Annotated in this window: 90 protein-coding genes and 1 pseudogene (1 of these 91 cut by a window edge); 42 read left to right on the top strand and 49 right to left on the bottom strand. The window is 63.6% G+C overall.

The window, feature by feature from the left end; all coding sequences use genetic code 11:
- From YUU_RS49925 to YUU_RS0102435, 3 genes and pseudogenes are all read left to right on the top strand, one after another.
- A pseudogene (locus YUU_RS49925) lies at positions 1–563 on the top strand (ABC transporter substrate-binding protein); the annotation flags it as partial.
- A 72-nt stretch (positions 564–635) separates the two neighbouring features.
- Positions 636–1,409, top strand: coding sequence for an ABC transporter ATP-binding protein (locus tag YUU_RS0102440; RefSeq protein WP_027520920.1), 774 nt, complete (start codon positions 636–638; stop codon positions 1,407–1,409).
- Positions 1,402–2,229 carry an ABC transporter permease gene (locus tag YUU_RS0102435; protein ID WP_027520919.1) on the top strand — a complete coding sequence of 276 codons (828 nt, stop codon included), beginning with the start codon at positions 1,402–1,404 and terminating at the stop codon, positions 2,227–2,229. Before YUU_RS0102440 ends, YUU_RS0102435 begins: the two co-directional genes overlap by 8 nt.
- Positions 2,230–2,509: 280 nt before the next feature.
- On the opposite strand, the gene gtdA is transcribed toward YUU_RS0102435, so the two are convergent.
- A complete protein-coding gene (gene gtdA, locus YUU_RS0102425) occupies positions 2,510–3,550 on the bottom strand; it encodes a gentisate 1,2-dioxygenase (protein ID WP_027520918.1) in 1,041 nt (346 codons plus the stop codon).
- Positions 3,551–3,746: 196 nt separating this feature from the next.
- On the opposite strand from gtdA, the gene maiA reads away from it, so the two are divergent.
- Together maiA and YUU_RS0102415 are read left to right on the top strand one after the other, a co-directional pair.
- Positions 3,747–4,379, top strand: a complete 633-nt coding sequence (gene maiA, locus YUU_RS0102420) for a maleylacetoacetate isomerase (RefSeq protein WP_027520917.1) — start codon at positions 3,747–3,749, stop codon at positions 4,377–4,379.
- Entirely contained in the window at positions 4,369–4,881 is a 513-nt protein-coding gene (locus tag YUU_RS0102415) for a MarR family winged helix-turn-helix transcriptional regulator (RefSeq protein ID WP_027520916.1), read from the top strand. The genes maiA and YUU_RS0102415 overlap by 11 nt, the downstream gene beginning before the upstream one ends.
- 33 nt (positions 4,882–4,914) lie before the next feature.
- Here the strand turns inward: YUU_RS0102415 and YUU_RS0102410 are convergent, their stop codons facing one another.
- The 4 genes from YUU_RS0102410 to YUU_RS0102390 form a co-directional block, all read right to left on the bottom strand.
- On the bottom strand, positions 4,915–6,072 hold the full coding sequence (locus tag YUU_RS0102410) for an FAD-dependent monooxygenase (RefSeq protein WP_027520915.1): 1,158 nt from the start codon (positions 6,070–6,072) through the stop codon (positions 4,915–4,917).
- A gap of 91 nt (positions 6,073–6,163) precedes the next feature.
- Positions 6,164–6,379, bottom strand: a complete 216-nt coding sequence (locus YUU_RS0102405; RefSeq protein WP_027520914.1) for a hypothetical protein — start codon at positions 6,377–6,379, stop codon at positions 6,164–6,166.
- Positions 6,380–6,513: 134 nt separating this feature from the next.
- Entirely contained in the window at positions 6,514–7,335 is an 822-nt protein-coding gene (locus YUU_RS0102400) for a cysteine rich repeat-containing protein (RefSeq protein ID WP_027520913.1), read from the bottom strand.
- A 165-nt stretch (positions 7,336–7,500) separates the two neighbouring features.
- On the bottom strand, positions 7,501–8,502 hold the full coding sequence (locus tag YUU_RS0102390; protein WP_027520912.1) for an NADP-dependent oxidoreductase: 1,002 nt from the start codon (positions 8,500–8,502) through the stop codon (positions 7,501–7,503).
- 213 nt (positions 8,503–8,715) lie between these two features.
- Between YUU_RS0102390 and YUU_RS0102385 the strand changes: the two genes are divergently transcribed.
- Positions 8,716–10,011: a dicarboxylate/amino acid:cation symporter gene (locus YUU_RS0102385; RefSeq protein WP_027520911.1), complete on the top strand. Its 1,296-nt coding sequence runs from the start codon at positions 8,716–8,718 to the stop codon at positions 10,009–10,011.
- A 12-nt stretch (positions 10,012–10,023) separates the two neighbouring features.
- Positions 10,024–10,941 carry an amino acid ABC transporter substrate-binding protein gene (locus tag YUU_RS0102380; protein ID WP_027520910.1) on the top strand — a complete coding sequence of 306 codons (918 nt, stop codon included), beginning with the start codon at positions 10,024–10,026 and terminating at the stop codon, positions 10,939–10,941.
- A 270-nt stretch (positions 10,942–11,211) separates the two neighbouring features.
- On the opposite strand, the gene YUU_RS60995 is transcribed toward YUU_RS0102380, so the two are convergent.
- Complete coding sequence (locus YUU_RS60995) at positions 11,212–11,481, bottom strand: hypothetical protein (RefSeq protein ID WP_084801316.1); 270 nt, start codon at positions 11,479–11,481, stop codon at positions 11,212–11,214.
- A gap of 161 nt (positions 11,482–11,642) precedes the next feature.
- On the bottom strand, positions 11,643–12,560 hold the full coding sequence (locus YUU_RS0102375; RefSeq protein WP_027520909.1) for a RimK family alpha-L-glutamate ligase: 918 nt from the start codon (positions 12,558–12,560) through the stop codon (positions 11,643–11,645).
- 50 nt (positions 12,561–12,610) lie between these two features.
- Here YUU_RS0102375 and YUU_RS58305 point away from each other — a divergent pair, with 50 nt between their 5' ends.
- The 5 genes from YUU_RS58305 (at position 12,611) to YUU_RS0102355 (ending at position 16,358) form a co-directional block, all read left to right on the top strand.
- On the top strand, positions 12,611–12,769 hold the full coding sequence (locus YUU_RS58305; RefSeq protein WP_156944048.1) for a hypothetical protein: 159 nt from the start codon (positions 12,611–12,613) through the stop codon (positions 12,767–12,769).
- Positions 12,770–12,929: 160 nt separating this feature from the next.
- A complete protein-coding gene (locus tag YUU_RS0102370) occupies positions 12,930–13,703 on the top strand; it encodes a ferredoxin--NADP reductase (protein ID WP_027520908.1) in 774 nt (257 codons plus the stop codon).
- 406 nt (positions 13,704–14,109) lie between these two features.
- Positions 14,110–15,735: an FMN-binding glutamate synthase family protein gene (locus YUU_RS0102365; RefSeq protein WP_035660748.1), complete on the top strand. Its 1,626-nt coding sequence runs from the start codon at positions 14,110–14,112 to the stop codon at positions 15,733–15,735.
- A 16-nt stretch (positions 15,736–15,751) separates the two neighbouring features.
- On the top strand, positions 15,752–15,991 hold the full coding sequence (locus YUU_RS0102360) for a PilZ domain-containing protein (RefSeq protein ID WP_027520906.1): 240 nt from the start codon (positions 15,752–15,754) through the stop codon (positions 15,989–15,991).
- Positions 15,992–16,085: 94 nt separating this feature from the next.
- Positions 16,086–16,358, top strand: a complete 273-nt coding sequence (locus YUU_RS0102355) for a hypothetical protein (protein ID WP_156944047.1) — start codon at positions 16,086–16,088, stop codon at positions 16,356–16,358.
- A 90-nt stretch (positions 16,359–16,448) separates the two neighbouring features.
- On the opposite strand, the gene YUU_RS0102350 is transcribed toward YUU_RS0102355, so the two are convergent.
- Positions 16,449–17,747: a hemolysin family protein gene (locus YUU_RS0102350; protein WP_027520904.1), complete on the bottom strand. Its 1,299-nt coding sequence runs from the start codon at positions 17,745–17,747 to the stop codon at positions 16,449–16,451.
- 51 nt (positions 17,748–17,798) lie between these two features.
- On the bottom strand, positions 17,799–18,164 hold the full coding sequence (locus YUU_RS60835) for a hypothetical protein (protein WP_156944046.1): 366 nt from the start codon (positions 18,162–18,164) through the stop codon (positions 17,799–17,801).
- A 14-nt stretch (positions 18,165–18,178) separates the two neighbouring features.
- On the opposite strand from YUU_RS60835, the gene YUU_RS0102340 reads away from it, so the two are divergent.
- The 3 genes from YUU_RS0102340 to YUU_RS0102330 are packed head-to-tail and all read left to right on the top strand — an operon-like array spanning position 18,179 to position 20,849.
- A complete protein-coding gene (locus YUU_RS0102340; RefSeq protein WP_027520902.1) occupies positions 18,179–19,612 on the top strand; it encodes a TadE/TadG family type IV pilus assembly protein in 1,434 nt (477 codons plus the stop codon).
- 10 nt (positions 19,613–19,622) lie between these two features.
- Positions 19,623–20,177, top strand: a complete 555-nt coding sequence (locus YUU_RS0102335) for a TadE/TadG family type IV pilus assembly protein (RefSeq protein ID WP_027520901.1) — start codon at positions 19,623–19,625, stop codon at positions 20,175–20,177.
- A gap of 9 nt (positions 20,178–20,186) precedes the next feature.
- Complete coding sequence (locus YUU_RS0102330; RefSeq protein ID WP_027520900.1) at positions 20,187–20,849, top strand: TadE/TadG family type IV pilus assembly protein; 663 nt, start codon at positions 20,187–20,189, stop codon at positions 20,847–20,849.
- Positions 20,850–20,913: 64 nt separating this feature from the next.
- Here the strand turns inward: YUU_RS0102330 and YUU_RS0102325 are convergent, their stop codons facing one another.
- From YUU_RS0102325 to YUU_RS0102315, 3 genes are all read right to left on the bottom strand, one after another.
- Positions 20,914–22,848, bottom strand: a complete 1,935-nt coding sequence (locus YUU_RS0102325; protein WP_051389596.1) for a carbohydrate porin — start codon at positions 22,846–22,848, stop codon at positions 20,914–20,916.
- 428 nt (positions 22,849–23,276) lie between these two features.
- Positions 23,277–23,540: a hypothetical protein gene (locus tag YUU_RS0102320; protein WP_027520898.1), complete on the bottom strand. Its 264-nt coding sequence runs from the start codon at positions 23,538–23,540 to the stop codon at positions 23,277–23,279.
- 139 nt (positions 23,541–23,679) lie between these two features.
- Entirely contained in the window at positions 23,680–24,486 is an 807-nt protein-coding gene (locus YUU_RS0102315) for a creatininase family protein (RefSeq protein WP_027520897.1), read from the bottom strand.
- Between the two features lie 123 nt (positions 24,487–24,609).
- On the opposite strand from YUU_RS0102315, the gene YUU_RS0102310 reads away from it, so the two are divergent.
- From YUU_RS0102310 to YUU_RS0102265, 9 genes are all read left to right on the top strand, one after another.
- The gene (locus YUU_RS0102310) at positions 24,610–25,632 is read left to right on the top strand and encodes an ABC transporter substrate-binding protein (protein ID WP_027520896.1); all 1,023 of its coding nucleotides are present in this window, start codon (positions 24,610–24,612) and stop codon (positions 25,630–25,632) included.
- A gap of 209 nt (positions 25,633–25,841) precedes the next feature.
- Positions 25,842–26,657: an ABC transporter ATP-binding protein gene (locus YUU_RS0102305; RefSeq protein ID WP_027520895.1), complete on the top strand. Its 816-nt coding sequence runs from the start codon at positions 25,842–25,844 to the stop codon at positions 26,655–26,657.
- The gene (locus YUU_RS0102300) at positions 26,654–27,469 is read left to right on the top strand and encodes an ABC transporter permease (RefSeq protein ID WP_027520894.1); all 816 of its coding nucleotides are present in this window, start codon (positions 26,654–26,656) and stop codon (positions 27,467–27,469) included. Before YUU_RS0102305 ends, YUU_RS0102300 begins: the two co-directional genes overlap by 4 nt.
- Positions 27,469–28,461, top strand: a complete 993-nt coding sequence (locus YUU_RS0102295; RefSeq protein ID WP_027520893.1) for a 2-hydroxyacid dehydrogenase — start codon at positions 27,469–27,471, stop codon at positions 28,459–28,461. The genes YUU_RS0102300 and YUU_RS0102295 overlap by 1 nt, the downstream gene beginning before the upstream one ends.
- Positions 28,458–29,153 carry an AprI/Inh family metalloprotease inhibitor gene (locus YUU_RS0102290; protein ID WP_027520892.1) on the top strand — a complete coding sequence of 232 codons (696 nt, stop codon included), beginning with the start codon at positions 28,458–28,460 and terminating at the stop codon, positions 29,151–29,153. The genes YUU_RS0102295 and YUU_RS0102290 overlap by 4 nt, the downstream gene beginning before the upstream one ends.
- 104 nt (positions 29,154–29,257) lie before the next feature.
- On the top strand, positions 29,258–29,665 hold the full coding sequence (locus tag YUU_RS0102285) for a YciI family protein (protein WP_027520891.1): 408 nt from the start codon (positions 29,258–29,260) through the stop codon (positions 29,663–29,665).
- Between the two features lie 31 nt (positions 29,666–29,696).
- Positions 29,697–30,983, top strand: coding sequence for an RNA polymerase sigma factor (locus YUU_RS0102280; RefSeq protein ID WP_027520890.1), 1,287 nt, complete (start codon positions 29,697–29,699; stop codon positions 30,981–30,983).
- Positions 30,984–31,104: 121 nt separating this feature from the next.
- Positions 31,105–31,479: a hypothetical protein gene (locus YUU_RS0102275; RefSeq protein WP_027520889.1), complete on the top strand. Its 375-nt coding sequence runs from the start codon at positions 31,105–31,107 to the stop codon at positions 31,477–31,479.
- A gap of 268 nt (positions 31,480–31,747) precedes the next feature.
- Positions 31,748–32,710 (top strand): hypothetical protein, encoded by a 963-nt coding sequence (locus YUU_RS0102265; protein WP_027520888.1) that lies wholly within the window; start codon positions 31,748–31,750, stop codon positions 32,708–32,710.
- 45 nt (positions 32,711–32,755) lie between these two features.
- Here YUU_RS0102265 and YUU_RS0102260 read toward each other — a convergent pair whose 3' ends face one another.
- Entirely contained in the window at positions 32,756–33,181 is a 426-nt protein-coding gene (locus YUU_RS0102260; protein WP_027520887.1) for an SgcJ/EcaC family oxidoreductase, read from the bottom strand.
- A 216-nt stretch (positions 33,182–33,397) separates the two neighbouring features.
- On the opposite strand from YUU_RS0102260, the gene YUU_RS0102255 reads away from it, so the two are divergent.
- Positions 33,398–33,703, top strand: coding sequence for a glycine zipper domain-containing protein (locus YUU_RS0102255; protein ID WP_027520886.1), 306 nt, complete (start codon positions 33,398–33,400; stop codon positions 33,701–33,703).
- Between the two features lie 213 nt (positions 33,704–33,916).
- Here YUU_RS0102255 and YUU_RS58300 read toward each other — a convergent pair whose 3' ends face one another.
- From YUU_RS58300 to YUU_RS0102230, 5 genes are all read right to left on the bottom strand, one after another.
- Positions 33,917–34,087: a hypothetical protein gene (locus YUU_RS58300; RefSeq protein ID WP_156944043.1), complete on the bottom strand. Its 171-nt coding sequence runs from the start codon at positions 34,085–34,087 to the stop codon at positions 33,917–33,919.
- Between the two features lie 191 nt (positions 34,088–34,278).
- Entirely contained in the window at positions 34,279–35,094 is an 816-nt protein-coding gene (locus YUU_RS0102245) for an ABC transporter permease (RefSeq protein WP_027520885.1), read from the bottom strand.
- Complete coding sequence (locus YUU_RS0102240; RefSeq protein ID WP_027520884.1) at positions 35,091–35,921, bottom strand: ABC transporter permease subunit; 831 nt, start codon at positions 35,919–35,921, stop codon at positions 35,091–35,093. Before YUU_RS0102240 ends, YUU_RS0102245 begins: the two co-directional genes overlap by 4 nt.
- 49 nt (positions 35,922–35,970) lie before the next feature.
- Complete coding sequence (locus tag YUU_RS0102235) at positions 35,971–37,101, bottom strand: extracellular solute-binding protein (protein ID WP_027520883.1); 1,131 nt, start codon at positions 37,099–37,101, stop codon at positions 35,971–35,973.
- 15 nt (positions 37,102–37,116) lie between these two features.
- Positions 37,117–38,229 (bottom strand): ABC transporter ATP-binding protein, encoded by a 1,113-nt coding sequence (locus tag YUU_RS0102230; protein WP_245287928.1) that lies wholly within the window; start codon positions 38,227–38,229, stop codon positions 37,117–37,119.
- A gap of 296 nt (positions 38,230–38,525) precedes the next feature.
- Here YUU_RS0102230 and YUU_RS0102220 point away from each other — a divergent pair, with 296 nt between their 5' ends.
- Complete coding sequence (locus YUU_RS0102220) at positions 38,526–39,287, top strand: inositol monophosphatase (RefSeq protein ID WP_035660950.1); 762 nt, start codon at positions 38,526–38,528, stop codon at positions 39,285–39,287.
- Between the two features lie 207 nt (positions 39,288–39,494).
- On the opposite strand, the gene YUU_RS60990 is transcribed toward YUU_RS0102220, so the two are convergent.
- The 5 genes from YUU_RS60990 to YUU_RS0102200 all read right to left on the bottom strand — a co-directional run bounded on the left by YUU_RS60990 (position 39,495) and on the right by YUU_RS0102200 (position 43,025).
- Positions 39,495–39,917: a hypothetical protein gene (locus tag YUU_RS60990; RefSeq protein ID WP_371260462.1), complete on the bottom strand. Its 423-nt coding sequence runs from the start codon at positions 39,915–39,917 to the stop codon at positions 39,495–39,497.
- Entirely contained in the window at positions 39,914–40,285 is a 372-nt protein-coding gene (locus tag YUU_RS60985; RefSeq protein ID WP_245287927.1) for a hypothetical protein, read from the bottom strand. The genes YUU_RS60990 and YUU_RS60985 overlap by 4 nt, the downstream gene beginning before the upstream one ends.
- Positions 40,286–40,313: 28 nt before the next feature.
- A complete protein-coding gene (gene radC, locus YUU_RS0102210; RefSeq protein ID WP_027520880.1) occupies positions 40,314–41,033 on the bottom strand; it encodes a DNA repair protein RadC in 720 nt (239 codons plus the stop codon).
- A 55-nt stretch (positions 41,034–41,088) separates the two neighbouring features.
- Positions 41,089–41,931 carry an intradiol ring-cleavage dioxygenase gene (locus YUU_RS0102205; protein WP_027520879.1) on the bottom strand — a complete coding sequence of 281 codons (843 nt, stop codon included), beginning with the start codon at positions 41,929–41,931 and terminating at the stop codon, positions 41,089–41,091.
- A gap of 77 nt (positions 41,932–42,008) precedes the next feature.
- Positions 42,009–43,025, bottom strand: coding sequence for a DMT family transporter (locus tag YUU_RS0102200; protein ID WP_245287926.1), 1,017 nt, complete (start codon positions 43,023–43,025; stop codon positions 42,009–42,011).
- Between the two features lie 59 nt (positions 43,026–43,084).
- On the opposite strand from YUU_RS0102200, the gene YUU_RS0102195 reads away from it, so the two are divergent.
- Entirely contained in the window at positions 43,085–43,678 is a 594-nt protein-coding gene (locus tag YUU_RS0102195) for a bifunctional transcriptional activator/DNA repair enzyme AdaA (protein ID WP_035660743.1), read from the top strand.
- 62 nt (positions 43,679–43,740) lie between these two features.
- Here YUU_RS0102195 and YUU_RS0102190 read toward each other — a convergent pair whose 3' ends face one another.
- The 3 genes from YUU_RS0102190 to YUU_RS0102175 form a co-directional block, all read right to left on the bottom strand.
- Positions 43,741–45,111, bottom strand: coding sequence for an ATP-binding protein (locus YUU_RS0102190; protein ID WP_198031683.1), 1,371 nt, complete (start codon positions 45,109–45,111; stop codon positions 43,741–43,743).
- Positions 45,112–45,510: 399 nt separating this feature from the next.
- Entirely contained in the window at positions 45,511–46,329 is an 819-nt protein-coding gene (gene map, locus YUU_RS0102180) for a type I methionyl aminopeptidase (protein ID WP_027520875.1), read from the bottom strand.
- 104 nt (positions 46,330–46,433) lie between these two features.
- A complete protein-coding gene (locus YUU_RS0102175) occupies positions 46,434–47,744 on the bottom strand; it encodes a mechanosensitive ion channel family protein (RefSeq protein WP_027520874.1) in 1,311 nt (436 codons plus the stop codon).
- Positions 47,745–47,965: 221 nt separating this feature from the next.
- On the opposite strand from YUU_RS0102175, the gene YUU_RS0102170 reads away from it, so the two are divergent.
- Positions 47,966–49,759 carry a potassium/proton antiporter gene (locus tag YUU_RS0102170; protein ID WP_027520873.1) on the top strand — a complete coding sequence of 598 codons (1,794 nt, stop codon included), beginning with the start codon at positions 47,966–47,968 and terminating at the stop codon, positions 49,757–49,759.
- Between the two features lie 307 nt (positions 49,760–50,066).
- Positions 50,067–50,327, top strand: a complete 261-nt coding sequence (locus YUU_RS0102165) for a PepSY domain-containing protein (RefSeq protein ID WP_027520872.1) — start codon at positions 50,067–50,069, stop codon at positions 50,325–50,327.
- Between the two features lie 164 nt (positions 50,328–50,491).
- Here YUU_RS0102165 and modC read toward each other — a convergent pair whose 3' ends face one another.
- The 6 genes from modC to mepA all read right to left on the bottom strand — a co-directional run bounded on the left by modC (position 50,492) and on the right by mepA (position 54,724).
- Positions 50,492–51,154, bottom strand: coding sequence for a molybdenum ABC transporter ATP-binding protein (modC, locus tag YUU_RS0102160; RefSeq protein ID WP_027520871.1), 663 nt, complete (start codon positions 51,152–51,154; stop codon positions 50,492–50,494).
- A 2-nt stretch (positions 51,155–51,156) separates the two neighbouring features.
- Complete coding sequence (modB, locus tag YUU_RS0102155) at positions 51,157–51,852, bottom strand: molybdate ABC transporter permease subunit (RefSeq protein WP_027520870.1); 696 nt, start codon at positions 51,850–51,852, stop codon at positions 51,157–51,159.
- Positions 51,853–51,865: 13 nt separating this feature from the next.
- Positions 51,866–52,651, bottom strand: a complete 786-nt coding sequence (modA, locus tag YUU_RS0102150) for a molybdate ABC transporter substrate-binding protein (protein ID WP_027520869.1) — start codon at positions 52,649–52,651, stop codon at positions 51,866–51,868.
- Positions 52,652–52,899: 248 nt separating this feature from the next.
- The gene (locus tag YUU_RS0102145) at positions 52,900–53,406 is read right to left on the bottom strand and encodes a hypothetical protein (protein ID WP_027520868.1); all 507 of its coding nucleotides are present in this window, start codon (positions 53,404–53,406) and stop codon (positions 52,900–52,902) included.
- Position 53,407: 1 nt separating this feature from the next.
- Positions 53,408–53,617 (bottom strand): molybdopterin-binding protein, encoded by a 210-nt coding sequence (locus YUU_RS0102140; RefSeq protein WP_027520867.1) that lies wholly within the window; start codon positions 53,615–53,617, stop codon positions 53,408–53,410.
- Positions 53,618–53,779: 162 nt separating this feature from the next.
- Positions 53,780–54,724, bottom strand: a complete 945-nt coding sequence (gene mepA / locus YUU_RS0102135; protein WP_027520866.1) for a penicillin-insensitive murein endopeptidase — start codon at positions 54,722–54,724, stop codon at positions 53,780–53,782.
- Positions 54,725–54,842: 118 nt separating this feature from the next.
- Between mepA and YUU_RS49915 the strand changes: the two genes are divergently transcribed.
- Complete coding sequence (locus YUU_RS49915; RefSeq protein WP_051389582.1) at positions 54,843–56,687, top strand: tetratricopeptide repeat protein; 1,845 nt, start codon at positions 54,843–54,845, stop codon at positions 56,685–56,687.
- A gap of 58 nt (positions 56,688–56,745) precedes the next feature.
- Here YUU_RS49915 and YUU_RS0102125 read toward each other — a convergent pair whose 3' ends face one another.
- Positions 56,746–57,561 (bottom strand): hypothetical protein, encoded by an 816-nt coding sequence (locus tag YUU_RS0102125; RefSeq protein ID WP_156944042.1) that lies wholly within the window; start codon positions 57,559–57,561, stop codon positions 56,746–56,748.
- Between the two features lie 136 nt (positions 57,562–57,697).
- Here YUU_RS0102125 and YUU_RS0102120 point away from each other — a divergent pair, with 136 nt between their 5' ends.
- The 3 genes from YUU_RS0102120 (at position 57,698) to YUU_RS0102110 (ending at position 61,782) form a co-directional block, all read left to right on the top strand.
- On the top strand, positions 57,698–58,384 hold the full coding sequence (locus YUU_RS0102120) for a hypothetical protein (RefSeq protein WP_035660740.1): 687 nt from the start codon (positions 57,698–57,700) through the stop codon (positions 58,382–58,384).
- A 527-nt stretch (positions 58,385–58,911) separates the two neighbouring features.
- Positions 58,912–61,002: a bifunctional diguanylate cyclase/phosphodiesterase gene (locus YUU_RS0102115; RefSeq protein ID WP_156944041.1), complete on the top strand. Its 2,091-nt coding sequence runs from the start codon at positions 58,912–58,914 to the stop codon at positions 61,000–61,002.
- Between the two features lie 57 nt (positions 61,003–61,059).
- Positions 61,060–61,782, top strand: coding sequence for an RDD family protein (locus YUU_RS0102110; RefSeq protein ID WP_027520862.1), 723 nt, complete (start codon positions 61,060–61,062; stop codon positions 61,780–61,782).
- Positions 61,783–61,789: 7 nt separating this feature from the next.
- Here YUU_RS0102110 and YUU_RS0102105 read toward each other — a convergent pair whose 3' ends face one another.
- Positions 61,790–62,956, bottom strand: a complete 1,167-nt coding sequence (locus YUU_RS0102105; RefSeq protein ID WP_027520861.1) for an acyl-CoA dehydrogenase family protein — start codon at positions 62,954–62,956, stop codon at positions 61,790–61,792.
- Between the two features lie 453 nt (positions 62,957–63,409).
- Between YUU_RS0102105 and YUU_RS0102100 the strand changes: the two genes are divergently transcribed.
- Positions 63,410–63,868 (top strand): cupin domain-containing protein, encoded by a 459-nt coding sequence (locus YUU_RS0102100; RefSeq protein ID WP_027520860.1) that lies wholly within the window; start codon positions 63,410–63,412, stop codon positions 63,866–63,868.
- Positions 63,869–64,068: 200 nt separating this feature from the next.
- Here YUU_RS0102100 and YUU_RS0102095 read toward each other — a convergent pair whose 3' ends face one another.
- On the bottom strand, positions 64,069–64,797 hold the full coding sequence (locus YUU_RS0102095) for a LuxR family transcriptional regulator (protein ID WP_027520859.1): 729 nt from the start codon (positions 64,795–64,797) through the stop codon (positions 64,069–64,071).
- 352 nt (positions 64,798–65,149) lie between these two features.
- On the opposite strand from YUU_RS0102095, the gene YUU_RS0102090 reads away from it, so the two are divergent.
- Positions 65,150–66,121: a D-cysteine desulfhydrase family protein gene (locus tag YUU_RS0102090; protein ID WP_198031681.1), complete on the top strand. Its 972-nt coding sequence runs from the start codon at positions 65,150–65,152 to the stop codon at positions 66,119–66,121.
- Between the two features lie 107 nt (positions 66,122–66,228).
- Here the strand turns inward: YUU_RS0102090 and YUU_RS0102085 are convergent, their stop codons facing one another.
- The 3 genes from YUU_RS0102085 to YUU_RS0102075 all read right to left on the bottom strand — a co-directional run bounded on the left by YUU_RS0102085 (position 66,229) and on the right by YUU_RS0102075 (position 67,530).
- Entirely contained in the window at positions 66,229–66,459 is a 231-nt protein-coding gene (locus tag YUU_RS0102085) for a hypothetical protein (protein WP_027520857.1), read from the bottom strand.
- A 56-nt stretch (positions 66,460–66,515) separates the two neighbouring features.
- On the bottom strand, positions 66,516–66,803 hold the full coding sequence (locus tag YUU_RS56020; protein ID WP_084801308.1) for a hypothetical protein: 288 nt from the start codon (positions 66,801–66,803) through the stop codon (positions 66,516–66,518).
- Positions 66,804–67,332: 529 nt separating this feature from the next.
- On the bottom strand, positions 67,333–67,530 hold the full coding sequence (locus YUU_RS0102075; protein WP_027520855.1) for a hypothetical protein: 198 nt from the start codon (positions 67,528–67,530) through the stop codon (positions 67,333–67,335).
- Positions 67,531–68,213: 683 nt separating this feature from the next.
- Here YUU_RS0102075 and YUU_RS0102070 point away from each other — a divergent pair.
- Positions 68,214–69,221, top strand: a complete 1,008-nt coding sequence (locus YUU_RS0102070; RefSeq protein WP_051389579.1) for an ABC transporter substrate-binding protein — start codon at positions 68,214–68,216, stop codon at positions 69,219–69,221.
- 143 nt (positions 69,222–69,364) lie between these two features.
- Here YUU_RS0102070 and YUU_RS58295 read toward each other — a convergent pair whose 3' ends face one another.
- The 3 genes from YUU_RS58295 to lepA form a co-directional block, all read right to left on the bottom strand.
- Entirely contained in the window at positions 69,365–69,574 is a 210-nt protein-coding gene (locus YUU_RS58295) for a hypothetical protein (protein ID WP_156944039.1), read from the bottom strand.
- 149 nt (positions 69,575–69,723) lie between these two features.
- Positions 69,724–70,245 (bottom strand): hypothetical protein, encoded by a 522-nt coding sequence (locus YUU_RS0102060; RefSeq protein WP_027520853.1) that lies wholly within the window; start codon positions 70,243–70,245, stop codon positions 69,724–69,726.
- Positions 70,246–70,447: 202 nt separating this feature from the next.
- Entirely contained in the window at positions 70,448–72,259 is a 1,812-nt protein-coding gene (lepA, locus tag YUU_RS0102055; protein ID WP_027520852.1) for a translation elongation factor 4, read from the bottom strand.
- 147 nt (positions 72,260–72,406) lie between these two features.
- On the opposite strand from lepA, the gene YUU_RS0102050 reads away from it, so the two are divergent.
- The 3 genes from YUU_RS0102050 to YUU_RS0102040 all read left to right on the top strand — a co-directional run bounded on the left by YUU_RS0102050 (position 72,407) and on the right by YUU_RS0102040 (position 76,250).
- Entirely contained in the window at positions 72,407–73,765 is a 1,359-nt protein-coding gene (locus YUU_RS0102050; RefSeq protein ID WP_027520851.1) for a YARHG domain-containing protein, read from the top strand.
- A complete protein-coding gene (locus YUU_RS60980) occupies positions 73,762–74,538 on the top strand; it encodes a M15 family metallopeptidase (RefSeq protein ID WP_035660736.1) in 777 nt (258 codons plus the stop codon). Before YUU_RS0102050 ends, YUU_RS60980 begins: the two co-directional genes overlap by 4 nt.
- Positions 74,539–74,624: 86 nt before the next feature.
- Positions 74,625–76,250 (top strand): glycosyltransferase family 39 protein, encoded by a 1,626-nt coding sequence (locus YUU_RS0102040; protein WP_027520850.1) that lies wholly within the window; start codon positions 74,625–74,627, stop codon positions 76,248–76,250.
- 137 nt (positions 76,251–76,387) lie between these two features.
- Here YUU_RS0102040 and YUU_RS0102035 read toward each other — a convergent pair whose 3' ends face one another.
- The 5 genes from YUU_RS0102035 to YUU_RS0102015 all read right to left on the bottom strand — a co-directional run bounded on the left by YUU_RS0102035 (position 76,388) and on the right by YUU_RS0102015 (position 80,384).
- Complete coding sequence (locus YUU_RS0102035) at positions 76,388–76,726, bottom strand: HPr family phosphocarrier protein (protein WP_027520849.1); 339 nt, start codon at positions 76,724–76,726, stop codon at positions 76,388–76,390.
- The gene (locus YUU_RS0102030; protein WP_011090868.1) at positions 76,723–77,124 is read right to left on the bottom strand and encodes a PTS sugar transporter subunit IIA; all 402 of its coding nucleotides are present in this window, start codon (positions 77,122–77,124) and stop codon (positions 76,723–76,725) included. The genes YUU_RS0102035 and YUU_RS0102030 overlap by 4 nt, the downstream gene beginning before the upstream one ends.
- Positions 77,125–77,332: 208 nt before the next feature.
- Positions 77,333–77,782 carry an HPr kinase/phosphorylase gene (locus YUU_RS0102025; RefSeq protein WP_027520848.1) on the bottom strand — a complete coding sequence of 150 codons (450 nt, stop codon included), beginning with the start codon at positions 77,780–77,782 and terminating at the stop codon, positions 77,333–77,335.
- Positions 77,779–79,581 (bottom strand): sensor histidine kinase, encoded by a 1,803-nt coding sequence (locus YUU_RS0102020; protein ID WP_027520847.1) that lies wholly within the window; start codon positions 79,579–79,581, stop codon positions 77,779–77,781. Before YUU_RS0102020 ends, YUU_RS0102025 begins: the two co-directional genes overlap by 4 nt.
- Positions 79,582–79,682: 101 nt before the next feature.
- Positions 79,683–80,384 carry a response regulator transcription factor gene (locus YUU_RS0102015; RefSeq protein ID WP_027520846.1) on the bottom strand — a complete coding sequence of 234 codons (702 nt, stop codon included), beginning with the start codon at positions 80,382–80,384 and terminating at the stop codon, positions 79,683–79,685.
- A 245-nt stretch (positions 80,385–80,629) separates the two neighbouring features.
- Here YUU_RS0102015 and YUU_RS0102010 point away from each other — a divergent pair, with 245 nt between their 5' ends.
- From YUU_RS0102010 to YUU_RS0102000, 3 genes are all read left to right on the top strand, one after another.
- Positions 80,630–81,367 carry a HugZ family protein gene (locus tag YUU_RS0102010; RefSeq protein ID WP_027520845.1) on the top strand — a complete coding sequence of 246 codons (738 nt, stop codon included), beginning with the start codon at positions 80,630–80,632 and terminating at the stop codon, positions 81,365–81,367.
- Between the two features lie 81 nt (positions 81,368–81,448).
- Positions 81,449–84,034: a tetratricopeptide repeat protein gene (locus YUU_RS0102005; protein WP_027520844.1), complete on the top strand. Its 2,586-nt coding sequence runs from the start codon at positions 81,449–81,451 to the stop codon at positions 84,032–84,034.
- Positions 84,035–84,332: 298 nt separating this feature from the next.
- Positions 84,333–85,949, top strand: a complete 1,617-nt coding sequence (locus YUU_RS0102000; protein ID WP_027520843.1) for a phosphoenolpyruvate carboxykinase — start codon at positions 84,333–84,335, stop codon at positions 85,947–85,949.
- A gap of 166 nt (positions 85,950–86,115) precedes the next feature.
- Here YUU_RS0102000 and YUU_RS0101995 read toward each other — a convergent pair whose 3' ends face one another.
- From YUU_RS0101995 to YUU_RS49905, 3 genes are all read right to left on the bottom strand, one after another.
- Positions 86,116–86,931, bottom strand: coding sequence for an acyl-CoA thioesterase II (locus tag YUU_RS0101995; RefSeq protein ID WP_027520842.1), 816 nt, complete (start codon positions 86,929–86,931; stop codon positions 86,116–86,118).
- A gap of 3 nt (positions 86,932–86,934) precedes the next feature.
- Positions 86,935–87,276, bottom strand: coding sequence for a hypothetical protein (locus YUU_RS0101990; protein ID WP_027520841.1), 342 nt, complete (start codon positions 87,274–87,276; stop codon positions 86,935–86,937).
- Between the two features lie 95 nt (positions 87,277–87,371).
- Positions 87,372–88,939, bottom strand: partial view of a glycogen/starch/alpha-glucan phosphorylase gene (locus tag YUU_RS49905; RefSeq protein ID WP_035660731.1) — the 3' portion only. The gene runs 958 nt beyond the window's last position; the window shows 1,568 of its 2,526 coding nt (coding positions 959–2,526); the start codon falls outside the window, past its right edge — the gene reads right to left on this strand; its stop codon occupies positions 87,372–87,374.

Here is an 88,939-nt window from a genome sequence, read left to right as displayed (position 1 = left end):
ACTATTCGCTCGGCCTGCTCGCGGACAAATATGGCTTCAAGCTATCAGACGTGAAGATCGTGCCGCTGCAGTCGCTGTCGAATGCGGCGGCTGCGCTGAAGGGCGAGACCGTCGACGCCGCGCTGCTTCCCATCTCCACCGCGCGAAAGCTGATGGACGAAGGCGGCGCGAAATTCCTGGGCTGGGTCGGCGACGAGACGCCCTGGCAGCTCGGCGCCGTCTTCGCCTCGCCCAAGACGCTCGCCAACAAGGTGCTGGTGACGAAGCTGCTCGGTGCGTTGGCAAAAGCCGATCGCGAATATCACGACGTCATTTTGACCGCGATGAAGGACAGCACCGTGCCGATTAACGAGCAGACAAAACCGCTGCTCGAGATCATCGCAAAGTACACCAACCTGCCGGTCGAGCAGGTGGTCGGCAATTGCGCTTATATCGATCCGGACGGCAAGCTGGACGTGAAGAACGTCGACAACCAGATCAAATGGCTGCAAGCGCAGGGTTTTGCCGACAAGGGCTTTGACGCGGACGCGATCATCGCGAAGGAATATGTGAAGGCGGATTGATTGCTTTGTTCGTCATTCCGGGGCGCCCGGAGGGCGAGCCCGGAACGACGGACGGGAGATGGACGAGACCGCATGGACCTGATCGCCAACCACATCACTCACCGCTTCGGCGAGCTCGCTGTGCTCGATGACGTCTCCTTTACCGTCAGCGCGGGCGAGGTGGTGGCGATTGTCGGGCCGTCGGGCTGCGGCAAGAGCACGCTCTTGTCGATCCTCGGCGGGCTGCTGCTGCCGTCATCGGGCGCTGCGGAACTGCGCGGCGCGCCGCCTGCGGACAGCCTCAATCCGCTGACCTTCGTGTTCCAGGATTTTGCGCTGCTGCCCTGGGCCACGGTGGAGGAGAACGTCGAATTCGCACTGCTGCACACCCAGCTCTCGCCCGCGCAGCGCCGCGCGCAGGTTGGCGATGCCCTGCGCCGTACCGGCCTCACTGATTTTCGCACGGCCTATCCAAAGCAGCTCTCCGGCGGCATGCGCCAGCGCGTCGGCATTTCGCGCGCGCTTGCGGTGAGACCCGCAATTCTCTTGATGGACGAGCCACTCTCTGCGCTGGATTCGCAGACCCGCGAGCTCCTGATGGAAGACTTCGTCGGCCTGCTCGCCGATGGCGGCATGGGCGCGGTCTATGTCACCCACAATCTCGAAGAGGCCGCTCGCCTTGCCGACCGCATCGTGGTGCTGTCGCGGCGGCCGGGCCGCATTCGCGAGGTCGTCACGATACCGATGACGCGCGCCGAACGCGGCGAGCCTGCTGCGCGTGAAAAACTGCTCATGCTCCAGAACCAGATCTGGTCGCTGATCCGCAACGAGGCGATCGATGCCGAGCGCGAGGTCCAGCATGCTTGATCGCGCAACCCAGGCCGAGACGCTAGCAAAGGACGTGGTGACGCGGCCGGTCCGCTTCCGCGGCGCGGGCTTCGTGCCGGCGAGCAGCCGCTTTGGCGGGTGGGTCGCGCTCGCGCTCGTCATCGCGATGTGGCAGATCGCCGGCAGCGCGCGCCTCGTCAATCCGCTGTTCCTGCCGGCGCCATCGGCGATCGCGCGTGCGATCTACGAACTCGCGATCTCCGGCGCGCTCTGGCAGCATCTCTCGGCCTCGCTGCTGCGCATCGGCATCGGTTGGCTGGTCGGCACCGCGGCGGGCGTCGCCGTCGGCTTTGCCATTGGTCTGTCGCGGCTGGCGCGCAGCGTCGGCATCACCTTCATCTCGGCGCTGTTCCCGATCCCGAAGATCGCGCTGTTGCCGCTGCTCATCCTCTGGCTCGGCATCGGCGAAGAACCAAAGATCGCGACCATTGCGCTCGGGGTGTTCTTCTCGACCGCGATCTCGGTCTACAGCGGTGTCGATGCGGTGCCGCGCAACCTCATCCGCATGGCGCAGAGCTTCAACGTCCCGTTCGCGACCATCGTGCGCAAGGTGATCTGGCCGGGCGCGCTACCCTCGATCCTCGCCGGCTTCCGCATCACCGCGTCGGTGGCGCTCCTGCTTGTTGTCAGCGCCGAGATGATCGGCGCCCAGTTCGGCATCGGCGCCTTCGTGCTCCAGGCCGGCAATCTCATGCAGACGGATCAGCTGCTTGCGGGCGTAGTGATCCTGTCGGTATTCGGGCTTGCGGTCGGGAAGGTGATCAACTGGCTGGAAACGCGGCTGTTGCACTGGCGCTAGCCAGGTTCGTCATTGCGAGGAGCGAAGCGACGAAGCAATCCAGACTGTCTCCGCGGAAAGATTCTGGATTGCTTCGCTGCGCTCGCAATGACGATGTGGATGGAGATGCGCGCCACAACTTCCACCGTCGTCCCGGCGAAGGCCGGGACCCATTACCCCAGGGAGAAGTTTGGCGAAGATTCGTCGTTCGGGATGAGCACCGCGCGCCAAGGATAGATCACGCGGTATGGGTCCCGGCCTTCGCCGGGACGACACGGAACGTTTGGCGAGCAGCTCGTGGTCACACGTTCCCGCGATCCTCGCGGAAGAGGTCGAGCTTCTGCTGCACCGGGCGATCGGAGAAGCTGAACAACACGGCGTCGGTCTCGGCCTCGTGCGTTACCCAGTGCCAGCTCGGCGCCACGAACAGGTCGCGCGGGCCCCATTCGAAGGTCGCATCGCCGATGCGGGTGCGACCCTTGCCTTCGATGGCGCAGAACACGGTGGCATCGGTGGAGCGATAGCGCGCGGTCTTGAAACCCCTTGGCAGGAGCTGGATGAACGTGCCGATGGTCGGCATCGCGTAGTCGCCGGTCTCGGGGTTGCTGAACTTCAGCTTCAAGCCGTGGCAGGCGTCCCATTCCTCGCGCGCTTTGGCTTTTTCCAGGGCCTCGCGGGTGTAGGCATAGGGGTAGCTGAAGATCGGCGAGGTCTTCGACGATCGCTTCACGTCGACCGGCAGCAGATTGTGGCCGTAGCGCGCAAAGCTGTCGCCAGCGGGTTTGGTGATCCTCTGCTGATCCTCCTTGGCGCCTTCCGCGAATGAGCAGTCGAAGAATTGTACGAGGGGGATGTCGAGACCGTCGAGCCAGAACATCGGCTCATCCGTCTCGTTGGAATGATCGTGCCAGGTCATCGATGGCGTGATGATGAAGTCGCCGGGCTCCATCGCGGTGCGCTCGCCGTCAACGGCGGTGTGCGCGCCCTTGCCCTCGAGCACAAAGCGCAAGGCCGACTGGCTGTGACGATGCGCAGGCGCGACGTCGCCGGGCACCACCATCTGCACGCCGGCATAGAGCGAGGTCGTGATCTTCGACTGCCCGCGGAGGCCGGGATTTTCCAGGATCAGCACCCGCCGCTCGGCTTCCTTGGCGGTGATCAGCCTGCCCGCTTCGGTCATGTAGTCGCGGATGATGTCGAACTTCCACAAATGCGGCCGGCAGGCGCTTTTCGGCTCCGGCGTGATCAAATCGCTCATCACGGTCCAGAGCGCGGTGAGGTTTTCGCCGTCGATTTTCCTGTAGAACGCTTCGCGTTCCGGCGTCTTCGCTACGGCTTCCATGGCGAGCCTCCCGTTCGTTTTGTAGATTGACAGTATACTGCCAATCTAGGTAGCGTCAACTTGACACGCCGTCATTCCGGGGCTCGCGAAGCGAGAACCGTGGTGCGCAATTGCGCACCTGAGAATCTCGAGATTCCGGGTTCGATGCTGGCGCATCGCCCCGGAATGACGGGAAAGATAATGAGGGAGGATTCCGATGAAGCTGCACGGCTATTTCCGCTCAAGCGCGGCCTACCGGGTGCGGATCGCTCTGAACCTGAAGGGCCTGACCGCCGCTCACCTGCCGCATCATTTGCGCAAGGGCGAGCAATGTGCGCCGGCCTATCTCGCCATCAACCCGCAAGGGCTGGTGCCGGCGCTGGAGGACGATGCGGGCACAATCCTCACCCAGTCGCTCGCCATCATCGAATGGCTGGATGAGAACCACCCCAACCCGCCGCTGCTGCCCAAGGATAGCTTGCGCCGCGCCAAGGTGCGCGCGTTTGCGCTGGCGATCGCCTGCGACACCCATCCGGTGCAGAACCTGAAAGTGCTGGCGCGCCTGCGCGAGCTTGGGCTGGCGGAAGAGAAGGTTCAGGAATGGGCCGCCTGGGTCAATCGCGAGGGGCTTTCGGCCTGCGAGACGCTGGTGAAAGACGAAGTGGGGCCGTTCTGCTTCGGCGACGCGCCGACGCTCGCCGATCTCTGCCTGGTGCCGCAGCTCGGCAATGCCCGCCGCTTCGGCGTCGACGTCTCGGCCTATCCGCGCCTGCTCCAGGCGGAGGCCGCGGCTAAGGCGCTGCCGGCCTTCGCGAATGCTGCCCCAGAGAAGCAGCCCGATGCCGAGTAAGCCTGCTCCTCCGATCACGATGGACGCGGTCTATGCCGCGCCGGGCTATCTGTTCCGGCGCATGCAGCAGATCGCGGTCTCGATCTTCATGGAGGAGTGCAAGGCGTTCGACCTGACGCCGGTGCAATATGCGGCGCTGGTTGCGATCCACACCCATCCCGGCATCGATGCGACGCGGCTGTCGGCGGTGATCGCCTTCGACCGTTCGACCCTCGGCAGCGTCATCGAGCGGCTCCAGGCCAAGGACTATATCGAGCGCAAGCCGGCGACCGAGGACAAGCGGATCAAGCTGCTCTATCTGACCAGGCAAGGTGCTGGGATCCTCAAGGACATCATCCCCGCAGTCGAGCGCGCGCAGGCGCGCATGCTGGAGCCGCTCAAGCCCGCCGACCGCAAGACGCTGATGACGCTGCTCGTGCAGCTCGTCGATCTCAACAACGAAGCCTCCCGCGTCCCCCTGCGCGCCGAAGACGCGCTGGAGCATCTGGGGAAGGCGGGGTGAGGGTGGCGATGTGAGTGAGGCTGCACGCGCGCCTCACCCACCGCCGTCTTCCTGGCGTGCGCTCCCACCGTTCTTTTCCGCCTCGTAGCGCGCCATGAAGGCCGGCGACATATGGCGCAGGCGCGCATCGTCGATCCGCCCGGAGCGGGTGATGTAGCTGTAGGCAAAATCCATCAGGTCGAGCTTCATGTGCTCGGCAAAGTGCTCGTACCAGCCGGCCGAGGTGCGCGCGGCGCTGACGAGCTTTTGCACGATCGGCTTGCGCTCGGCCTGGTAGCGGTGGAGCGCGGTGGCAAGATGCGCGTCGGATTCCAGCGCCTTCACCAGCGAAATCGCGTCCTCGATCGCGAGTCGCGTGCCCGAGCCGATCGAGAAATGTGCCGAGTGCAGGGCATCCCCGATCAGCACCATGTTCTTGAACGACCAGTGCTCGTTCCAGACCCAGGGGAAATTGCGCCAGACCGATTTGTTCGAGACCAGGCAGTGGCCGCCGAGCGTGTCCACAAAGACCTCCTCGCACACGCCCTTGGACTGCTCGACGTCCTTGTAGGCAAAGCCATAGGCCTGCCAGGTGGCATGGTCGCACTCGACCAGGAAGGTGCTCATGGTCGGCGAGTAGCGGTAGTGATGGGCGTTGAAGGCGCCGCGGTCGGTCTTCACGAAGGTCTGGGACAGCGTGTCGAAGCGTTTCGAGGTGCCGTACCAGACGAATTTGTTGGAGCAGTAGGACAGCGAGGTTCCGAAATCGCCCTCGAACGCGCGGCGCACCAGCGAGTTGAGCCCGTCGGCGGCGACGATCAGATCATGGCCGTTGAGCTGATCGATCGAATGGATCTGCGTGTCGAAGCGCGGCGTGACGCCGGCATCGATCGCGCGCTGCTGGAGGAATTTCAGGAGATCGAGCCGCCCGATCGAGGAGAAGCCGACGCCGTCGATGGCAACGCTGTCCCCGTTCAGGTTCAGCGTGATGTTTTCCCAGCTCTCCATGTGCGGCGTGATCGCGTCGACGGTCTCGGGATCGTCGGCGCGGAGGAACTCCAGCGCCTCATCCGAGAACACCACGCCAAAGCCCCAGGTCGCGTCGGCCGGGTTCTGCTCGAACAGGTCGACCTGGTCGTCGGGGTGACGCTTTTTCCAGAGATAGGCGAAGTAAAGCCCGCCAGGCCCTCCGCCAATCACGGCGATCCGCAACGTCGTCCTCCCTGATTGACAGTGTGCTTGTTATCTCGAGCTGAACTGGTCTGGCCCGGCCCGCGGCGCCAGAGCCATGATCGTCGGGTCCTCAGACGCAGCGCTTCACCCAGGCGCCGTTCACCAGCACCGTGGAGCACCTCACCGCCGGAACCGGCTCCCTGACCACCACCGCGGCATTCGGCCCGGCGCATCCGGCGCGATAGACGCCGCGCGCGCACACCACGGCATTGGCGTCGGGCGCTTCGACGACCATCGTCGCCGCGAAGGCGAGGATCGCGGACGCAATAAGCAGGCATGAACGCATGGTCTCCTCCCGGTCTTATCGTGATCAAAATCGAAGAGTCAGCAACCTCTCTGTGGCGGTATCGTCTGCGCACGCCGCTAGACATCGCCGCGCGGAACTGGCCATGCGCGGCGTTGTACGATCCTAGCGCGATCTTAGCGCGTGGCGAAGGGGGCCAGGACCTCCTTGCAGGCGGGCGACAGCGAGGCCGCGTTGGTTGCGAGGCACTGCGCGATGCGGCCGCCGCCCGGTGCCACGCCGGCGCACAATGTCCGGACATCGCCGTCGCATGCCGAACGCACGATGAGCAGTTCTTCGCGTGGCCGCAAGGGCCGCAGCACGATCACCGTCGGCGCTGCTGCAGGTGCAGCCGCCGTTGGGGCCGCGCCCGCAGTCGCTGCGGCGGCGGGAGCGCCGCCACCGCCGGTCGCGGCGCTCACCGCCTTCGCGCAGGCGGGCGAGACTTTCGCCTTGTTCTTTTCCAGGCATTCCAGCGCGGGCGCGCCGCCGGGCGGCACGCCGGCGCAGACTTTTGGATAGTCGGAGCGGCAGGCGCTCTTGATTACGGACACCTGTGCGCTGCCCGGCTGCTTCGCCGCGGCGGCTTTGGGTGTCTCGGCCTTGGGTGCTTCGGTCGTGGCGGCCGGCTTGCCGGGTTCGGCGGCAGGCGCCGATTCTGCTTTCGGTGCGGCCGGGGCGGCTTCTGTCTTTGGCGCAGCCGCCGGTTCGATCGCGCGCACCGCGCTCTGGCAGGCCGACGACAGGCTCGACATGTTCTTGTTCAGGCATTGCAGCGCCTCGGCGCCGCCCGGCGTCACGCTCGCGCAATGCGCCTGATAGTCGGCGCGGCACGCGGACCGGATCGCACTCTTCTGAGCGTCGGTCGGAGCCTGCGCGAAGATCGGTGCTGCAGTTGCGAAGAGAGCCGCCGCCAGCAACGCGTTGCGCGTTGCGACAATTCTCGAGCTGTCGAACATTTGCGTCAATTCCTGCCCTTGGAAGCTCATGCCTTGAAAATCGGAGCTTCGAAAAAGTCATATGATCGCAATCGGCGCGAGGGTCATCTCGCGCGCGGCATCATTGGCCGCTTTGGCCTCTACCGCAAGTAGATTATGCCCGCCGAATGTGGCGGGACAACATCGTCAGAGCTTGACCATGCGCTTGCCGCGGTTCTCGCCCGCAAGCAACCCGATCAGCGCCCGCGGCGTGTTCTCGAGGCCGCCAATGATGTCCTCCTGCACCTTCAACCGTCCCGACTTGACCCAGGCTTGCAGGTCGGTGAGCGCACGCTGGCTCTGGTTCATGTAGTCCATCACGATGAAGCCCTGCATCACGAGCCGCTTCACCACGATCAAGCCGGGCACGCCGCGCGGGCCATGCGCGGACGGCGCGCCGTCATATTGCGAGATCGCACCGCAGCAGGCGATACGGCCGTAATTGTTCATCTGTGGCAGGCAGGCTTCCAGAATGTCGCCGCCGACATTGTCGAAATAGACGTCGATGCCATCAGGTGCAGCCGCGCGCAGCGCCTTGAATACCGCGCCGTCCTTGTAATCGACCGCGGCATCGAAGCCGAGTTCCGAGGTGAGCCAGTTGCATTTGTCCTCGCCGCCGGCGATGCCGATCACGCGACATCCCTTGATCTTGGCGATCTGTCCGACGATCGATCCGACCGAGCCGGCAGCCGCCGAGACAACGACCGTCTCGCCCTCCTTGGGCTTGCCGATCTCCAGCAGGCCGAAATAGGCGGTGAGGCCGGCGATGCCGAATACGCTGAGCAGATGCGTCAGTGGCTCGAGCTTCGGCATCTTTGTAAGATGCTTTGCGGGCACCGCGGCGTAATCCTGCCAGCCGGTATCGCCGAACACGATATCGCCGGCAGCGATCCCCGCTGCCTTGGAGCTGACGACCTCGGCGATGGCGCCGCCGGCCATCACGCTGTTGGCCTCGACCGCCGAGCGATAGGTTGCGCCATGCATCCAGGCTCGGTTGGCAGCATCGAGCGAGATGTAGCGCACGCGCAACAGCGCCTCGCCGTCGTTCGGCTCCGGCACGGTGCCTTCGACCATCTTGAAATGCTCCGGTCCAAGCTTGCCGCTCGGCTTCTCCACCAGGAGAATCTGGCGATTGACGGTCCCGCTCATGGGTCATCCCCTCTCTAATTGTTTGACTTTTATTGATGCAGATGTCGCGCAGAAAACATGCAAGCCGCATCCGTTGTGCGCTGCGTGAAAGCTAGATCGCTCCACCCATTTTCACAACGGGAACATCCGGCCAACGCGGGCGCCCGCCAAGCGTGTTGCGTCGCTGTCAAAATCTGCGACACTATGAAACGCCGGTGTACGTGGGGGTAAGAAATGTCGAACAGGTTCACGCAATACATTCTGGCCGCGATGGTGCTGGGCATCATTGTGGGGTCGGCGATCTACAATTTCATGCCCGACACCCGTGCCGAATGGGCGGCCTCGATCAACCTGATCGCCATGATGTTCCTGCGCCTGATCAAGATGATCATCGCGCCGCTGGTGTTCGCAACCCTGGTCGGCGGAATCGCGCATATGGGCTCGGGCGCAAGGCTCGGGCGGATCTTCGCCAAGACCATGGGCTGGTTCGTCAGCGCCTCCTTCGTGTCGCTGATGCTCGGCCTCGTGATGGTCAATCTGCTCCAGCCCGGCGCGAATTTCCCCGGCACGCTGCCGGAGAAGGGGCAGTCGACGGGATTGCCCGTTTCGGCCTTCTCGATCGAGAAGTTCCTGACCCATCTGATCCCGACCTCGATCGCGGATGCGATGGCGCAGAACGAGATCTTGCAGATCGTGATCTTCGCCGTGTTCTTCTCGGTCGCGATGGGCGCCATGCCTGAGCGCTCGAAGCCAATCCTGCAACTGATCGACGACGTCGCCCACATCATGCTGAAGGTGACGAGCTATGTGATGCTGTTCGCGCCGCTCGCGGTCTGGGCCGCCATCACCGCAACCGTCGCCAAGAACGGCCTCCTGGTGCTGTGGAAGCTCGTCGTGTTCATGGGCGGCTTCTACCTGTCGCTCATGATCCTCTGGGCCATCCTGGTCATCGTCGGCTTCATCGCGATCGGGCCGCGCTACAGCCATCTGTTGCGGCTGATCCGCGAGCCGCTGATGATCGCGTTCTCGACCGCGAGTTCGGAGGCCGCCTATCCGAAGACGCTGGAGGGGTTGACCAAGTTCGGCGCCTCCTCGCGGATCTCCAGCTTCGTGCTGCCGCTCGGCTATTCCTTCAATCTCGACGGCACGATGATGTACTGCACCTTCGCGAGCATCTTCATCGCGCAGACCTATCACATCGAGATGCCGCTCGCGACGCAGCTTGCGATGCTCGCCACGCTGATGATCACCTCCAAGGGCGTTGCCGGCGTGCCGCGTGCCTCGCTCGTGGTGATCGCCTCGACGCTCTCCCAGTTCGGCATCCCCGAGGCGGGCCTGCTGATGATCATGGGCATCGACACTTTCCTCGACATGGGGCGGAGCGCCACCAACGTGATCGGCAACTCGCTCGCCACCGCCGTGGTCGCGAAGTGGGAAGGCGAACTCGGGCCCGAGCATGCGCTCGGACCGGGTGAGGCTCCCACGCCGGACATGGTGCCGGGCGAAGTGCCCGCGATGGCCGGCCACTGACGGGAGCGCGTCATGCGCCTGATATCGGCGATATCGGCAGGCCTGTTGCTGGCATGCGTGCTGGCAACGGGAGCCTCGGGGCAGACCGGCGGCAGCGAAGGGTTGAGCCCGACGCTGTCAGCGATCAAGAGCGCCCATGTGGTGCGGCTCGGCTATCGCGAAAGCTCGCTGCCGTTCTCCTTCCTCGATCAGGCGGGCCGGCCGATCGGCTACAGCCTCGAGCTCTGCGAGGCCATCGTGGAGGAGATTGGCATCGAGGTTGACGATCCAAACCTGCGGATCGATTACGTCAAGGTCACCTCGGACGACCGCATCGACGCGGTCCTCCAGAACAAGATCGACCTAGAATGCGGCTCGACCACGGCCAATGCCGAGCGCGCCAAGCGCGTCGCGTTCTCACCTCTGATGTTCGTGGCCGGCACCAAGCTGATGGTGCCGAAGGCGTCCACCGTGTCCGGGGTCACCGACCTCAAGGGCAAGACGGTGGTGGTGACCAAGGGCACCACCAACGAGCAGGCGATGCATGCGGTCGACAAGAAGTTTTCGCTCGGCCTCAACATCATCACCTCGCCCGATCACGAGCAGTCGTTCCAGATGCTGGCCGACGGCAAGGCTGACGCGTTCGCGACCGACGACATCCTGCTCTACGGCCTGATCGTGCGCCACAAGGCGCAGGACAAGTTCCGCGTCACCGGCGATTACCTGTCCTACGACCCCTACGGCATCATGTTCCGCAAGAACGAGCCGCAACTATCGGCCGTCGTCGAGCGCACCTTCCGCAAGCTCGGCTCCAACCACGATCTCGTCCCGCTCTACAACAAGTGGTTCGTGGCGCGGCTGCCGACCGGCGAACGGCTCAACGTGCCGATCTCGCTGCAGCTCGAGGAAGCCTTCAAGGCAATGGACGATTCGCCGGGCGCGAATAATTAGCGCCTACGATTGAGCAGCACTCGAGCCTCACGCTCGCTGCTGTCCCTTCTCCCCATGTGGGAGAAGGTGGCGCGAAGCGCCGGATGAGGGGTTGCATCCACATACTCAACTTCGCGAGGTCACTCGCGGAGAGAGACCCCTCACCCGTCTCGCCGCTTGCGCGGCGAGCCACCCTCTCCCACAAGGGGAGAGGGTGCAGCGGTCGCGTGGCGGACCAAGAACCTGGCGCACCGGCTGCCGCCAAGGGCTCGTGACCCGCAAAAGAAGCCCTTACCGCCGAACCCCGACGCGATTGACGCCCCCATTCCAATTGCCTGGACCGGCCGTGCCAGCGCGGACCGCGGCACGTGCCACCGGCCGGGGCCTGAGCACGACGCCTGCTCTTGCGACGCAACTGGGCGGATAATCAATGTACTGGCAGTACACGACCGCTTTGGCTGGTGCTGGATTGAGAGTGACGCCTGCAAATCCTAACAGGACGCTGGCAGCGATCCCCGTAACTGTGACGGACTTGATCGAAAGATGCTTCCTCCGATGCATGGTGATCCTCCTCCTCGCGCGTGCGAAACTACGGCAGCCCATGTGCGGCCGAACCTAACGTGAGGACCAGGGATCAGCCGACCTTGACGTAGATCAACGGTGCGCCGGCCTGCAGCCGCCGCTTCGGTTCAACGGCAGGCCAGCGTTCGCCTAATGGCCCGCTATCCGAACACCCGGTCCAGCGCCGCGTCATACGTTGCCTGAACGAGTTCCGGATACAGCTTCCCCAGCGCCTCCATCATCACGCCGGAGTTGATCTCGAGCACTTTCCACACGCCATCGACACGGACGAGGTCGATGGATGCGAAGGTGATGCCGATGGCGCGGGCGGCATCGATCGCGAGTTTTGCGCAGGCCGCGCGCGTCTCGCCGCCCTCAATGAGAACGGGCTTCGCGCCGGCATCGAGATTGTGGCGCCAGGTGAGGACGCGCCGCTCGCCCTTTGGAACGACGGCGTCGAGCGCGTGCGCGTCGAGATCATCCAGCTTCACCTTGGGCACCGCGCGCGCCAGTTCGCGCAGCGTCTGCACGCCGTCGCCGGTGACCGACGGCCGCTCCTTGCCATAGACCGCCATCGGCGTCTCATCGAGGAGAATGACCCGGACCTCGTCCTCGATATCGACATAGGGCGCGATCACGAGGCCCAGGCTCATCGCAAAGACCTCGCTCACGGCGCGTTCGAGCTCGGCGCTGCCTGTCACCTTGACGACTGACCGGCCGGCCGTACCCTCGTTTGGCTTCACCACGAGCCCTTGCGGATTCTGGATCAAGAGCCGGAGCATTGCCTCCCACCACCGCGGTCCGGCGACGTGCTCGCCCAACTTCGGATTGAGGAAGAGGTGATGGGCGATAGAGGGCACGCCCGCCAGCGCGAGCACCTCTGATGTGGCCGATTTGTCGTTCGCGAGGCGATGCGCAATCGCGCTGTTGAGACCGATGTCGTAGCCGAAGGCGAAGCGGCGGGTCTCGCCCCGGTCCATCGCGATCAGCCAGCCGTCTGCGCGCACGTCGATGGCGACGCCATGCCGCGCGCAATAGCTCCGTATCGCCTGGACGAATATCCGTTCATTGTTTGGCATCATGCTTGTCCCGCCAAAAGATCGCTTCATGCCGGAATCGGCGGTCTGCCATGGCCAAAAGCACAGCTATTCTTAATGAATTTCTCGCGAGCGAAATGGAAATTAAGTGCTGCCAGCTGCGCCGTTTAGGCAAAGAAATTGCTGCAATGCGGCCCGAAAAGAGAAAATCGTTAATTATCCTTACAAATCAACGGGAAGGGCCGGTTTGATCGGCATCAATTGCTGCACGAACGAGGTTGATTATTGACCTCAATGGCGTACATCAACGACGCGAAATCATCCGCCATGACAGTGGTGTTCGCCCCCAACGTCGAAGGGGCCGGGCAACCCTTTTGTTCAAAACCGCATAGATTCGGAATATCGAAACACATGAGCGCGTTTTATCGAGAGAAGGTCCTTTCCGTCCAGCACTGGACCGATACCCTGTTCAGCTTCCGCGCGACCCGCGACACCGGCTTCCGGTTCCAGAATGGCCAGTTCGCGATGATCGGCCTCGAAGTGGACGGCCGTCCGTTGCTGCGCGCCTACAGCATGGCGAGCGCCAATCACGAGGAAGAGCTCGAGTTCTTCTCGATCAAGGTCCAGGACGGCCCGCTCACCTCGCGCCTCCAGAAGATCAAGGAAGGCGACACCATCCTGGTCGGCCGCAAGGCGACCGGCACGCTCGTGGCCGACAACCTCATTCCCGGCAAGCGGCTTCTCCTGCTGTCGACCGGCACCGGCCTCGCGCCGTTCGCGAGCCTGATCAAGGACCCCGACGTCTATGACCGGTTCGAGACCATCGTGCTGGTTCACGGCTGTCGCCAGGTCTCCGAGCTCGCCTATGGCGAGCAGCTCGTCGCGACCTTGCGCGATGACGAACTGTTCGGGCCGATGCTGTCCGAGAAGCTGGTCTATTATCCGACCGTGACCCGCGAGCCGTTCAAGAACCGCGGCCGCATCACCGACCTCATCAACTCCGCGCAGCTCTTCAACGACATCGGCCAGGCTCCGCTCGACATCGCAACCGACCGCATCATGATGTGCGGCAGCCCGGCGATGCTCGAAGAACTCCGCGGCATGTTCGAAGGCCGCGGCTTCACTGAGGGCTCCGGCAGCGAGCCCGGCCATTTCGTGATCGAAAAGGCCTTCGTGGAGCGCTGATCTCCGCGCGGAGAGTGGCGCCCCCACTCTCGCCAAACTTTCCCATCGTCATCCCGGGGGCGCGAAAGGCGCGAGCCCGGGACTCCGCGCGAGCGCTTGCGCTCGTCGCGAGAGCCCCGGCTGGAGTTGTGGCGCGAGACGGTGGCTACAAGTCTTCGCGTATCGTTGAGCCGATCCGGGCACCGTCCGTGCCTCATTCCAATCCAGTCTATTGCACTGCAGCAGCCCGCCCGCCCGGCGGATTGATTTGCGCTGGCCGAATTCGGTAGCCTGAAACCGGAAGCCGCGTCATATCCGTATGAAGGCGCAGCCGTATAGTAGCCCGTCAGCCCGACGAGAGGATGTGATCGTGTCCAACGTCAATAAAGCGCACAACCAGCCCAGGGGACCTCTCGAACAGGGCGTCATGGAGACCCTGCTGCTCCCGTTCTCGCCGCGTTTCATCGTGCTGACGATCTGCGCGGTCGTTACCGCCCTCCTGATCGGCTTCGGCATCGCCGACCGCAAGATTTTCGACATCCTGATCATTCCCATCGTGATCTTCGGCGGGCTCACGCTGCTCGGCGTCCGCGATCTCCTGCAAAAGGGCCACGCGGTCCTGCGCAACTACCCGATCTCGGCGCATATGCGCTTCCTGCTCGAGGAAATCCGCCCGGAGATGCGGCAGTATTTCTTCGAGAGCGAGAAGGACGGGATGCCGTTCTCGCGCGACACCCGCGCGGTGGTCTACCAGCGCGCCAAGATGCAGCTCGACAAGCGGCCCTTCGGCACACAGGAGGACGTCTATCGCGAGGGCTATGAATGGATGCATCACTCGGTCTCGCCGAAGACGCGGTCCGATGAGAAATTCCGTATCACCATCGGCGGGCCGGACTGCACGAAGCCCTATTCCGCATCGGTGTTCAACGTCTCGGCCATGAGCTTTGGCGCGCTCAGCCCCAACGCCGTGCGCGCGCTGAATGCCGGCGCGAAGAGAGGCGGCTTCGCCCACGACACCGGCGAGGGTGGCGTCAGCCCCTATCACCGCGAGATGGGCGGCGACATCATCTGGGAGATCGGCTCGGGCTATTTCGGCTGCCGGCATCTCGATGGCACCTTCGATCCGGACGCCTTCGCCAAAGTTGCAACCGAAGACCAGATCAAGATGGTCGAGCTCAAGATCAGCCAGGGGGCCAAGCCCGGCCATGGCGGCGTGCTGCCGGCGGCCAAGGTCTCTGAAGAGATTTCAAAGATCCGCGGCGTCAAGATGGGTGAGGACTGCATCTCGCCGGCCTCGCATCGCGCCTTCTCCACCCCGATCGGGATGATGCAGTTCATCGCCGAGATGCGAAAACTCTCCGGCGGCAAGCCGGCCGGCTTCAAGCTGTGCATCGGCCATACCTGGGAGTTCCTGGCGATCTGCAAGGCCATGCTGGAGACCGGCATCTACCCGGACTTCATCGTCGTCGACGGCAATGAAGGCGGTACCGGTGCTGCGCCGCTCGAGTTCATGGATCATCTGGGCATGCCGATGCGTGAGGGCGTCAACTTCGTGCACAATGCGCTGGTCGGCATCAACGCGCGCGACCGCATCAAGATCGGCGCGTCGGGCAAGGTCGCGACCGCCTTCGACATGGCGCGCGCCATGGCGATCGGCGCCGACTGGTGCAATTCGGCGCGCGGCTTCATGTTCTCGCTCGGCTGCATCCAATCCTTGAGCTGTCATACAGACCGCTGCCCGACCGGTGTCGCCACGCAGGACCCGACGCGCGCCCGCGCGCTTTACGTGCCACTCAAGATCGACCGCGTGCACAACTATCACCATGCGACGTTGCACTCGCTCTCCGAGCTGATCGCCGCGGCCGGCCTCGAGCATCCGCAGGAGCTGCGCCCGATCCACTTCGCCCAGCGCACCTCGACCACCGAGGTGAAGTCGTTCGCGCAGCTCTATCCGGCCCTGCGGTCTGGGGAGCTGCTCGAAGGCACCGAAGACCCGCGCTTCCGCGATGCCTGGCGGATGGCGCGGGCGGATACGTTCCAGCCGGTTCTGTGAGGGCCCGGCCCGATCCATGGACGAACGGCGAATCCAGTCACGGCACCGCGTGCTCAAGGCCGGAACCATCGAGTTCGGCGGCGGCGCGATCGACTGCGCCGTCCGCAACTTCTCGGACACAGGCGCCGCGCTCGACGTCACCAGCCCGGTCGGCATCCCCGAGCATTTCACGCTTTTCGTCCAGGCTGATGGAAGGCATCTGTCCTGCACCGCGGTGTGGCGCAAGGAAAAGCGCATCGGCGTGAAATTCGGCTGAGCCGCGGCCTCGCGCGTTGAAACCCTCAACACTCGATCTGCATTGTCCTGCAACGCGCGCGTTGAGCCGAGAGGCGATCATGAGGACAGCGAGCATGGCCGCTTTACTCTGGCTTGCACTATCGCCCACGGCCATGGCGCAAGGCGGAGGATATCCCGCAAGTCCGTCGCACGCCGTCGTCGGCACGACGGCGGACGGCACTCCACGCTACGGCCGCGAGCCGCGGAAGGAACAGGGGGCGTCGGATACCGTGGGCCGTGGCGGCGCGTTCGATAGCAGCGGCAAGCAGGATCGAACGCCCGATGCGAGCAACCGCGCCGACGACAGGCAGAGAACTACCGACGATTCTCAAAAGCGCGAGAAGTGAATCTCGAGTGACGCGCGGTAGCGCCCCAAACTCAACCGTCGTCCCGGGCTCGCGCTGCGTACGCCCTCGGACGACGAGTGAAGAGGTAGCTCACGCCGCCGCCTGCTCACTTTTCCGGCTCGCAAGGATCTTGTCGATCCTCCGGCCGTCGAGATCGACGACTTCGAGATGCCAGCTGCCGAGGTCGAACGCGTCGCCGACGTTCGGTAGCACGTTGAAGTGTTGCAGCACGAGGCCGGCCACGGTGTTGTAGCGGGGATGCGGCGGCAGCTCGAAGCCGAGCAGCTCGCCGAATTCATCGACCGGCATCCAGCCCGAGACCAGCAGCGAGCCGTCGGCGCGCGTGACGTAGGCCGGCTCCGGCGGGCCTTCCTCGGAATGGAACGCGCCGACGATGGATTCCAGAATATCGGCCGCGGTGACCACGCCTTCGAAGGCGCCGTATTCGTCGTAGATGAGGCCAATATGCACCGGCGCCGCCTTCAGGATCGCCAGCACGTCGCGCGCATCGGCGGAGGCCGGAATCACCGGCGCGTCGCGCACGAGCGCGCGCAGATCGGGCGTGCGCGCGTTCATGTATGCGACGAGCAGATCCTTGGCCTGGAGCACGCCGATCGGCTTGTCGCGGTCGCCGTCGGACACGGGAAAGCGCGAATGGGGGCTTTTCGACATGATCTCGCGGATCGTCTCCGGCGCGTCGTTGAGGTCGATCTCGTCGACATCGGTCCGCGGCGTCATGACGGCGCCGACCGGACGGTCGCCGAGCCGCATCACGCCGGCGATCATCTCCCTCTCACCCGGCTCCAGCACGCCGGCGCTCTCGGCCTCGCTGACGAGGTGATGGATCTCGTCCTCCGAGACCGTCTCCTCCGCCTTGCCGCCGCGGCCGAGCAGCGTCAGGATCAGCTTGCCGGAGAGATCCAGCAGCACCACCAGCGGAAGCGAGATCCTCGCGAGCCAGTCCATCACCGGCGCGACCTTGACCGCGATGCTTTCAGGATCGCGCAGCGCCACCTGCTTGGGCACCAGCTCGCCGACGATCAGCGTCGTATAGGTGATGAGGGTTACGACGATGCCGACGCCGACGATGTCGGCGATGCCCGCCGACAAGCCGAGCTCGACCAGCCATTGCGACAGCCGCTGCCCGAGCGTTGCGCCCGAGAACGCGCCGGAGAGCACGCCGACCAGCGTGATGCCGATCTGCACCGTCGAGAGAAACTTTCCGGGATCGGACGCCAGCGCCAGCGCGCGCTCGGCGCCGCGCACCCCCTTGGCCGCCAGCATCGAGAGCCGGGCCGGCCGCGAGGAGACGACCGCCAGCTCCGACATGGACAACAGGCCGTTAATGACAATCAGCAGGACGACGATGAGGAGTTCGAGCGAGAGCATTGTGCAAGATGGTTGGAAAGGCTTCGGCCGGAGACCTGCCGGCAACTCACCCTATATATGAATGCCTCGACCGATTTCGTCGGCCTTTGGCAAAATTGTCGCATCTTTCCGCGCCGTCCCGGCAGGCTGTGCCGGTTGGATGCGCGCCTCCAGGCGGCTCAGGCGAGAGCGCTTTCCTGCGCCGGCGCGGATTTTCGAGGCCAGGTTTCTGGGAACCTGTTTAGCCGACATTAATGATGCCTTCTCAATGTGGCACATCCGGTTCGGTTTCAGGCCATGTCTATGTATTGCCTGTAAACGTTGATTAACGAGGCCGTTCCCATATTTCCGCGTGTCGAGCGTGCGATCGATGGAGAAGTCTAACGGCTCCTGCGACCGCAACATTTCAGGAAAGCGTTTTCGCCGCAGCGACGGCAATCAGGGTAAAGATCATGCTCCGCCGCTCAGTGCTTCGTTTCGCGAGAGATCGTAAGGCCAACGTTGCCGTCATCTTCGCGCTCGTGATGATCCCGACGATCTATCTGTTGGGCATGGCGCTCGACTACACGCAAGCCTTGCGCAAGCGCGAGCAGCTTGATGCAGCCGCGGACGCAGCTGCAATCGCGGCCGTGAGGCCGGCGATGCTGACGCAGACCGACTCCACCGTGGTCGAGGCGACCGCGAAGGCCGTGTTTGCGGCGAAGGCTAGTCTTGCCGGTCTGTCGTCAACGCCGGTCCCGACGGTCACAGTCACCGATTCCGGGCTGCAGCGGACCATCAAGGTTACATACAGCGCGCAGTCCATCAATAATTTTCCGCTCTTTCTCGGCAGCCAGACGTGGCCAGTCAACGGCTCGTCGACAGCGCGGGCCTCGAGCGCGCCCAACATGAATTTCTATCTGCTGCTGGACGACTCGCCGTCCATGGCGATTGCAGCGACCAGCAGCGCCATTACCGCCATGATCGCCGCCACAAGTAGCCAGCCTTCAGCCTCAAAGAGCTGCGCATTCGCCTGCCATGAAACAAATCCCAGCAAAGACAGCGGTGCGACCGCATCAACTGTAGACAACCTGAGCATCGCGCGTACGAACAACATTACGTTGCGTATCGATTTCGTGAAGGCTGCGGTCACGCAATTGCTGGCTGGGCCATGGACGTGCCCGCAGGCGGGTGTTTCAGGCGGCGTCATGCAGTGCATGGCGGCGCTCAACAACACGACCTACCAGGCGGCCCTCTACACCTTCGACACCGGCCTCAATGAGATCCAAAAGCTCACCACCCCGACCACCGCCGCCGGTCAGATTTCCAATATTCAGCTCATGACGGTTGATCACCAGAACTGCGTCACCACCACGAGCTGCAACACCGACTACGGAACGGACATCTCGGGCGCGCTCACGACGCTCGGAAAGGACGCCAGTTCCATCATGCCCAACCCCGGCGGTGGCACTAATCAATCGAATGACACCCCGCAGGAGGTGGTCTTCCTCATCACGGACGGGGTCGACGACAAGCTCGTCACGACCAGCACGAGCTGCGACGCGAACGCCACCTATCCGCTTCCGAAGGTCACCGTGAACAAAACTTCGTACTGGCGATGCCAGCAGCCACTCGATGCAACGATATGCACGACCATTAAGAACCGCGGCATTCGCATCGCGGTCCTCTACACCGAGTATTTGCAGCTGACGACGGATGGCTGGTACAACACCAGGATTTCACAGTTCAACAACCCATCCTCGTCGACGGGCACGATCGCACAACGGCTGAAATCCTGCGCATCGCCCGGTCTGTTCGCGGATGTTGACAGCAGCGACAAGATTCCGGATGCGCTGACGAAGCTGTTCCTCAATGTCGTGTCCGCCACGGCCAGCCTCGTGCAGTAGGGAAAGCACCATGAGCGAGCCGGAAGTCGCATCAACGAAGAGACGCAAGGGCTGCGTCGCCTTCCTCGCGGACAACAAGGGGGCCACGGCCGTCGAGTTCGCGCTCGTCGCTGCGCCGTTCCTCGCGCTCATCATCGCGCTCATTCAGACGTTTCTGGTGTTTTTCGCCCAGCAGTCTCTCGAAGCGGTCGTGCGCCAGTCGGCCCGTCTCATCGCGACCGGGCAGGTACAGAGTGCACAGATGACCCAGGCTGCATTCGCGCAGCAAGTGTGCAACCAGGTCGTCATATTCTTCGATTGCCAGGGCTTGATGGTCGACGTGCAGGTTGCCAATTCGTGGACGGCAGCAAACACGAGCACTCCCGCGCTGACGTTCGACAGCCAGGGCAAGGTCACGAATGTCTGGCAATTCAATCCCGGAACCGCCGGCGATATCGTCGTTCTCCGGGTCATATACGTATGGCCGGTCGTCCTGGGGCCGCTTGGTTTCAATCTGTCGAATCTTGCCAGCGGCGGTCGGGAGATCATGGGGTCTGCCGCTTTCCAGAACGAGCCGTCCTCTTAGGAGTTACTCATGATCGCCAGCCTGTCATCTCGCGCGCGGGACCTGTGCACCGACGTCAAAGCCGTGGCGGCGACGGAGTTCGCCATCGTGCTGCCGTTCATGCTGGTGCTCTACGTCGGCGGCGTCGAGCTCGGGAACGGGTTGGCGATGAACGTCAAGGTCAGCGAGACCGCGCACAGCCTCGCCGACATGGTGTCGCAGAATACGCAGGTCACGGACGCCCGGATGCAAGCCATCCTTGGGGCTGCGACGGCCATCATGGCGCCCTATCCGATCAAGAATGCCAGTGGCGCTTCGCTCATTACGATCACGGTATCCGAAGTTTCTACCGACAAAGACGGCAATGCGACGGTTCAATGGAGCGTGTCAAACAGCTCGTCGGCAGCAAGGACCGTCGGTCAGCAGATGACCTTGTCCTCATTCACCGCAGCCGACCCAAAAAATCCGACCAATGCCAACCTCTCGCTCATTCTGAGTGAGGTCTCCTATGACTACACGCCGAATCTGGGCTATTCGATCGCCGGGACCGTAAAGCTTTCCGACAGCTACTACCTGTTTCCACGCTGCTCGACGAATAGCCCCACCACGTCGACCTTTCCCTATTACGACGTCAAATATCCGGCCACGACCATTTGCACCTGCATCCAGCATGTGCAGGAAAAGAGCTGTTAGGTTCGCGCAGTGTCGTCGCCCGATATAGCGGTAACGTCGCTCCGGCCCCGGCGTTCGCGGCCGCTCAGAACTCGCCGTGCAGCCGTCCTGAAAACACCGACACCGGCCCGCGGTCGGCGTTGTAGGCGGGGTTGACGATGAGCTGGTAGTCGGCGGTGAAGGTCAGCGACTTGTTCAGTGCGAGCGCGTAGTAGGTCTCCAGCACGCGCTCGGTGCGGTAGTTGAGCTGGCCGTCGCCGATCAGGGGTCCCAATCCGCCGGCGGCGATGAAGTCGCGGTGATCCTGCGACAGGCCGTTGATGGCGCCGCCGATCGCGACGACGTCGTCGGGCCGGCCCCATTTGGTGCCCTTGACCGACACGCCACCGGACAGGCTGCGATCGATGTCGGTGAACGCCATGATCTCGTTGTGGCCGTCGTTCCAGCTCCAGCGGCCGAACACGCCGATATCGTCGGTGATCGCCTGCTCGAGATTGAAGGCGTAGCCGTATTTGATGCGGCCGCGGCGGGTCTGGGCGATGTCGAGATTGAGCGCGGGATTGTCCAGCGTCTCGCGATAGCTGCCGGAGAAGACACTGTTGACGAAGCCGAGCGTACGCAGCTTGCCGGGCTGGCCGAACAGCGAGTAACGCGTCTCCAGCTCGGCGACGTATTCGCCGCGCTTGGGGATGTTCATGTCGAAATTGTTCGAGTTCGACTCGGCATCCATCAGGAAGTAGCCGGCACGAAGCGCCCATTGTTTCTGGTTCAGTTCGGCGGTCGCGCCATAGCCGAGGCCAAGCTTGTCGGCCGCATAGTCGAAGGCGCCCGAGGCCCAGATCGACCAGTTCATGAAATCCTTGCGCGGGTCGTGCGCGTAGGCATTGCCGTCGAACACGTCGACGACCGAGAATTTGCCGACCTGCACCGTCAGGCGCGAGATGTCGACCTTGTCGGCCAGCTGAAGCTGGCCGCTGGCGAGTTCTTCCTGTTCGCCGCCGAAGCCAAAGGTCTGGCGTAAAAACAACCGCGAGGCGTTGAAATGCGGGTAGGGGAAGCCGGATTTCTGCGCCTCGCCATTCGTGAAGCCCGCGATGCCCGTCGTGTTGTTGAAGCCAAAACCTTGCAGCAGTTCGGGATTGAAATAGACTTCGCCGCCGTCCCAGAGACGCGCGTTGAGATAGAGCGAGTTGCTCCAGGTCTCCTGGTATTGCGGCGCCGGCGTCAGGCTGTTCGGCCCGCTATAGGGCGCTTGAAACGCCGGGTAGCCTTGCGCCACGAAGGTCGACTGGCCGTGGATTTCCCAGCGATCGGATTCGGTGTCCGTGATGCCTGATTTCGGATTGTAGGTCGGCATGCCCGGCCAATCGATCTTGCGATTGAGGCCGAGCCGGATGGTGTGCAGATCCATGGTCGAGGCGTAGTTCACCCCCGACGGGAAGCTGACACTGGCGTCGTCGAACTTGCGATAGAAATATTCGAGTCGCGCGGTCCAGTGCGGCGCGAAGGCATATTCGACGCCGGCGCCTGCAGCCCAGCCGAGCCGCGTATGCAGCCGACGGTCCTCGACATCGTTGATTGGCGTCGAGAGGAAGCGCTCACCCGCAAAGGCAAAACCGCCGGTCGCATAGAACAACCAGGCGCCGGTGGCGTAGCCGAGCCGCGCGCGCAGGCTCGCGAAATAGTCCCAGCGCTCCTCCGCGATCGACAGCGCGGTCGCCGCCGATGACACGACGTGGTTGGACGGCAGATAGTTCGGAAATGAAATGTCGCCTTCGACGCCGAGGAGCAGGCCCGAATTGAGCCGCCAGTTGTAGCCGGCCTGCACGCCGCCGGTCATGCCGTTGAAGACATTGTGGTCGGTGGCGACGGTGGGGTCGGTCAGCGTCGCGCTCGAAGTGCCATACGTGTAGCCGACATGCGCGCCGATATAGAGCCCCGTCCAGTCATAGACGGCCTTGAGCGCAGGCGCCTTGAGCGGCAGATCGGCCGCCTGGCTTACCGTGGGAAGTATCAGCATGCCCGAGGCGATCGCAGCGGCCGTGCGCAATAACCGATATCGGTGATCTCTCAACGTCAAAACGCACGCCCCCAAACGCCAATTGCCCCACCCGCCGCGATATCCCTGCCGATTCGTGGCGATTCTGTCATCAGGTGCTTCTCGTCCACTCGATCGAACGAGATGATCGCGGTGCGACGCGATTTCTTCCCAAGTCCCTGTGCCTGTTGTGAAGCTTATTGCGAATAATTCTCAATAGCAACAAGTGCAGAATGTCGCAGCGGATGGTTCGCATCCTTGTGTGACGGGACTGCAACAAACTCACGCGCCAAAAAAGGTGACCCCGCCCGGGGGGACAACCGGACGGGGTCGGGGCACGACACGGGGTGGATGAGGCGCCCGTGTCGGACGCAGGATCCACTCAGGGATTGGGCCTCAAGGACGTACGATCAGTAGCAAGTGCGGACGCGGCCGAGGTAATGGCCGAAGGCGTCATACTGGGCGACCCAGCCGCAGCGGTGATAGCCGTAGTAATAGGGGTCGTTGCTGGCGGCGATCGCAGTGCCGACGACGGCGGCGGTGGCGATGCCGGCGCCGACGCCCCAGCCCCAGCCGAGCGGCTTGGCCTGGGCGGTCGAGGTGGTGGACGCAACGCTGGCGGTAATAGTCAGGGCCGCAAGAGTAATGGCGGCAATCTTGGTCTTGATCGACATTTCAAACTCCATCCGGGGCGAGGCGGTCCGTTGTGGCCCGCGTGCTCAGTTGGACGGAGGCTTGTGCGTTCGGGTTCGAAGGCCGCCAAGCTGGCCCCGAAATCGGAAAGATAATCCAGTAATCTCAAAGGGATATGGGCTAGGCGAGGGGGCCTGATGCGAGCCTCTTCACGTCGAAGTTATCGACCTCAGTCAGCAGCTCGCAGAAGGCCCGTGCGCCCTGGTCGACGAGCTGCTCGCCTTTCTCAGCAGAGGCCAGCGTTGCGTTGCCGACGGCGCCGCTCGCGTGCAGGTCCTGCGCCTGCCAGGCGAACGGCGCAGGCCGCTGCGTCGACAGCCAGCGATATTGCTGCTCCATCGCGATGCTGCTCGAAGCAAAATCCGCGATCGCATCCTTGCGCACCTCCGACGGATAGCGCGCCAGCATGATCGAGGTCTCGACCGCGCCGCCATGGATGCCGTGCCGCACTTCGTCGGCGGGAAACAATTGCTCCGCGCCGGAGAGGCGCGACCACGACGTCGTCACCACGAACAATTTCTGATGTGCGCGCAGATCCTGCGCCACCAGCATCATCGCCGCGCTGTTGCCGCCATGGCTGGTGACGATGACGAGCTTTTTCAGGCCCGCGCGCGCGACGTCCTCGCCGATTCCCGTCCACCGCTTCAGTGCGGCCTCGGTCGGCAGCGTCTGCGTGCCCGGATAGTCGATATGCTCGGTGGAGATTCCGATCCGCTCGACCCCTAGAAACGTGACAGGAAGATTTTCGGGCGCGAGTTCGCGCACCCGCGCAAGATACGCTTCCGCGATCAGCACATCCGTCTCGAGCGGCAGATGCGGCCCGTGCTGCTCAGTCGCCGCGAGCGGCAAGACCGCAATCCAGCGCGCCGGTTCCGTTGGCGCCACTTCGCTCCAGCGGATGTCGGTCCAGTCACGGGAAGGTCTCATCGTGGTTTCTTTGCGCGAATTTGTAACGTAGTTTGGCGGTCTCGAGGGGACGTGGCCCGGCCGGCCGCGTCCCCGAAATTCTTGTGTTTTATCATGGTCCAGAACGATCGACGGAGTCCAATCATGCGCCCCATCCATCTGCGGCGAGCGTTAACGGCAGGCTTGATGGCCGCATGCATGTCGATCCTGCCGGCGCGGGCGGAGACCCTGGACAAGGTCTCCTTCGGCACCAACTGGGTCGCCGAGGCCGAGCATGGCGGCTTCTTCCAGGCAGTCGCCGACGGCACCTACAAGCGCTATGGGCTCGACGTCACCATCGTGCCCGGCGGGCCCAACGAGAACAACCGGATGCTGCTGATCGCGGGCAAGATCGATTTCTTCATGGCCGCCAACACGCTGATGTCGTTCGACGCCGTCACCAACAACGTGCCCGTCGTGACGATCGCCGCGATCTTCCAGAAGGATCCGCAGGTGATGCTGACGCAGCCGGATGCCAAGGTCGGCAAGATCGAGGATCTGAAGCCGCTGACGCTGTTCGTCTCCAAGGAGGGCATGACCAGCTATTTTCAGTGGCTGAAGTCCGAATACGGCTTCAGCGAGAAGAACGTCCGGCCCTACAACTTCAATCCGCAGCCCTTCATCGCCAATCCCAAGAGCGCGATGCAGGGCTATGTGACGTCGGAACCCTTTGCGGTGGAGAAGGCTGCGGGCTTCAAGCCCAACGTGCTGCTGCTCGCCGATTCCGGCTTCAACACCTACTCCACCCTGATCGAGACCCGCCGCGAAATCGTCGAGAAGAAGCCGGACCTCGTGCAGCGCTTCGTCGATGCCTCGATCGTCGGCTGGTACAACTACATCTATGGCGACAATTCCGCCGGCAACGCGATGATCAAGAAGCTCAACCCGGAAATGACCGACGAGCTGCTCGCCTATTCCGTGGCCAAGATGAAGGAGTACGGCATCGTCGATTCCGGAGAATCGCTGAAGAACGGCATCGGCGCCATGAGCGATGAGCGCTACACCTCTTTCTTCGACAAGATGGTCAAGGCCGGCGTAGTGCGCTCCGACATCGACTATCGCAAGTCCTACACGCTGCGCTTCGTCAACAAGGGCGTCGGCGTCGAGTTGCGTCCGGGCAAGCCGTAGCCGATGCGGCGATATGGTCAAGGTGTGCCCGCATCGTCCACCTCTCCCATAGGGAGAGGTCGGATCGCATCGCAAGATGCGATCCGGGTGAGGGGTTACGCTCTCTCGTGGGACCTGAACCCCCTCACCCGCGCCTTCGGCGCGACCTCTCCCCGTTGGGGAGAGGTGGAAATCGCGGCGCCGCCAGACCAAACAACAGCCACCTGCCAATGATAGAGCGCACAGCCTCGTCCGGGAGCGATGTCGGGCTGACGGCGCTGGCCGTCAGTCTGCGCGGCGTGACGAAGGCCTATGACAACGATCTGATGGCGCTGGGGCCGTTCGACCTCGCCGTGCGCAAGGGCGAGTTCATCTCCTTGCTCGGGCCGTCCGGCTGCGGCAAGTCGACGGCGCTGCGGCTGATCGCGGGCCTGAGTCCGCCGAGCACGGGAACGGTGCGGGTCTCGCGCCATGAGGGTGTGGCGCGGCCCGGGCATGCGATCGGCTTCGTGTTCCAGGAGCCGACGCTGATGCCGTGGACCAGCGTGCGCGAGAACGTGCGGCTGCCGCTGAAGCTTGCAGGCGTCGCCAGGGCCGAGGCGAACGCGCGCGTGGATGAGGCTCTTGCCAGCGTAGGCCTTGCCGATTTCGCCGATGCATTCCCGCGCGAGCTTTCCGGCGGCATGAAGATGCGGGTCTCGCTGGCGCGCGCGCTCGTCACTGATCCCGACATCCTCTTGATGGACGAACCGTTCGCGGCGCTCGACGAGATCACGCGCTTTCGCCTCAACAACGATCTGCTCGCGCTGTGGCGGCGCTTGCGCAAGACCGTCATCTTCGTCACCCATTCGGTATTCGAATCCGTCTATCTCTCCCAGCGCGTCGTGGTGATGACGGCGCGGCCAGGCCGGATCGGCGCCGACATCCGGATCGAGACCGTCGAGCCGCGCGGAGAAGAGTTTCGCACCTCCACCGGCTATGCCGATTATTGCCGCAAGGTGTCGAGCGCGCTCGCGCCGTCCTATTCCGGGCAGTCGGTGCTATGAGCGCAGAGCCCGTCGTCCCGGCAAAGAATGGCGCCTTGCGCGCCGCGCGTTTCGCGCTTCCCCTCGTTGTCTTCGCGGCAGGTCTCATCGCCTGGGAGCTCGTGGTCCGTATCAAGCAGATCCCGCCTTATGTGCTGCCGGCGCCTTCGGCCGTGCTCCTGACGCTCATCAAGGACTGGGCCGTGCTGTCAGGGTCGCTTGTCACCACCTTGCTCACCACGCTCGAGGGATTTATCGCAGCCAGCCTCGGCGGCATCGCGCTGGCGCTGCTGTTCAACCAGTCGAAATGGGTGGAATATTCGCTGTTTCCCTATGCCGTCATCCTCCAGGTGACGCCGGTGATCGCGATCGCGCCGCTGTTGCTGATCTATCTCGACCAGGAAACCGCCGTCGTGGTCTGCGCCTTCATCGTCGCGTTCTTCCCGGTCCTCGCCAACACCACGCTCGGGCTGAATTCGGTCGACCGCAACCTCGCGGGCCTGTTCCAGCTCTATGGCGCCTCGAAGCCGCAAACCCTGCGTTTTCTTAAATTGCCCTCGGCCTTGCCCTATATTCTCGGCGGCCTGCGCATTGCCGGCGGTCTGTCGCTGATCGGCGCCGTTGTTGCCGAGATCGCGGCGGGAACGGCCGGGGCCGGATCGGGCCTCGCCTACCGGATCGCCGAATCCGGCTATCGTCTCAACATACCTCGCATGTTCGCGGCGCTGCTTCTGCTGTCGCTTGCCGGGATTGTCATCTATGGGGTGCTGGCGCTAATTTCCCACCTCGTTTTACGGCGCTGGCATGAAAGCGCTCTTGGAAAGGAAAACTGATGACGGCCGCTCCGATTTCGTCAGAGAAGATCGATCTTCTGATCTATGGGCCGGTGCGGCCGATCCTCGAAAACGGCTTCTCCGACCATTTCGTCGTGCACAAGGCCGAGACCCGCGCCGACCTCGAGCGCCTGACGCCTGCCGTCCGCGAAAAAATCCGCGGCATGGCCGTGACTTATCACACCGTGCGGGCCGACAAGGATTCGCTGTCGCATTTCCCGAAGCTGGAGATCGTGGCGAATTTTGGCGTCGGCTACGATCACGTCGACACGGCCTATGCGCGCGAGCACAATATTGTCGTCACCAACACGCCTGACGTTCTGACGGAAGAGGTCGCCGACGTTGCGATGGGCCTTCTGCTTGCCACCTTGCGCGAATTCATCCAGGCCGACCGCTATGTACGCTCCGGCCTCTGGACGACCCAGAACTATCCGTTGAGCGTCGGCTCGTTGCGCGATCGCAAGGTCGGCATCGTCGGCATGGGCCGGATCGGACAAGCGATCGCGCGTCGGATCGAAGCCTCGCTGGTGCCGGTCGTTTACCACTCGCGCAATCCGTCCAAGGATGTTTCCTATAAGCACTATCCCGATCTGATCGAGATGGCGAAGGCCGTGGACACGCTCATGGTAATCGTGCCAGGCGGCGCCAACACCAACAAGATGATCAACGCCGAGGTCTTGAAGGCGCTCGGCCCGCGCGGCGTGCTGGTCAACGTCGCGCGCGGCTCCGTGGTGGACGAGGCGGCGCTGGTCCAGGCGTTGAAATCGGGGACGATTCTTGCCGCCGGTCTCGACGTGTTCGCTGCCGAGCCGAACGTGCCGGATGAGCTCAAGACAATGCAGAATGTCATTCTGCTGCCACATATCGGGTCGGCATCCGTGGTAACGCGGAACGCAATGGACCAGCTCGTGGTCGACAATCTCAAGACCTGGTTTGCCGGCAAGCCGCCGATCACGCCGGTCGCGGAAACCCCGGTGAAGAGTCGCGGATGACATATCTTCGGGTCGTTGCGTGGGCAATCGTTGCGGCGCTCGTCGCCGTGACCGGTGCTGCGCAGGCGCAGGATACGACGACCCTGAAGAAGGACATGGTCGGGCAGTGGGAGCTGTCCACCACCGAGCGCAGCAAGACCTGCGTGGTGACGCTGAAGGGCGACGCGGCTGGGCAGGCCTCTAAGCTCGAGCTGGAGCCGGCCTGCAAGACCGCGCTGCCCTTCACCAAGGACATCACGGCCTGGAGCGTCAAGGGGCTCGACATCGTGCGGCTCCAGGATGCGACCGGCGAATCCGTGATCGACTTTACCGAGGTCGAGGCCGGCATCTTCGAAGGCTTGCGGCAAGGCGAGGGCGTCTACATCCTGCAAAATCTCGCCGCCGCCCGCTCGATGGCCAAGTCGATGGACCAGATGATTGGCGACTGGGCCATGGTGCGCGGCAACGGCCAGCCGGTCTGCACGCTCGTGCTGACCAACACCGAAGCGGGTGCGGACAATTTCCAGGTCTTCCTCAAGTCGAAATGCGACGCCGAGATCGCACAGTTCAACCCGACGCAATGGCGGCTCGAGCGCGGCCAGATCATCCTTATGTCGAAGGCCGGCGAAGCCTGGCAGTTCGAGGCCGACGACAACGCGCAATGGCGCCGCGTGCCCGACACGGCCGATCCCCTGATCCTGTTGCGGCAATAATTTTTTGTTCACGCATGTCGATCCGGCGTGAGCTGGATCGTCACTCCTATAGCGAGCCGGTTTGCGGCCAAAACGGCTGCTCCTCGCTCCAACGGGAGTTTTGTATGCGTTTCATGTACATCGTCACCTCCAGCCGGCCGATGTCCGCCCCGACCCCGGCGCTGATGGAGGCAATGCAGAAGATATCCGAGCGGGAGATCAAGGCCGGGCGGATGATCGACAATGGCGGTCTGATGCCGCTCGCGACAGGCGCGCGGGTGCGGATCGCCGACGGCGAACTCAGCGTCATCGACGGCCCCTTCGTCGAGGCCAAGGAGGTGATCGGCGGTTACGCCATCTTCGAGCTGCGTGACAAGGAGGAAGCGCTGGCCATGGCCGGGGAATTCATGCAGCTGCACCTCGATCACATGCCGGGCTGGGAAGGCACCTGCGAATTGCGGGCCTTCGCCACGCCCGACATGGAGGGGGCGTGCCAGGTCGACGCGCATTCCAAGGTGGCCGCTCACGCCTGATGGACACCACCGCTCATCCCGGTCGGCGGCGATGACGGCCGCCGACATCGATCGTGCGATCCACGCCACGATTCGCGCTACCTGGCGCATCGTGCAGCCGCGGCTGATCGCCACGTTGTCACGGATGCTGCGCGACGTGCCGCTGGCGGAGGAATTGACCCAGGACGCACTGGTCGCCGCGCTGGAAGCCTGGCCGCTGAGCGGCGTGCCGGACAACCCCGGCGCCTGGCTGGTTGCGACCGCCAAACGCCGTGCGCTCGACCATCTGCGTCGGGCCAGAATGCTCGCCCACAAGCACGAGATGCTGGCGCGCGATCTGATGCAGGAGCAGGAGGCCGTGCCCGATTTCGACACCGACCTGGACGACGACATCGGTGACGAATGGCTGCGGCTGATCTTCACGGCGTGTCATCCGCTGCTGCCCCGGCAGGCTCGCGCGGCGCTGGCGTTGCGCATGATTTGCGGCCTGACCACGGATGAGATCGCACGCGCCTTCCTGGTCACGGAGGCAACCATTTCCCAGCGCATCGTGCGTGCGAAGCGGATGCTCTCGCGGTCGGGCCTTGCTTACGAGACGCCGAGCGGCGAGGACCTGTCCGCGCGTCTCGCTTCGGTGCTCGAGGTTGTCTATCTCATCTTCAACGAGGGCTATGCGGCCTCACGCGGCGAGGAATGGCTGCGGCCTCAGCTTTGTGACGAGGCGTTGCGCATGGGGCGCGTGCTGGTCGGGCTGGCGCCGCTGGAACCCGAGGCGCACGGGCTCATGGCGCTGATGGAGCTGAACGCCGCGCGAATGCGCGCCCGCGTCGGCGCCGATGGCGAGCCTATCCTGCTCATGGACCAGGACCGCGCGCTCTGGGATCGGCTCCAGATCCACCGCGGTCTTTCGGCGCTCGGTCGTGCGCGCGAACTCGGCGGTGGCGGGAAATTCTACACGCTGCAGGCCGCGATCGTCGCCTGTCACGCCACGGCGGAGACGGCCTCGGCGACCGACTGGCGACGCATCGCGGGGCTCTATGGACAGCTCGCGGCGCTGGTGCGCTCGCCCGTGATCGAGCTCAACCGGGCGGTCGCGCTCGGCATGGCCGAAGGGCCGCAGGCCGGTCTCGATCTCGTGGACCTGATCGCGGACGAGCCGGTGCTCAAGTCGTATCACCATCTGCAGGCCGTCCGCGGCGACCTCCTGCAAAAGCTCGGCCGCATCACCGAGGCGCGGCTGTCGTTCGAGGCGGCCGCGCGTCTCGCCACCAACGCGCGCGAGCGGGCGATGATGGGGCGACGCGCAGCAGCCATGGCCGATCTCGACGGCGCGGCCTGAGGCGTACCGGAGCCGGCACGGCGCCGTTGTCGTTGGCGCGCGACATGACCGCGTGCGTAGGAACCAGCCGGGTGGATTGGCCGTTGGCATCACGGCGAAAGACCGTGGTGGGAATTTTGCGATGGCCAAGCGCGTGCTCGCGATCGGCATCGAGCCCGGCAGTGCGGATTACAGCGCATTCCCGCAGCTCACGCCCGAGCTCGTGCGCAAGTATATCGACGCGCAGTTCCTGCGCCTCACCGATCTCGGCTACGACGTCACGAGTTGCCTGATCGATCTCGACGAGACTGCGGAGGCGGCGGTCACGTCAGCCCTGCGCGAGGCGAGCTTTGACTGCGTGGTGATCGGCGCAGGACTGCGCGAGCCGAAGGAGCGCCTGCTCTTGTTCGAGAGGGTGCTCAACCTCGTGCACCAGCTCGCGCCGAACGCTGCGATCTGCTTCAACACCAACCCGGGCGACACGGCCGAAGCCGTGCAGCGCTGGATCGCGTTATGAAGGCGGGCTGCTTCACTTCGGCACGGGCGAACCGTGGACCGCGATCGCCTGCTGATCGCCATCTTGGCCAACCGCGTCGCGGGCATGTGCAGAGCGCGTCGCTTCGGAGATGAAACCGAAGCAGGCCGAAATCCCCTGCACTCATCTCCTGCTAGAATCGCTCAAAAGTTCAACCGCTTTACCATTCGTTAGGACATGCTCGCATAGATGGCAGCAAAAATTATCTGCAACCAGAAAGTTCCAGCGCGATACGCTGGGAGCATGCCCTGTGAATGTACCCGCACTTCTGATCGCCACCAGCATTGGTGCAGCATTTCTCGCCGCCGAATATGTCTGGTACTACCAGCCTCAACTGATTAATCCGGACCTCGTCCTCAATCTCTTCTCCATCGATCACATGAAAGCCCGCGCCGCGGTTCGGCGCGTGCTGATCGATCCGGCTTCGGCGCAATTCGGCACATTGCGCTCGGTCGAGGCAGGCGCGTCGCGATATGTCTGCGGCGCCGTCAAGGCAAGGGACAAGTCCGGCCAGCCTGCCGAAGCGGCCTTCGTCTATGCCGTGGCCGTCGATTTTGCGCGCATCGACGACAATGATGGCCGGATCACGCAGCAGCGCACTAAGTTCCAGTCCTGCCCGCTGGCGAACGAGGAAACGATCGCGCAGCAAGACACGGCGATACCCGCCGGCGCCTTGTCGATGGCAAAGACCGTGCAGAAGATCGTTCCCAATGTGGGGTCGCCGTCGGTGTCGACGCCGACAAAGCTTGCGCCTTCGGCAGCACAGGGATCGGCCGGCGGCACAATGGAGCAGCAGCTCCGCCAGTTCGTGGGACAGACGACAAATGGCGTGTCCGTCCAGGAGGACGAACAACGTGGCGGACAGCAGGGCGCGCTGCACGCAAGTCCGGCGGGCGAGGGAGCCCGGCACGATGAGTCCGCGTGGCGGGTCGATCAGCCGCCGGACGCATGGCCGATATTTCCCCCGGATCATCCGCTCGCCAGGCCGACGCGGAAACGAGCGCCGGTCGAGGTCCTTGCCTTGGCGAGAGATGTCGAGGAGCGTTGGGAGAAATCGCGGTCGTCGGGAAATGCGAGGATGCGTCCATCATCGGAGGACATCCAGGAGGCATGCCGTGCGCTGCTCACGATCGATCCCAAGGATAAGAAATATCCGAAGGCTTGGGCGGCCTTCGTGCGGCTGCGAAAGGTCGACCGGGACATGGTCGGTTGACGGGCGTGCGACCGCGCCGGACCAGCGCCGTGACAACGGGCTGCCTCACTTCGGCAGGGGCGAACCGTGGTGCTGGGCCACCCGCCATTTGCCGTCGACCTTGACGAAAGCGAGCGTCAGGCGGAACGGCAGCACGGTGCCGTTGGGAAGCGTGAAGTCGGCAAAGCCCGAGCTGAGCACGACGTCGGGGCCGGCCGCGATCGCCTGCTGATCCCCCATCTTGACCTTGATGCCTGCGGGCAGCTTGCTGAAATAGGTGCGCGCGCCGTCGGTGCCAGTGAAGAGCTGCGCGGTCGAGCCGAACAGCATCGCGTCTTTGGTATAGAGCGCGGCAAACTTGTCGGCATCTCCGGCATTGTAGACCTGCTCCCAGCTCGCCCGCGCCGCCACCGCGTCGTCGTTCGGTCCGGCCTTTGCGGCGGAGATCGTCAGCAGCACCAGGCCGATCAGCACCAGAAATTGACGCATCATGTCGTTATCCCTCACGAATGAAACATTTGGAAATTCTCGGTCGCCCGTTCGGCCAGCACAACCTACGTTCTGTAGCACGCGCGTTCCCTAGCCGATATGAAATCTGAGACCAGGGCGACATCGAAATGGCGCCTCAAGCCTGACGGTGGGCGATTTGGTCTGGCCCGAATCCGCCGCCGGCGATATGAAGGGCAGCGTCACACTGGAGGGATCGAGATGCTTCGAGGACTTGGAATGGCGGCCTGCCTGGCGGTTGCGATGATGGTGCCGGTGCATGAGGCTGCGGCGCAGGACGCCATCGGCGGCGCGATCGTCGGCGGCGTCGGCGGTGCCATTCTCGGTGGCGCCATTGGCGGCAGCCGCGGTGCCGCGGTCGGTGCGATCGTCGGCGCCGGCACGGGCGCTGCCATCGCCTCTGAAGGCGAGCGCCGCCGTTCCGGCTACTACGCCTATCAGCGCGGCTGCTACATGCAGCGCCCCGACGGCGCCTATGTGCGCGTCGATCCGCGCTATTGCTACTAGCTTTGCTCTGACTTGAAACCGGCGTCACGCGGATGGCGCCGGTGCGAGAGGTCCTCGCGCCAAACTAGAGCATGATCCGGACCCGAAGGGCCGCGTTAGCCCAAAGTGTGGAGCGGTTTTCCCTCGCGACAAACGCGGAGCGCGTTTGCGCGGAGATCATGCTCAAACAACAACCCAAAGCGCGATGACGATTCATCCTGATCTCATCGCGCTTTAGTCGAGGCGCGCTTCGACTTGCCTCTCCTGGCACGACATCATGTCGATCCGAGCCGGCATCATCATTGGGCTCATTTTCTCGATCTGGTCGAGAAGCCAGTCGACCAGATGACCCGGGCTCAGCAATGATAGGCCCGTGCTCCAGATGCGCTCTACTGTCTGATTCATCATCGATCCCCTTTGCTTCGATGATGAATAATTGTGACACACATTCCCGCAGCACAAAGCGAAGAGTTAATAGATGGTAAATGGCCGGCGGATCATCTGCATCGGCCCATATCCCCGCAGGCTCGCATGCCCAGCTCGGTCGACAATGATGTGGTCGTGCACGGCGACCCTGACGACTTTGCGACGAGGTTCTATGCCCCCACCTTCGCCAGAACGTCCGCGCGCAGAAAGCGCTCGATGAAGAGCATGAACAGCACGGATGGCACCAGGAGGATCAGTGCCGTGATCGAGGCGACCTGGTAGTTTCCGCCCATCGCCGCATTGTAGAGCAAAAGCGGCAGCGTCGTGACTTGCGGAACGCCGACGAAGAACGTGCCGGTGAACTCGTCCAGTGATTCCAGGAAGACGAAGATGCCGCTGGCGATGACACCCGGCGCGGCCAGGGGGAGCGTCACCGTGAAGAAGGTGCGCAGCGGCGAGGCGCCGATGTTCCGGGCCGCGAGTTCGAGATCCCTGTCGACTGCCGCGAAAGCCGCGGCCGCGATCCACACGGAATAGACCAGGCCGTGAGCGGCGTGGACCAGCACGACGCCGAGCACCGTGCCGTTGATGCCGAGGCCATAGAAGATCCGCGCCACGTTGATGTAGATCGCCACCGAGGGAAAGGCCTGGGGCAGCAGAAACACGATCATGAACAGCGAACGCACCGGCAGCCTCAGGCGCGCCAGCGCGTAGCCGGCCGGCACGGAGAGCGCGAGCGCGACGACGACCGTCAACACCGCAATCGAGACCGAGGTCGCGAGCGAGGCCATAGCATCGCCGGTCGGGCGGAAGACCTGCTCCCAGTAGCGGGTGCCGTAGGTGACCGGCAGCTTGTAGGGCGTGTACCAGCGCTCGGCCACCGACCACAGCGCCAGATTGGCGAGCGGACCGATCAGCGCGAAGGCGAAGGCCGCAAGCAGAACGCCCGCCAGCGAAGCGCGCAGCAAGGATGCGACGCGGCTCATGGCGCGCCCTCCTTCGCCATGCCGTGCCGGAGATAGAGGATCGCAGCACCGGCGCTGATCAGGTAGGTGATGACGCCGAGTGCATTCGCCGTGGCATAGTCGCCATAGGCATTGATGCGGAAGGCCATGTCGACGGTCAGCATGGTCGGTTGCGAGCCGGCCACCATCATCGGCACCGAGAGCACCGAGAGCATCGTCACGAACGACAGGACGAGCGCGACGAGCAGCGTCGGCATCGCCTGCGGCAGCGCCAGCTCGATCAGAACCCTGAGCCGCGAGGCGCCGAGATTGCGCCCGGCCTCGAGAGTCGCGCGGTCGAGCGAGGCCAGCGCGCCGGCCAGCAGCAGGGCGACGAACGGGGTCTGCTTCCACACGAAGGTGATGATGATCCCGCGCCAGTCGAGATAGCTCACTGCCTGCAACGGCTCCAGTAGGCCGAGCGAGACGAAGGTGTTGTTCATCAACCCGTTTTTGGCGAGGAAGGTGCGCATGCACTGCGCGGCCACGATGAAGGGAATGAACAGGGGCCAGCGGTAGAGCGCGCGCAGCGTTCCGACGACCCATGGGTTCTCGCCGAGCGTCAGCGTGCCGGCGATGGCGATCGCCGCCAGCGCCGTCAACGCGCAGGAGCTCACCACGATGACGATCGTGAAGAGGATGTCGCCGGAATAGAGCTCGAAGGCCTTGCCGAAGGCCTGCAGGGAGAACCCTCCCTCAGGAGCGGTAAAGGCCGAGACGAGAGAGAAGCAGAGCGGATAGAGGAACAGCGCCGCGACGAGCGCGAGTCCCGGCGCGATCAGTAGCAAGGCGAGCTGGCGCTGGGACAGGCTCATGATATGGCGCGGCGTTCCGGACGCCATTCCGCAACGCGTCTCCTCAGTTCGCGACCTTCTTCTCGTAGCCCTCGAGAATGTCGTTGAAATAGGGCGCGATCGGGAAGGGTTTCGCGTTCTTGGACAGGTCGGCCGGGGTGATGTCGGTGAAGAGCTTGTCCCACGCCGCCTTGTCCAGCTTGCCTTCGAGGTTCTTGGCGTCGATGCCCGGATACCAGTTGAACTTCTTGACGATGCCGTCCGCCTGGACCTGCGGGCTGGTGGCGAGCGCGATGAACTCCTCTGCGAGCTTCGGCTGCGCCGCCTTCTCCGGCACGGCGTAGTACATCGGCTGCCCGGGCATGCCGGGCGAGGCGAGCTTGAGCTTCATGTTGGGCGGCAGCTTGCCGTCAGCCTGCCAGGAATAGAACATGTCGACCCAGACCGGGCCCATCGCGATCTCGCCGCGGTTGAGCATGTCGAGCGTGCCGGCATTGCCGGGCGTGATGACGATGTTCTTGTTGAAGTCCTTCAGCTCGCTGAAGGCTGTGTCCCACTTGGCCTTCTCGGCCGGGTCATACGGCCCCTCGATCAGTTTGCCGGCGTCGCCGCCGAAGGCATAGATCCAACCTGCGACGAAAGCCACGCCGGACATGCCGCCCTTGATGCCATTGTAGCCGAACTGCTTGGGGTTCTTTTTCACCCACTCCTTGAGCTCGGCGAAGTTGTCGGGCGGGATCTTGAGCATATCGGCATTGTAGGCGAGCGCGGTCTGCGACTGGAACATCGGGATGACGTAGCCCGAGACGTCGGCGCCGAGCGAGTTCTTGGCGGTCTCGCTGGAAACCAGTTTCGCGGTGTCGACCTTGTCCGTGTATTTCGCGAGCAGCCCTTGCTTCACCATCGTCCCGGCGGCCTTCTGGTGGATCACGACCACGTCGAAATCGGTGGTCGCGGCGCCTTTCTGCGCGTCGAGCTTCTCAAAGATCTTCTGGGAGCCGGCATCGCCGGGACCGGTGCCGACGGAGACGACCTTCACGCCGGGATGGCTCTTCTCGAACATCGGGCCGAGATAGTCCTTGACGTAGTCGACCATATTCTGGTCGCCGGCCGAGGCGACATTGAGGGTCTGTGCGGCGAGAGGCGACGCTGAGAGCAGCGCCGCAAGGGAGCAGGCTAGGTTGAGAATGCGCATGGGTCTGGCTCCTGGTCAGGCGGCGGTGGCGGCTTCGGCCGCGGGAAAGATGTGAAGACGTCGCAACGGGATGCGCAGGCCGACGGCGGCGCCCGGTTCATGGCGTGCTGCGTCGTCGACCGTGATCTGTCGCCCGACCGCCTCGACGCGATAGCGATAGAGGCCGCCGGGATAGCTGCGCGCGGCGATGCGCCCGGGCACGAGGAGATCGCCCTGTGGCATCGCATCGGGCGCCGCGAGGCTTGCGACATCGTCGCGGAAATAGGCCACGGCCTCGCCTAAGGGCAGCGCCGTGGCATCGTCGTGCGCGAGCCGGGCGACCGCGTGTCCGGCACTGACGGCCGTCCCGTCCTCGTTGCGCACGACATGCACGGGCAGGACGTTCTCCGCACCCATGAAATTGGCGATAAAGGCGCTCGCCGGCCGATCGTAGACCTCCTCGGGTGTGCCGACCTGGGCGATCCGGCCCGCCTGCATGATGACGAGCCGGTCCGCCATGGTCATGGCTTCCTCGCGATCATGCGTAACGTGGATGGCCGTGACGCCGAGCCGCTGCTGAATCGCGCGGATCTCGTGGCGCATCGCCATCCGGATCTTGGCGTCGAGATTGGACAGCGGCTCGTCGAGCAGCAGGATGCGGGGGTCGACCGCAAGCGCCCGGCCGAGCGCGACGCGCTGCCGCTGCCCGCCCGACAGCGCCGTGACCTTGCGCTGCTCGTAGCCGCCCAGGCCCAGCATCGTGAGCAGCGAGGCCACCTTGGCAGCGATCTCGGCCTTGGCGGTGCCCCGTAGCTTCAGCCCGTAGCCGATGTTCTGCAGCACGGTCATATGCGGCCACAGCGCGTAGGATTGAAACACCATCGCCATGTCGCGCTTCTCCGGTGGCAGCAGAGCGACGTCACGGTCACCGACCACGATCGAGCCGGAGCGCACCGGCACGAAGCCGCACAATGCGCGAAGAAGGGTGGTCTTGCCGCAGCCGGAGGAGCCCAGGAGAGCGGTGAAGCTGCCGGGGGCAAAGTCGAGGCTGACGCCGTGCAGCACTGGCGTGCCGCCATAGGCAACGTGCAGGTCCCGCACCTGGATAGCCGCGCCGGCGCTCGACACGCCATGCGTTTCCGCCTGCACAATTCGTTCCCTCCACGCCGATGTCATTCTGCCAGAATGGAATTGTCCTTCCATTCCGCGACCGGCTTGGAATAAACGTATCGATCCGTAGCGTGCTGATGCAACAGATTTGTGAAACCCAAGATTTGTGAAGCCAGGATTTGTGAAACCATGCCTGCCGACGCGCAATCGACCTGGCTCATGCCAAACAGCGACGACGAAGTCTTGCTCCCGTGGTTGATCCCTGATCTTGCGGAGCGCTTTGGCACCCCGGTCCCCACCGAGGTTGTTGGACGATGACGCCGGCGGATCTTGCAATGCGGCGTTATGCCGTCCAGGGCCTTGTCGCCGAGGCCGGGCGACTGGCGCTGGACTATTTCGGCAAGCAGGACAGCCTCGGCGTCACCCTGAAGGGCGCTCAGGACTGGCTGACGGTTGCCGACGGAGCCGTCGAGGATTTCCTGCGGCAGCGGCTGGCCGTGCTCTTCCCGACCGATACGGTGATCGGCGAGGAGGGCGGCGGCGCAGCAAGCGATGCGGTCTGGATCATCGATCCGATCGATGGCACCGCGAACTTCGCCCGCGGCGACCGCAACTGGTGCATCTCGATCGGATTCCTGCACAATCACGTTCCCACCATCGGAATCGTGGCCGCACCGGCGCTGGACGAGCTCTACGTTGCCCAGCGCGGACAGGGCGCAACGCTGAACGGGCGGCCGATCACCGTCTCGGGCACCGAGGACCTCAAGAGCGCCTATGTCGAGCTCGGCTGGTCGACCCGCATTCCCTTCGAGCGCTACCTCGCCGTCCTCCAGCGCGGCAACGCCGCCGGCTGCGCGGTGAAGCGCTCCGGCTCGGGTGCGCTCGGGCTCTGCCATGTCGCGAATGGGCGCACCGACGCCTATCTCGAGCTGCACATCAATGCATGGGACGTCGCGGCGGGCATCGTCATCGCCGGCGAGGCGGGCGCATCGATCAATGATTTCTTCGCTGGCGACGGCATCAGCAAAGGAAATCCTATTCTCTGCTCCACTCCCGCGCTTGCTCCGCAGCTACGCGAAATCGTGGGGATTTCGTAAAGCAGGATCCAGAAAGCGCGATAAAATAAGGTGCGGCCGGCTGCCCGCTTCACCTCTCCCCAGCGGGGAGAGTCGGATTGCGAAGCAATCCGGGTGAGGGTCCGCAGCGCTCAGTAGGACCGTAACCCCTCACCCAGATCGCATCTTGCGATGCGATCTGACCTCTCCCTTCGGGAGAGGTGAACTGTGTCCTCGGCTCGCACCCTCTCAAGGCTGCTTGTCCGGCTTCTCCGGCATGATCTGGAGCAGCGACTCGGGTCCGATCGAGATCTGGCCTGCGAATGGCCGGTCGTGCGCGGCGATCAGGAGCACGGATGCCGAAACGCCGGTCGCAAACAGGCCCATCGCGATTGTCGCCGCGAGGCGGTTGTCGCAATGGACGAGGCCTATCACCACAAGCGCACACGCCGCCTGCAAATAAAGACACCACCATTTGACGGCATTCACCGCGGTAAGGCTGATGATGATGCGCTGCCGGCGCGCATCCAGCGCCTGCTCCAGCGCGTTGATGAGCTCGCGCTGCACGGTCGCCTGACCCGTGCCCTGCGGCGTCATCGCGACGACGAGCTGCAAGGCTTCGGCAAGCGCCGACGGCGTCGCTTTCAGGGAGACCTCCCGCTGCGCCATCATCGGCCACTCCACGGTGGCGGCCTGCCCGACATAGTCTCGCACCAGTCCGCGCAGGTGCGCGTCCTGCTCCGCTGGCAGGCCGGCGGCGAGCAGCTGACGCTCCTCAAGGCACTGGCCTCGCGGCTCACCGCGGCGCTGGCGCGATCGCTGTCGCCCCACACCTGCGCCGCCGTGAAGGCAACGAACAGGCCGAAGATGATGCCGAGCACCGGCAACATGCCCGGCGAGATCGTCTTCAGCGATTTCGTCGGCGCCTCCGTCGCGAACACCATGACCGCCGCGAACACCGTCGCGGCCAGAAAATAGGTGAAGCCGAAAATCACCAGCGCCATCCACGGCACCGGCAGGTTATGCAGCCAGTCGCTCATTTCATCTCATCACTTGTTTGGAAGGTCTTCAGATCAAGCGCAAGCCGCGCAGGCTCGCATGCCCGCCTTTGCCTACGATGATGTGGTCGTGCACGGCAATCCCCAGCGGCTTTGCGATCTCGATGATCGCCTTGGTCATCTGGATATCGGCCTGCGAGGGTGACGGATCGCCGCTCGGGTGATTGTGGACCAGGATCAGCGCAGTCGCCGATAATTCCAGCGCGCGCTTGATCACCTCGCGCGGATAGACCGGAGTGTGGTCGACGGTGCCGGTCTGCTGCACCTCGTCGGCGATGAGCTGGTTGCGCTTGTCGAGGAATAGGAGCCGAAACTGCTCCTTGTCGGCGAAGGCCATGCTGGAGCGGCAATAGTCGATCACCTCGTTCCAGGACGACAGCGCATTGCGGCTCTTTACCTCGCCCTTGGTCACGCGGCTTGCCGCTGCTGCGATCAGCTTGAGCTGGTTGATCGCGGCCTCGCCGACGCCCTCGACCTTGCGCAGCCGCGCCACCGGTGCGTGGATGACCTCGGCGAACGAGCCAAACGTCTTGATCAGCGTCTTCGCAAGCGGTTTTGTGTCGCGTCGCGGCAGCGCCGGAAACAGCGCCATCTCCAGCAGCTCGTAGTCGCTCAGCGCATCCGCGCCGGCGCTGTAAAAGCGCTCGCGCAGCCGCTCGCGATGGCCGTGATAGTGCGGCGGCTCTGGCGGTTCGGGCTTCTCGGAGGGGTCGCTGGACTTCGCGGGCATCGCACGCAGCTTCGCCGCGGAACCGCGATTTTGCAACCGTCAATTGCGATCGCGTTCAGCGGCCCGGCTTCAGCCCCGGCACCAGCGCGGCAAGCCGGTCCTTGATCTGACGGCCGAACATCGGCCCGCCCGCGGGCGGAGGTCCGCCGCGCGAACCGGGTGGCGGCGGTGGCGGGCCGGCGCGCCCGACCGTCGCGTCGGAGCGGCGGTCGACGCCGAGCGTCAAGCTCGCCACGTAACGGTCGCGCTCCTCCTTCACCGCGCAGAAGGCGCGATGCTCGGGATCGGAGCGCTCGATCACCATGTCGTTGGCGTTGATGATCGTGCGTTGCCGCGCGCGGTCCTTGTAGGCGGGCACGTTGGTGTAGATGAACTCGTTCAGCGCGTCGGGCAGGAAGGTCTGCCCGGTCAGCACGTTTTTCTCGTCGAGGAAAACCTTGAAATGGATATGCGTGGTGCGGCCGTCATACCAGCCGGGATAGATCGTGTTGAACGTGACCCAGCCGGCGTAGTCAGTCGCTTGAGTGCCGCGCAAAAACGTCTTGCCGGTCGCGTCCACGTTGTGGCTATCACTCTGGCCTGGAAACGCCGAATAGAGGCCCTTTGCGTCGCAATGCCAGATGTCGACGCGGGCGCCCCTGATCGCCGTGCAGGGCCCGGCCTCGATCACACGCAGCCGCAGCGTGAGGGGAATGCCTTGCTTGCCCTCGGTGATGTCTGTCCGCAGCAGCTTTGGATCGGCATAGAACGGCCCTTCCTCTGCCTGCGGCGTCAGGATGCAGGCCGGCTCATCCGAGGCCGCGGCGGGCTCGGACGCCGCCTGCGCGCGGGTTGGCAGCAGGCCTGCGGCACTGGCCGATACAAATCCGAGAAAGCCACGGCGCGTCGACGTGCTCACGAAATCTCTCCTTGCTCTGACGACAGATTGTCATCGGCGAACGGAATGGCAAGATCAGGCTTCGAAGATGGCGATAATCAGCCCGGAGGTTTCCCGCTGTTTCGCGCCGGCAGGGGCACCGTGACGGCAACGACGCCGGCGAGTATGAGCGCCATTCCGGCAGCAATTGACCATGTAAAGCGCTCGCCGAGCCATGCGGTGCCGAGCGCCACCGCAAAGCCTGCGCGCAGGTAGCTCCCGCTGGTCGTGCCGAGCGGGCCGATCGTGTGGATCAGGTGGAAATAGATCACCATCGCGAAGGCCGTGCAGACCACCGCGAGCGCGATCACCGCCGCGATCGCCTGCGCCGGCGGCGACGCCAGCGTCCAGGGCCGTTCGAGGATGGCTGCGACGGGGAGCATCAGGAGCGCGGCGCAGCTCATGGCGCCGGCCGCGGTGACGATTGCGGGGAGGTTCGAGAATCGCTGGCCCCATATTGGCGCGAGTGCGTAGCAGAAGCTCGCGCCGAGCACGGCCATCTGCGCCAGTGGCGCCGCCGTGCCGATCCCGGACAGCGCATCGATGCCCATCGTCATGGCGACACCGGCGAGGCCGAGGCCGACGCCGATGATCTTCTGGCCGCTGATCGCCAGTCGTCCGCGCCCGGTCATTAGCGCGATCGCGAGCACGAACATCGGCGGGGTCGCATTGAGCACGCCGGCGAGACCGCTCGCGATGTGCAGCTCGCCCCAACTGATCAGGGTGAACGGCAGCGCGCTTTGCAGCAGCCCCTGCACGAAAAAAGCCGCCCACACCGATAGCTGGCGAGGAAGGGCGTGTCTCTGCGCGCGAGCGATCAGGACCAGGAGAATGGCCGCGATCGCCACGCGCGCGGCAACCATCGTGAATGGCGGAATCGTGGGGATCGCGACCTTGATCAGCGTGAACGAACTCCCCCAGATCATTGAGAGAAGCAGCAGGAGCCCGATCTCGAACGCGAGAGAGGTTTGCCCTGACGTTGCCTGTTGCGCCTGTGTGCTCAGCCATTTGCTCCGGGATGTTTCGGCACCATGATCCCCAAGCGGCGGCGCAGGCTGGCTGGATTCGGACCTCATCGACCGATCGAGTCCGATTTCAGCTACTCGGCGGGCTGTGCTGAAACTATTATCCCGCCATGGCGAAGGCTTTGGTGCACCGGCAGACACTGCCACCGCATCTCGACTGGGAGACCTGCGATCGGGCGCGGCTGGCGCGTGCCCGCGCCTTCGACGGGTTGTTCTTTTCCGGCGTTCGCTCGACGCGCATCTACTGCCGGCCGGTCTGCCCGGTTCGTCCGGCGCGCTCCGAGAACGTCACCTTCTATGCGACCGCAGCCGCCGCCGAGCGAGCCGGCTTTCGCCCGTGCCTGCGCTGCCGGCCGGAAACGGCGCCGGGCTCGCCGGCCTGGATGGGAACAGCCACCACCGTGGCGCGCGGGATGCGCCTGATCAATGACGGCTTTCTGGATCGGGCGTCGATGACGGAGCTTGCCGAAGCCCTTGGCGTCGGGCCGCGCCATCTCCTGCGCCTGTTCATGCGCCATGCCGGCGCGAGCCCGAGCGAGATCGCAGCAACGCGCCGCGTGCAGGAAGCCAAGCGCCTGATCGACCAGACCGACATGAATTTGGCGGAGATTGCCTTCGCTGCCGGCTTCGGCAGCGTTCGGCGGTTCAACGATGCCTTTGCCGCGACCTACAAGCGGCCGCCATCGTCATTTCGTCGGCGATAGGCGATGCGGCGGAGGCGGTGGCGGGAGATCAGCCAATTTGCTTCTCGCCGTGTCGTTACCGCTCAAGACGTTGCCGGCTTTTGGGTCGCGATTGACTTGGTGGCCTCGATGCCTGGCTCGAAGTCCAGATATTCCGGCGGGCGCCGGGCGAGGCGCGCCCGCTTGATGCCGGCCTTTACGAATTCCTCGATATGCGCGGGAACGAGGTGCAGCCGCCCCAGGTCGCGGGTCAGGGTCTGTTGCAGTCGGCGTCTCGTCAATTCGTCGTTGACGTCGAATCGGTCCAGATAAAGGTCGAGGATGCGTTGCTTGTCGGCGTCGCTGGGATAGCCCATCCGGATATGCGCATCGAAGCGCCCGGCTCGCTTTGCCAGCGCTTCGTCGATTGCTTCCGGATGATTCGTCGTGGCGATTGTAACGATGTCGTCATACGCAGAGCCGCCGGACAGAACCTGAAGCAGCTCACCGGTGACGTCGTCCTTGTTGGTACCCGCAAGAGCATAGGGATTTTGCCGGCTCTTGGTCATGAGATCGAGGTCTTCGAGGATGACGACGGCCGGGGCCAGCGCTTGGGCCAGATGGTAAATCGCGCGGATGTGTTCGACCGCTTCGACGACCAGAATCGTGGCCTCGCCGGCGACGTCGTTGACGAAGCACTCGATCGCCGTCGACTTTCCATCGCCGGGCGGGCCCGAGAGAAGAAGTCCGCGCCTGATGCTGAGACCTTCCGTTTTCAACATGTCGCGGTTGCGGATCGACGCGGCGATGAAGTCGAGTTCACGACGGGCGTGCTCATGGGGGATCACATCGTTCCAGGAGCGGTCTGACATGCGCGAGCGGACAGTCCGAAGGTCGCGGTTGATGAGCACCACCCGGCCTTTGAATGGGTTCGACTCGCGCAGCAGCTGACGTACCAGCGACACGACGGCCGCCTCGTCCTGTTCGCGATAGATCAATCCGACGCTATCAAGGGGGGACTGGCCGTATACATGGCGGTCTGCCATCTGAACCACGAGCATGAACTGCGCGCCCGTTTCCGGGACCGTGCCCCGAAAAACGCTGCGCGGCCGTATCACCTGCAACTCGCCGTCGATGGTGAGGGTGATCTTGTTCGCGCGCCGGCCCGGGATGACGGCGTTGCGATCGGCAGAGCCGAAACCGGGAAGGTCGCTCAGCCACATCCAGCCAGGAAGATCTCCCAGTTTCCGGGTCAGGATTGCGATCGTGGCGTCGTCGGCGGGCAGCGACAGCGTGCTCGGGTCTTTGCCGCCGCAGAAGATGCGGAACAGGGCCGAATAGCCGATCTGCGGCGTCGCCGAGCGTTTGATCTGCTTATGCTGAGCCACGATGTAACCAAGGGCGGCGGACATTGTCGCAAAGCCCTTGATGGTGTCTTCCGGTATCTCGGTGAGTAGCTGGTCCTTCAGCGTCAACGATGCTGCGGCGGATTCGGCGTAGAGCCGCTTGATGAGCGGGTCGCTGGCTACAGCGGCGCCTTCGCTGACCTCGCAGACGCCATGAACGAACTCGCCGTCGGCATCGGTGCCATACACTGTTGCCGTCACGTTGAGCGACGATGCGAGAATTTCAGCGGCCTTGCGGGCCTCGGCCATCCCTTTGACCGATCGCTCCTCGATCACCGGCTTGCCGGCAACTTCGGAGTTGCAACGAACCACATATTTCTGGCCGACCGACGAGCGGTTCTACTCGACCTTGAACCACATGCACCATGAACCCCAGCCGCGCCGCTAGCTCGCGGCGCCAGCGCTGGCGATCTCTATCAGACGACTTCCGCGCGTTCCAGGGTGCCTCGCGACACGATCAGCGGGCGATCACGCCACCTGCTTCTCGCCGTGCCGCTCTGACAGCGTGAAGATCTCGACGCCGGTGGCGGTCACGCCGACGGAGTGCTCGAACTGCGCCGACAGCGAGCGGTCGCGGGTGACCGCGGTCCAGCCGTCGGACAGAATCTTCACGTGGGGCTTGCCGAGATTGATCATCGGCTCGATGGTGAAGAACATGCCGGGCTTGAGCTGCACGCCTTCGCCGGGCCGGCCGATATGGATGATGTTCGGCTCGTCATGGAACATGCGGCCGAGACCATGGCCGCAGAAATCACGCACCACGCTCATGCCCTGCGGCTCGACGAAGCTCTGGATGGCGTGGCCGATGTCGCCGGTGGTGGCGCCGGGCTTCACGGCGGCGATGCCGCGCATCATCGCCTCATAGGTCACTTCGATCAGCCGCTCGGCCTTCCGCGCGATCGGGCCGATCGCATACATGCGGCTCGAGTCGCCGTACCAGCCATCGACGATGAAGGTGACGTCGATGTTGACGATGTCGCCTTCCTTCAGCGGCCGGTCGCCGGGCATGCCGTGGCAGACCACATGGTTGAGCGAGGTGCAGGTCGAGTAGCGATAGCCGCGATACATCAGCGTCGCCGGATAGGCACCATGGCTGAAGGCGAACTCGCGGACGAACTCGTCGATGCGCGATGTCGGCACGCCCGGGCCGACGATGTCGGTGAGCTCATCAAGACACTTGGCCACCAGCGCGCCTGCCTTGCGCATGCCGACGAACGCGTTCGGGCCATGCAGCTTGATCTGTCCGGTCTTGCGCAAGGAAGTATCGGTGGCTTCGACGTAGCTCATGAAAGGTAATCTTTTCGGCGGAAGCGTTTGATTTCTGGCCCTAATTTAATGATCGCGGGCCTTCATGCAAGCCAAGCTTGGCCGCCTTGCGGCGAAAAGCTGCCTCAACTCGGGACTTCTACGGTGGTTTCGACCGGCAGTGCGCCGCCGCGGACCCGGATTTCCCGCACCGGGTAGGGAACCCGGATGCCCTCGCGCTTGAAGGCGTCCCATAGCGCCAGCATCACGTCGCTCTTGACGTTGTCCATGCCGTCGGGGTCGGCGATCCAGAAGGTCAGCGAGAACTTCATCCCGGCCTCCGCGAATTCGGTCAGGATGCAATTCGGCGGCTTGCCCTTCTGCGCACGCGGATGTGCTGTGGCGGTTTCGGCGGCGAGCTTGCAGACGAGCCGCGGATCGGCGTCGTAATTGGTGCCGAAGGCGATCTTCACCAGCGTGTTCTTGTCGGTGTAGGTCCAGTTGACGACCTTCTGCGTCACCAGATCTTCGTTCGGCACCAGGAATTCGCGGCCGTCGCCAGCAGCGACGGAAATATAGCGCGTCTTCATCGCGCTGATGCGCCCGGTATTGTCGCCGATCGTGACGAGGTCGCCGGGCTTCACCGACTTGTCCGCGAGCAGGATGATGCCGGAGATGAAGTTCGCGACGATCTTTTGGAGGCCGATACCGATACCGACGCCGACAGCGCCGGAGAACACCGCGAGCGCCGACAGGTTGATGCCGACGGCGTCGAGCGCGATTACGACGGCCACCGTCAAAAGCCCGATGCGGATGATCTTGATCAGCAGCACCTGGACCGACGGGGTCAGGTCGGCCGTAGAGTTGATCCGGCTCTCGGCGAAATTGCTGGCGATGTTGGTGAGCCAGAGCGCGATGATCAGGAGCGCGCCTGCCTTGATCAGCAGCAGCGGCGTCAGCCGCAAGCCGCCGAGCACGATCGCGAAGGAGTCGAGCAGATCGACCGTCGCATCCAGCTGGCCGATGATGGAAAGGGCCGCGACGAACCACGCCGTGACCGACACCAGCTTGACGATGAAGGCGTTGCGCAGCACCGAGGTCACAAGCCGGATCACGAGCCAGGCGAGGCCGAGCTTTGCGGCGACCATCAACAGATAGCTGCGGCTCGGCCAGGTCGCGTGGGACATCACCACGCGCTCGACGATGACCAGGAAGGTGAAGACCGCCGTGGATGCGCTGCCGACCAGCACGCGGATGAAGTGGCGCAGCGGCAGCGGCCAACGCATCGCCAGCGACGTCATGTCGATGCGGTTGCGGATGGCCGCCTCGGAGGCCCAGGCGATCCCGGCCGCTCCTAGCATCAGGCCGAATTGCAGGTAGAACCAGGGCGAGGCGATCTCGGCGCCGACGCTGCGCGCCGTCGTCTGCAAGAACTCCATGAGGTCTTTGAGGTCCATGTCAGTGGCGAGGTTTCGTTGGCAGATCGGGCGGGTTTGATTCGCGGCAGCGGCAGATTCCCACAAAGGGTGCGGCCGGGCCATCGATACACCGGCACGCGATGCGAGTTAAGGCCGTAAAATGCGGGCAGATTGCCGCGAGCGGCAGAAATGGGTTGGCGGGCAAGTGTGGCGACGATAAGGATGGTTTTACAATGATTTCCTCTCCCACGTGACGACGGATGGCGTCCCTCGACTCGGTCAGCATCGCGATCCTGCTCGGCGCCGTCCTGGTGATGGCGGGCATCCTGTCGAGCTTGCTCGCGTTGCGCTTCGGCGCGCCCCTGCTGCTGGTCTTCCTCGTCATCGGCATGCTGGCCGGCGATTCCGGCCCCGGGCAGCTCCAGTTCGACGACGTGCGGACGACCTACCTGGTCGGCTCGGTGGCCCTCGCGCTGATCCTGTTCGACGGCGGCCTGCGTACGCGCTTCCAGAGCATCCGCACGGTGCTGGCGCCGTCCGTGGTGCTCGCGACGGTCGGGGTGCTGCTGACCGCGCTGATCACGGCGCCGTTCGCAAAATATGCGCTCGATCTCAACTGGGCCGAGTCGCTGCTGGTCGGCGCCGTCGTCGCCTCGACCGATGCCGCCGCGGTGTTCCTGCTGGTGCACACGCAAGGCCTGCGCCTGCGTCCGCGCGTCGGCGCGACGCTGGAGGCGGAATCCGGCACCAACGATCCCTTTGCGATCTTCCTCACCCTGATGCTGGTCGAATATATCTCGCTGGGATCGAGCTCGCCTGGGCACGTCTTGATGGAGTTCGTCCAGGAGGCCGTGCTGGGCGCGATCGTCGGCGTGATCGGCGGCCGGCTGGTGGTGATCGCGCTCAATCAGGTGGCGCTGCCGCAGGGCCTGCATGCGCCGTTCGTGACCACAGCCGCGCTCGTCATCTTCGGCGGCTCGCAGATCATGCACGCCTCGGGGTTCCTCGCGGTCTATCTCGCCGGCATCATCATCGGCAACCGGCCGACCCGCGCACATAATTCGGTGGTGACGTTCCTGGACGCCGCGACCTGGCTCGCACAGATCGTGATGTTCGTTTTGTTGGGCCTGCTGGTCTCGCCGCAGCGGCTCGGTTCCAGCGCCGTGCCCGCGATCGCCGTCGCGCTGGTCCTGATGCTGGTCGCAAGGCCGCTCGCGGTGTTCCTGTGCCTTGCGCCGTTCCGCTTCAACTGGCGGGAAAAGGTCTTCATCGCCTGGACCGGCCTGCGCGGCGCGGTCGCGATCTTCCTGGCCTCGATCCCGATGCTGGTCGGGCTGTCGAAGGCCTATCTCTATTTCGACGTCGCCTTCGTGGTCGTCATCATCTCGCTGCTCTTGCAAGGCTGGACGCTGGCGCCCGCTGCGCGGCAGCTGCATGTCGCGCTGCCGCGCAGCGAACGCGGCCCACGCCGCGTGGAATTGGACCTGCCCGGGCAGCTCGAGCAGCAACTCGTCGGCTATGCCGTGCGGCCCAAGAGCCTGTATTTCCGCCGCGGCCTGATCCCGTCCTGGTCGAAGCCGACGCTTGTCATCCGCAACGAGAACATTTTGACTCCGACGGAGGCCGACCCGATCGCGCCGGGCGACTACATCTACCTGCTGGCGCCGCCGGAAAAGGCCGAGTCGCTGGACCGCTTCTTCGTCGACATGCAGCCGAGCACCGCGCCCGACCCGCATCTGCTCGGCGACTTCATGGTTTCCGCCGAGCATACGCTGGCCGAGCTCGCCGCGATCTACGGCGTCAAGGTGAGCGAGGACGAGGGCAAGCTGACGCTCGCCGACTATTTCGACGTCCATCTCGACCGCGCGCCGAAGGAAGGCGCCGAGCTCGCGCTCGACGAGATCGTGCTGGTCGCCCGCTCGATCTCCGGCGGCCGCGTCAACGTGGTCGGCCTGCGCCTGCCCGAGGACGAGGAGACGCCCGAGCCGGTGACGCGGATGAAGGCGCTGCGCCGCAAGCTCGCGGATTTGTGGATTTCGGTGGCGGGGATTTAGTGCCTACCTGCGCGCGACGGCGCGTGATGCCGACGTGCTTCTCCGGTGTCGTCCTGGCGAAAGCCAGGACCCATAACCACTGTCGGCAGTTTTACGAGGACTCGGAGTTACCATCTCCCGCTGCGACTTCTCCCTTGGGTAATGGGTCCTGGCTTTCGCCAGGACGACGACGGAGCGTGACAGCGTGCGGAACCGCCACCAATCCGCCGCGACTTGCCGAACATTCGCGCACCGCATCGTGATCGGAACACGGAACGCTCGCCTGTGCCCCTTGTTAGCCGCGTGGCAACTCAACAGGAGTGGTTCCATGCGAAAGTTCATCATCCCGATCGTCACGGTCCTTGCGCTCGGCGCGTCGGCGCCTGCCTTGGCCTTCGATTCCGGTGACCAGGTCTCGATGGAGGCCGCGCTCGGCATCGCTACCAACATCGGCATCAGGACCGTCTCGAACACCCAGTTCCTCGGCGACGAATGGCAAATCCAGGGCCGTGACCGCGCGGGCCGCTGGATGGAGGTCTATGTCGATGCCAACACCGGCGACGTGCGCAATGTTGAACGGGGGTGGTAAGCGTTACGCAATCTCGCTGTCATTGCCCGCGAAAGCGGGCAATCCAGTATTCCAGAGGCGCCAGTTATTTTATTGAGAGGCCGCGGCGTACTGGATTCCCCGCTTTCGCGGGGAATGACAGCGGAAGTTGAGGCAGGTGAGGTGCCTCAAGCAAGATCGCCTTCTCACGTCAGCACCTTCACCCCGCCGGACGATGTCACGCGGCCCTGGCGCAGCATCACGATCTGGGTGGCGAGTTGGCGAAGTTCGGCGGCGTCGTGGCTGACATAGACCATGGGCACGTTGGCCTCGTCGCGCAGCCGCACCAGATAGGGCAGGATCTCGAGCTTGCGGCCCTCGTCGAGCGCTCCGAGCGGCTCATCCAGCAGCAGCAGCCGCGGCCTGGACAACAGCGCGCGTCCGAGCGCGACGCGCTGGCGCTCGCCGCCGGAGAGCTTTCCGGGCCGGCGGTCGAGCAGGGCGCCGATGTCGAGCAGATCGACGATGCGTTTCTCCTGCGCCGGATCATGCGCGAGGCGGTTCATGCGCCGGCCATAGTCGAGGTTCTGCGCGACGTTCAGATGCGGAAACAACCGCGCATCCTGAAACACGTAACCGATGCGCCGGCGGTAGGCCGGCACGTGGATGCCGGCCGCAGTGTCGTCGACGACGTCACCGTCGATGACGATGCTGCCGCGGTCAGGCCGCAGCAGGCCTGCGATCATGTTGACCAGCGAGGTCTTGCCGGCGCCGGACGCGCCGAACAGGCCGGTGACGCGGCCTTCGCTGGCGAAGGATGCCTGAAGCGAGAATTCACCGAGCTGTTTTTCGACGTCGACGCGCAGCATGGTCAATTCCCGTGCAGCCGCGCGGTCGCGCGTCGCGCGAACCATTCGGCCGCAATCAGCGCGCCGAGCGCGAGCACGATCGAGATGATCACGAGCCGTCCCGCCGCGGCGTCGCCGTCCGGTGTCTGGATCAGCGAATAGATGGCGCTGGAGATCGTCTGGGTCTCGCCGGGGATGTTGGAGACGAAGGTGATGGTCGCGCCGAATTCGCCGATGGCCTTGGCAAAGCCGAGCACCATGCCGGCGAGCACACCAGGCAAAGCAAGAGGCAGCGTGACCGTCAAAAACACCTTCCATGGTGCCGCACCCAGCGTCTCCGCGGCCTGCTCGAGCCTGCGGTCGATCGCCTCGATCGAGAGCCGGATCGGTCGCACCAGGAGCGGAAACGACATGATACCGCAAGCGAGCGCGGCGCCGGTCCAGCGAAACGCGAAGACGATGCCGAGATAATCCGCAAGCAAGCCGCCGACGAGGCCGCGCCGGCCGAACGTCAGCAGGAGCAGATAGCCCGTGACGACCGGCGGCAGCACCAGGGGCAGATGCACCAACGCGTCGAGCAGCGACTTGCCCCAGAAGTCACGCCGCGCCAGCAGCCACGCCAGCGCGATGCCGAACGGCGTCGCCACCAGCGTCGCGATGACCGCGACCCGCAGGGAAAGCAGGATCGCGGTCCATTCGGCCGATGTAATCGCGGACATCAAGTCGCAAGCATCACGTCGTGGGACTGATCAGGAACTTGAACCCGTACTTCTCGAGGATGGTCTTGGCCGTCGTCGAGCGCAGGAAGGCGAGATAGTCAGAGGTCTCGCCCTTCGCGGTCGTGGTCGCGGCGACCGGATAGATGATCGCGGGATGCGAATCGGCCGGGAAGGTGCCGACGATCTTGACGCCGGGCTCGACCTTGGCGTCGGTCGAATAGACGATGCCGAGCGCGGCCTCACCACGCGCAACAAGCGTCAACGCGGCGCGCACGCTCTCTGCCATGGCGAATTTAGGCTCGGCGGCTTGCCATGCCCCTAACTTCTCCAGCGCGGCCTTGGCGTATTTTCCGACCGGCACCGACTTCACATCGCCGGTCGCGATCTTGCCGTCGCCGGCGAGCTTGGCGAGGTCAAAACCCTGGGCGATCGTGACGTTGTCAATCTTGGAATCCTTCGGAGCGATCAGCACGATGCTGTTGCCGAGCAAATTGACGCGGGTCGGCTCGTTGATGGTTTTTTTGCCGATCGCATAGTCCATCCAGTCGGTGTCGGCGGAGACGAACACGTCAGCCGGCGCGCCCTGCTCGATCTGCTTGGCCAATACCGAGCTCGCGGCATAGCTGACCGTGAACTTGACGCCGGTCTTGGCGGTGTAGGCCGCGTCGATCTCGTCGAGCGCGTTCTTCATCGAGGCGGCGGCGAAGACGGTGATGGTCTTGTCCTCGGCGGCCGCAGGCGAGAGGGCCGCACCAAGGAAGACCACGAAAGCGGTGAAAAGTCCGGCAAAACGAAACATGGATAGCGCTCCGTGCGAGGTCGCGCGCAAAAAAGCACGCGCAGATCTGGCGTGAGGTGGATTGGGGTGCGACGGCGGAAGCGCTGCTCCGCTAAGCCCCGCAACGGCTTACGGCCGGCAGGGATATCGCACTGCAAACATAGCAGGCTGGGGCTTACGGTAAAGGCGGCCGTTTGTCTAACGCATGATCCGGACCCGAAGGGCCGCGTCAGCGCAAAGTGCGCAGCGGCAGACACAATGTATCAGGCCTACTCCGCGGGCAGGATCGCGATCGACACCGAATTCTCCTTGGCGCCGCTGACCTGGAGCAGGAAAGGCTTGGCCGAAAGCTCATATTTCATGGTCTTGCGGATGCCGTTGCAATCGGTCGCGCCGCTGAAGCCCACGGGCTTGAGGAAATGGCCGTCCTGGACCACGTCGACCCAGGCGCCGGCCGACAGGCTGATCGTGTAGAGCCCCGCCTTGGGCGCCGTCTTGAAGCTCGCAAAGCCGGCAAAGGTGCCGTCCTTCGGCGCACGCTCAGGCGGGGAGGGCAACCTGGCTTCGCCAGGCGTCACCAGCGCCAGCGTGACGGCGGATGCCGGCACGGCCGCCTGCTCGCTCCCCGATGCGAGCTTGGTGTGATCAGGCGCGTTGAGCGCAGCGCGCTCCCGCTCGATCGGCCATTTGAACTTATCGCAGCCGCTCGGCTCTTCCGCCGCGAAAACGGGGGTGGCACCAAGCAGCAGCAAGGCAACAACCAGAGGTCTGTGCATCTCAATCCACCGCGATCATGACGTCGGACGCCTTGATCACGACCGTGACCTGCCCCTTTGCCTTGATGCCGAGATCGTCGACTGCTTCGTTGGTGATCGAGGACGTCACCATCGTGCCGTTGCCGATATCGACGCGGACATGGGACGTCGTCGCGCCTTTGGTGACCTCGACGACGGTACCTTTGATCTGATTGCGTGCACTGATGCGCATGGGGTTCTCACAATTGCTCTCGGCGCGGCGCCGTCGCCGCGCGCACGAATGGGGTGGTAGGTGAGGCGGGATGCGTATCCCGGCATAGCCGCCCGCTTACGGCAGGCAGCGACGTATTCTAACGCATTCGGGAGGCGATCGACCAGCCGGCTGACGAACTTGTTACGGCTTCGCGTCCGGTGCGCGCAGCACGGCTTTGCAGGCGGCGGGCATTTGTGCCAGCGTCATCGGCGGCTTCGGCTTGGGCGGGGTCGGCGGCGGCTTCGGATGCAGCACGCTATCGCTGAACCAGTAGGCGAGATCGGACGGCTTGCAGCCTTCGTCCTCGGATTGTGACGGCTGGCTCTGGCATTCGCCGGCGCCGGGCGGGCAGCGCATGCGGATGTGGAAGTGATAGTCGTGGCCCCACCACGGCCGGATTTTTGACAGCCAGGAGCGGTCGCCCTTGGCCTCGCGGCAGAGCGCCTTCTTGATCGCGGGATTGACGAAGATGCGCTGCACCGCCGGCTCCTGCGCCGCATCGCGCAGCACCAGCACGTGGCCAGGGGTGAACACGTTTGGATCGATGTCGAGCCGGTCCTCACGCACCATCATCACGGCGGACGTCTCTTCGCGCTCCTCTCGCGAGAGGCGATGGTCCGGCATCGGCGTCAGCCAGATGTCGGCATCGAGGCCGATCTGATGGCTGGCATGGCCCGACAGCGCGGGCCCGCCGCGCGGCTGGCCGATGTCGCCGACCAGGATGCCCGGCCAGCCGGCATCCTTGTGTGCCTTGGCCGCGAGGCGCTTGATCAGTGCGATCATGTCCGGGTGGCCCCAGTTGCGATTGCGCGACAGCCGCATCACCTGCCAGTTCTCGCCGTTGAGCGGCATCTGCGCCGCGCCGCCGATGCAGCCCTTGACGTAGGAGCCGATGACATGCGCCGGCCCCGTCGAGGGCAGCAGCTTTCGCGCGAACAACTCCTTGGCGCCGAGCTTGGGGTCGTTGGGATTGGCGAGCGGCGGCAGCGGTTTTGGGTTAACGCTGCCCTTGTCCTGAGCCAGCGCGCTGCCGGCGTTCAGGAGGACAAGCAAAAGCAGGAGGGGGGTGAGGCGGCAGGGACTCATGCTGCGCCCCTTATACCCCAATGCGACCTCGGGGTTAACTCGCGCCAGCTGAATGTGAACCGGAACAACAAAAACTGATACAAACTCGGGGATATCTGAGGTCAGCCAAGGACATTGCATGAGCCCCGCGGATTGGAGATATTGGAGCGCGCTTTTTGCCGCCACGATATTCTTGAGCCACTCAGCCGCCGCCACTGGCGAGTGTGACAGTCAAGACCCCGAGGCTGCGATCATAGACTGCACGCAGAGCATCGATTCTGGGAAATGGAAAGGCTCCCATCTGGCGGCTTTCTACACCAATCGAGCTGCCGCCTATCAAGCCAAGGGCGACCTCGACCGCGCCATGGACGACTTGAATGAGGCGATCCGTCTCGATCCCAAATTGGCCATGGCCCTCAACAATCGCGGCGCCGCCTATAACGAGCAGGGCGACAACGACCGCGCCATCGCCGACTACGATGCGGCGATCCGCATCGATCCCAAATTCGCCATGGCCTTCCAAAATCGAGGTAACGCTTACCACGACAAGGGCGACAACGACCGCGCCATCGCCGACTACAATGTGGCGATCCGGCTCGATCCCAAATCCGCCATGGCCTTCGTCAATCGAGGTAATGCCTTCAACGACAAGGGTGACACCGACCGCGCCATCGCCGACTTCAACGAGGCGATCCGTCTCGATCCCAAACGCGCCATTGCCTTCCTCAATCGAGGTAAGGCCTTCAGCGACAAGGGCGATAACGACCGTGCCATCGCCGACTACAGTGAGGCGATCCGACTCGATCCCACATTCGCCATTGCCTTCCAAAATCGAGGGAGTGCCTACTACGACAAGGGCGACAACGACCGTGCCGTCGCCGACTACGGCGAGGCGATCCGTCTCGATCCCAAACGCGTCAAAGCCTTCGTCGGTCGCGGTATGGCGTTTCGCGCCAAGGGCGACAACGACCGCGCCATCACCGACTACAGCGAGGCGCTCCGGCTCGATCCCAAACGCGTCGGCACCTTCCTCAATCGAGGTAACGCCTTCAGCGACAAGGGCGATAACGATCGTGCCATCGCCGACTACAGTGAGGCGATCCGTATCGATCCCACATTCGCCATGGCCTTCCAAAATCGAGGCAGCGCCTATCACGACAAGGGCGACAACGACCGTGCCGTCGCCGACTACGGCGAGGCGATCCGTCTCGATCCCAAACGCGTCAAGGCCTTCGTCGGTCGCGGTATGGCGTTTCGCGCCAAGGGCGACAACGACCGCGCCATCACCGATTACAGCGAAGCGCTCCGGCTCGATCCCGAACGCGTCGGCGCCTTCCTCGGCCGAGGTATAGCGTATCGCGCCAAAGGCGACAGCGACCGCGCCATCGCGGATTTCAATGAGGCGATCCGGCTCGACTCCAAAGAGGCCAACGCCTTCATGATTCGAGGCATGGCTTATCGCGCCAAGGGCGATGCCGACCGCGCGATGGCCGACTACAATGAGGCGATCCGGCTCGATCCGAAATCCTACATGGCCTACGTTCTCCGAGGGCGCTCATATTTCTTTGCCGGCTCGGCCGAAAAGGCGCTGGCCGATTTTAGCCGGGCAAGTGCGAATGCTCCGGAGGATGCCTATTCGGCGTTGTGGCTCGATATCGCCAGTCGGCGGAACAATCTCCCGAGCCGTCTGGTGCAAGCCAGCTCCAAGGTCGATATGACCGTCTGGCCGGCGCCGGTCATCAGATTGTTCATGGACCAGATGACGCCTGCTGCTGTCCTCGCTGCCATCGACGATCTGGACGCCGCCAAGAAGAAGGACAAAATCTGCGAGGTCCATTTCTACAGTGGGGAGCTTGCGCTGACGAAGGGGTTGAAGGATGAAGCAACTCGCTTTTTCCGTCAGGTCGTGAGCGATTGCCCGCAAGATTTCGACGAGCGGGATGGTGCCATTGCCGAACTGAAGGCGCTTGGCGCAGCGCCGTGAGCGCAAGTTTCTTGTTCGCGCCCGACGCCGTTGCCGGCGCAGTCTGCAAGACGTCGGATCACTTCACCGCTTGAAGCGCGGTCGTGAAGACGGCGAGATCGGTTCGCGCCATCTCGTCCGGCACCAGCTTGGGAAGGTCGGCGAGCTGTTCGATGACGCGCGCCCGATCCTGCGGCAGGAAAAAGTCTGCCCAGACCTCGCGCGTGTCGCGGATAGCGGCCGCCACCAGACGGGTGTTGGCGGGCTTGCCGCCGCTCTCGATCACCGAGCAGATGGCCTCGAGGATGTACTCGGCCATGTTTTTGCGGATGCCCGCGTACGCCTGCTCGCGCACGCGCGTGAGCTGTTCCGGCGCGAGCCCCGCCCGTGACATCTTCATCGAAACCGCCATGCGCGCCTGACCGCGGATCATGAAGTTCATCGCCGCCGCGTACTGGTCGCCATACTCGGTCATGTTGCGCTGGAGCGCCGCGAAATCGGGCTGCGGCCCCGGCTTCGAGCCGTAGAGGGTGAACAATTTGCTGGTCGCGTTTACGGCGTCCATCCAGTGGGGCAGCCAGTCAAGATCGCTCGCCTGCGCGGGGGGCAGCGCGTTGAAGGCGTCGAGATCGAAGATGCGGCCGAGAAGGGCTGCGACCTCCGGCCGGGTCAGGTCAGGCCGCTCATCCTTTTTCGTCACCCCATCGACATAGACCCGGAAGGCCTGCGCGGCCTCCTTCGCGGCGGCGACATCGCGCGCGCCGTCCTGCGCGAGCGCCGGCGAGGCGAGTGCGAGAAGGATGAGGAGGATTCTGACGATCGGCATGGGGAATCTCAATGGGCACGCGCCGCTGACCGCGACGATGGCCGTCGTTTGTCGCGGACCGCGCCGCAAAGGTTCACTGCCGATGGCCCGCTTGCGGCGGCGAAAACCGCCGCCAGTGCGCCCATAACGAACTAGATCGGGACTTGCGCGACCAATCGCATGACCGGATCAAAGGAGCCAGGAAATGAAGGACAGGACATTTTGCATGGGGACATCTTGGATCGGCCTGCTCGTTGCCTTGAGTATCGGCATCTGCAGTGCGGCGGCCGCCACGCCGCCGATAGCTCCGCCCTCGGGTTACAACATCGAAGACGAATACACCCGGAAATCGCCGGATGGCGCGGTGACGATCGAGCAATATCTGAACAAGGAGACGGACGACTGGAAATGGCAGTTCTGGGCGCGCCGGCAGGGCGCATTCACGCTGCTTGATCCGGAGCCGGCCGGCTATCCCGCGGGATTTGTCTTCACCAGCGATCTGAAATGGATCGTTCGCGGACAGAAGACCGGCTCGGGCGAGTCGACGCTCTATTTGTATCGCCTAACGCCGCAGGGCTATGTGCGCGCGAGCAAGAAGCCGCTCGGCGATCTCGCGTGGGACTATATGAAGTCTCGACCCGACTGGCGAAAGATCAGGAAGGCGCCGGAGTATCACGAGGCGGCGTATCTGCTGGAGGGGCTTGAGGACAACTATCGCGGGCTCGGCGTCGATTGGCCGGCGAACCGCTACCTTCTGATCGGCCTGTCGGGGGATGCCGACGTCAAGGGTCGCAAACACGAGCAGACCGGCGTGGTGAACGGCTGGCACTGCAGATATGACCTGGAGACCGGCAAGTTCGACGTGCCGCCAGTGTTTTCACGCGACAATGCGAAAGCTGTTGTGCCCAAATAGCCAGGCGCTGATTAGGGGGGCGATTAGGGTTCTCTGCGAAAACTCAGCCCCGACGGGGCTGACGGCGGCCTCTCTTAACGCCGCAATAACCGTATGTTGGATTGATCAAAATTCGTGCGATGACGTCAGGAACGGCGCTGCCCTGCATACAAACGGACACGTATTCGGAATCGATTCATAGGAAGCGCGCATTTTTGCGCCACCCCTCCTTCCAATAGCGACCACCGTATTCGCCTATCGCGACGGCCAACACGCGGTCGCCCCGCAAGCGAGCACGAAAGTACGATTCGCGCGGACGCAGAGCGGTGCGCTCGGCCGGCGGCGCGCTCAAGATTACTTTTTTTTCAGACACTTGTCGGACAACTTGCGACTGCTAAGCGCGAGTGGGACGGGCGAAGTTGAGTTTGGGCTCTCGAAAAGCAAGAAAGCGAAAGCGGACGGCGCTCACCTGGGCAGCCCGACGATCGCGCAAGCCCGCGTCGAAGCGCGCTGAGTTTCATGATGCGCCGGTCGAGATCGATGCCCTCGTGCAGAGCCGCGCGGAAGCCGAAGCTGCGATCGCGGATGCGCGCAAATCGCATGAGCGGCTGCGCCAGGCCATCGACATACTGCCGCAAGGCATCGTGTTTCTCGACCCCGAGGGGCGCTACGTCCTCTGGAACAAGAAATACGCCGAGATCTACGACAGGACCGCCGATCTGTTCGCGGAAGGCGCGCGGCTGGAGGATACGCTGCGCATCGGCGTTGCGCGCGGCGAATATCCTGACGCAGCCGGCCATGAAGAGGAATGGCTCGCCGAGCGGTTGCAAAAACTCTATCAGCCCGGCGGGCGTCACGAGCAGAAGCTTGCCGACGGCCGTGTCATCCTGATCGAGGAGCGCCTGACCGATGATGGCGGCCTCATTGGCCTGCGCGTCGACATCACCGAATTGAAGCAGCGCGAGGCTTCGTTCCGCCTGCTGTTCGACGGCAACCCCGTGCCCATGATCGTCTGCGCGCTGGACGACGAGCGCATCCTCGGCGTCAACGATGCCGCGGTCGCGCACTACGGCCACAGCCGTGCCGAATTCGAGAAGCTGACGATCCGCTCGTTGCAGGCCTTCGACAGCGAGCCGCCCTGGACCAGTGGCCGGAGCAGCGAGGAGCAGGCCGCGCGCACCTGGAAGCATGTGAAGGCCGACGGCGCGCTGATTGATCTCGCAATCTATTCGCGCGAATTGACCTACGCCGATCGGCCGGCGGTGCTGCTGGCGCTGATGGACATCACCGAACGCAAGCGCGCCGAGGCGCGGCTTGCCTTCATGGCCGAGCACGACGGTCTGACCGGGCTGCCGAACCGCAATCTGCTGCGTCAGCAGATCGACGAGATGCTGCTGCATACGCGCCGCAACGCGGAGAAGGTCGCGGTGTTGATGCTGGGCCTCGACAATTTCAAGGCGGTCAACGACACGCTCGGCCACGCGATCGGCGATAAGCTCCTGCGCGGCGTCGCCAAGCGCCTGCGCTCGACCCTGCGCGAGGAGGACGCGCTGGCGCGGCTCAATTCGGATGAATTCGTCGTCGTCCAGAGCGGCCTGACCCGCCCGGAAGATGCGGTGGGGCTCGCAAAACGGCTGCTGGAAGCCATCGCCGATCCCTATCTGCTCGACGGCCATTCCGTCGTGATCGGCGCTTCCATCGGCATCGCCATGGCGCCCGGCGACGGCGATGACTCCGAGAAGCTCTTGAAGAGCGCCGACATGGCGCTGTCGCGCGCCAAGCTAGATGCGCGCGGCACGTTCGCCTTCTTCGAGGCGGCGCTGCATGCGAAGGCGCAGAGCCGCCGCAAGATCGAGGTCGAGCTCCGCGACGCGATCCAGAACGACGTGCTGCGGCCGTTCTATCAGCCGCTAATCGACCTTTCGAGCGGCCGCATCACCGGCTTCGAGGCGCTGGTGCGCTGGCCGCATGCCGAGCGCGGCATGGTCTCGCCGGCCGAGTTCATTCCGGTCGCCGAGGACACCGGGCTGATCAACCCGCTCGGCGGGTTGATGCTGCGCCGGGCCTGCGCGGATGCTGCGACCTGGCCGGACGACGTCCGCGTCGCCGTCAACCTGTCGCCGCTGCAATTCCGCAGCGGCAATCTGCTCTCGATGGTCACCGAGGCGCTGAAGCATTCCGGCCTGCCGCCGCGCCGGCTCGAGCTCGAGATCACCGAGACGCTGCTGCTGGAGAAGAGCGCCCAGGTGCTGGCGACGCTGCATGCCCTGCGCGCGCTTGGCGTGCGGATCTCCATGGACGATTTCGGCACCGGCTATTCCAGCCTCAGCTACTTGCGCAGCTTCCCCTTCGACAAGATTAAGATCGACCAGTCGTTCGTGCGCGATCTCGGCGCCAACCGCGAATCGCAAGCGATCATCCGCTCCATCGTCAGCCTCGGCAAAGGCCTGGGCGTCACCATCACCGCCGAGGGTGTCGAGACCGAAGCCGAGCTGAGCTGCCTGCGCGCCGAAGGCTGTCATGAGGGGCAGGGCTTCCTGTTCAGCAAGGCGCGTCCCAATACCGAGATCGTCAGCCTGCTCGCGGCGCAGCGCGGGGCGGACGTGCCGGGCGACGCGGGCGCCGCGCTGGTCGCCTGATTGAACCTGTGGTCGTCGTCCGGCGTCTGATCATTGGATCAGCATCGGAACGGACCCATGAGCCTCAATGACCAAGCCCTAACGGATGGGCCGCGTTATGCCCGCTTCTCGCGGCGGCTGAAGGCTATCCTGCTCGACTGGATGCTGGCGATGGCCCTGCTGTTCGGGGCCGTGGCGCTGGCGAGCAACGCGCAGAGCGATACGCTGGCCCGAATCCTCGGTGTGTCGGTCGTCGTAATTCTGCTGCTTTACGAGCCGGTGCTGGTCTGGTGGACCGGCGGTACGCTCGGGCACTTCTGGGCCAATTCGCGCGTTGTCGACGACCACGGCGGCAACCTGAGCTTGGCAAAGGCGCTGGCTCGCTTCGCCGTCAAGAGCGTGCTGGGCTGGTACTCCTTCCTGACCATGACCGCCACCCGACGCAACCAGGCGGTTCACGATCTCCTGACCCATTCCACCGTGCAGATACGCAATCCGCTCAAGGCCAAGCCGGGACAATTCGTTACCGAACGAAGCGAGGACGACCCGGCGATGCCTTCTCGATTGCGGCGTGCGCTCGTGACGGCGGTCTATCTCGTCCTCGCCGTCCTGTTCTATTTCGGCGTGCTCGCGGCCCTGCTTCGGGCTGGCCTCTTGTCCCGCGCCTGCCTCGATCGTGATGTCTGCTCGGGAGGCGACCGCATCGTCGACTTCGCCACGGCCGTTGCCTTCCTTCTGATGATTGCTCTCATCATCGGCATGGGCTGGCGAGGCAGGCTGCCCGGCGCGCGCAAGGCGTAAACAAGATTCAGTAGCTGGTTTCGACGCCGGCCGACAAAATCGCGTTACCCACATCCTCGTAATGCGTGTCGCGCGCCTGGATCTGCTGGGCAATCGCGTGCATGTCGCGGAAGCGCCGCTCGAACGGGTTGTTGCGAAACACCGCGGTCGCACCCGCCATGTGATAGGCGGTATCGACCACCTTCGCTGACTGCTGGATGGTCCAGGTCGATGCCAGCCGCACGGCCGAGCGATGCGGCTCCTTGAATTCGCCTGACGCGGTCAGCTCGCGCCACATCGCGCCCGCCGTCGTATAGAGATAGGCGCGCGCGGCGCGCAGATCGCCTTCGGTGCGGCCGATCAGGCCTTGTACGGCGGCATTGTCGCGCATCGCCTTCGCAGCGAGCGACTGATGCTTGCCGCGCGCGAGCGTGATTGCCGCATCCAGCGTCGCCCGCGCGACGCCGAGCGAGACCGCGGCAAAGCCGAGGCTGAAAGCCGAGCCGGTGCCGAGCCCGTAGAGCGGTCCGGTTTCGCGCAACGCAGACGGCACGTCGCGGAACGTCGCGAACCGCTCGGGGATGAAGAGATCGCTGACCTCATAGGAATCGGTGCCGGTGCCGGCGAGGCCGATCGCATGCCAAACGTCATGCAGCGTGGCGCTTGCGACCGGAAACAGGATGGTGCGCGCCTCCGGCGAGCCATCGGCATTTTTGCGCGGCTCGCCGTCAGTGCCGACGATGCGGACATGCGCGCCCAGCCAGCTTGCCTGCCGCGAGCCCGAGGCAAAATCCCAGCGTGCCGTGACGCGGTAGCCGCCCTCGACCGCGCGCGCCTCATGCGCAACCGCGCCCCAGGCGAGGATGCCGGGCGGCGTGTTGAAGATCTCGCGCGCCGTGTCGTGGTCGAGCGAGGCCGCGATCATCGCGCAGACGCCGCACTGTCCGAGGCACCAGGCGACCGACGCGTCGGCCTTGGCGACCTCTTCCAGCATCTGCATGAAGACTTCGGGCGCGGCCTCGGCGCCGCCAAGGCTCTGCGGCAGCAGCGCGCGGTAAAGCCCGTTCTCGATCAGAGCTGCGACGACGGGCTGCGTCAGCCTCCGCTCGCGCTCGATTGCATCCGCCTCGCGTCCAATCAGCGGCGCAAGCGCCCGTGCCCGTTCGGCCAGGCCAAATCCGGGAAGTTGGGTCATCCGCGTTTCCTCGCCCATTCTTGTCGTGAGCTGTGAGGACGGGGATGGTGGTCTATTTGGCGGGTAGGATCAAGGCGAGAGACCCCTCGTTCCGGGGCAACGCATCGGCGTCGAGCCCGGCATTCCGCTTACGGGACAGAAGCGGACATCAACCGGCCGACGACCCAGCCGAATCCGTCGAGAATGACCCAACTCCGGCATCCAAGGCAGAGGAAGGAGCATGGCACTCTGGCGGACGGCGGGGGTCCAGGTGATGATGCACTAGAGGAGGCAGCAGACATCTGCCCGCCTCGCCGAAGTGGGTACTACTTTAGAGTGTCAACGAAATATGTGATTGCGGCAAACTGCCCTCTTCACCGCTTCCGCCGAAAAACTGATTGTACAGCTCCGCCGGGGAAAAGTGGCATTGGCTGCTTTTGAAACCTGCGATTTTGTTTTCGTTGGAGGTGATTAATGTCGCTCGCGTTGGTTGAAGCTGCGCATTCCGGGTTGGAGCTCGATCTGTCGCCGATTGAGCCATCCTGGATCATTGAAGGCAATCCGGAAGCTCGCTCGCGCCTGCTGTCGACGAGCGCATGCAACACTGCCAAGACCCTCATCTGGTCCTGCACTGGAGGCAAGTTCAACTGGTACTACGACCTCGACGAGACCATCATAATCCTCGAAGGCTCGATCGTGCTTGAGAGCGAGGGTATGCCGCCGAAGCGCTATGGCGTTGGTGACGTGATTTATTTTCGCAGGGGTGCGCGCGTCAAATGGCACGTCGAGGGTTATGTGAGGAAGCTCGCCTTCCTCCGGCTGAATAATCCGTTCCCCTTCGGCATCGCCATCCGCGCAGTCAACAAGCTCAAGTCCTTAATCGCGCGGAACAGCCCGGTGATTGCGGCGGCTGGCATCGTCATTCCGGAGTAGGATCGCACTTCCGGTTGGTTCGTCGCGACATATCGCGCGGCGGTGCCGGCTTGATCGAAAGCGGGGCAAAGCGGACGGAGCCTCACGCCAACGGCTTTATCGGTACACGGCAGGCCGGTACCTTGCGGTCGATCAGGCTGCTTGCCGTGTGCGGCCTGTCGCAAATCCGGCGGCGGCGTCTCACTCACGCTGGAACGCTACTACGGCTGGATGATCCTGTCGCGCATCGCAATCATCACAGCCTGCGTGCGGGTTACCGCACCCAATTTTTTGCAACAGTTCTTGATGTGCTCCTTCACCGTCCGCTCGGTTATATTCATCGCCTCTGCGATCTGATCGCTCGTCCGGCCGAGGGCCGCCAGCGTCAGCACCTCGCGCTCGCGCTCCGATAGGATGATGTGCGGCGCGTCAGGCGTGCCGCGCAACCTGAGCACCTGATCAAACGCGTACAGCGCCATGAAATGCAGCGCAGGCAGGTCATGCTCCGGCAGCTCGACCTCGTGGCCGCCGAACCATACCTGGCCCAGCCGGCCAGCGGGTGAGGCGACCGGGACCACGTATCCATCCTGCAGGCCCCAGTCCCGTGCCCGCTGCACCATCTCGACCATCCTCGATTCAAGCAGCGCGTCATAGGGGGCTTCCTTGACCCATCGAAAGGGTCGAGTCGCCGTCCTGGAATGTCGGACAGCGGGATCAGCATGAACGTAATCGTTTTCGATATAGTGCTTCACCCAACCGTCCGGGAACTCGTCACCAAGGATGATATCTTCGGTGCGCTCGTCTGCTCTGAGGGTGACGAAGCTGAAGCAGAAATACTCGAAGCCGTGCTGCCTGAGCGCTTCGCGCAATGCATCCATGATGCCTGCAGTCTCGGGAATCCGCTGCAGTTTCTCGACGAACTCGAATGCGCGATCGCGAATGTTTTCCACTGGCTCTCTCTCGGCTATGTGGCAGTCTCACAAGTGCTTCCCTCTGTGCCCTTGTAACATGGCGGCGGTTTTCCGCCCTCTACAGAGGTGCGCCAACGCCTTTCCTAAGCAAGCGATGTAGTGTGACAGCCACGCTGCCCCAATGCAGCTTCACTTTTTCACTCAGAACCGAGAAGCGAGAAAGTCTCACTCAATGGGGTGCTTCCGCAGGTGGCCCGGAGCCGACCTTTCTAGCGCCTCCAGGCGAAGGCCGCTGCTGACCCTTGCGGAAGTCGGCAGCCTCTGTACTTTCGACGACATGATGACGGCAGACGCATCGGTTCTAGCCTCCAAGCTGTCGGTGTTTCCGCGCATGGGGCTCGCGAGCCTGCCCACACCTCTCGAGCCAATGAGGCGGCTTACCGCGTATCTGGGCGGGCCACGTCTATGGGTCAAGCGTGAGGACGCGACCGGTCTCGGCTTTGGCGGCAACAAGCTGCGCAAGCTCGATTACGTGCTTCACGACGCCGTCGCGTCCAAGGCTGACGTGCTGGTCTCTGGTGGCGTCGTCCAGTCGAACAGCCAGCGCCAGGTCGCTGCCGCTGCAGCCAAGCTCGGGATGGAGTGCCATCTTGCTGTCTACCACGGTCGTGTGGCTCCGCCGGCCCCTGAGTACGAAACTTCGGGAAATGCGCTCCTCAACCGGTTGTTCGGCGCGCATCTCCATGACGTACCGTGGACGGGAAATCGCAACGCTGCGATTGAGGAACTGGGAAACCGGCTCAGGGCAGAAGGTCGTCGGCCTTACGTCGTGCCATACGGTGTTTCCAATCCACTCGGCGCGATTGCCTACGCATCGACAATTGTGGAGATCGCGGAGCAGTCGCGGGGACTCGGCATTCGCCCCGCCGCGATCGTACATTGCACCGGTAGTGCGGGAACCCAAGCCGGTCTTGTTGTCGGGGCATCGGTTGCGATGCCGGAGACGCGGATCATCGGTGTCGACGTCGATGCCGAACCCGAGCGCGTGCGTTCCGACGTTATCACCTACGCAAGAGCCGCAGCCGATTTGATCCGTGCCGATTTCGACGAGAACCATGTCGAGGTCGTCGCCGGGCACGCCGGTCCGGCTTATGGCGTGCCGCATGCAGCAACCATCGAGGCCATCAAGCTTGCGGGAGCGCTCGAAGCTTTGCCCGTAGACCCGGTCTACTCCGGAAAGGGCTTGGCCGGCCTGATCGCGCTTGTTCGAGCGAAGCGATGGCAGCCCGACACGGATGTTGTTTTCATTCATACCGGCGGAGCCCCGGCTCTGTTCGCCTACCAGAGTGTGCTCGACATTTGATCGGTCCATTCGCTTGTCCGCTCATGGCCTCCAGCGGCGGTTGGCGGATGTCGGCCAACCCGCCGCTTTGAGGATAACCTCGGGATAACCTCGGCGTTCGCGTCAATTTACGCGGCGCGGTCCTTGTCTGACTGTTCCTCTACGGCGGCCGCGGTTTCGTCCAACCCCTTTTCGTAATTGCCCGTGAACCTCTCAATATTATCGGCCCACATTCTCAGCATCGAGACCTGAAAGTGCATGATCGGCTTCAAGGCATTCATGCCGATTGCTGTTGCTGCGGTGATGCGCTTCTGTGAGTCGTGCGCGAAACGGTTTGCGTTAGCGGTCTGATCTGCCATGCGTTCGCTCCTTCGCTCTGGTGTTATGGCCTAAAGCCAAGTCCTAAAGCCAAGTGCTAAAGCCGAGTGTCGGGTTGTGCACTGCGTGATCCCAAGCACTCGGCCAACACTCGATCTGCCGCGAATCTCGCAGCTCGGTCGTCATGCAGTTCGTCCAGGTTTTTCAAGTAAGCGACTGCCGCTATTTGCAAGAGATCGAAATCAGATTGGCCGGTATCACGCAGATTGGTGACGTAGCGATAGAGGGCGGAACGCCTGTCGTCGTTCTCGCTGACACCGCTGTGGAGCAGCAGGTAGTTCCGCCAGGCGAACGCACACGCACCTTCCATTGCCTGAGAAGTCATGGGCACCTCCCAAAGGCCAGAGAAAGACTGACGACCCGTTTCGTTCCGCGGATCTTTCAGATGTAACGTTGTTCCGTAGCTGCGCCGCAAGGTGGTTGCACGCGGTCGATGTCGATACGGCAGTCGGCAGCTGTCCATTACACAATCGGTCAATACGATTGGCTGTTCAAACGGCGTCGGGCCGGGCCTTTCGAGTGACGGGCTTACCCGAATGACCGAGCGCGTGTTCCCTAGAAAAGACGCTGCAGAACATGCGAGACTTCCGGTTCAGGCTCTTCGTTTCGCAAGGGCTGAAGGCGAGGGCGCTGGCGCCTTAATTGTGCATGGCGATGCTGTATTCTCGTGCGGCTCGCGCAGCAAATGCCGCTTGAAGCAAAAGCCTCTTTTTTCTGCCGCACAACCCCAAGGTGCTAGTCTCGTTATCCATTAGCGTGGCCCTTATTCTTGGCCGCCGCCAATGAGGTCGCGGAATGAGGAGCGTTTTCTCGACAAGTGTTGCCGTGCGGCTGACGATACTCGCAGTTTCGGCTCAAAAAGCGAGCGCCGATCGGACGCCGATCAGACAAGGTGATCGAATGAGGCGGCTAGAGCTTCTGATTGCGCTCGTCGGTAGCGCAGCGCTGTCGCCGTTCGTGGCACGCGCGCAGTCGCGTGCGCCGATGGCGCGGATTGCGATGTACAGTGCCACCGAACCTTTGGCCTCGATGTCTTCCATCTTGCGGGCCATCAGCGAACCCGCGGGACGAGCTTTCCTTCAGGGTTCTCCATGTCCCGTCCGCCTCGAGGTTTGGGTTCTGGTCGCCTCAAATACTGCAATACGGTGATCAAGACACCATAGCTCGATGGCGTTGGTGTCAACCAATTGCCGGGCGCGCTCTCTTGCTTCCTGCTCGTCGGCGCAGTTCAGATTGGCCACGCTTATAACGTGGCGGTCCTGATCCAAAAGGTAAGCTCGGTAGTGTGCCATCCCCACGCTCCCAGCTGAGAAAACAGTACTCCACGGCGCAAAGGGAGACTACGGTGATCTGATGCTCGCGTGTTCACGCTTGATGTCTATCCATCTCAAGGCCGCTTTGACGGAGGAGCCTGACCGCGCGCGAATACCGCTGTGAGCTGATCCTGCCGGATCAATGCCCGCGACGCCACAGGCAAAATGTCAACGTGTCGTTGAAGTGGCGGCCGTTCTCATTGATCCAGCGGGAAGGATCAAGGTGAGAGGCTCCTCGCTCAGGGCGACGTATCAGCGTCGAGTTTGGCATCTCGCTTACAGGATAGAAGCAGCATCAACCGGCCGATGGCCCCGAGAAATTCGTTGAAAATGACCCAGCTGGGACATTGGGCCGCGGCCTGTGGATCTTGGATCAAAGCTGATTCCACCCATCTGACGGGGTGCTCGTTTGAGCCAATAAGATGCTTCATCAAGAGCTTGCGAAGATGCGACGACGTGAGCTCATAGCAGCGATTGCTACCACCGTAGCAGCCTGGTCGCTGGCCGTGCGGGCGCAGCAAGGTGGGCAAAAACTTCGTCGTATCGGACACTTAATCGGAGGAACGCAGGCAGGAACGTTGCGGGTTAGCGTCGGGCTAATCGAGGGTCTGCGCGATTTGGGATATATTGAGGGCCGCGACTACATCGTCGAGTATCGGTACGCCGAAGGGCACTACGACAGATTTCCTGATCTTGCGGCCGAACTGGTTCGTTTGAACGTTGACGTCATCGTATTGGGCACGCCTGCAGCCATTCCCGCGATGCGGAAGGCAACGAGTACAATCCCGATTATCATGGCTGTCGTGAGCGATCCGGTCGGTAATGACTTCGTCTCGAGCCTCGCGAGGCCGGGCGGCAATATCACTGGCCTCGCGACCTCCCATGAGAGCACGACCGCAAAGCAGATTGAACTGTTGTCCGAGATTCTGCCGAAGCTTTCGCGCGTCGGGATTCTTGCCAACCCGGACAGCCCTACTGTCCCGAACCTGGTAGCGGCTCGGGAAGCGGCTCGGCAAGCCGTTGTTGAACTCGTTCAGGCGGACGCGCGAAACGCAGACGAAATCGACGTCGCATTCGTCAAGTTTTCCCATGAGCGGATCGAAGCGGCTGTCGTTATCCCTGACTCCGTCTTTGCCTTGCATCGCAGGCGCATTGCGGAGCTGGCGATGAAGGCCCGGCTGCCGACGATGTTCGGTCACCGCGAATACGTGGTTGATGGGGGAACTTTCAGCTATGGCGAGGATATTAAGGATTTCCTCCGCCGGTCGGCGGTTCTCGTCGACAAGATTTTCAAGGGCGCTAAGCCCGCCGATTTGCCGATCGAGCAACCCAACCGGTTTTTTCTAACTGTCAATCTCACCACAGCGAAGTTGATCGGATTAAACCTCCCCGAATCATTCCTGTTGCGCGCCGACGAGGTGATCGAATAGGAGGCAAGGAATGATCTTGCAGAAATGTCGCAGTTTGGCCCTTCGCGACATACTACGCCGTCGCGCGCACTTGACCGCTAACGGGGCAATGCGGACGGAGCCTTCGTCGCGTCACGCCAACGGGTTTTTGGGTACGCAGCCTATCAGGCCGGCGCTTTCCGGCCGATCAGGCCGAACACGATCATCACGATACTGATGCCGCCGATGGCGCCTGAGACTTCGCCGACCGTGCGCATCAGGGCGACGGGATCGTTGGACCACGGCGTCATGTCCCGCATGGACAGGAAGAACAAGGCGGCCAGAGCCAAGAGCACGACGCCTACGGCAATCAATCGCCAGTTTCGCTTCCGCATGACAGCCTCTCCCCTGTGCCGCCCCCAGGCGGACGCGGCAGATCACTCAGCAGAAGATAGTGTCGTTGATTTCGGTTCGGGTTCGATCAGCCCACGAAATAAAGCTGGGCTCGGCGATCCATCTTCACCGACGCAAGTAACGTCGAACGCTATTTGCTGTCGGCTTCCCGCCGGAGTGTCCAGATCCAGCCGGCGAAGGTCGCGACCAGCACGGGATAAGCGTAGGTCGGCAACGGTGTGGACGTTGGCGCTAGCGGCTCACCCCAGAAAATTCTCGCCGCGGTGACGATGAACAGGACCGCGCTAACGATGCCGAGGATTCGGATTGGCGTGGCGAACAGCCCTGGAATGCTGATGAGGAGAAGCGCCGTCCCCCAAAGAGCGCTGCCGGCGGCAAATGCCGGGATGCTGCCTGCAAGACCCGCGGCCGGGCCTGACAGCATGATGACACCCTCGCCAATGGCAAAAACCAGAAAGCCGCCGGCGACAACGTCATGTCCTGCGCGAAAGTATTTCGTGGCGAGCAATGCTGCGGCCATCACAAGTCCCGAGCCGTCGATCGCCCACAGAATCGCCTGCACGTTCTGTTGCGTGACCATGGCCCCCGCCATTCCGAGGGCGCCACCAAGTGCAAGGCCTACGGCCGCGATAAGGTTGATCGAACGATGCATCGTCTTCCCCCAGCAGGACTGTACCGGTCCCACGGGCTGCGATGATGCCATCATGCCGGTGATTTGCCCGACGTGTCAAATGGATTTCGTAAAATCGGAAAGCGCCGTGCCGGCAGTCGCCGGCTACTTTGCATGGGGTTGTTTTCGAGCTTTTTGTTTGCCCGGCCGCGGCAGCCTCAGGCCAGCCCCGGTCTCTCCCGCCTCAGCTATCCACCTTCAGCGCGGCAATGAAAGCTTCCTGCGGGATGTCGACCTTGCCGAACTGCCGCATCTTCTTCTTGCCTTCCTTCTGCTTCTCCAGAAGCTTGCGCTTACGCGTGATGTCGCCGCCGTAGCACTTTGCGGTGACGTCCTTGCGCAGCGCGCGCACCGTCTCGCGCGCGATCACCTTGCCGCCGATCGCTGCCTGGATCGGGATCTGGAACATGTGCGGCGGGATCAGCTCCTTCATCTTCTCGACCATGGCGCGGCCGCGGCCCTCCGCCCGGGTGCGATGCACCAGCATCGAGAGCGCGTCGACCGGCTCGGCGTTGACCAGGATCTGCATCTTGACGAGATCGGCCGGCTTGTAGTCGGTGAGATGATAGTCGAACGAGGCGTAGCCCTTGGAGACCGACTTCAGGCGGTCGTAGAAGTCGAACACGACCTCGTTGAGCGGCAAATCGTATTTCACCATCGCGCGGGAGCCGACATAGGTGAGCTCCTTCTGCGAGCCGCGGCGGTCCTGGCACAGCTTCAGCACGCTGCCGAGATATTCGTCGGGGGTGAGGATCGTGGCCTCGATCCAGGGCTCGTCGATCTCGGCGATCTTGACCACGTCGGGCATGTCGACGGGATTGTGGATCTCGATCTCCTGGCCGTCGGTGAGCTTCATCTTGTAGATGACGCTCGGCGCGGTCGCGATCAGGTTGAGATCGAACTCGCGCGACAGCCGCTCCTGGATGATTTCCAGGTGCAGCAGACCGAGGAAGCCGCAGCGGAAGCCGAAGCCGAGCGCAGCCGAGGTCTCCATTTCGAAGGAGAAGCTGGCATCGTTCAGGCGCAGCTTGCCCATCGCGGCGCGCAGCGTCTCGAAATCGTCGGCATCGACCGGGAACAGGCCGCAGAACACCACGGGGATTGCCGGCTTGAAGCCCGGCAGCATCTCGGAGACCGGTTTCTTGTCGTCGGTGATGGTGTCGCCGACGCGGGTATCCGCGACTTCCTTGATCGCGGCGGTGATGAAGCCGATCTCGCCGGGACCGAGCTCGTCGATCTGCTGCATCTTCGGCGTGAAGAAGCCGACGCGCTCGACGTCATAGGCCGCGCCCGTGCCCATCATGCGGACGCGACTGCCCTTCTTCATGACGCCGTCGACGACACGGATCAGCACGACGACGCCGAGATAGACGTCGTACCAGCTGTCGACCAGCAGCGCCTTCAAGGTGGCGTCGCGGTCGCCCTGCGGCGGCGGCAGGCGGGTGACGATGGCCTCCAGCACATCGGGCACGCCGAGGCCGGTCTTGGCCGAGATCATCACCGCGTCCGACGCATCGATGCCGATCACGTCCTCGATCTGCTGCTTGATCTTCTCCGGCTCGGCGGCCGGAAGGTCGACCTTGTTCAGGACCGGGACGATCTCGTGGTTGTTGTCGAGCGCCTGGTAGACATTGGCGAGCGTCTGCGCCTCGACGCCCTGGCTGGCGTCGACCACGAGCAGGGAACCCTCGCAGGCCGCCAGCGATCGCGAGACCTCATAGGCGAAGTCGACATGGCCGGGCGTGTCCATCAAATTGAAGATGTAATCCTTGCCATCCTTGGCGCGGTACGAGAGCCGGACGGTCTGCGCCTTGATGGTGATGCCACGCTCGCGCTCGATATCCATGGAATCGAGCACCTGCTCCTTGCCGGCCATTTCACGCTCGGACAGGCCGCCCGTCATCTGGATCAGGCGGTCGGCCAGCGTCGATTTGCCATGGTCGATATGGGCGACGATGGAGAAATTGCGGATGTTGGAAATGGGGGCGGTCGTCATGGGGCGCGGGATACCACTCACACCCCCGTGCGGCAACCATTCCCTTGATCTCCCGGGGGATCGCCCCGGGGCTTCCCAAACCTTCCACCCATCGATTTCAGGCGGCGCCTCTGCTATTTTTGCGGCTTTCGATGGTGGAAGCGGGCCATGCGTTGGAAAATTCTTTGCATTGTCCTAGTTGCCGCATTTTTTACCTCCCCAGCCACGGCGGAGAAGCGCGTAGCCCTCGTCATCGGTAACTCCGCCTACCACAGCGTGCCGCGGCTGGAAAATCCGAAGAACGACGCGCAGCTGGTGGCCAGTACGTTGCAGCGGCTCGGCTTCACGCTGGTCGGCGGCGCCGCCCAGGTCGAGCTGGACAAGGCGGGCTTCGACAATGCGGTCCAGCACTTCGGTAGCCAATTGATCGGCGCCGACGTCGCCTTGTTCTACTACGCCGGGCACGGCATCCAGATTCGGGGAACGAACTACCTCGTGCCGGTTACGGCGAACCCGACCCGCGAGACGGACGTCGATTTCCAGATGGTCGATGTCGCGCTGGTGCTTCGACAGATGGACGGAGCAGGTACCAAGCTGAACATCGTCATCCTTGATGCCTGCAGGAACAATCCGTTTGGCGGACGAGGACTCCGCGCTTCCGACGGCGGCCTGGCGCAAATCCGCGCACCGGAGGGAACGCTGCTCTCCTATGCGACACAGCCTGGAAACGTTGCGCTCGACGGGGATGACGGGCATAGCCCCTACACGCGGGCGCTGGTCGAAGCGATACAACGGCCCGGGCTCGATGTGCTTCAGACGTTCAATCAGGTGGGACTCTCCGTGAAGCGTGCGACCGGCAGCGCGCAGCAACCCTGGGTTTCCACCTCCCCGATCGATGGCTCGTTCTACTTCTCCGGCGGCCCAGCAGCCCAGGTCGCGACGGTCGACGTGCCGGCAACGGTCGTGCCGCCCACCTCCAACCTTCCTTCTTCCGCGCCTTCCGTGACGAGGACTCAATCGGACTTCCTTTTTCCGGAATCGGATACACGCCTGCTTGCCGATAGCGATCTGAGGACGTTGAGCAAGGATGAGCTGCGCCTTGCCCGCAACGAAATCTTTGCGCGGCGAGGGCGCTACTTCAACTCGCCAGATCTGACGGCCAGGTTTTCAAGATTTGCCTGGTACGTGCCCCACACCTGGAACCCCGAACTGAACGCCGTCGAGAAAGCAAATGTCGCATTGATCGAGCATTACGAATCCGGCGGTTCGCCTCAAAGCGGATTCATCTTTCCCGATTCGGATCGGCGCCTGCTCACGCCCGCCGATCTGCGCGGGCTTTCGAACGACGAGCTCCGCATCGCGCGCAACGAGATCTTTGCGCGTCGCGGACGCTATTTCGAATCGGCGGATCTGAAAGCCCGCTTCGAGCGCTTCCCGTGGTATTCGCCCAACACATGGAATACGAAGCTCAATTCCATCGAGGAGGCCAACGTCGCGCTGCTCGATCAGGCCGGCAAGCACCGATGATCGCGTCGCGGGCGGCCCGCGTCCTCATCGTTCTCCTGCTTGCACCCGCGCTCGCGAAGGCCCAAACCAGGACCGAATTGCTCGATCGGCTGGTTCGTGCCTATCCCGAAGCTCTGTCGAGCCACGACGGCAAGCACATTCTTTGGCGCGATGGCTCTGTCATGCCCGTGGACGACGGCGTCGACGACAAGTCTTTTGATCAGCGCCTACGCAATGCCTCCATTCTCGACCAGCTGCGTTTGCTCTATCCTGTCGGCGCTTCCGCGCCCCCTGCATTGAACGCTGATCCCGGAAGGTTCCGGAACGAGGCGTTCTTCAGGAAGATGTATGGCGACTGCCACAATGGAGAGATCCAGCGGAATCTCGTCACCGTCGTCTGGCTACCCCGGTCATGGGGGAAGGCGATCCAGGTGACGCGGATAAATGGCGTCGCAGATCGGCTCAGGGAAGTGTCAGCGGAAATCGATAAGCTCGATCCCGCGCTGAAGGCTGCTGCCTTTCCAATTGCGGGCGTTCTGTCGTGCCGGCCCGTCGCCGACACGGGAAGAATGAGCATGCATGGCTATGCCGCCGCGATCGATCTGAACTTGCGATACTCCGACTATTGGTTGTGGGCGGGTCGGAGCAAGTCCATCCCCTACAAGAACAGGATGCCGCGGGAGATCGTCGACATCTTCGAACGCCACGGATTCATCTGGGGCGGCAAATGGTATCACTACGACACCATGCACTTCGAATATCGCCCGGAACTCCTGGCTGGCGATTCTCGATAACTCTTCCGCGCCGGAGGAGTGTTCAGCGATTCTCATTCACGCCAAGCTGATTTCACTAAAGCGCAAAACGCGCTAGGCAACGGCTTATGTCGACGACCTCAATCCCTTCACCCGGAACGCACGCGAAACGCGCTTTGAACCCCAGGCGGCTCGTGGCCCGGCTGGTCGCCAGCGCCACCGATCCCAGAACCCGCCTATGGCTGGTGATCCAGCTCGCCGTCCTCCATGCGGTGATCTGGACCTTCATCCTGATCAATCTGAAGGCTGCGCAGGACGTTCATATGGACGTCGCAGAAGCCTATGCCTGGGGCCAGAAATTCCTGCTCGGCTATGGCAAGCACCCGCCGCTGTCGGGCTGGATCGCCGGCCTCTGGTTCATGGTCTTCCCGCCGAAGGACTGGGCCACTTATGCGCTCGCGATGGCGACCGTCAGCGTCGGCATGGTGATCTGCTGGCTGATCGCGCTGCGCGTGGTCGATGCCCGGCGCGCGTTCCTCGTCCTGGTGATGGTCGCGCTCTACCCGATCTTCAATTTCAAGGGTTTCAAGTACAACCCGGATCTGTTGCAGCTCGTCACGCTCCCGCTTCTCATGCTCGCCTATCTCAACGCGTTCGAGAAGCGGAGCTGGCAATCCGGCGTCCTGCTCGGGCTCGCCGGTGCGCTCGCGCTGATGACGAAATACTGGGTGCTGACCATGATCGGCGCCGTCGGCCTTGCCGCGCTGATTCATCCGGATCGCGTCAGGTTCCTGGCCTCGCCGGCGCCGTGGGTTGCGATCGCAACGCTCATCGTCGCGATGATCCCGCATGGCATCTGGCTCGCTGATGCGCATTTCGTGCCGCTGACCTATGCCGGCGACACCTATAGCCTCGCCGATCAGTCGCAGATCAACGAGCTCGTACGCGGCTACGCTCTGCACAATTTCGCGCTGCTCGCGCTTCCCGTGGCGCTGGCGGCCCTCGCAATGGCGCTGGTGCCGCCGTGGTGGAGATTGCTCATGCGCGATCCGCTGGCGATCGTCACCCGCGCCTGGGCGCGCGGCGACAATCCCGGCGTCAACATCTCGCAGGCGCTGAATATCTGGATCATCCAGATCATCGTCGCGGTCGGCCCACCGCTCGGCGCGCTCGCCTTCAGCGTCTATCTGAAGACCGACTGGGGTATCTCGCTGTTCTTCCTGGTGCCCTTGGCGCTGGTCTCGATCCCGGCGCTGCGCGTGCAGCGCGCGAGCCTGTTCAACATCACCGCGATCTGGCTCGTGCTGTCGCTGGCAACGCTCGCCGCCTCGCCCTGGATCGCCGCGCGCGAGATGGCAGCGAATGCCGGCAACACCGCGACCTATGGCGCGCGCTCGGAGCTTGCGCGCGAATTGACGCAGGCGTGGCGCAGCCGCTTCGGCTCACGCTGGCCGATCGTCGCCGGCACCATGGAAACCATCCAGCCGATGGCGTTCTACAGCCCCGATCATCCGAGCCCGTTCACGCCGCACGAGGCCTGGAGCTCCGGCCTGACCGCCGCGGAGGACGTCAAGCGCCTCGGCTTCATCGGCGTGTTCGATCCGACCGACGGCCGCGCGGGCGATTTCGACAAATGGGTCAAGGAAACCGCGCCGAACGCCGAGCGGATCGTGATGACGACACGCCGCTTCACCCATGGCAAGGCAGGCCCTGCGATGACATGGAACGTCTACATCGCGCCGCCGGGAGGGTGATCCTGATCGCAGCAAGCTGTAGCTGTAGGGTGGGCAAAGGCGCGAAGCGCCGTGCCACCACTTCTGTCGAGAACTGGAGACATGGTGGGCACGCTTCGCTTTGCACACCCTACGGCAGCTTCATTCGCTGAAGCCGCCTACGTCCCTTCCTCGTTGAACTTGCTTTCAACGAGCTCGGTGATCGCGGCGAGCGCGGCTTCGGCGTCATCGCCTTTGGCTGAGACGGTGATCGTCGTGCCGGGCCCTGCGGCCAGCATCATCAATCCCATGATCGAGGTGCCGCCGACGGTCTCGCCCCCGCGCGTCACCCAGACCTGCGCGCTGAAGCGTTCCACCGCCTGCACGAACTTTGCGGACGCGCGCGCGTGCAGACCGCGCTTGTTGATGATCAGGAGCTCTTTGGAGATCGCCCCTTCGGGCACGCCAGCTCCCGCAGGAGGACTGGCCTCACTTCCGAGTGGCGCGTCGTCGCTCATTTGCCGGCGAGCACGCGGCTGGCGATGGTGACGTATTTGCGGCCCGCTTCCTGGGCCATCGCGATCGCGTCGGGCAGCGCGCGCTCCTCGCGCACCTTGGCGAGCTTAACCAGCATCGGAAGATTGATGCCCGCGAGCACTTCGACCTTGGGTCGGCTCATGCAGGATATTGCAAGGTTGGACGGCGTGCCGCCGAACATGTCGGTGAGGATCGCAACGCCGTCGCCGGAATCGACGCGATTAACCGCCTCGATAATGTCGCTTCGACAGAGATCGGAATCATCCTCGGCGCCGATCGTGATCGCTTCGATTTGCTTTTGTGGGCCCATGACGTGCTCAAGCGCTGCCTTGAATTCGTCGGCAAGGCGCCCGTGGGTCACAAGTACTAGACCAATCATCGGAAAACTCCTCGCGGGCGCTCTTGGTGCGCCGCACGAACGCGCCACTTTGACCATCCAGAGCCCCCGCGCAAGAGGGGATGTTGCGTATCTCCCTGAAACTAGACGGATGGATGAGGGGAAATGCGCCGGTCTATTCGGTCGCGATAGTGGGACTCATATGGTTACCATTCCCCTTCAAACAATCGCGGGACGGCTTAAGGGAAGATTAACTCTTGGTAGTGGTCAAGACCGCGACAACCAGGGGAAGGGGCTGGTAACCGGCTCCGACCGGGATTCGCGGTAATTCGACGCCGGAAATGGTGGTTTTCAGCGCTTCCGGCTGTGGCAGGCGCTCCGCGTCGGGCGCGGCGAGATCGACCACGAGGCCGACCGTCGCATGGTCCACGAAGTCACAGCGGCGGATGCCGAGGCCTCTGATTTCGATCAGGCCGGCCAGGACAGGGGCAGGGCGGACCACAATTTCGTTGCCGAGTGTCGCCAGATGGACACGGTCATCGCCCACCAAAACGGCAGCTTCGACCACCCCGGCGCGGCTTGCCATGATCAAATCGAAGGCAAGGCGCGACTTGCCCGCGCCTGAGGGCCCCCGGATCAGCACAGCCCTATTCCCGATTTTGACCGCGGAAGCGTGGACGCTGGCGCTGTCCTCGCTCATAGCGCCGGCAGCCTCACCACGAAGCGCGCGCCGGCAACCGTGGGCACGCCGTCGGCGTCCGCGGGACCAGCGCGATTTTCCGCCCAGATGCGTCCGCCATGGGCCTCGATGATCTGCTTGGAGATCGACAGGCCGAGGCCGGAGTTCTGGCCGAAGCCCTGATGCGGGCGATCGGTGTAGAAGCGCTCGAAGATGCGCTCCAGCGCGTCCTCGCGGATGCCGGGGCCGTCATCGTCGACCACGATCTCGATCTCGATCCGCACCCGGCGGCAGGTCATGCGCACCTTGTTGCCGGGCTCGGAGAAGGACTGCGCGTTCGACAGGAGATTGGAGATCACCTGCCCGAGCCGCGAATCGTGGCCGTTCACGGACAGGCCGTCGGTCGGGCCGCGGCCCTCGAAGCGGGTTTCGACCGCGACGTCGTGGCCGAGCTTGGTTTCGTTGGCGACCGAGGTGAGCGTCGTCAGCAGGCGTCTGAGATTGACGGGGATCGCATCCTGCCGCTGCAATTCGGCGTCGAGCCGGCTCGCATCCGAAATGTCCGAGATCAGCCGGTCGAGCCGCTTCACGTCGTGCTCGATCACTTCCAGCAGGCGCGCGCGGCTGGTGTCGTTGCGCGCCAGCGGCAAGGTCTCGACCGCCGAGCGCAGCGAGGTCAGGGGGTTCTTCAGCTCGTGCGCGACGTCTGCGGCGAACATCTCGATCGCCTCGATGCGGCGATAGAGCGCATTGGTCATGTCGCGCAGCGCGCCGGAGAGATGGCCGATTTCGTCGCGGCGGCGGGTGAAGTCGGGGATCTCGACGCGGGACTTGATGCGGCGGCGGACGCGCTCGGCGCTGTCGGCAAGGCGCCGCACGGGACCTGCGATCGTGCTTGCGAGCAGCAGCGACAGCATGATCATGACGGCGGCGGCGACGCCGCCGACTTTCAGGATCGCCAGCCGCTCGGCGGTGACCATCTGGTCGATGTCATCGCCTTGCGTTGACAGCATCAGCGCGCCATGGATGGCGCGCGAGCGCAGCACGGGGACCGCGACCGAGACGATGACCTCGCCGCGCGAGTTGACCCGCACCATCGACCGCTTCTGGCCCTTCAGCGCATCGCCGACCTCGTCATAGCCATTGCCGTTCTCGGGCCCGAGCTCGCGATAGAGCGGCAGGTCGCCGCGGTTGAGCCAGGTGCGCACCGAGGTCATGCCGCGTTCGAGAATGCCGGGCTTCTCGGACGGCGGCGGCAGGTCGTAGCGCAGCACGTTCTCGAGGTTGCGGCTGTCGAGCAGGAGGATGCCGTTGGGATCGTAGATCCGGGCGCGCGTCTTGGTCGGCGAGATCAGCGTGCGCAACACCGGCGCCACGCGCTCCGGATTGATCGGGAAATCCAGCGGCGAATAGTCGTCGGACCCGCCATAGCTGTCGCCGAGCTTGAGATCGAGCAGCCGGTCGGGGTCGATGGTGATGGCGTTGGTCTGTACCGTCGCGGAGGCCGCGATCGCACCCGCGATGATTTCGCCCTGCACCAAAAGGCTCTGCGCGCGCGCGTCGATCAGGCCGGCACGGAACTGCGACAGATAAAGGATGCTCGCGACCAGCGCGACCAGGCCGGCGAGGTTCAGCGAGACGATGCGGCGGGTGAGGCTCGAGAAGGAGAGCGCGAAGAAGAACTGCCCGGCGCGCTTGAGCCAGTTCAGCGGCCGCCAGCCTTGCGTGACCTGCTTCTCCTCGGCCGAATACTCCTGAACGCCCGCCGACGTGACGTCGGCGGCGTTCAGGTTTGCATCAGGCTGCGTCCGGTCAAGCAATGCTTACGCCCGCGTTAGGACTGGTCGTGCGTTTGGTCCCGCATCTTAGCCGAGACCGACGGCAACGTCAGTCCGCAAAGTCCCCGAAGGAGGCGATCGCCTCAGGCTTCCTTGAAGCGGTAGCCGACGCCGTAAAGCGTCTCGATCATCTCGAACTCGTTGTCGACCACCTTGAACTTCTTGCGCAGCCGCTTGATGTGACTGTCGATGGTGCGATCGTCGACATAGACCTGGTCATCATAGGCGGCGTCCATCAGCGCGTTGCGGCTCTTCACCACGCCGGGCCGGGTCGCCAGTGCCTGCAGGATCAGGAATTCGGTGACCGTCAGCGTCACCGGTTCGTTCTTCCAGGTGCAGGTGTGCCGTTCGGGATCCATGCGCAGAAGGCCGCGATCGAGCGCCTTGGCGTCGTTCTCCTTCGGCGCGGCGGTCGGATCCTTCGGTGCCGAGCGGCGCAGCACTGCCTTGACGCGCTCGACCAGCAGCCGCTGCGAGAACGGTTTGCGTATGAAATCGTCGGCACCCATCTTGAGGCCGAACAGCTCGTCGATCTCCTCGTCCTTGGAGGTGAGGAAGATCACCGGCAGATCGGATTTCTGGCGCAACCGCCGCAGCGTCTCCATGCCGTCCATGCGCGGCATCTTGATGTCGAGGATGGCAAGATCGGGCTGCGTGGTGCGGAAGCCGTCCAGCGCAGAGGCGCCGTCGGTGTACGTCATGATGCGGTAGCCTTCGGCTTCCAGCGCGATCGAGACGGATGTGAGAATGTTGCGGTCGTCGTCGACCAAAGCGATTGTGGGCATGAGCCTCTGCTTTCCGTTGGGGTCGTGATCTAAAACGGCGAGCAATTAAGTGATGCGCCGCGTACATGGGCCCCCAACCTGGGGTTCGAACCTTGTCACCGAGCAATGCAAGCTGGGCTGAAGTGTGACCAAAGTTCCTGGAAACACGGCGAAGCAGCCGTGGTCCGACCCATAACCGGACCCCGTTTAACCCCGAAAAGGCCGGCCTTGCAACCCGTAAAAGCCGGAAAACCGAAGAGAATCAGATGCAACCGACCTCCGATTTCGACCCCGGAAAGCTCGCCAAATCGCTGTTGCGGCGCTCCCGGCAGGGGGCGCTCGCGACCCTGATGCCCAATACCGGCGATCCCTATTGCTCCCTCGTCAATCTGGCGAGCCACCCCGACGCATCGCCGATCCTGCTGATCTCGCGGCTCGCCGTGCATACCAAGAACATCCTGGCCGACGGCCGGGTCTCGTTGATGCTGGATGAGCGCGCCCCCGGCGATCCCCTGGAAGGGGCCCGGATCATGCTGTCGGGACGGGCGGAGCAGGGGACGGAAGGCGAGCTGGAGCTCCTGCGCCGGCGCTATCTTGCCGCCCATCCATCTGCGGAAGACTTTGTTTCGTTTAAGGATTTTTCCTTCTTCCGGATCAGGCCGTCCGGAACTCATCTGGTTGCCGGATTCGGCCGGATCGTCGATCTGAAGCCCGCGCAGTTCCTCACGGACCTCGCTGGCGCCGATGAGCTGCTTGAAGCCGAGGAGGGCGCGGTCGCGCACATGAATGCCGACCATCGCGACACCATGGCTCTGTATGCGACAAAACTGCTCGGCGCGGCCGAGGGCGACTGGCGCTGTACCGGCTGCGATCCTGAGGGGATCAATATGCAGTCGGAACAGGCCGTGCTGCGGCTCGAGTTCCCCGAGCGGGTGACTGACGGCAACGCGCTGCGCAAGATGCTGGTCAGACTGGCGGGTGAGGCGCGGGCCAAGGGCGGTTAGCAACAGCCGGCTTGAACGGCGGCGCTCCTCGCTGCGACCCATGGTCAAGCAATTTGGCCCGGGTCGGCAGCGAGAGTTTTCATGACACGATATGGACGTTTGGCGCTGGCGGCGGGCCTTGCGCTCGCGCTCGGCGCATCCTTCGCCACTTCCGCCACGGCGCAGAATCTCGCCGCGCAAAGCGCCAAGATCAACGAGCTCAGTCGCGCCGGCAAATATGCGGAAGCCTTGTCACTGGCGCAGGCCATGGTGGCAAGCCTCGAGAAGGGCAACAACACCCGCGACCTCGCCGGTGCGCTGAACAATCTCGCGCAGATCTACGCCGCGCAAGGTCATGACGACCAGGCCGAGCCGCTCTACAAGCGCGCGGTCGCTTTGCTGGAAAAATCTCTCGGCCTCGACACGCCGGAGATCGCGCCCGAGCTGAACAACCTTGCCGCGCTCTATCAACGTCAGCAACGCTTCGCTGAGGCCGAGCCGCTGTTCAAGCGTGCGCTTGCCATCCGCGAAAAGACGTTGCCGCGCGAGCATCCCGATGTCGGCCAGTCCCTCAACAATCTCGCCACGCTCTATGTGAAGCAGGAACGCTATGCCGACGCCGAACCGTTGTTTCAGCGCGCGCTCGCGATCTACCAGAAGGCCGGCGGTCCCGAGCATCCGGCGGTCGCGACGCTGCTCAACAATCTCGGCCAGCTCTATCGCGATCTCAACCGCGATGCGGATGCCGAAGCGCCGATCAAGCGCTCGCTAGCGATCCGCGAAAAGGTGCTGGGCGCCGATCATCCGGATGTTGCGCGCTCGCTGAACAATCTTGCCGGGCTCTATGAGCACGAGCAGCGGTATGCGGATGCCGAACCGCTTTATCGCCGCGGGCTGTCGATCCGCGAGCGTGCGCTTGGTCCTGATCATCCCGATGTCGCGACCTCGACCAGCAATCTTGCCTATTTCCTCCAGGCCTCGGGACGCGCCGCCGAAGCGCTGCCGCTCGTGCAGAGGACGCTCGCCAACAATCGCGCACAGCTCCGCGTCGTGCTGCCGGTCCTGTTGGCCGCGCGGCAGCAGCAATTGCTGGCTGACGACAAGTCGCTGGATGACGCGCTCGCCGCCATCCAGCGCGGCACGCAGTCCTCTGCCGCGTCGGCCGTGAACAAGCTCGCGGTGCGGCTCGCGGCCGGCAGCGACCGGCTCGCCGAACTGGTGCGGCGGGATCAGGATCTCGCCGCAGAGGCCGATACACTGGACAAGGCGATCATCGCCGCGGTGTCAAAGCAGTCCGCGCAGCGCGATGCGGCCACCGAGCAGCGCAACCGGCAACGCCTTGCGGCGATCGCGAGCGAGCGCGCGAGCTTGCAGAAAACACTTGCCGTCGAATTCCCGGATTATGCCTCGCTCTCCAATCCACTGCCGCTGGCGGTCAAAGAGATCCAGGCGCTGCTATCGGCCGACGAAGCGATGGCACTCTTCTCTGTCATCGACAAGGAGAGCTATGTCATCGCGATTACGCGCGAAGGCGTCGACTGGAAACGGATTCCGCTCGGCACCGACGCGCTCGCGCAAAAGGTCTCGGCGTTCCGCAAGGGGCTCGATGTCGGCAAGGCCCGCGCTTCCTCTGATAAGTCGGGGCTGTTCGATCTTGCGCTCGCCAACGAGCTCTATGTGACGCTGCTCGGGCCAGTCGAGGCGCTTACAAAGGACAAGCGCAGCCTGCTCGTGGTCCCCTCCGGTGCGCTGACGGCACTGCCGTTTCATCTGCTCGTCACCGAGAAGCCGCAAGCTGCGATACCCGATACGCTCGAAGGCTATCGCGGCGCCGCGTGGCTGTTGCGGCGCCAGGCGGTCTCGGTGTTGCCCTCGGTGGTCAGCCTGAAGTCCCTGCGCGCGTTTGCGCGCAGGGATCAGAGCGTCAAGCCGATGACCGGCTTTGGCGATCCCCTGTTCAATCCCACGCAGGAGGCGCCCGCGGACCGGCGCGCCACGAAGACCGTCGCGCGCAGCATTGCGACGCTCGCCTATACCGATTTCTGGCGCGGCGCCGGCGTCGATCGCGCGCGGCTCGCCCAGGCACTGCCACAGCTGCCCGATACGGCAGACGAGCTTGGTGCCGTGGCGAAGGACGTCGGTGCTGCCGACGCCGATGTCCATCTCGGCCGCGATGCCAGCGAGACGACGCTGAAGCGGGCAGCGCTTGCCCAATACAGCATCATCTATTTCGCCACCCATGGCCTCGTCGCCGGCGACGTCAAGGGATTGGGCGAGCCCTCGCTTGCGCTCTCGATGCCGGATCAGCCGAGCGATTTCGACGACGGCCTGCTTACCGCAAGCGAAGTCGCGCAGCTCAAGCTCAATGCAGACTGGGTCGTGCTCTCGGCGTGCAACACCATCGCCGGTGACAAGCCGGGTGCGGAAGCTTTATCGGGACTGGCGCGCGCGTTCTTCTATGCCGGCGCGCGTGCACTTCTGGTCTCGCATTGGGCAGTGGATTCCGAGGCCGCCACCCGGCTGACCACATCGACTTTCGACTTGCTCAAAAACGAACCAGCAATCGGCCGTGCCGAAGCATTGCGGCGCGCAATGTTAACCTATCTCGATGACGCCTCCTCACCGCGCAATGCCTATCCTGCGATCTGGGCGCCCTTCGCGCTGATCGGAGAAGGTGCGGTACGATAGAACAGCGCTGGAAAAACAGTGGCGGATTGTGCGTTGCAAAATCCTGGACAACGCTGATTTGCCCATTTGGTTGCGCGATCATTGATCGTTTTCGACGCACGCGCTTCAGGGTAGGCATGCGCGACTTTTGGCCCGGCCCTTGAATAAACCAAATCCTGCGGGATCGGCTTGGCAACGCCAGCGTTCATCAGTATTAGGTCGTCCAGCCGAGGCCGGACGGCCTATTATTCACGGTGGCCGCGATGGATGGCGCTCAAAGATGATCGCGCCAGTAATGCGGGTTCTAGGAGGATTTTTCGTGCAAGAGACGGGCGTGCGCAACGGTGCCTTCGGCGCCGATAAATTCGGCTTAAAGAATCTCAAGCGGGTTCACTGGAACCTCGGCGCGCCACAACTTTATCAGCACTCGCTCTCTGCCGGAGAAGCGGTGCTCTCCGCTGATGGCGCGCTCTGCGCGGACACCGGTGAATTCACCGGCCGCAGCCCGAAAGACAAGTTCACGGTGCGCGACGCCACCACCGACAAGAAGATGTGGTGGGCCGGCAATCAGTCGATCACCGCGGAGCAGTTCGAGACGCTCTATCAGGATTTCCTCAAGCACGCCGAGGGCAAGAGCCTGTTCGCGCAGGACCTCTATGGCGGCGCCGATCCGGCCTACCGGATCAAGACCCGCGTCTTCACCGAGCTCGCCTGGCACTCGCTGTTCATCCGCACGCTCCTGATCCGCCCCGAGGCGATCGAGCTCTCGACCTTCGTGCCCGAGCTCACCATCATCGACATGCCGAGCTTCCGCGCCGATCCGAAACGTCACGGCTGCAAGTCGGAGAACGTCGTCGCGATCGACTTCGCGCGCAAGATCGTGCTGATCGGCGGCTCGTACTATGCCGGCGAGATGAAGAAGTCGGTCTTCACCACGCTGAACTATTACCTGCCCGAGCGTGGCGTGATGCCGATGCACTGCTCGGCCAATGTCGGCGCCAGGGGCGACACCGCGATCTTCTTCGGCCTGTCCGGCACGGGCAAGACGACGCTGTCGGCCGATCCGAACCGCACGCTGATCGGTGACGACGAGCACGGCTGGGGCCCGAACGGCGTGTTCAACTTCGAGGGCGGCTGCTACGCCAAGTGCATCAAGCTGTCGAAGGAAGCCGAGCCCGAGATCCATGCCGCCTCGACGCGCTTCGGCGCGGTGCTCGAGAACTGCGTGCTCGACGACGACAACCGCGTGGTCGATTTCGACGACGGCTCCAAGACCGAGAACACGCGCTCGGCCTATCCGCTCGATTTCATCCCGAACGCCTCGCGCACCGGCCGCGCGCCGCAGCCGAAGAACGTGGTGATGCTCGCCGCCGACGCCTTCGGCGTACTGCCGCCGATCGCAAAGCTCTCGCCGGCGCAGGCGATGTATCACTTCCTGTCCGGCTATACCGCGAAGGTCGCGGGCACCGAGCGTGGTCTCGGCAATGAGCCGCAGCCGGAATTCTCCACCTGCTTCGGCTCGCCGTTCCTGCCGCTTGATCCGTCCGTCTACGGCAACATGCTGCGCGACCTGATCGCCCAGCACAATGTCGATTGCTGGCTGGTCAACACGGGGTGGACCGGCGGTAAGTACGGTGTCGGCAGCCGCATGCCGATCAAGGTGACGCGCGCGCTGCTCACCGCCGCACTCGACGGCTCCTTGCGCAACGTCGAATTCCGCACCGACAAGTATTTCGGCTTCGCCGTCCCGACTGCGCTGCCGGGCGTGCCAGCTGAGATCCTCAACCCGGTCAACACCTGGAAGGACAAGGACGAGTTCGACAAGACTGCCCGCGCCCTGGTCGGCATGTTCCAGAAGAATTTTGCCAAGTTCGAGGCCCAGGTCGACGCCGAAGTCCGCGCCGCCGCGCCGGACGTGAAGCTCGCGGCGGAGTAGGTTTGCTCTGTTCTGAATATAAGAGGGCGGCCGCGAGGCCGCCCTTCTTGTATTCGGTGCCATCTCTCAACCGTCATTGCGAGCGCAGCGAAGCAATCCAGAGTCGTTCCGCGGAGGGATCCTGGATTGCTTCGCTGCGCTCGCAATGACGAGCTTGCGGAAGCAGCTACGCCTTGAAATACGCGATCTGAGTCGTGGTCGCGAGCAGGCGGCCGTTCGGCGACCACAGCTCGCCGGTCTGATCGCCGTAGCTCTTGTGAAAGATCTTGCCATCGGCGGTGGCGAGCACGCGCGTGATGTCCTCGGCGGCAAGCTCCTCCGCGTCGGTGTGAAAATAGGTCGTCAGTGACACCGTGCCGAACGGCACCAGTTCGCGCCGCGCGTGGAAGATGCGGCCGAAGAACGCGTCCGACATCGCCATTAGCGAGAGCATGTCGAGTTTGCGCGGCGTGCGATCGCTGATCCAGACTTTCGAATAGGCGCTGGCCGGCTCGGTCTGCGGCGGGCCGTTCCGCATCTCGCCCTCGACGAACCGGAATTCGTACTGGTTGGCCCAGGACGCCTTGATCTTGGGAAAGGGCAGCGTCTGTTCGAACGGCGTCGCGTCGGGAAACTTCGCCACCTGATGCGACCAGGATGGACGGCGTTCGGCAAACACGGCGGTCGCCAGCGTTGCGACCTCGCCGCCGCCTTGTGACAGCTCGACGCACCAATGCTGGCTGGAGCGATTGGCCTTCACCAGCCGCACGTCGAGATCGAACGCGCCCTTGGCGATCGGCGCACAGTAGTTGATGGTGACCGACAGCGGGTCGCCGGCGCCCTGTGGGTGGTCGATCAGCGCGCGCAAGACGGTCGCGGCGGTGGCGCCGCCGAACGGGCCGACGAAGGCCCAGTAGTCATCGCTGGTGTGTCCCTGCCAGCAACTGTCGCCGGCGGTGACGCGGGTGGCCTCGTCGAAGAGGTGCGGGAGTTTGGCGTGCATGGACTAGACCTTCACTGCGCTTCCATCCCAAAGACGGAATTCAATCGTTTCATCCACGGGGCCATATAGTTTAGAATTCGAGAGATCCTCCGCTGGATCATCCGTTACCCAGACATCCGCCACGGTGCCTTCGATGTGTCTGATCGCGATCACGCTCTTGCCCGTGGTCAAATCAGCGACAAAGCCATCGATCGCGGTCTCCTCGTCTTTCCCAGAGAGACTGGCAAGGATGCTGCCGTGCGTGTGCCAAGGAAATCCGTCGAAGCCCAGTGTCCAATCGCCGTCGGGACAAATGACGAGCAGCCGAAGCTGCCCATCAGGGCTGACATACTCGCCAACAGACATAATCGACTCCGGCTAGAAGACCTCATACCGTAGTATGATGGCTATCCTGCCAAATCAATGACCTCCGGAGTAATCGCTTCCACGTCGCGGAAAAATCAGCCCGTAGCGCCGCGCTGATCCTCTGCCTCCTGGAAAGCGGGCGTCGTCGGGTGCACCGGCACGTTCCAGATCTCCTCGGCATATTCGCGGATGGTGCGGTCGGAGGAGAACCAGGCCATGCGCGCAACGTTGAGGATGGAGGCCCGTGTCCAGGCCGGCGCCACCTGCCAGCGCGCGTCGATGCCACGCTGCGCCTCGTAGTAGGAATCGAAATCGGCGCTGACCATGTAGTGGTCGAGATAGCGCAGCGCATGCGCGATGGATTCGAAGCGGCCGGGATCGCCGGGCGAGAACTCGCCGACGCCGATCGAATTGATGGCGCGCGAGAGCTGCGGGGATTTGCGGATCACGTCCGCCGCATCGAGGCCCTGCTTGCGCCGGATCATCACGTCGCCGGCCTCCATGCCGAAGATCGCGATGTTCTCCGCGCCGACATGGTCGCGGATCTCGATATTGGCGCCGTCGAGCGTGCCGATGGTGATCGCGCCGTTCAGCGCCAGCTTCATGTTGCCGGTGCCGGAGGCTTCCATGCCGGCGGTCGAGATCTGCTCGGAGAGATCGGCCGCGGGAATGATCACCTCGGCGAGGCTGACATTATAGTCGGGCAGGAAGGCGACCTTGAGCTTACCGCCGATCGCGGGATCGTTGTTGACGACCTCGGCGACGTCGTTGATCAGCTTGATGATCAGCTTTGCGTAGCGGTAGCTCGCCGCCGCCTTGCCGGCAAAAATCTTCACCCGCGGCACCCAGTTGCCGTTGGGGTTGTCCTTGATCGCCTGGTACAGCGCGACCGTCTCGATGATGTTGAGGAGCTGGCGCTTGTATTCGTGAATGCGCTTGATCTGCACATCGAACAGCGCGCTCGGGTCGACCTTGATGCCGAGCCGCTCGCCGATCACGCGCGCGAGCGCCGTCTTGTTGTGATGCTTGACCGCGCGGAATTTTTGCTGGAACGCGACGTCGCTGGCGCGCGCTTCCAGCAGCGTCAATTGCGTGGGATCGTCGAGCACGGCGTCGCCGCAAGCCTCGCGCAAGAGGTCGGTGAGCTTCGGGTTCGCCAGCATCAGCCAGCGGCGGAAAGTGATGCCGTTGGTCTTGTTGGTGATGCGGCCGGGATAGAGATGGTTGAGATCGTGGAACACGGTCTCGCGCATCAGGTCCGAATGCATCGCCGAGACGCCGTTGATGCGGTGCGAGCCGACGAAGGCGAGCTGGCCCATACGCACGCGACGGCCGCTCCTCTCGTCGATCAGCGAGACCGAGGCGCGGAAGTCGATGTCGCCGGGGCAGCGCGCTTCGGCCAGCGCCAGATGCTGGACGTTGATGCGGTAGATGATCTCGAGATGCCGCGGCAACAGCCGCTCGAACAGCTCGACCGGCCAGGTTTCGAGCGCTTCCGGTAGCAGCGTGTGGTTGGTGTAGGACAGCGTGGCGACCGTAATCTTCCACGCCTCGTCCCAGCGGAAATTGTGCAGGTCGATCAGGATCCGCATCAATTCGGTCACGGCAAGGGACGGATGCGTGTCGTTGAGCTGCACCGCGACCTTCATCGCCAGGCTGCGCA

It is taken from the genome of Bradyrhizobium sp. Ec3.3 (assembly GCF_000472925.1).
Taxonomy (GTDB): domain Bacteria; phylum Pseudomonadota; class Alphaproteobacteria; order Rhizobiales; family Xanthobacteraceae; genus Bradyrhizobium.
Note: the sequence above shows the minus strand (reverse complement) of the source record. Positions and strands in the feature narration are given on the sequence as shown.

What these genes read in the sequence shown, in the direction of transcription:
- YUU_RS0102280 (WP_027520890.1), top strand. Translation starts at nt 29,697, where the DNA reads ATGACGGCCGCCGACATCGATCGTGCGATCCACGCCACGATTCGCGCT.
- YUU_RS0102255 (WP_027520886.1), top strand. Translation starts at nt 33,398, where the DNA reads ATGCTTCGAGGACTTGGAATGGCGGCCTGCCTGGCGGTTGCGATGATG.
- YUU_RS0102090 (WP_198031681.1), top strand. Translation starts at nt 65,150, where the DNA reads ATGGGGCTCGCGAGCCTGCCCACACCTCTCGAGCCAATGAGGCGGCTT.
- YUU_RS0101995 (WP_027520842.1), bottom strand. Translation starts at nt 86,931, where the DNA reads ATGCACGCCAAACTCCCGCACCTCTTCGACGAGGCCACCCGCGTCACC.
- YUU_RS0102310 (WP_027520896.1), top strand. Translation starts at nt 24,610, where the DNA reads ATGCGCCCCATCCATCTGCGGCGAGCGTTAACGGCAGGCTTGATGGCC.
- YUU_RS0102315 (WP_027520897.1), bottom strand. Translation starts at nt 24,486, where the DNA reads ATGAGACCTTCCCGTGACTGGACCGACATCCGCTGGAGCGAAGTGGCG.
- YUU_RS0102050 (WP_027520851.1), top strand. Translation starts at nt 72,407, where the DNA reads ATGCGTTGGAAAATTCTTTGCATTGTCCTAGTTGCCGCATTTTTTACC.
- YUU_RS60985 (WP_245287927.1), bottom strand. Translation starts at nt 40,285, where the DNA reads ATGAGCGACTGGCTGCATAACCTGCCGGTGCCGTGGATGGCGCTGGTG.
- YUU_RS0102245 (WP_027520885.1), bottom strand. Translation starts at nt 35,094, where the DNA reads ATGAGCCGCGTCGCATCCTTGCTGCGCGCTTCGCTGGCGGGCGTTCTG.
- YUU_RS0102375 (WP_027520909.1), bottom strand. Translation starts at nt 12,560, where the DNA reads ATGCCAAACAATGAACGGATATTCGTCCAGGCGATACGGAGCTATTGC.
- YUU_RS0102285 (WP_027520891.1), top strand. Translation starts at nt 29,258, where the DNA reads ATGCGTTTCATGTACATCGTCACCTCCAGCCGGCCGATGTCCGCCCCG.
- YUU_RS60995 (WP_084801316.1), bottom strand. Translation starts at nt 11,481, where the DNA reads ATGCATCGGAGGAAGCATCTTTCGATCAAGTCCGTCACAGTTACGGGG.
- YUU_RS0102040 (WP_027520850.1), top strand. Translation starts at nt 74,625, where the DNA reads ATGTCGACGACCTCAATCCCTTCACCCGGAACGCACGCGAAACGCGCT.
- YUU_RS60990 (WP_371260462.1), bottom strand. Translation starts at nt 39,917, where the DNA reads ATGATGGCGCAGCGGGAGGTCTCCCTGAAAGCGACGCCGTCGGCGCTT.
- YUU_RS0102380 (WP_027520910.1), top strand. Translation starts at nt 10,024, where the DNA reads ATGCGCCTGATATCGGCGATATCGGCAGGCCTGTTGCTGGCATGCGTG.
- YUU_RS0102440 (WP_027520920.1), top strand. Translation starts at nt 636, where the DNA reads ATGGACCTGATCGCCAACCACATCACTCACCGCTTCGGCGAGCTCGCT.
- maiA (WP_027520917.1), top strand. Translation starts at nt 3,747, where the DNA reads ATGAAGCTGCACGGCTATTTCCGCTCAAGCGCGGCCTACCGGGTGCGG.
- YUU_RS0102400 (WP_027520913.1), bottom strand. Translation starts at nt 7,335, where the DNA reads ATGTTCGACAGCTCGAGAATTGTCGCAACGCGCAACGCGTTGCTGGCG.
- YUU_RS49915 (WP_051389582.1), top strand. Translation starts at nt 54,843, where the DNA reads ATGAGCCCCGCGGATTGGAGATATTGGAGCGCGCTTTTTGCCGCCACG.
- YUU_RS0102385 (WP_027520911.1), top strand. Translation starts at nt 8,716, where the DNA reads ATGTCGAACAGGTTCACGCAATACATTCTGGCCGCGATGGTGCTGGGC.
- YUU_RS0102120 (WP_035660740.1), top strand. Translation starts at nt 57,698, where the DNA reads ATGGGGACATCTTGGATCGGCCTGCTCGTTGCCTTGAGTATCGGCATC.
- YUU_RS0102275 (WP_027520889.1), top strand. Translation starts at nt 31,105, where the DNA reads ATGGCCAAGCGCGTGCTCGCGATCGGCATCGAGCCCGGCAGTGCGGAT.
- YUU_RS0102035 (WP_027520849.1), bottom strand. Translation starts at nt 76,726, where the DNA reads ATGAGCGACGACGCGCCACTCGGAAGTGAGGCCAGTCCTCCTGCGGGA.
- YUU_RS0102110 (WP_027520862.1), top strand. Translation starts at nt 61,060, where the DNA reads ATGAGCCTCAATGACCAAGCCCTAACGGATGGGCCGCGTTATGCCCGC.
- YUU_RS0102010 (WP_027520845.1), top strand. Translation starts at nt 80,630, where the DNA reads ATGCAACCGACCTCCGATTTCGACCCCGGAAAGCTCGCCAAATCGCTG.
- YUU_RS0102355 (WP_156944047.1), top strand. Translation starts at nt 16,086, where the DNA reads ATGGCCGCTTTACTCTGGCTTGCACTATCGCCCACGGCCATGGCGCAA.
- YUU_RS0102025 (WP_027520848.1), bottom strand. Translation starts at nt 77,782, where the DNA reads ATGAGCGAGGACAGCGCCAGCGTCCACGCTTCCGCGGTCAAAATCGGG.
- YUU_RS0102200 (WP_245287926.1), bottom strand. Translation starts at nt 43,025, where the DNA reads ATGAGGTCCGAATCCAGCCAGCCTGCGCCGCCGCTTGGGGATCATGGT.
- YUU_RS0102370 (WP_027520908.1), top strand. Translation starts at nt 12,930, where the DNA reads ATGAGCGCGTTTTATCGAGAGAAGGTCCTTTCCGTCCAGCACTGGACC.
- mepA (WP_027520866.1), bottom strand. Translation starts at nt 54,724, where the DNA reads ATGAGTCCCTGCCGCCTCACCCCCCTCCTGCTTTTGCTTGTCCTCCTG.
- YUU_RS0102105 (WP_027520861.1), bottom strand. Translation starts at nt 62,956, where the DNA reads ATGACCCAACTTCCCGGATTTGGCCTGGCCGAACGGGCACGGGCGCTT.
- YUU_RS58305 (WP_156944048.1), top strand. Translation starts at nt 12,611, where the DNA reads ATGGCCAAAAGCACAGCTATTCTTAATGAATTTCTCGCGAGCGAAATG.
- YUU_RS0102290 (WP_027520892.1), top strand. Translation starts at nt 28,458, where the DNA reads ATGACATATCTTCGGGTCGTTGCGTGGGCAATCGTTGCGGCGCTCGTC.
- modB (WP_027520870.1), bottom strand. Translation starts at nt 51,852, where the DNA reads ATGTCCGCGATTACATCGGCCGAATGGACCGCGATCCTGCTTTCCCTG.
- YUU_RS0102070 (WP_051389579.1), top strand. Translation starts at nt 68,214, where the DNA reads ATGCTTCATCAAGAGCTTGCGAAGATGCGACGACGTGAGCTCATAGCA.
- YUU_RS0102075 (WP_027520855.1), bottom strand. Translation starts at nt 67,530, where the DNA reads ATGGCCCGCAAGATGGAAGACATCGAGGCCAAAGGTTCGGTGGCACTG.
- radC (WP_027520880.1), bottom strand. Translation starts at nt 41,033, where the DNA reads ATGCCCGCGAAGTCCAGCGACCCCTCCGAGAAGCCCGAACCGCCAGAG.
- YUU_RS0102260 (WP_027520887.1), bottom strand. Translation starts at nt 33,181, where the DNA reads ATGATGCGTCAATTTCTGGTGCTGATCGGCCTGGTGCTGCTGACGATC.
- YUU_RS0101990 (WP_027520841.1), bottom strand. Translation starts at nt 87,276, where the DNA reads ATGTCTGTTGGCGAGTATGTCAGCCCTGATGGGCAGCTTCGGCTGCTC.
- YUU_RS58295 (WP_156944039.1), bottom strand. Translation starts at nt 69,574, where the DNA reads ATGCGGAAGCGAAACTGGCGATTGATTGCCGTAGGCGTCGTGCTCTTG.
- gtdA (WP_027520918.1), bottom strand. Translation starts at nt 3,550, where the DNA reads ATGGAAGCCGTAGCGAAGACGCCGGAACGCGAAGCGTTCTACAGGAAA.
- YUU_RS0102325 (WP_051389596.1), bottom strand. Translation starts at nt 22,848, where the DNA reads ATGCTGATACTTCCCACGGTAAGCCAGGCGGCCGATCTGCCGCTCAAG.
- YUU_RS0102235 (WP_027520883.1), bottom strand. Translation starts at nt 37,101, where the DNA reads ATGCGCATTCTCAACCTAGCCTGCTCCCTTGCGGCGCTGCTCTCAGCG.
- YUU_RS0102085 (WP_027520857.1), bottom strand. Translation starts at nt 66,459, where the DNA reads ATGGCAGATCAGACCGCTAACGCAAACCGTTTCGCGCACGACTCACAG.
- YUU_RS0102390 (WP_027520912.1), bottom strand. Translation starts at nt 8,502, where the DNA reads ATGAGCGGGACCGTCAATCGCCAGATTCTCCTGGTGGAGAAGCCGAGC.
- YUU_RS0102165 (WP_027520872.1), top strand. Translation starts at nt 50,067, where the DNA reads ATGCGAAAGTTCATCATCCCGATCGTCACGGTCCTTGCGCTCGGCGCG.
- YUU_RS0102015 (WP_027520846.1), bottom strand. Translation starts at nt 80,384, where the DNA reads ATGCCCACAATCGCTTTGGTCGACGACGACCGCAACATTCTCACATCC.
- YUU_RS0102330 (WP_027520900.1), top strand. Translation starts at nt 20,187, where the DNA reads ATGATCGCCAGCCTGTCATCTCGCGCGCGGGACCTGTGCACCGACGTC.
- YUU_RS0102350 (WP_027520904.1), bottom strand. Translation starts at nt 17,747, where the DNA reads ATGCTCTCGCTCGAACTCCTCATCGTCGTCCTGCTGATTGTCATTAAC.
- YUU_RS0102030 (WP_011090868.1), bottom strand. Translation starts at nt 77,124, where the DNA reads ATGATTGGTCTAGTACTTGTGACCCACGGGCGCCTTGCCGACGAATTC.
- map (WP_027520875.1), bottom strand. Translation starts at nt 46,329, where the DNA reads ATGAGCTACGTCGAAGCCACCGATACTTCCTTGCGCAAGACCGGACAG.
- YUU_RS0102100 (WP_027520860.1), top strand. Translation starts at nt 63,410, where the DNA reads ATGTCGCTCGCGTTGGTTGAAGCTGCGCATTCCGGGTTGGAGCTCGAT.
- modA (WP_027520869.1), bottom strand. Translation starts at nt 52,651, where the DNA reads ATGTTTCGTTTTGCCGGACTTTTCACCGCTTTCGTGGTCTTCCTTGGT.
- YUU_RS0102335 (WP_027520901.1), top strand. Translation starts at nt 19,623, where the DNA reads ATGAGCGAGCCGGAAGTCGCATCAACGAAGAGACGCAAGGGCTGCGTC.
- lepA (WP_027520852.1), bottom strand. Translation starts at nt 72,259, where the DNA reads ATGACGACCGCCCCCATTTCCAACATCCGCAATTTCTCCATCGTCGCC.
- YUU_RS0102405 (WP_027520914.1), bottom strand. Translation starts at nt 6,379, where the DNA reads ATGCGTTCATGCCTGCTTATTGCGTCCGCGATCCTCGCCTTCGCGGCG.
- YUU_RS0102005 (WP_027520844.1), top strand. Translation starts at nt 81,449, where the DNA reads ATGACACGATATGGACGTTTGGCGCTGGCGGCGGGCCTTGCGCTCGCG.
- YUU_RS0102340 (WP_027520902.1), top strand. Translation starts at nt 18,179, where the DNA reads ATGCTCCGCCGCTCAGTGCTTCGTTTCGCGAGAGATCGTAAGGCCAAC.
- YUU_RS0102360 (WP_027520906.1), top strand. Translation starts at nt 15,752, where the DNA reads ATGGACGAACGGCGAATCCAGTCACGGCACCGCGTGCTCAAGGCCGGA.
- YUU_RS0102220 (WP_035660950.1), top strand. Translation starts at nt 38,526, where the DNA reads ATGCGGCGTTATGCCGTCCAGGGCCTTGTCGCCGAGGCCGGGCGACTG.
- YUU_RS56020 (WP_084801308.1), bottom strand. Translation starts at nt 66,803, where the DNA reads ATGACTTCTCAGGCAATGGAAGGTGCGTGTGCGTTCGCCTGGCGGAAC.
- YUU_RS0102320 (WP_027520898.1), bottom strand. Translation starts at nt 23,540, where the DNA reads ATGTCGATCAAGACCAAGATTGCCGCCATTACTCTTGCGGCCCTGACT.
- YUU_RS0102170 (WP_027520873.1), top strand. Translation starts at nt 47,966, where the DNA reads ATGGCGTCCCTCGACTCGGTCAGCATCGCGATCCTGCTCGGCGCCGTC.
- YUU_RS0102060 (WP_027520853.1), bottom strand. Translation starts at nt 70,245, where the DNA reads ATGCATCGTTCGATCAACCTTATCGCGGCCGTAGGCCTTGCACTTGGT.
- YUU_RS0102435 (WP_027520919.1), top strand. Translation starts at nt 1,402, where the DNA reads ATGCTTGATCGCGCAACCCAGGCCGAGACGCTAGCAAAGGACGTGGTG.
- YUU_RS0102305 (WP_027520895.1), top strand. Translation starts at nt 25,842, where the DNA reads ATGATAGAGCGCACAGCCTCGTCCGGGAGCGATGTCGGGCTGACGGCG.
- YUU_RS0102195 (WP_035660743.1), top strand. Translation starts at nt 43,085, where the DNA reads ATGGCGAAGGCTTTGGTGCACCGGCAGACACTGCCACCGCATCTCGAC.
- YUU_RS0102145 (WP_027520868.1), bottom strand. Translation starts at nt 53,406, where the DNA reads ATGCACAGACCTCTGGTTGTTGCCTTGCTGCTGCTTGGTGCCACCCCC.
- YUU_RS0102295 (WP_027520893.1), top strand. Translation starts at nt 27,469, where the DNA reads ATGACGGCCGCTCCGATTTCGTCAGAGAAGATCGATCTTCTGATCTAT.
- YUU_RS0102415 (WP_027520916.1), top strand. Translation starts at nt 4,369, where the DNA reads ATGCCGAGTAAGCCTGCTCCTCCGATCACGATGGACGCGGTCTATGCC.
- YUU_RS60980 (WP_035660736.1), top strand. Translation starts at nt 73,762, where the DNA reads ATGATCGCGTCGCGGGCGGCCCGCGTCCTCATCGTTCTCCTGCTTGCA.
- YUU_RS0102175 (WP_027520874.1), bottom strand. Translation starts at nt 47,744, where the DNA reads ATGGACCTCAAAGACCTCATGGAGTTCTTGCAGACGACGGCGCGCAGC.
- YUU_RS58300 (WP_156944043.1), bottom strand. Translation starts at nt 34,087, where the DNA reads ATGAATCAGACAGTAGAGCGCATCTGGAGCACGGGCCTATCATTGCTG.
- YUU_RS0102300 (WP_027520894.1), top strand. Translation starts at nt 26,654, where the DNA reads ATGAGCGCAGAGCCCGTCGTCCCGGCAAAGAATGGCGCCTTGCGCGCC.
- YUU_RS0102365 (WP_035660748.1), top strand. Translation starts at nt 14,110, where the DNA reads ATGGAGACCCTGCTGCTCCCGTTCTCGCCGCGTTTCATCGTGCTGACG.
- modC (WP_027520871.1), bottom strand. Translation starts at nt 51,154, where the DNA reads ATGCTGCGCGTCGACGTCGAAAAACAGCTCGGTGAATTCTCGCTTCAG.
- YUU_RS0102140 (WP_027520867.1), bottom strand. Translation starts at nt 53,617, where the DNA reads ATGCGCATCAGTGCACGCAATCAGATCAAAGGTACCGTCGTCGAGGTC.